Below are 114,985 nucleotides of genomic sequence, written 5' to 3' on the forward strand. Positions count from 1 at the left end.
TCCCATACGGCAACCGGCAGTACTCGAACACCATCTCCCGGATCTGCTCCCCTGTGAATTCAGCACTCAACATGCGGTAACCCTCCATAGCTTCTCGAATGACTCACCAGAAGCTTGGCAAAGAGGGGCACCTGACAAATGCGCGCGCGTTTGCGAGAAATCTGCGGGAGGCGAACCTAGCGCTGGTGCTTCGGCTTCCAGACCACCAGGGCGTTGCGTTGGATCGGCACCAGGTCGCGGCGATAGCTGGCGTGCACGTTGGCCAACTCCTGAGCCAACTCGGACACTCTAGACTGCAGTGCCTCGACCTGATTGGTGAGTTCGATGATGCGCTTGATGCCCGCGAGGTTGACGCCCTCGTCCTGCGAGAGTCGCTGCACCTCACGAAGCAGCGCGACGTCACGCGGCGAGTAGCGTCGACCGCCACCCGTGGTGCGAAGCGGAGTGACCAATCCGAGTCGATCGTAGGTCCGCAATGTCTGGGCGTGCATGCCTGCCAACTGCGCCGCGACGGAGATCACGAAGACCTGCGCGTCGGGATCAGCTTGTCCGCCACGGGATTTCGCAGATCCGCCCTCGGGAGGGACCGACATCACACACCTGCCCACCCGGCCCGCGGGTCGAATCCGCTGGCCTTCTCGGCTTCCAGATAGTTCTTCAGAGCGTCGGTAGCAGCATCGTCCAGTTTCTGCGGGACGGCAACTTTGACGGTCACCATCAGATCACCGGTACCGGATTTCTTCGGGATGCCGCGTCCGCGCACCCGCAGCACCCGGCCGTCGACGGTCCCCGGAGGAACCTTCACGCCGACGCGCCCCTCGAGGGTGGGCACCGACAACGTGGTACCGAGCACCAGTTCGCCGTAACTCACCGGGACGGTGACCGTGAGGTCGTCGCCGGTACGGCCGAACACCTTGTCGGGCTTGACCCGTACGGTCACGAACAGGTCGCCGGACGGTGCTCCGCGAAGCCCCGCCTCGCCTTGACCGGCGAGCCGAACCTTCTGCCCGTCACTGATGCCTGCCGGGACGCGCACGGTGATGGTGCGGGTGCGGTTCTGCACTCCGGTGCCACGGCAGTCGACGCACGGGTCGTCGATGATGGACCCGGTCCCGCGGCAGTCGTCGCACGGCTCACTGAAGCCGAATGCGCCTTGGTTTCTGTTGACGACGCCTTGGCCGTTGCATTTGGGGCACACCCGTGGGCTGGTGCCGGGCTTCGCGCCACTGCCGTGGCAGGTGGTACACGAGGACGGGCTCGTCAACTTCAGGGGGACCGTAACGCCCTGTGCCGCTTCACGAAACTGCAACGAGGTCTCGGTCTCGACGTCGCTGCCGCGTCGGGGCCGGTTGCTCTGGGTGCGCTGCTGCGCGCCACCGCGGTTGAACAAGCCACCGAACAGGTCGCCGATTCCGCCGTCGCCGCCGCCTTGACCGAAGATGTCTCCGACGTCGAAGGTCTGGCCACCGCCGCCGAATCCGCCAGCGCCGGGCGAGAATCCACCGCTACCGCGACTACCGAAGCCGCCCGAGGCGAACAGTCGTCGCGCCTCGTCGTATTCCTTGCGCTTGGCCGGGTCGGCGAGAACGGCATGAGCCTCGCTGACCGCCTTGAACTTGTTCTCGGCCGAGGTGTTGCCGGGATTGGCGTCGGGATGGTTGTCCCGAGCCAACTTTCGGTACGCCTTCTTGATCTCTTCTGCACTCGCGCTGGAGGAAACGCCCAGCTCCTTGTAGAAGTCCTTCTCGATCCACTCCCGCTGGCTCACCGGGCGTTTCCTCCTCTCGCGCTATTTCTGTTTACTGCTCGTCGGACGCGGGTGCATCCGATTCTTCTGTTGCACTGTCCACGACGCCTACCATCGCGGTCCGCAGGACGCGATCGCCGAGCTTGTAGCCCTTGCGCATCAGCGTTCCGACGACCGGACTGCTGCCGTCGCCCTCGTGGGAGACGGCCTCGTGGACGGCCGGGTCGAAGGCGTCGCCCTCGGCTCCGAACGTGGTCAGTCCGATGTTCGAGAACACCCCTGACAACTTGTCCGCCACTGCCTTGAGCGGCCCGGTTTCGAGATCGCCGTGCTGGCGGGCTCGCTCGAGGTCGTCGAGAACCGGAAGAAGCTGCGAGACGACGGACGCCTTCGCGTTCTCCGCTCCGGTCTGCTTCTCACGGTCGGTACGACGCCGGTAGTTGGCGTACTCCGCCGACACGCGCTGCAGATCTGCGGTGAGCTCGGCGACCTGCTTGTCACGCGGGTCCTCGACCACCTCTGCTTCGATTCCCTCTTCGTCCACCGAGCCGGGCTGGGGCGCAGTACCGGCACCCACGAGGGTCTCCGGCACTGCGTCACCTTCCCGTACTTCACCGGTCTCGGGATCGATCTTCCGCTTGTCCACGAAAGTGACCGGTTCTTGCTCGGTGTTACCCGACGTCACTTCTTGTCCGTGTCGTCGGCGGGCTCGTCGACAACCTCTGCGTCGACGACACCGTCGTCAGCGGCCTGAGCGCCACCCTCTGCGCCGCCCTGCTCCTTGGCCTGAGCCTCGTAGATGGCGGTGCCGAGAGCCTGCGACTCGGTCGAGAGCTTCTCCACGGCGGCCTTGACTGCCGAGATGTCGCTGCCCGCGAGAGCCGTCTTGGCGTCGGCGATAGCGGTTTCGACGCGTCCCTTGAGCTCGGCGTCGACCTTGTCCTCGTTGTCCTTGACGAACTTCTCCGTCTGGTGGACCAACGACTCTGCCTGGTTGCGAACCTCGGCCTCTTCGCGACGAGCCTTGTCCTCGTCTGCGTGAGCTTCCGCGTCGGCGACCATGCGGTCGATCTCTTCCTTGGACAAGCCGGAGCCGTCCTGGATCTTGATCGTGTTTTCCTTGCCGGTGCCCTTGTCCTTGGCCGTGACGTGCACGATGCCGTTGGCGTCGATGTCGAAGGTGACCTCGATCTGCGGGATGCCGCGAGGAGCCGGGGGCAGCTCGGTCAGCTCGAAGGAGCCGAGGAGCTTGTTGTGCGAGGCGATCTCGCGCTCACCCTGGAAGACCTGGATCTGCACCGACGGCTGATTGTCGTCAGCGGTGGTGAAGGTCTCGGAACGCTTCGTCGGGATGGTGGTGTTGCGCTCGATGAGCTTGGTCATCACGCCACCCTTGGTCTCGATGCCGAGGGACAGCGGCGTGACGTCGAGGAGCAGAACGTCCTTGACCTCACCCTTGAGCACACCGGCCTGCAGTGCGGCACCGACGGCCACGACCTCGTCCGGGTTGACGCCCTTGTTGGGCTCGCGTCCACCGGAGAGCTCCTTGACCAACTCGGACACGGCGGGCATACGCGTCGAACCACCGACGAGCACGACGTGGTCGATGTCCTTGACGGCGATGCCGGAGTCCTTGACCACTGCCTGGAACGGCGCACGGGTGCGGTCGAGGAGGTCGGAGGTGATCTTCTGGAACTCGGAGCGGCTGAGCTGCTCGTCGAGGAACAGCGGGTTCTTGTCGCCGTCGACCGTGATGTACGGGAGGTTGATCGAGGTGCTCTGCCCGGAGGACAGTTCGATCTTCGCCTTCTCGGCAGCCTCACGCAGACGCTGCAGCGCCATCTTGTCCTTGGTCAGATCGATGCCGTTCTGAGCCTTGAACTTGTCGACGAGCCAGGTCACGATGCGTTCGTCCCAGTCGTCGCCACCGAGGTGGTTGTCGCCGGACGTCGCGCGGACCTCGACGACGCCGTCGCCGATTTCCAGCAGCGAGACGTCGAACGTGCCGCCGCCGAGGTCGAACACGAGAATGGTCTGCTCGCTGTCGCCCTTGTCCAGTCCGTATGCGAGAGCTGCCGCGGTGGGCTCGTTGACGATGCGCAGGACGTTGAGGCCGGCGATCTGGCCGGCTTCCTTCGTGGCCTGGCGCTGTGCGTCCTCGAAGTAGGCGGGAACGGTGATGACCGCGTCGGTGATTTCCTCACCCAGGTAGGCCTCGGCGTCGCGCTTGAGCTTCTGCAGCGTGCGCGCGGAGATTTCCTGAGGGGTGTACTTCTTGTCGTCGATCTCCACGGTCCAGTCCGTGCCGACGTGGCGCTTCACGGAACGAATCGTGCGATCGACGTTGGTGACCGCCTGGTTCTTCGCGGGCTGGCCGACCAGCACTTCACCGTTCTTGGCGAAAGCGACGATCGACGGGGTGGTGCGTGATCCCTCGGAGTTGGCGACGACAACCGGTTCGCCGCCCTCGAGGACGGACACGACCGAGTTGGTGGTCCCGAGGTCGATACCGACCGCACGAGCCATAATGTTTCCTCCTGTTATTGCTGGGGTTCAGTCCCTGGGTGAGCGAACTCCGCTCAAGTTTGCACAACGCGTCTTGTTGCGTCAACTTCCAACTTGAGCCTCATCCACTCAAGGCTGCTGACCTGCACAACGGAGGGTGTGGCGAATTTGTTCCCGAGGGAGCGGCTGCGCCGCACGTGCATGGAAATTCGGTGCCTGCTACGAACTTCTACTCACATGGGGCGAAGCCCCTCCACAGCAGTACGCCGCGACGATCAGCAGGGATCGTCGCGGCGCAGCGGGGAGAAAGCGTGGAGAGAGGAACTACTCGGCAGGCTCCTCGACGGGTGCCGGGATGCAGCTGTAGCTGAGCAGGCCGGCGGTGATGTTGTTCATGAAATCGGCGTCGAGTGCGCTGGCGAAGGCTGCGGCACCAGCCGGCCGAGCGACCCATTCACGGTCTACGGAGGGCACGGTGTACGTCGCTGCCTCGCCTGCCTTGATGGTCGTCTCGGTGTTCTGACCCTGGACGCCCGGCAGCGCGCCGTAGTTGACGTTGACGTTCGACGCGTCGTCCGCGCCGATGTTGTCGACCTTGACCTGCAATGCCACGACGCCGCCCTCGGGCGCGTCCTCGACATCTGTGTCGCAGACGGTGGCCATGGTGACCACCAGGTCGGGGCTTTCGAGGACCGCGGAGCCGAGTGGCATCGCGGGCTCGGCCTCGGGCTCGGCGGAGGCGATGGGTGCGATGGCAACCGCACCGATGGCGGCGGCCAGAGCGGCCGTCGAGGCCAGGATCGATGTGCGGGCAAGACGTCGCATGAACAACTCCTGTAGCTGAGGGGGATGTGACCCATGAGTCTGATGTGACTGAAGGGGCAGTTGGTACCTGACTCACTATGGCCTATCCGAATCAGACATTCCACACCAGGCGGTCTCGATTCGATGACGTTCGCATATCGAAGGAAAACGGCGCCGGCGAATCACATACGTGTAGTTCGGCGTAGGTTTCACCGGTCGGCGAGTGAGGTTTCACCGCTCGACGATCAGGGGAACCACAACCCTGCGGATCGGCCGCGCCCTACGTAGGGTTGAGAAAAAGCGAGGCTACGGAGGCACATGGATCCCGAAGTGCAGCACGAACCGAGCGAGATCACCTACGACGAGAAGTTCTACCCGGCTCGGCCGAAACCACTTCGACCTTCGGTGCGTCGCGCCAACCGCAGCAACAGCCCCACGCCCGACAGCGAGCCGGTTGCGTCCAATCCCGACTACGTGGATTGGCTCACCGAACAGTCGATGCTGCGGGACGCCAAGCTCATTGCCGAGCAACTCTCGGGCAAGGGCAGCATGTGGCAGAACCCGTACGCGGACCCCGACCCTCGCGCCGCCGTGGAGCGAGCTCCGGTGTGGTTCACCGCGTACCCCATCTCGGTGATCAACGCCCCACAGACGAGCTTCCTGAGCACTCTGGGCGACGAGAAACTGTGGCAGGCATTCTCCGAAATCGGTGTCACCGCAGTGCATACCGGCCCGGTGAAGGTCGCAGGCGGCATCCACGGCTGGCGACCGACCCCCTCGGTCGACGGGCACTTCGACCGCATCGGCATGCAGATCGACCCCGCGTTCGGATCCGAAGAGGAGTTCCGACGCCTCTGCGTGGTGGCGTCGGCGTACGACGGGATCGTCATCGACGACATCGTGCCCGGCCACACCGGCAAGGGTGCAGACTTCCGCCTCGCCGAGATGGCCGTCGCCGACTACCCCGGCATCTACCACATGGTCGAGATCGAACCGCAGGACTGGCACCTACTGCCACGAGTGCGCGCCGGTGCCGATTCGCAGAACATCGACGCCGAGGCCGAGGCCAATCTCGCCCGCGCCGGCTACATCATCGGCCAGTTGCAACGAGTGATCTTCTACGAGCTCGGCGTGAAGGAAACCAACTGGAGCGCAACACCTCCCGTCGTCGGCGTCGACGGCGTCGAACGTCGCTGGGTGTACCTGCACTACTTCAAGGCCGGTCAGCCGTCGATCAACTGGCTCGATCCCTCTTTCGCCGGCATGCGATTGGTGATCGGCGACGCGTGCCACTCCATCGCCGATCTGGGTGCAGGCGCTCTGCGATTGGACGCCAACGGATTTCTCGGTGTCGAACGTCGAGCCGAAGGACCGGGCTGGTCCGAGGGCCACCCCTTGTCCGAGGCCGCGAACCACCTGATCGCCAGCGTGGTACGCAAGATGGGTGGGTTCACCTTCCAGGAATTGAACCTGACGATCGACGACATCAAGGCCATGGGTGAAAACGGTGCCGACCTGTCGTACGACTTCATCAACCGTCCGGCCTATCAGCACGCGCTCGTCATGGGAAACACCGAGTTCCTCAGGCTCACCATGACTCTGGCGCGTGATCATGGTGTCGACACGGCCTCCCTCGTGCACGCACTGCAGAATCACGACGAGATGACGTTCGAGCTCATCCACTTCGCCACCCTGCACGCCGACGACGAGTTCACCTACGGCGGCGAGGCAGTCAAGGGCAGTGATCTGGGCGATCGCATCCGCGGCGAACTGACCGATCGACTCACCGGACGCTGGGCACCGTACAACCGAACGTTCACCACCAACGGAATCGCCTGCACCACAGCAAGTGTGATCACTGCATCCCTCGGTATTCGCGATCTCGATCGAATGGACGAGCGCGACATCGAGACGGTCAAGCGAGCCCACTTGCTGCTCGCGATGTACAACGCGTTGCAGCCCGGCGTGTTCGCGCTGTCCGGCTGGGATCTGCTGGGCATCCTGCCCATCGACGCCGACGAGGTCGAGGATCTCATCCGCGAAGGTGACACTCGGTGGCTCAACCGCGGCGCACACGATCTGATGGGGTACTTCCCCGAGGCCGTCCGCTCGGAGTCCGGCATCCCCCGCGGGCGCAGCCTCTACGGCTCGCTCCCCGAGCAATTGGCGGATCCGCAGTCGTTCGCTCGCCAGTTGGCGCGAATCATCGAGCTGCGCAACAAGTTCGGTATCGCCACCGCACAGCAGATCGACATTCCGACGGTCTCGCACAAGGGACTGTTGGTGATGGTGCACGAACTCAGCCAGGGAACCATTCAGGCGACGGTGCTGAACTTCTCGTCCGAGGAGATCAGCGCGACCATTCAGTCCAAGCACCTGGTGCCCGGCACGTGCGCCATCGACGTGTTCGACGACAACGAGATCGCCACCGTGGACGAACTGAACAGCTTCCCGATGACCCTGCAGCCGTACGAGGGTGTGGCGGTGGTGCTGCGCTGACACCGCAGTCGACCATCACCGCCCGATAGACTCCTGCATCGTGGCCGAAGAACAGAACGACCCGACATCGCGGAGGCCCGTCCCGCCGCGTCCGCAACCCCCGCGGCCGGATGTTTCCGTCGAGCCTCTTCGGCCACGTCAGGAGCCAACCCGCTCGGTCCGGCCGAAGGTCGCGAGCGCTCTGTGGGTTCTGACGGCGGTGTTGGTGCTCGCATTGGCCGGCATCGTCGCTCTGAATTGGGAGTCCGTGCTTTCCGGTGTCGAAACCGCAGTGTCACAGCAGGATTCGACGGCCAGTGCCGCCGATGTCCGCAACACCGCCTCGGCCACATTACTGTCCAGCGGGGCCGCAGCGGCGGTCCTCGTGTTGCTCGGCTTCGTCGCACTGAATCTGTTGCGCAATGCAGCGATGTCGTCGAAGGTTCTGATGGGCGCGGTCGGAATCCTCACCATCGGAGCGGCAGTGACGTTCTCGACCTTCGTGTCCGACGCCTCCGCACTGCTCGGCGGCGTCCTTCAGTGGGGACCCTTCGTCGTGGCGGGCACCGCGGCCGCCGCGACGATCGTCGCTCTCCTGCCCCGGGCATCCTCAGGCCAGTGAGGCGAGTATCCCTTCGGCGCTGCGGGCAGCCAGGGCGCACGAGGTCGAGGTGAACCGATCCAGCAGTGGATGCTCGGACAGTGCTCGCCACTTGCGCACGGCTGCCAGGGCGGTATCGCGCTGCTGCACGCGCCCGGCGTCGGGCGGCAGATCGAGGCGCTCGGTGGCGGCGATGCCGAAACCGCCGATGATGCGCTGCAGCTCGAGCAGTCCGCCGTCGGGGAGTTTCGGTGTGGTGGAACGCAATCGGCCCAACAAACGTAGTTCCGCGAATCCGTGCACGTCGGCCAGCATCCGCCCGGCCTCGGTGCGCAGGGCGTGCGATTCCGGTCTGAACTCCAGGATTCGTTGCAGCGCAACCAGTGCCGAATGCAACTTCAGCTGATCGGCACGTTGACCGAACTGCACGTCGATCACCGAGCGAAGTTCGCTCAAGCCGCTGCGCTCGACCAGATCGGCAGCCAGCGTGGGCGAATCGCGCACACCCAGCCGAATCAACGTCACTGCCATCCGAATACCGAACAACCCGAAACGGTCGACGATGCTGGCCCGCAGCGATGCATCGACCGGTAGCGTGCTCTCCGCTCGCACGAAGCGGTCGGCCGAGAGCATCGCCAACTGCAGGTCCTCGGTAGGCACGGTAGCCAGCGTCTCGAACGCCGCGAACTCGTTCTGCCGCAACGTTTCCGCACCGAGTGCCAGCAGCCCCGCAACCGGAACCACCGCCTGGCACAGGCCGGTGGCCTCGAGCTCGGACGCGAAGCGCGCAGCGACTTCCTTGGCCGACATCATCGCGTCCATCCGGCCCGAGCCCACCTCGTCGGCCCGCGAGACGACGCCGATCACCCCGAGTGGGCCCGAGTCACCGCCCACATGCGCGCCGATCTGCCCGAGAAACGACACGTCCGTCGCATTGAGGGTGCGCAGCAGATAGACGACGGCGTCGGCACCCGAGGACGAGTTCTCGGGGGTGAGCATCGCCAACGTGCGCGCAGAGACGTCTCGCGACAGTGAGGAGGTACCGGGGGTGTCGATGATCGTCGTCTGCGCCAACGCGCTCGCCGGCCATTCGACATCGAGTCGGTCGACCTGCGCGGCCGTCAGGGACCCGAGGTCGAACGTCAATCGGCCTTCCCGTCGCTGGACCAGGACGTTCGCGGCTCGATCGCCGTCGTACCAGGCCGTGACCGCAGGAGTGACGCCGTTGCGGTACCACGTGACGACCTTGGTGCACTCGGTCGCGTCGGTAGGGGCGATATCCTGCCCCACAAGAGAATTGAGCAGTGTGGACTTGCCGGCCTTCAGTGATCCCGCGAGAGCCACCCGCAGCGGCTCGTCCAGGCGATACAGGCATTCGTCCAGCATCCACGACGCCTCGGCGTCACCGGAGTACGTCGAGCGTGCCGCCGAGACCAGTTCTCGTGCCCGGGCGAGAGCCGCCACGCTCATACCGCGATGTCCTTGACGAGAGCTGCTGCCCGAGAATTCAATTCGGCCACCACGCGCATCTCGTTCTCGAGCGCAGCGATGCGAACGGTACGGTCGGTGTTGTCTGCCGCGGCCGCCTCCTGCGCCGAGCGCAATGACTCGTTGAGCGAACGCAGCGTCTGCTCGGCGATCGAGGTGAAGTGATCACGCAGCACGCGCTGGATCTGCCGCAGCCGGTCCTTGGACTCCTTGCCCACCTGAAAACTGACGTCGTCGGTGAAACGGCGGATCGCCATCTTCGCCTCGGATCGACGCGCCTTGATCCGGTTTTCCTTGTCCTCCTTGTACGCCTTGGTACCGAGCAACACTCCCGCGCCGATGGAGATCGGGTTGAGCAGGCTCAACCCGACGAACGTGGTGATCAGACCGAACATCAGTACACCGCCGTAGGACCCGCGCATTCCCACGAGAACCTTCTGGGTGATCCCGACGCGACCCGATTCCAGATCGGCCAACGACGACACGGGGTCGAGGACGTTCTCCAGCTCGCCGAGATCGAGATCGGGCAGCGCTGCCGCTCCGGAGGAGGCGAAGTGCTCGGCCACCAATTCCGAAAGCCACAGTGCCCGTTCGTGAGCCCACACGAAATTGTCGCCCACCGACGCGGCGATCTGCTCCTCGAGCCATTCGCCGAGTTGCGGCCAATCCTTGCCGGGGTCGCCTTCGTCGACGGTTTCTTCCGCTTCGCGGGTGACGCGACGCAACCGGTCTCGCAAATCGTGATCGATGTCCGACGCGAGATCGGCGATACCGTCACCGAGCGTCTGCTGCCACTGCGACGAACGCTTGTGCAGATCCTCGGCAGCGGACTTGGCACGCTGCAGCCCGGCCACTGCTGCCGCCGCACGCTCCGGATCCTTCAGTGCCGCAAGCTCACTGCCCAACGACAGTGTCAGATGTTCGGTGACCGATCGGACATCGAGCGAGACCGACGAGCGCGCCAGGACATCCGCCCGCGCCACGACGTCGTCGCGCAGGAACGCGTAGAGCTGCTGGAAACCGGACTCGGCATTGAGCTCCTCGTCGTTCAAACGCAGTGCGTGCGAACGCAACAGGGACGACACCGGCAACATCTGCACGTCGATGCCCGCGCGATCGAGGTGACCACGGTTGGCCTCCACGATCTGCCGCCAGTGCGGATACAGATCGATCTTGGTGATCAGTACGGCCACGGCCGGGCACAATCCCTGCACCTGTCGAAGAAACGACAGCTCCGGCTCGGTGAATTCGCGCGAGGCGTCGGACACCACGAGCACGGCGTCCGCCGACGGAATCAGCCCCAGAGTGCCTGCCGCGTGTGGATTCGAGTGGCCGCCGACCCCGGGGGTATCGACCAACACCAGACCGTCCGCGAGCAGCGGACTCGCTACCCCGATGTCCAGGCGCAGCACTTCTCGGCCCTGGGCGCGTGGGCTCGCCGGGGTGATCGTCGTGATCTCCTCGGGCGGAACGTCCACTCGGATGGGCTCGTTGCCCGGATCCGCGAGTACGAGCTGCGCGGAGAGACTCTCGGAGTTGGACACCACTGTCGGAATTGCGGTGGTCTCGTCGTCGCCGACCGAGCACACCGTCAGATTGAGCAGTGAATTGACGAACTGGCTCTTGCCCTGCTTGAGCGGTCCGACCACGATGATGCGTCGACGTGGATCCAGGACTCGCGACCGCGCGGCCTCGGCTCGATCCACCAGGTCGGATCTTCCCGCTGTTGTCGCCGCCGCCGCAGTACGGCTCAGCAGCTCGGCCAGCTCCGTAGATTGCCCGTCCATACGCTTGTGTTCACAACCATTCTCGTCGACTTCCGCAGTACCAGGCTCCACTCTCGCGCCCAGGAACGAACTCTAGCGACGACTCGGCCCCGAGTGCCGGTGAACACTCGGGGCCGAGTCGCATCAATGCCCGCCCGCAGGCGAGAGGATCAGGGCTGCGTCGGGTCGAAGTCGTGATCGACGGTGACGTTGCCGAGCGAGTCCGCTGCCGAATCCACCGAACCGTGCAGGCTCGACTCGCTGAACAGGCTCGAGTCGGTCTCGCCCTGACCGAAGACGTCCGAGTCGACGCTCGACCAGCCGCTACCGGCCGCCGTCGCCGAGGAATCGAACGAGCTCGACTGCTCGAACGATCCCGACGCAGCGCTGGACAGGCTGCCGCCGGCGTCGATCAGCCCTTCGGCACCCGACTGCAGACCACCGGTGAGGCTGCCCGCGGCCTGGCCGCCGATCTCTGCGGCGGAGTCAAACTCGCCGCCCGCTGAAGCCGCAGCGTCGACACCAGCATCCAAACCCGCACCCACAGTGGACGCGACGCCGCCTCCGAGCGAGGCACCGGCGTCCAGCCCGGCACCGACGTTCGAGGCGATCTCCCCACCGACGGAGGTTCCCGCATCGACGACTCCGCCAGCGGTACCTTCGAGGCCGCCGGCCACCGAACCTGCAGTGTCTGCGACACCTTCGAGTCCTGCGCCTGCCGACGCTGCTGCGTCGATTCCGCCGCTCACAGCGCCGGTGACGGCTCCTTCCAGTCCTGCGCCTGCCGACGCCGCTGCATCGACGCCGCCGGCGACTCCGCCGGCCACTCCGCCTGCGATACCGCCGCCGAGGCTGCCGAGTCCGGCCAGCCCACCGGTCAGACCGGCACCAGCCTCACCCACACCGGCGAGTCCGCCGGTGACGCCTGCACCGACATTTCCGACAGCCTCCAGGCCACCGGTCAGTTCAGAACCGACGTTTCCGACTGCCGCGAGACCACCGGTCAGTTCAGAACCGACGTTTCCGACAGCCGCGAGACCACCGGTCAGTTCAGAACCGACGTTTCCGACAGCCGCGAGACCACCGGTCAAATCAGCACCGACGTTTCCGAGTCCGGCCAGTCCTCCGGTGAGGCCTGCACCCACTCCGCCGAGTCCGGCCAGGCCGCCCGACAGATCCGCGCCCACTCCGCCGACTCCGCCGAGTGCTGCTTCGACGGTTCCCGAGAGGTCGGCTCCGGCAGCAACCGCGGTGTCGATCGCTCCGACGAGTCCTGCGCTGAGGTCGGCTCCGGCACCGAGTGCGGCTCCGAGGTCGAGGGCTGCGCTGGTGTCGAGTACGGATTCGAGGGCGGTACCGAGCTGGGCTCCGGCTGTTCCACCGACGCCGAAGGCCGTTCCGAGGAGGCCTTCGAGGCCGCCCGCAACTCCGCCTTCGAGTCCGCCGACAAGTCCGCCGCCGATTTCTGCACCCGCTCCGATCGCACCGTCGAGTGCAGTATCGAGCGCCGCGGTGAGGCTGCCGATCGCGCTGGTGTCGAGGTCGAGTGCAGTTCCCAGTGCACCGCCGACGACGGCGCCGATGTTGCCGCCTGCGGCCAGCAGGGCGTCGACGTCGAGGTCGGCGAGCGCACCGGCGTCCAGGACGGCTCCGAGTGCGGTTCCGATGGATCCCGCGATGGCACCGTCTGCCGCGAAGAGTCCGCCGAGGCTGGCTCCGACGCCACCGGCGATGTCGCCGACCAGCGCGCCACCGGCACCGAGTGCTCCGTCCAGTGCTGCACCGACATCGGTGGTGAGATCTGCTCCGACGGTGCCGAGGCCGGCAAGTGCGCCACCGATGCCCGCGGTCAGAGCGGCACCCAGGTCACCTGCGAGGTCGAGTCCGGCTCCGGCACCGAGGACGGCGTCGAAGGCTCCGCCGAGAGCGGTGCCCAGCTCGGCTCCGACCGTTCCGCCGACGCCGAAGATCGCGCCGAGTGCGCCGGACAGGCCACCCTGGATGTCGGCCAACGCGCCGAGATCGACGGCACCGGTCGCACCGAGTGCTGCGTCGAGGGCTGCCTGAAGCTGTGCCGCGATGTCTCCGCTGATCTCGCCGCCGATGCCTGCGCCTGCACCGATCAGTCCGGTCAGCGCAGCGCCGAGTCCGACGGTGCCGCCGAGCAGACCGTCGAGATCGAGATCCAGGCCGCCGCCGACGCCCGCGCCTGCACCGATGAGAGCATCCAGTGCGCCGCCGAATGCGGTGCCGAGCTCGAGGCCGATCTGACCGCCGACGGCCAACGCCGCAGCGAGGGCAGCCTGCAGGGATGCAGCGATCTCACCCGTGACGTCGATTCCACCGGTCAGGCTGCCGCCTGCAGCGAGTCCGCCGCCGGCGACGGCGCCTGCAGCCAGTCCGAGACCGGCCGACAATCCGCCGCCGAGGCTCGCTCCACCGGCGAGTGCGCCGTCGAGGCCTGCCGATCCGCCTGCGCCCAGGATGGCCGAGAGCTGGCTGCCGGCTCCGGCGAACAGTCCCGATTCGGCGACCAGCGGTGCCACGGCGACGATGTCGGCATGGGTGACGTCACCGAGGCCGGCAGCGGCCAACGTCATCTCGGGGTTGGCGCAGTACGCAGCGGCGGCCTGGTCGTCGCGCAGCAGGCTGAGGATGAAATCGAGTACGGCGTTGGTAGCCATCGTGGGTCTCCTTGACGAGTGGTACTTCGTGGTTGATCACAAAGCTATGCATCGCGGAGCCCCCGCCCAACGGGGCCGATCCCCCCAGTCCCCCGGGGGTTGCCAGGGAACTTCGGTTAGGGGATATGGGCCCTTTAGGGGATTTCACTCGTTATGCGCTCTAACCTGCTGTGAGACGTAACGAACAGATAGCTTCTGTCGACAGTGCCAGTGACGGCAGTACGACGGACGGCAGAGCGAGACGAAGGCGGCGACACGACCATGAACGCAGGGCTCGGCATACGTATCGGCTCGGTGACCGCAGTGGCGGCATTGGACACCGATCCCGTCACCTCGGTGGCCAAGCGTTCTGCGCTCGACCTGCGTCCAGGTGCCGCCCCGAGCTTGGCCGAGCTGTGGGACCGTTCGACGCGGCATCTGATCGGCGGGTTCGCCGATCGGGTGGGCGATCCGGTGGAACTGATCGACGACGACGGCCGCAGTCATCGCGCCGAGGACCTCTACGCCACCGCCACTCGCGCACTGGTTGCCGAGGCGTCCGCCGGAACCGAGTCGGCTCCCACCGTCGTCGTCACGCACCCCACTCGCTGGAACGCGTACACCGCCGAGGTTCTCGGTGAGGCATTGGACCGCGCCGGGCTCACCGACGTCACTCTGGTTCCCGAGTCCGTCGCCACGATGCGGTGGCTCGAGGTCACACGCGGACCGCAGGCCGACGGCCTCGCCGTGATCTACGACCTCGGTGCGAGCGCTCTGGACGTCACGCTGATGCGTACCGGCTCCGACGCAGGCGTCATCGGCACCGGTGTCCACTCCCAGGAGTTCGGCGGAGCGCAGTTCGATCACGCGATCATGCAGTACGTCCTCGACACCGTCTCGGGTAGCCAGTCGTTCGAGTTCGACCCTTTCGACCCCGATACCGTCGGCGCACTCGTGGAACTACGGGCTCGCTGCGGCGAGGCGAAGGAGCAGCTCTCCTACGACACGTCGACGTCGCTGACCGTCGACCTGCCGGGCCTGCACACCGAGGTCCGTCTGGTGCGGTCCGAACTCGAAGAGCTGGTGCGCGCATCGCTGCTGGGATCCATCGGAACGGTGCGCGACGCCGTCACGGCCGCGGGCCTCGACGTCACCGATATCGATCAGGTGGTACTCGTCGGCGGTAGCTCGGCCATTCCGCTCGTCGCCGAGCTCATGTCGTCCGAACTGCGGGCACCCGTGGTGGCCGGACCTCGCCCCGAACTGACCGTCGCGGTCGGTGCCGCAATTCTCGGCAGCGATATCGCCGACGCGACGGCCGCCGACAACGCCGCCGCGTTGGCCGCGGTGCCCACCATGGCAGTGGCGTCCGCCGCGGCAGCCGCCCCGACGCCTCGCCCCACTCCCCGCCCCGCACCGACGCCCACCGCCGTCGATTCGGACTCGGGCATGTCCGGTCGCAAGAAGGCAGGCATCGTGGCCGGTTCCGTCGTCGCTCTCGCACTGCTCGCCGGCGGCGGCCTGTCGGTGGGCACGGCGTTGACCTCGGACAACACCGCACCCGCCGAAACCAATGCGGAGACCTCGATCTCGAGCACCGAGACACCGGGAACCACTGCGACGGTGGCGGACGTCGGAGCGACGACGGCGACCACCGGCGAGAACGGCGCTGCTGCAACCGGATCCGAGGGTGCCCCCACCACGGTCGTCAACTCCGATGGCTCCGTGACACAGATCGACCCGGTGACCGGCGCACCGGTTGCGGGAGCCCCCGCCCCGGCCCCGGCACCGGCAGGCAACGGCGCGGCCACCGTGCCGACCATCCCGCCCGCCAATGTCCCGACGGTCCCCAACTACCAGCCACCGGCCGTGCAGGTTCCGCAGGCTCCGAGCGTGCAGGTGCCGAGTTACCAGGGCCCCACCATCGGCGATGTCGGTCAGGGCGTCGGCCAAGGCCTCGGTGGAGTCGTCGGCGGCGTGGGTGACGGGCTCGGCGGCGTCGTCGGCGGCGTGGGTGACGGGCTCGGCGGAGCCCTCGGCGGCCTGACCGGCCGATAGGTCGCCCGTGACCAGCACCTGCCCCTGGCTCGTCGGCGTCGAGCGCGCCGATCGCTTCGTCCGTGATGCGCTGACCACCAAGGGGTTGCACGTGGTCGTCGGAGTGAACGGCTCCGGTCGATCCGCCGTGCTCGACGCGATTGCGGCGTCGGTGGAGGCGTACACGGGCACCATCGCCGACGCGCCGTCCGGCTCTACGGTTCTCGTCGACGACGCGCACCTGTCGCCGGAGCAGCGACTCGACGAGATTGCCGCGGCTGCAACACGATCGGACATGACCCTGATCGTCGCCACCGCTCCACGCAGTTTCGATTCACGCATCGAGAAGCTGGTCTCCTCTGCCGGTTCCAATCGTCTGACGCTGGTTCCACTGGACAAGGCGGCCGTATCGGTGCGGGCGGCGGCCACGGCCCGGCCCGTATCGGCGTCGCTCGCCGGTGCCATCGTCAAGTCGACCGGCGGAGTACTCGCCGCCGTCGACGCGGCCCTCGGTGCGCTCGGCGGCGATCGATCCGATCCGGCCCCGCTGCGTGCCGTCGCGGAATCCGTTGCCGAACAGCACCGTCGGATGCTGGTCGAGGCCACCGACGACACCCGGGCACTGCTGCTCGCGGCGCGATTCGGCATCACCCCTGACCCCGCGTCGGCCGCGCAGATCGTCGCCCGCGCCAGCGACGTCGAATCCGTCGTCGACCTGGCCCGCAGCTCCGGCATGCTCGACACCGCGGGCACGTTGATCCCGTCCGCCGAGGCCCCTCTGACCGAGGCGATGGGCGAGGGGCGCTGCCGCGTCCTGCTCTCGACCATCACCGACGTCGCCGTCCGATCCCGCCTGCTCGACGCCACCGCCGCACGTGCGTTGGCAGAGCGCGGCGTCGTTCACGGCGGGCTCGCCGATCTCCTTGTCCAGCATGCCGATTCGGCTCCGGTCGATACCGCCGGTGCCCTGTACGACGCGGCCGTCGAGGCAGGCTTCGATGCGGCAGAATTGGCTGCCCGCAGGTCCGAGGTCGCTGCGGCCACCGGGGATCTCGACGGGGCCGGTCGCTACGCCGATGTGGTTCTCGACAGCGCCGCCGGGTGCGAGGCGACGCATCTGCGGACAGCAGTTCGGGTTTCGGCGTCGATTGCCGCGCAACGTGGAATGGCCTCGCGCAGTGCACAATTGTTCTCCTGGCTCGGCGAGGATCGACTCGGCCCCGACGCGGTGTGGGCCGCCCTCTCCGCCGCGGCCGCCGGTGATCGCAGCGCCGCCGACCGGTCTATGGCTGCCGTGGCGGCTCTCGCACCGACGTCGAGCACCGCGTCGGGCACCCTGCTCGCAACCGGGGTCATCGGGTCGATCGATTCGCGGAGTCCGGCCGCATCCGGTGCCGCCGCGAATTCTCTGATGCGCGCAATAGCGTTGACGGGCACCGTGTCCGATCGCGCGTGCACCCCGGACACTCCCGCTGCGATCGCTGCCCTGCACGCGATGCACTGCGGAGACCTGTCTCGGGTCGATTCCATCGTGACCAGAGCATTGCCCGAGCACCGTCCAGGATCCGAGGCACACACCAGGCTGAGCCTCGTCGGAGCCTGGGCGTCGATGCTTCGGGGAGATACGGCCGATGCTGGGGCAGTGATCGAAGCGCTGCGGATTCCGGTGTCGCACGTACGCAATCAGCTGTTCCTGCAGGCGATTCGGGTGGGGCTGGCCCGTCGCTCCGGTGACGCAGGTTCGCTGATCACGGCGTGGACCCAGGCGCAGAACGTGATCGCCGAGTACTCCACCGACCTGTTCGCGCTGCTGCCCCTGGGCGAATTGCTCTTGGCGGCAACCCGTCTCGGCCAGGTCGACCGCGTCGAACATCTGGTGGCACAGGCCACCGACCTACTCGCGGCGCTCGGCGAACCGCCCGTCTGGGCATCGGCGCTGCATTGGTATCAGGTTCAGGCGGCCATCGTGGCGCAGACTCCCGACGCGCTGGTGCCGCATGCCAAGGCTCTTGCCACTGCCGCTCCCACCCACCCGTACAGCGCCGCACTCGCCGCGGCCGGCCGGGCCTGGCTCGGGGTGTTGCAGGGCAGACCCGACGCCACCGACGTGGAGAATTCGGCGCGCACGCTCACCGCATTCGGTCTGCCCTGGGATGGAGCTCGGCTGGCCAGCGAGGCCGCACTGACCGTCACCGACACCGCAACGGCCACCTCGCTGCTGCACATCGCCAGGTCGTTGCGCCAGCCCAGCTCGAGTCAACGCGACACTCAGGGATCGACGCCGCAGCCGACGGGTTCGCTGAGCGATCGCGAGGCCGAGGTCGCCGAACTGCTCGTCCTCGGAGTCACCTATCGCGAGGTCGGCAGTCGGCTCTACATCTCGCCGAAGACCGTCGAACATCATGTGGCCCGCATCAGGCGCAGGCTCGGTGCCGAGTCGAGGTCCGAGCTGATCTCGATGCTGCGCGCCATGGGGTACGGGGCCTCGACCAGCGCAGCCGTCGGCGGTGTAACTGCGCACGGCCCCGGAGCGACATAACGACCGAGCACCACTCCCGATCCGAGAACAGGTAATTCCCCATGACCGAGCAGCCCGGCAGTGCGAAGATCGGCACCCCGGATGTCGGCCTCTACCTGGACGACGACCGCGCCGTCGCCGCCGTGTCCCATCCGATAGCGCCCGGGCCGTCTCTGCACCTGGCGTCGCTGCACTCGACCGTGCTCAACACACATCCCGACGGCACCGTCTCCCTCGGCGATGCACCCGATGCCGACTCCGAGGCGTATACACATTTCCTCGACTCCCTCGCCGACGGCGTGGGAGTCACCGGCAGCAAGGGCACCGTCTTCCCCGCCGAGCAACTGACATCGATGGCGCTGCTGTGCCTGCTCACCGAGGTCGCGTCGTCGATCGATCTGCGGCCGTCCGATCTCGCCGCGGCCGCGACCTATCCGGCCCGGTGGACCGCCGAGCAGGTGTTCGCTCTGCGTTCGGCGATGAACGCGCACGGGCTCGCCCACGTCTCGCTGGTAGCCGAGGCGGAGGCGCTGGCCGCCTGGAACGCGTCGGTACGGGCGACACTGGAGAAGAAGGACATTGCTGTCGCCGCAGCGCGCGGCGCTGCCATTCTGGCCGCCGAGTTCCCCGTCGATGCCGTCACCGAACGCTTTGCGGTGGTGAAACCGGCGAGATCCGACCGCCGCCCACTGTTCGCGGCGGCGGCCTTCGCTGCGGCGTTGACCGTCGGTGCCGCGCTCGTCGCACTGCAACTCGGCACGCCGACCGACACCACCGTCCCCACCGTCGACAACGCTCAGGTGGTGCCGCCCACCTCGTCGATCGGCTCCGGGTCGGGTGGCCCGATCGACTTCCCCACCGTCGTCGTCGAGCCGGCCGCCGAGATCGCTCCCGTCGCTCCGCTGCCTGCGGTCACCACCACGGCAGAACCGACCCCGTCCGAAACGTCCGACCGCCCGCGGAGCGAGCCGACCGAGACCGAGATCGACACACGCCCCGCGATCGAGGCCCCCGAGGACACCGACGCCGCGGAGCCGCCGGTCGTCGCCGAACCGGTCGAACCGGACACGGATCTGCCGTCCGAGGAGCCCGCCGACGAATCCGGCGAGACTTCCGAGTCCGATCCGGCCGGCGAGCAGCCCCCATCCGAACAGGAGTCGGCGGCCCGTAACGGCACACCCTCCGACTCGGCGTCGAACGACCGATCGACAGGGGACACTCCATGAGCGGTGCCGGCCATCTCGGAATCACCGTGGGCAACACCAGGTCCGTCGCGGCCTACCGCGCCTCCGACGGGGACGAACCGACGATCGTCGTCCTACCGACGACGCTGCGATTCGACGAGGACGGCCGCGCCCATCTCGGTGAACCCGCCGACACCGCCCCGTTCACCCGGTTCGTGAATCTCGTGGGCCAACAGGAGGATCTCGAGCCCGACGCCGACGCCTACCGCGCCGAAGACCTGATGGCCAACGCCGCCAACTGCCTCGTCACGATGGCATCTGCGAAGGCTGGGATCTCGGCCGAGTCGGGCGACACTCCCGTCACGACCATGACCTACCCGACGCGGTGGCCGCGGGAGAGCGTCGCCCTGCTGCGTGACGCCCTCGATCATGCGGGCCTCACCGAGGTCGCGCTGGTGCCCGACGCCAAAGCCGCCAGCGCGTTCGCACAGCCGAGCTCGGCAGCGACGGTCACGGTGGTCGACATCGGCGCTACCGGCACCGACATCTCCACCTACCCGGGTGGTGGGACGGTGCGCACCACCGCCGTCGGTGGAGACGTCTTCACTGATGCACTCTTCGATCACGTGGTGACCGATCGCGAGCACATCGACCTGTCCGACGCGACAGTCCTGGCCGCACTCGAAGGCGTCGTCGCCTCGTGCGAGGCCGCCAAACAGACCCTGAGCACGGACAAGACCGCCACGATCTCGGTCGATCTCCCGGGTGTCTCGCACTCCACGACGATCACGCGAGACGAGTTCGCCGCCCTGATCGCGCCGGCGTTCCGTGAGCTCGACGTGCCACAGACCGGGACCGTGGTGCTTTCCGGCGGCAGCGCGGCACTCCCGTCGGTGGCAACCGAGATCGCCGAACGCTCGTCCGGCCTGCTCCTCGTCCAACCGCTGGCTGCCACTCGCGGCGCGCTGCTGCTCGCCGAGATCGACGACGTCGACGGCAACTCTCTCGTGACCGGTGCTGCGCCGGCGGTCACTCGCAACGACGGCACGGAATCCCTGGACACCGACGCCATCCCGGTCGTCGCGCCGATGCCGTCCCTCGCCTTCTCCGAGGCGATCCCGGCGGTCGCTCCGGTGTTCGCCCCCTCCGAACTGCGCTCCCAGCCGATCGAACCGGTCGACGACACCGCGTCGAGCACCGGTCACGTGCCCGTGGCCCCGGCGGCAGCCGCATCGGTCGGTGCGAAGAAAGAACGCAGCGAGCGTTCGCGAACCATCGCCACCATCGTGGCCGGCGCAGCGGCAGGCGTGGTGATCGTGCTCGCGATCGCGGCAGTGAGTGGAGTGTTCGGTACTGCTCCCGCCGCGACGCCTCCGACCGTCAGCGATGCCGGCTCGGTGATCGTCACCTCCACTCGCGCGCCGTCCACCACGACCGCCACGCCCGTCGAGCCGGTCGTCGTGCCGGAGGTGGTCGACGAACCGACGAACGCGCCGTACGTCCCGCCCGCACCCCTTCCCGCCCCGCCGCCCGCGCCGGTTCCTGCTCCTCCGCCCGTGGTAGCCACCACCACGCCTGTGGTCACCACGCCTCCGGTGACGACCACCCCGGTCGAGACGACGACGACCACGGCTGTCACCACGACGACCGCGGCTACGACCACCACCCCGCCCGAAGAGTCCGATGAGCCCTGAGCTGCGCGAACACTGATTGTGCGCCTCATGCCCTAGGGTGGGTCGCTGATGACAAGCACCCGATGAAGGGATTACATGCGTAACACCGGGGCGCTGCGTGCAGCAGTGCTGTGTTCGACGGCTTTCGTTCTTCTTGCTTCGTTCTCCGGAACAGCGGCAGCGGATCCTGTCGTCCAGTCAGCCGCCGATCAGCTTCCCCGAGAGCTCGTCGAGGCCGTGCAACGAGATCTGAAAATCTCCCCGCAGGAGTATCTCGATCGTGCTGCCCGCGCTCAGGAACTGTCCGCGTACGCATCGGACTTCCGGGCCAGCCGTCCCGCAGATTTCGCCGGTGCCTGGATCGGACCCGACGGCAATGCCGTTGTCGCCGTCACCTCGCCTGCCGCCGCGCAGGCCGTCGCCAAGGACGGATACGCCACTGCGCAGTCGCCGGTCTCGGCCGACGGACTAGAGAAGTCGCTGGCAGACCTCAACAGTTGGATCGCCGGTCTCCCTCGCGAGATCTCGGAGCAGATCAACGGAACGGCCATCGACTTCATCGACAACCAGATCATCATCGATCTGGTGAACAGCCCGATCGGCAGCGCGCTGAATCTGCCGACCCTGCTGGCGAACATCAAGGTCATTCTGTCTCCCGGGGGAAACAAGCCGGTCGACCCGACTCCGATGGGCGGCGACACGTACGTCACCACCACCGGACCGATCGCCGACGCTCCGGCCACCGACATCAGCATCTGCTCGTTCGGCTTCAATGCCGTCGACTCCGCCGGTGCCGGCGTCAATCTCACTGCCGGCCACTGCAATCCCAACAAGGCCACCGGGTCCGGCGGCGCACCGGTCTACCTTCCCGATGCGGCCGACATCGCGCGCAGCACACAGATCGGAACGTTCGACCGATCGAGTCTGGGCGCGGAGGACGGACTGGACTGGTCGGTCATCGCGCTCAACGACACCGGATTGGCGTCGGGACTGGACCGTCCCACCGTCCGTGGAGCCAACGGCAGCACGGTCACTGTCACCGGAACCGCCGCTCCCGTGATCGGAGCACCGGTCTGCAAGTCCGGGCAGTCCTCGTCGTTCACCTGCGGAGTGGTTGCGGCCGATCGCGTCGAGACTCAGCTCTACATGGAGGACGGCACGTCCCGCACCGTTCGCGGATTCGCCAGCACCGCATGCACTCTCGCAGGCGACAGCGGCGGTGCCATCGTCACCGGAACACTCGCACTCGGCATCACCAGCGGATCCAACAGCGGCGGCGCACCCGATTGCAACGAGGCGAACCTCGCGCTTGCGCAGTACGGCGGCACCGCCAGCCTGGGCATTCCCATCGACCAGGTCACCCGCGCAACCGGAGCAACGCTGCGAACCGAGTGAGCCGGGTACGCCGGGAACCACCCACCCCCTATAGTCGTACGACAGGGGTGAAGGGCATCACATCTCGATGCCCAGGGGAGAGGTTTCTATGCGTCGCCGAGCGTGCCGGCTATCGATCGTCGCTGTTCCGTTTCTACTGACGATGGCCGTATCCGCGCCCACCGCGGTGGCCGATCCGGCTCCCGACCCGGTGTTGCCTGCGGCCCTGGCCGACGCTGTGGCCCGCGACCTCGGGCTCGATCCGCAGCAGTTTCTCGACCGAGCGGACGCGGCTCGGCGACTGGCCGAATTCATCGCCACCACCGGTTCCGGCGCCGTCACGAACGCGTGGCTCGACGAGAACGGGCGTCCGGTGGTCGCGGTGGCCGAGGGACCGACCCACGCCGATGTGGCCTACGCGGCGTCGGCCGGCGGTTTCGAGGTCGAAACCGCTCCCATCGAGATCCCGGCGGCCGTTCTCGATGTGGTCCAGCCTCTGGTGGACCTGCTCCCGTTCGACCCATCACCGATCGCAGGCCCGATTCGCCCGAGTTCGTATCTGGGCGGAGACAGCTTCCTCGCGGGCACGCCTGCCGGCCTCGGTCAGCGATGCTCACTGGGATTCAATGCCGTCGACCCGACCCACGGTTCGATCAACATCACTGCGGGACACTGCAATCCGAACACCGCAGAAACCGGTTCCGCAGCTCTGACGGGCGCATACCCGATGTACGGCAGTCTCGTCGGATCGAAGTTCGGTTCGTTCTACCGAACCAGCCAGTCGCACAACGACTATGCGTTGATCGACGTCGACGACGCCAACGTCGGCGAATTCGAGAGCAATGCCGTGCGAGTCCCCGGGGCGGCACCCCTGCACGTCACCGGAACAGTGGATCCGATCGTCGGAGCACCGGTCTGCAAGTCCGGATCCAGGACCGGTTTCAGTTGCGGCACAATTCTTTCCACGGGTCAGCACGTCACCCTGGGCGAGAACGTCTTCGATCGCAGCTTCTCCACCTCCATCTGTGCATTGCGCGGAGACAGCGGTGGACCCATCGTCAGCGGCACCCTCGCCGTGGGCATTGCGAGCGCCTCGAATGTGGGCGATCAGCCGTCGTGCGAAATCGCGACGGTGTTCAGCATGCTCCAGGGCCAGCGACCCGAACTGTTCGCCACCCCCATCAACGACGTCCTCGCCGACAACCCCGGCCTGACGATCCGAACCTCTTAGTTCGTGGACTGTCGCAGACGTGACAGCACCGAGTAGCCCACCTTCCGGGCGTGCGCGAACCCGGGCGACAGCTCCCATCGACGCAGCAAGCCGACCAGAATCCGGGAACCCCTCGTGCGTGCGGGTACGCCCACCACGGCCAACACGTCGTAGGACGAGGTGGACCAGGACCTCTTGATGTCGTTGACACCGACGCCCAGGTCCAGCACGGTCACGTCGAGTTCGTCGTGCGTCTGCACGAACCATTCCATCATCTGATGCCCGGGTTGATACTTCGCAACCTCGGGATCGTAGTGCGTCAACCACGCTTCGAGCCGCGCCCCCGTACGAACGCAGATCTGATGTGCCCGCCATTGCCCCTGGACACTCACCCCGGAGAGAGCCAATCTCCCGGCCGCTGCCTCACGAGCCAGGAAGTCCTTCGCCGACGCCGAGGCGTCGGCGGGCGATTGCTCCGCAAGGTAGTCGGTACGGTCGGTGCGGTGGGTCGACGCGGCCGCCAGTCGAGAAATGTCTTCCCACCGTCGCTCGAAGTGCTCCGCATCGCGGACGGTCTCGATCGTGAGGGGAGTTCCGGCCCGCTCGGCCTGACGTCTGTACTTCCCGAGCCGCTTCAGCGAATTTCGCCCCCGCACATGTCCAGCGGTACTTCCCACCGGCACCTCGATCACCGGAACTCGCTCCCGCACGATCGACTCGGAACGCCACCGCGGGTGCGTACCGAGCGCCACGACGGCAGTCCTGTCGTCGATCATCGAATCCGCGTAGAACAGCAGACCGCTGCCTTCGACGGCATCCCACAGGGCGTGAGACGACGCGTCGTCCTCGCTGAGCAATTCCGTCGGGACGCCCTGTCCGGCCCCCAGAATCTTCGCCACCTTCAACGGACCCAGTCTCGTCACGAACATCGGGGCCAGAGCCACCAGCCGCATGTCTCGACGTATCTGCACGAAGACGAGCTCACTCCCTGCCGGTCGAGGTGCATTCATCGCATAACTCGGACGGGAAGAGAAGACCGTGCCGACCCGCTCCGCCAGAGCGTCCCACTCATCGCGGAGCTCGTCGGTCAGTTTTCCGTCCATCACCCCGCCAACGGATGTACAGTCGGTTTTCATGGCTTCTACGTTACGGAAAGTTCAGTAGATGCGTGCAAACAAGCGTTTGACCTGTTTGTGCCGTAGACGTCCACCCTCGCCTTGACGGACCGAACTCGGTCGGTGACCCACACGCAACGCAAAGAGCCCGCACTCTCGACGAGTGCGGGCTCTGCGTGCTGCTGAAGACTAGTTGGCCCAGACCGTGGTACCCGGTGCCGCGTTCAGCGTGTTGATCAAGTCGATTCCGGCAACGACGAGAGTGGGGCCGCCGGCGATGATGGTGCCGACGATGCCGCCGATGCCTGCACCGGTCACCACAGCCGGGATGACAGCGGGGCCGCCGATAATGCCGATGAGTCCCAGACCCGCTCCGATAGCGGTACCGGTGAAACCACCGATTGCAGTAGCGATTCCGAGCTGCGACGAGAAGTTCTGCTGCGCCTTGAGGTTCTCCTCAGGCGAAGCGACGGTGGTGGCGCCGATGCTGCGCGAGTTGGCCGATGCCTTGGTGAAGTCGAGGTTCGGTACCAGACGCAGTGTCTTGCCGTTGTCGTCGACGTTCTGCTCGTACGGGAAGTTCAGTCCGCCGAGGTTGAACGACAGCGGAAGCGTCACGAGGGTGTTGTCGGCGGCGTCGAGGACGTCGACCGTCTTGCCGTCGTCGGCGACCTTGAAGACGCCTGCATCGATCGTGGTGACGATCGTGCGATCTTCGAGGTCGACGGTGTAGTTGGTGTCGCCGGGGGTCGCCTGCTCAGTAGGGGCCTGCGCGTTTGCGGTTCCGCTGGCCAGGCCCATCGCGACTGCAACGAGGGCCGATGTGACGACCAGTTTGCTGAGTTTCATGTAGAGCTGTTCCGTTTCTGTGATGTGCACGCTCGACGGTCCACCCAGACCCGTGAGCTCAAAGCCACCCCGATGACCCTTTTGCGACGTTCGATGCGACCGAAGTGTAGCGCACGAATCGGACCGTTCGTTGTCCTTTTGACACTGTCCCGAAACCCATTCGTTGTCAGCAGTCACAATATTACGATTCTTGCAGCGCAGCGGGCATGTCTCCCTATCCGGCGGGCATCGCAGTTCGTTCGTCCGAATGACGGGCAGATGCCCCGCGAAAAGCCGGCCCAACGGCTCACGCCCAGGGCAGCATTTCGGTTAAGTAAGGACTGCCTTCTCGACAACCCCCGAGGGCCCTACGCCTAACGTGATCCGGGAGACAACCTACTGACGAGTTCAGCCCACCCGTCGGACGGCCTCATTTCGACGCCCACCAGCGCCGCTCCACGTGATCGGTGTTAAGTTACCCGTCAGTACGAAAGAATTGCTACTGGCGAGTAACATGGACCGTCATATGCTCGACGGGCTGAACCCGCGGCAGCCCTTCCAGCTGCCACCTGAACGAAAGGCCGCGACATGAACGCCCTGACGATCACGTTGGGCACAGTCGGTGCTCTGCTCAGCCTCGTATGTTGGTACGTCTTCATTCGCGGAGGCCTGCGGATGTTCAACATCGTGCGCCTCGGCCAGCCGGCACCCGACCGCTGGCGACCGATAGTCCCTCGCTTCAAGCAGATGGTCGTCGAGTTCCTGGCCCACACCAAGATGGTCAAGTTCCGCACCGTCGGCTGGGCGCACTGGCTGGTCATGATCGGTTTCATGCTCGGTGCCATCGTCTGGTTCGAGGCCTACGGTCAGACGTTCAACCCGGAGTTCCACTGGCCAATCGTCGGTGACACCGCGGCGTACCACCTCATCGACGAGCTGCTCGGCCTCGGCACCGTCATCGGCATCACCACGCTGATCATCATTCGCCAGCTCAACCACCCGCGGAAGCCCGAGCGTCAGTCGCGCTTCGCCGGCTCCGGGTTCAAGGCCGCCTACTTCGTCGAGGCCGTCGTGCTCATCGAGGGCCTGGGCATGGTGTTCGTCAAGGCAGGCAAGATCGCCACCTACGGGCATGGAAACCCGTACACGGACTTCTTCACGATCCGCTTGGCCGAGCTGCTGCCCGCCAACTCGAACATGGTCGCGGTGTTCGCGTTCGTCAAGCTGATGTCCGGCATGATCTGGCTCTACATCGTCGGTTCGCGCATCAACTGGGGTATCGCGTGGCACCGCTTCACCGCGTTCCCCAACATCTACTTCAAGCGCATGGACGACGGCACCGTCGCTCTCGGCCCGGCCAAGCCCATGATGTCGGGCGGCAAGGTCCTCGAGATGGAAGAGGCCGACCCCGACGTCGACGCGTTCGGCGCAGGCAAGATCGAGGACTTCAGCTGGAAGGGCTGGCTCGACTTCACCACCTGCACCGAGTGCGGCCGCTGCCAGTCGCAGTGCCCCGCCTGGAACACCGGCAAGCCCCTCTCCCCCAAGCTCCTGATCATGTCGCTGCGCGACCACAGCCACGCCAAGGCCCCGTACCTGCTGGCCGGCGGCAAGAAGGACATGGCAGGCGACGAGGTCGGACTCGTCGACGCCGAGGGCAACGTCGACCAGAAGGCGCTCGACGCCATCCCGCAGAACGCTCGCGACGAGGCCGATCGCAAGCTCGTCGCCGACGCCATCGAGGGCGGCATCATCGATCCCGAGGTGCTGTGGAGCTGCACCACCTGTGGTGCCTGCGTCGAGCAGTGCCCGGTGGACATCGAGCACGTCGACCACATCATCGACATGCGCCGCTACCAGGTGCTGATCGAATCGGAGTTCCCGTCCGAGCTCGCAGGTCTGTTCAAGAACCTGGAGAACAAGGGCAACCCCTGGGGCCAGAACTCCAAGGACCGGCTCAACTGGATCAACGAGATGGACTTCGACATCCCGGTCTTCGGCCAGGACGCCGATTCGTTCCAGGACTACGAATACCTCTTCTGGGTCGGCTGTGCCGGTGCCTACGAGGACCGCGCGAAGAAGACCACCAAGGCCGTCGCCGAACTGCTCGCGACCGCAGGCGTGAAGTTCATGGTGCTCGGCGCAGACGAGACCTGCACCGGTGACTCGGCTCGCCGCGCAGGCAACGAGTTCCTGTTCCAGCAGCTCGCGATGCAGAACATCGAAACGATCAACAACGTGTTCGACGGCGTGGAGCAGAACAAGCGCAAGATCGTCGTCACCTGCGCCCACTGCTTCAACGCGCTCGGTAACGAGTACCCGCAGGTCGGCGGCGACTACGACGTGGTGCACCACACGCAGCTGCTCAACCGCCTCGTGCGGCAGAAGAAGCTGATCCCGGTGGCCTCGGTCAGCCAGGACATCACGTACCACGACCCGTGCTACCTCGGCCGGCACAACAAGGTGTACGACGCTCCGCGCGAGCTCATGGCCGCGTCGGGCTCCAACCTCAAGGAGATGCCGCGTCACGGTGAGCGGTCCATGTGCTGTGGTGCCGGTGGCGCTCGCATGTGGATGGAAGAGAACATCGGCAAGCGCATCAACATCGACCGGGTCGACGAGGCGCTGGCGACCAACCCGAAGAAGATCGCCACGGGCTGCCCGTTCTGCCGCGTGATGCTCACCGACGGTGTCACCGCACGTCAGGAAGGCGGCGCACACGAGGGCGTCGAGGTCGTCGATGTCGCGCAGCTGATGCTCGAGTCGATCACCCGTGTCGAATCCTCGGTACTCGGCGAGAACATCAAGGTCATCCCCCGCGAGCGCACTCCCGAGGAGAAGCTGGCCACCGAGAACGCTGCCGAGGTCGAAGAGGCCGAGCGCATCGCACCCGTCGAAGAGCCTGCCGAGGCGAAGTCCGCTCCGGCAGCTCCCGCTCCGAAGGCCGGCGGCGGACTGAAGATGAAGGGTCTGGCCAAGGCTCCGGGAGCCAAGGCACCCGGTTCGGCTGGAGCCACCGACCAAGCCGACACTGCCGAGGCCGAGGCAGCCCCGAAGCCCAAGGGACTCGGAATGGCCGGCGGCAAGGCACCCGGCGGCAAGGGTCTGCAGATGAAGGGGAAGGCACCCGGCGCGAAGGCGGCTGCACCTGCACCTGCACCTGCACCTGCCGAGACTCCCGCCGAAGCTCCGTCTGCCGAGGCCTCGGAATCGACTCCGTCCGTCAAGCCCAAGGGTCTGGCAGTGAAGTCGGGCTTCAAGAAGCCGGGAGCCAAGGCACCGGGTAAGCCTGCCGAGGCCGATGCGGCTTCGGCATCTACCCCGGAGACAAGCCAGTCTGCCGAATCGGGTGCTGCGGCAAGCGAATCCAAGCCGACCGTTCAGCCCAAGGGCCTGGCCGTGAAGTCCGGATTCAAGAAGCCGGGAGCCAAGGCACCGGGTAAGCCTGCTGCTGGGGCACCCGCGTCCGAGGCTCCTGCTGCTGAGGCACCGGCCGCCGAGGCACCGGTATCGGAAGAGCCCACCACCGAGGCTGCAGCGGAATCCAAGCCGACCGTCCAGCCGAAGGGTCTGGCCGTCAAGTCCGGATTCAAGAAGCCGGGTGCACGCACTCCCGGTGCTGCATCTCCGGCGACACCGGCCGAGCCGAAGAACGCAGAGCCCGAGAAGGCCGAGCCGACTCCGGATGCCGATGCACCTGCCGATGCACCGAAGTCCGAGGCACCGGAAGCAGAGGCACCGGCAGCAGAGGCACCGAAGGCTGAGGCGTCGGACACTGCGGGTGAAGCCGACGATCGCACTCCACCCAAGCCGAAGGCCGGTGGACTCGGATTCGCTCCGGGAGCCAAGGTTCCGGGTCGCCGGAAGTAACCTCACACCCTTTTTACCGACTGCGCGCCCCTGCTCACGTCAGAGCAGGGGCGCGCAGTCGTCAGTAGGGGTGTGCGGTCCCGGCACGAGTTATCCACAGGCAGCGAGTTATCCATAATCGGGCACTTGGGGCTTGTCGAAAGCGATTGCGCCCGAGAGCATTTCTCCATGACCCGCATCGTCTCGCGATCCGACGCACTCTCCCGCGGAATTTCCGACGCAGAGTTGCAGCGCTACTGCCGAACGCGAGCGTGGCGTCGACTCCGTCCCGGAAGGTTCGTCAGCAGAGAAGAATTCGACGCACTGCCGAGGGAAGACAAGCATCGGGTCATCGCGGAGGCTGTGTTCGACGCAACCACCTCACCCGACGCAGTCGTCAGCCATGTGAGTGCGGCCGTCTTCCACGGTCTCGACGTATGGAATGCCGACCTGAGCCGAGTGCACATCACGCGCAATCGTGCCCGCGGCGGCGGTCGTAGCAGCGCCGTTCGAGCGGTGCACACCTCGCCGTACACCGACGAAGAAGTTGTGGACTTCGACGGCGTGCGAATCACGGCTCTCGCGCGCACCGTTGCCGATTGTGCCCGCTCACTCCCGTTCGAGACGGCCGTCTGTATCGCGGACTTCGCTGCCAGAACCCGCGGACTCACCACCGAAGATGTTCTCGCGGCACTGGATTCGTGCCCGAACCACCCGGGCAATCGGATGGCCCGTCGAGTCGCGGAGTTCATGAACGGCCGGTCCGAGAGTGTCGGGGAATCCCGCGCCCGAGTAGTGCTGCACAGCCTGGGCTACACCCCACTGCTGCAGGTACCGATCACAGATTCCTGTGGCCCCGCCGGGCGCGTGGATTTCGATCTGCCCGACATCGAGACCGTGCTGGAATTCGACGGCAAGGTGAAGTACGGACGCTACGTGCCCGAGGGGAAGTCTGCGGCCGATGTGTTGTGGGACGAGAAGCGTCGCGAGGATCGCATTCGCGCCACCGGACGCCAGGTGGTGCGAATCGCCTGGTCTGACCTCGAGCACCCCGAACTCGTCGATCGAATGATCCGCGATGCTGCCGACAGAGCCATGCGGCGCAACCGCGCGACCTTTCTACCGACTGCGCGCCCGTCGTCGCGTCGAAAGACAGGCGCGCACCCTGCACAAGCAGTGTGAGGTTGCCTCCGACCCCCTCGGAAGTAGCGGAATCGGACATCGTGAGTATGGTCGGAATCGCACGGCGTACCCGAGAAGTAGGAGCAGGCATGACCGACGACGCGGACAAGCTCTTTCGCCGCTACGACGAGTGGTGGACGGCTCTGCCACCGGACGACCGAGCGCACGTCGAACAATGCTGCGAGTCCGGCCGCACCGACGAGCGCCTCTGCGCACTCATCCGCGAACACAACGGCCCGTCCAAGGCAGCGTTCGAGGCGGGCAGCAAATTGTCGGAGGGCAACAGCAAGTACTGCGCTATCCCCAGCGCGCTACTCGAGTTTCTCGAAGCGAAAAGGGCGCACCCACCGCTCAGCTAGCGGGACGCCACAGCTGCAGCTCGGGGATTCCGGGCGGCGTGAATCCCATGACCTGGCCGTAGAAGGACAGTTCGGATTCTCGCGCGTTCACCTGTGTCTCCAGTTTGCGGAATCCGTGCGACTCGCCCGCGTAAGCCAGGTAGGCATGCGGTATTCCCTTCTCCACCATCGCATCTCGGAACCGCTCGGCCTGTGACGGCGGCACGATCGGATCGTCCAGCCCCTGCAACAACAGCACCGGGCAGTTCAGTCCGTCGACGTTGTTGACCGGAGCGCGGGTGCGGTACAGATCGATGGCCTCGGGCAGCGGTCCGATGAGCCCGTCGATGTAGCGGGACTCGAAGTCGTGGGTCTCGGCAACGAACAGCTCCAGCTCGGCGACACCGAAGTACGATGCACCGCAAGCGAATACGTCGGAGGATGTCAGCGCGGCCAGAACCGTCCACCCACCCGCGGAGCCACCTTCGATGGCCAGCCGGCGTGGGTCGGCGAGTCCGCTGTCGGCCAGCCCCTGCACCGCGGCAATGGTGTCTTCGACGTCGACCACTCCCCACTGCCCGCGCAGCCGGTTGCGGTATTCGCGGCCGTATCCACTGGACCCGCCGTAGTTCACATCGACGACGCCGATGCCGCGGCTGGTGAAGTAGGCGAACAACGGATTGAGACCTGGTGCCACATGCGCCGTCGGACCGCCGTGGACGAAGGCGACATACGGCGGGAGTTCGCCGTCGAGCCCTTCGTAGGATGGGTTGCGCGGCGCATAGGCGATGGCGTGCACCTCACGATTCGGTCCATGGAACGTCACCTGACGCCCCTCCGGCAAGTAAGCAGCGTCGGGAACGGACTCGAAACCCGAACGCACAGCGGTCAATTCGCGAGATTCGAGGTCGAGGGTGAACAACCCGGCTGCAACGTGCGCTCCGCCGCACTTGATCAACACTGTCGAGCCGGAACGCCCACCGAGGCCCACCGACGTCACCCCGTCGAGCGCGATGTCGTCCAGTTCCCCGGACACTGGATCGAGGATCGCCAATGTGTCGGTGCCGACGGTCCGCGCGGTGAGCAGAGTCCCGTCGTCGAGCACGGAATACCAGCTCGATCCCAGCCGCCACAGTGGAGCCCCGAAGTCGGCGTCGAGCGCCCGAAGCGGTGTGACCGACCCGTCGAGCGTGACCGAATACAGGTTCCACCAACCACTTCGGTCGCTGATGGCGTACAGCGATTCGTTGTCGATCCATTCCGGCTGCAACACCGATTCCTCGGTCGAACCGAGCAGTACGGTCCATGCGCCGGGATCGGCCAGCGACGCTACGCGCAGTTCCGTTCCGTCCCATGGCATCTGCGGGTGGTTCCAGGCAATCCAGGCGATGCGGGTGCCGTCGGGTGACAGTCTCGGGAACGCAAGGAAGTCCGAGCCCGCCACCAACGAGCGCACTCCGCCGCCGCCGAGATCGATGGCCACGATGTCTCGGGACACCGCGCCCGCGTCGTGCATCTCGCGAACTGCGATGACGTCGGTGCCGACCATCGACAGATCGGCGTACCGGATGCTCGACGCCACAGCCGGTTTCGGAGTCAGCGGCACGGGTGCGCCGCCGGGGGTGAGTCGGTAGACGCGTTGATCGGAGAACTCGGCGAACACCAGGTCGCCGTCTGCCGTCGCGGTCCAGGCTCCCCCGCCGTATTCGTGTACGCGGGTGCGGGCGTTGAACGGTGCGGGCAGGATGGGCTGCACTTCTCCGTCGACATGGCGGCAGATCGCTGTTCGGCCCTGTTCGGCGGGCCGCAGTTCCGACCACCAGATCTCGCTGCCGACGAAGCAACCACCGTCGACGGGGTGGCCCGCAGACGACAGATCTGCTGCGGTGATGGGCGAGGGCCAGGATCCGTAGGCGAGAGCAGTCACGGGTTCCACCCTAGTGAACTGACGTGCACGTAACGCGGTGTTCACCGGACCTTCAACCACGACCCGGATGATGGGTGACAAGCAGCACTAGGGGGACACCATGCGCCGGACCACTACCCACTCGGTGGACCACGAGATTCTGACATTCGGCCGAACCTGGCGTGGGTACGGCGGTGGTAGCGACGAGGACATCTACGTAGCGTTCGGCGTCGACGCGCGGACCTACTTCCAGCGACTGCGTCGCATTCTCGATTCACCGGTCGCCGAGGATCTGACCCCGGACGAGCGGGCCGCGATTGCCGACATCTGCCGGGCGCGACTCGCCTGAGACATCGCTATACCGGTGTCAGCAGCTCCGGGCTGTTGTTCTTCACGCTGTTCACCGCGGTGCTGACCTCGTAGGGCTCGAGCCGTGGTTCGGGGATCGCGGCCAGCAGGTCTCGAACGTCCCCGAGGTCCGTCACTGCGGGGTCGAGCCAGCTCGAACGGAGATCCGGCGGAAGCACGACCGGTGAGCGATCGTGAATGTGGCCGAGCGCATCGGCAGCCGGGGACGTCAGCACGGTGACCGACCAGACCCAGCGGTTCTCGTCGTCCTCGGCCCTGGTGGGATCTCGCCACAGCTCGTACAGGCCTGCCATCGCAAGCACGCCGTCACCGTCGTGCAGGAAATAGGGCACCTTTGCGCCGTCGCGCTTCTCCCACTCGTAGTAGCCGTCGGCGGGAACGATGCATCGCCGACGGCTCGCTGCCTTCTTGAACGACGGTTTCTCGGTGATGGTCTCGGACCTGGCGTTGATCAGCCGCGAACCGATTTTTGCGTCCTTCGCCCACGACGGGATCAGGCCCCAGCGCACCGATCGCAGTTGCCGCACGGCGTCGGCCTCGGGTTCGTCTTTCGGTGCGCGCTCGAGCACCGTCCGGACCGTCTGGGTGGGGGCCACGTTGTACGAGGCCGGCACTTCCGCTCCGACGGTCTCGGCGATGTCGAACACCGCCTGCAGGTCGCTGTCACTCCGGGTACTGGCATACCGTCCGCACATGGAAGCAGATTGTTCCACCAACCACTGACATCCCGGGCGAAACAACCTCGTGGAATTACGTGGCACCCACCTGGCACGATGTGACGGGTGACCACTCCGCAGATCCACTCCCAGCCGCGTTACCGCACGTTGCAGCAGTCCACCAAGCTGCAGAACGTGCTGTACGAGATCCGCGGACCGGTACACGCCCACGCCGCCCGTCTCGAGGCCGAGGGGCACCGCATCCTCAAGCTCAACATCGGAAACCCGGCACCCTTCGGGTTCGAGGCCCCCGACGTGATCGTGCGCGACATGATCGCGGCGCTGCCGGTGGCCCAGGGGTACTCCGAGTCCAAGGGCATCCTGTCGGCCAGGCGAGCCATCGTCACGCGCTACGAACTCGAGCCGGGCTTCCCCGAGCTCGACGTCGACGACATCTACCTCGGCAACGGGGTGTCCGAGCTCATCACGATGACGATGCAGGCATTGCTCGACGACGGTGACGAAGTACTGATCCCGGCGCCGGACTACCCGCTCTGGACGGCGATGACGACGCTGTCCGGCGGCAAGGCCGTGCACTACATGTGCGACGAGGAGAACGGGTGGAATCCCGATCTGGCCGACATCGAGTCCAAGATCACCCCGAAGACCGTCGCGCTGCTGGTGATCAACCCCAACAATCCGACGGGGGCGGTGTACTCGAAGGAGGTGCTGCAGGGCATCGTCGATCTGGCGCGCAAGCACCAGCTGCTGCTGCTCGCGGACGAGATCTACGACCGGATTCTCTACGACGACGCAGAGCACACCTCGCTGGCGAGCCTGGCTCCCGACCTGCTCTGCCTGACGTACAACGGACTCTCCAAGGCGTATCGAGTGGCCGGCTACCGCGCCGGATGGCTCGCGATCACCGGACCGAAGGCACACGCCGCAGGGTTCATCGAGGGCATCGACCTTCTCGCGTCGACGCGACTGTGCCCCAATGTGCCTGCACAACACGCCATTCAGGTCGCACTCGGTGGGTATCAGAGCATCGAGGATCTGATCCTGCCCGGCGGCCGTCTGCTCGAGCAGCGTGACGTCGCGTGGGAGAAGCTCAACGCGATTCACGGCGTCTCGTGCGTCAAACCGCGGGGTGCGCTGTATGCGTTTCCGCGGCTCGATCCCGAGGTGCACGAGATCTACGACGACGAGAAGCTCGTCCAGGATCTGCTGCTGCAGGAGAAGATCCTGGTGGTTCAGGGGACCGGCTTCAACTGGCCGGGCCACGACCACGTGCGCATCGTGACGTTGCCGTGGGCGCGAGACCTGGCCGTGGCGATCGAGAGGTTCGGTAACTTCCTCGCGTCGTACAAGCAATGAGCCGCGAAGTTACCGTCAAGTAGTTGAAAGTGACGCACAAAACATCGGGGCGGTCCCGCCTGAACCACGAATGATCTGTACATTGGCGGACGGCACTTCGGTGCCCGCGAGCCCTGGTCGTACCCCTCCCCCCCGGGTCGGTCAGGTGGTGGCGGGGGACGCCCCCCCTGCTCCCCGCCACCGAGCTCCTCGCATCGGCCACCATCCCGGCCCGTACTAGCCTTGCACCGTGGAACCACACGGCACGTCTCCCGATGGCAACAGGCCAAGCCTCGACGCTTATGCAGGCCATGGACACGGGCACGGCCACAGCGATACTCCGGCTCCGTTGGGACCGGTGGCGGCCAAGGTCGTCGTCGGACTGTTGGTTGCCATCGCCATTGCCGTGATCGGCGGAGCCATCGCCTTGTGGCCCAGCCAGCAGAGTGTCGACATCCCACTGCCGTTCCAGACCTCCGGCGGTGGTGCGGTGTCCACCGAGGCCGGCACCATCACCTCGCAGAGCATCGGGACCTGCGGAAGTCCCGACGCAGGCAGAGCATTCACCGGCGACCCGACACCTGCGGTCAACGACTCCTACGAATGCCAGCGCAGCATCGTCGACATCACCACCGGCGAGGACGCAGGCAAGAGGACGGTACTCGAGATCGCGCCGGGTCCCGGCCAACCGACGCTGAGCGCAGGCGAGGACATCCGTCTGGTTGTGCAGACCGACCCGTCGGGAGGAGTCCGCTACTCCTTCAACGACTACTCCCGAGGGCTGCCGCTGGCACTGATCGTCGGCGTGTTCGCCGTGGTCATCTGCGTCGTCGCCCGTTGGCGGGGGTTCCGCGCACTGGTCGGCCTGCTTCTCGCGTTCGCGGTGCTGGTGGTGTTCATGCTGCCCGCCCTGCTCGACGGCGCACCCGCCATTCCGGTCGCCCTCGTCGCCGGTGCGGTGATTCTCTACGCCGTGCTGTATCTGGCGCACGGGGTGAATCTACGCACCAGCTCGGCGCTGCTGGGCACGCTCACGTCGATGGCCCTGGCGGCAGTGCTGTCCTACGTCGCGATCCGCATGACCCATCTCACCGGGTTGTCCGAGGAGCAGAACACCGCCGTGCAGACGTACATCGGCAATGTCAGCGTCACCGGCCTGCTGCTGGCCGGGTTCATCATCGGTTCGCTCGGCGTACTCAACGACGTGACGATCACGCAGGCGTCGGCGGCCTTCGAGCTCGCCTCGGTGGACGAGACGGCGACGCGGCGCGAGATCTTCACCGCCACGATGCGGGTGGGACGTGACCACATCGCCAGTACCGTCTACACCCTCGTGCTCGCCTACGCCGGTGGCGCGCTACCCCTGCTGTTGCTGTTCAGCGTCGCCGACCGGTCCATCCAGGACGTTCTCACCGGCGATTCGGTGGCCATCGAGATCGTCCGCTCCGCGGTGGGCGGCGTCGCGCTGGCTCTCTCGGTCCCGCTGACCACGGCCATCGCCGTGCTGTTGGCGCGTCCCATCACCGTGGGTGGGCCCTCCAACCGAGCGCAGCGCCGGGCCGCGGCACCGGCCCGCAAGGCACGGGGCTCGGGCCGGCACAGCGCGTAGAGCGGCTTCGCCGCATGTGAGCAGAACTTCGTAGCAGGGGCCGAACTTCCGTGCACATGCGGCGGAGCCGCTCAGGCGAATGCAGCGGCGACGGTCTCCGAGAGCAGAGCTCCGTTGTGGGTGCTCAGTCCCGCCTTCAGTCCCGAATCGGCCTCGCAGGCAGCTTCCCAACCCTTGTCGGCCAGTGCGACGACGTACGGCAAGGTCGCGTTGGTGAGCGCGTAGGTGGAGGTCCGAGGCACGGCACCGGGCATGTTGGCGACGCAGTAGAACACCGACTCGTGCACCTTGTAGGTGGGGTCTGCGTGAGTGGTGGCGTGCGAATCCTCGAAGCAGCCGCCCTGATCGATGGCGATGTCGACCAGAACCGAACCCGGCTTCATCCGCTGAACCAGACTGTTGGACACCAGCTTCGGCGCTTTGGCTCCGGGCACCAGTACGGCACCGATGACCAGATCCGCTGCGAGAACCGCCTGTTCGAGTTCGTATGCGTTCGACACCAGCGTCTTGACGGCACCGCGGTACTGATCGTCGATGGCGCGTAGCGCTTTCACATCGAGATCGAGCACGGTGACATCGGCGTGCATGCCGAAAGCGATTGCGGTGGCATTCCTTCCGGACACACCGGCTCCGATCACCACAACGTTGGCGGGGCGCACTCCGGGGACTCCACCCATGAGAACTCCGCGACCGCCTTCACTGGACATCAGGTGGTAGGCACCGGCCTGGGGCGCGAGGCGTCCGGCAACTTCGCTCATCGGCGCGAGCAGCGGCAGCGAACCGTCTGCAGCAGTGACGGTTTCGTATGCAATGGCAGTGGTGCCCGACTCCAGCAACGCATCGGTGCACGCTTTCGAGGCGGCGAGATGCAGGTACGTGAACAGCACCTGCCCCTTGCGCAAGCGTGAATACTCTTCGGCGATGGGCTCTTTGACCTTGAGCAGCAGATCAGCGGTCTCCCAGACCTCGGCGACGTCGGTGAGGATCTGCGCGCCGGCGGCCTTGTAGTCGGTGTCGGTGAACGACGATCCGGCCCCTGCCTCGGTTTCGATGATCACTTCGTGTCCTCGCGAGACCAGTTCGTGCACGCCCGCCGGGGTGATGGCCACCCGGTATTCGTGGTTCTTGATCTCGCGTGGAATTCCGATCTTCATGACAGCCTCCTCGATGCTGGGCGATGGGAGCCGTGGCCCCACCGGTTGTAGGCCAACTATGAATTATCTACGAAATACCCGCAACGGATGTGAACATAATTCTGTAGACTCCCGAAATGGTCAGCAATAGTTCATTCGAGACGGGCGACACGGGGCACCAGCCGAACGATGTTCGGCCCATTCCCCTGGATCGAATCGACCACATCCTGCTCGACGAGCTACGCCGCGACGCTCGAACACCCAACAACGCACTCGCTGCGGCTGCCGGGATTGCGCCGTCCACTGCCCTGGGGCGGGTGCGCGCCCTCGTCGAACGCGGGGTCATTCGCGGCTTTCACGCCGATATCGACCCCGAGGCTCTCGGCCAGGGCATCCAGGCCATGATCTCGGTCCGGCTGCAAGCAGATGCTCGACGACGCATCAGCGAGTTCGGATCGAAGATCGCCTCACGGAAAGAGACGTTGAACATCTACTTCATTGCCGGTGCCGACGATTTCCTGGTGCACGTCGCCACCGTCGACACCGCCACGCTGCGTGACTTCGTCGTCGAGAACCTCAGCGCCGACCCGGCCGTCGCCGCCACCGAGACCATCCTCATCTTCGAGCACATACGACCGCGAAATACGCACGCGGACAAGTAGATTCGATCAGGGAGCGGGTGGAATGAGCGGAGGGAACACCGGCAACGTGAAGTCGGGAAGGCCCGGGATCAGCGGCGGTGGCTGCTGCGTCGTCGGAGGAACGGACTCGACGGGTGGTGGCGGCGGTGCCGGCTCGGCCGTGGTCGTCGTCGGCTCCGGCGTCCACGGCTCCTGGTAGACCTCGGTCTCCGGTGGCACCGTGGTCGGCTCGACGGTGGTCTCCGGCGCGGGCGGCGGCAGGACCGGCGCAGGGATCATCGGCGTCGGCGGCGCAGTGGTGACGGCCGGAGCGTCGGTCTGGGTGCGACTGACCGAGGTGTCGACCACCTGCGGTGCGTTCTGCTGGGTGAGCATGAAGCCGGAGACGCCGACCACTGCAGCCAGACCGAGCGCGAGAACACCACCGGTTCGGAGCCTCCGTCGCGCCCGCGTGCGATCGTCTTCGCCGTCGTCGTCGTCGTAATCGGCATCGAGCCAATAGACGTTCTTCAGCTGGAACGGCACGGGCTTGCCGTCGTCTGCAGCAGAATCGGTGCCGATCTTCGATGTGGGTGTCTGCGTAACAGTCTCTGCTACAGCAGGATCGGATGCAGCAGACCCTGATGTAACGGTGGCGGCCACCTCGGGCACCGTGGCCGAGTTCTCCGCAGACCGCTCCCCCGTGTTCGAGCTCAACGCAACGACCTCCCCGTCGACCCGCGCCCCCTGCACGTGGTCGTCGAGAACATCATCCACTACCGGCAGCGGCGATTCCGAATCGACGGGAACGGAATCGGAAGATTCGACAGGATCGGTGAATCTCGAGGACTCGAAACCGCCCGCCGCGGCCGCGGCCGCGGCGTCAGCACCCGCCGGGGCCGACGCGATCCACGGACGAGCCGGAACCGGACGGCCGGGGGCAGACGGCGGAGCCGGCGGACGCACCCGCGAGCCGGGTTCGGCCACGATCGCCGCGGCAGGGTTCACGGTGTCCGCGACCGGGCGATCCGCACGGGGACTTCCCTGCGCTCCGGTTCGCGTCCGCGAGTGCGGCCGAGCCGCAAGCGCTGCTCCACGTGCCGCAACGGTCTCGGGTTCGGTCGGAACGAGAGCCGGGAGCTCGAGCAACGGGCCGACGCGATTCTGCACGATCGGCATGCGCGCTCCACCGCCGATCAGGACGACCGCATCGATGGGTACGTTTGCGCCGATCATCACTCCGCGCGCGAACTCGATGGCTTCGTCCACCAGGTCGGTGATGAGCAACTCGAAGTTCTCACGCGAGAGCAGGATCATGCCGCTCGCATCCGGCAAGCACACCGCGTCCTGGGTGGACAGGCGTTCCTTGGCGATGCGGCAACGCTTCTCGAACAGCGGCATGTCGGGGTCGGTCGGGTTCTTCCCGAGGCGGCGGAGCTGGTTGTTGCGCACGTGGGCGTCGAGCAGATCTCCGCTGTACTCACCCGAGCGCTGCGAGGCGATGACGGTTCGCTGCACCAGGTCCACGACGCTGACGGTCAAGCCGGAGCTGCCGAGGTCGAACAGGGCGACAGAACTGCAGTTGCGGGCTTCGCCCGTCGCCGCGAGGTACTCGACAACAGCTTCCACCTCGTGCACGAGGTGGTAGTTGTGCAGGTGCGCACCGGCGAGGGCCGCCTGCAGCGCGTCGGCCTGGCGCGGGTCGCGGTACGCGACACCGGTGGCGAGTTCGGGCTCGGTTTCGGCCGCGGCACCGATCGATTCGACGGCCAGGTGCGGAAGGTCTCCCCCGACGCTGTCGATGACTTCGTTGCGGAAGAACAGCGGCCGTTCGATGTCGCTGACCAGGCCGGAGGGGTCGGCGGCCGGTGTCCCGAACTGTTCGGCCCTGGGCTGCGCCGTGCGCACGGCTCGGGTCCCCATGGACACCCCAAGCAGCACAGTCACGGTGGTCGGCCTCACTTCGATCGGCAAATGTTCTCGGACGCGATACACCTCGTCCAGTGCGCCAGGCTACCGCCTCGGATCGATCGACGGGTCGCGTGCCCCGAAGGTGCACGCCCTCGCATTCCCCGAAACCTGTCCGACTCCCTGCCCGGCCGGCCCGAACCGAACCTGCGGTCTACTCCGGAACCACCGAATCGACGGACGGTCGGTACAACTCACCGCTGTACTCGAACGTCCGCTCGTACAGGTCGGCATCGGACAAGCGGGCCGGCCCGAGGACCGGAAGCTCGACGGGACCGGGAGCAGCCGCGTCGGTGGACTCTGCCGCCGCAGAGAGCGCGGCGGCGAACGTGGAATCGATGGGTATCTGCTCGTCGATCAGCGGCGTGGGCGGCGGCGTGTTTCCTCGGGTGTAGACCAGCCCCACCACTGCCACGATCATCAGAACCACGGTGGCGAGCACGGATGCGTCGCGCACCCGCCAGGTCCGGGAGCCACGGCGAATCGGTTCGGCGACGACACCCGGCTCGGGCACCTCGGGTGCGAGAACTTCCGGTGCAAGCACCTGGGGTTCGAGCACCGTGGGCCGCGCAGACACTTCGCCGTCGAAATCGGCGTCGTCGAGATCGGGTTCCGCAAGATCGGGTTCCGCAAGATCGACGTCCGAGACGGACGGGTGGATCGCGAGATCCTCGACCGCGAGTTGGTCGACGGTCAGGCCGTCGACCATCCACTCCTCGACCGTGCCGAAGCCTGTTGCGTCGGGTGCGACATACGTCTCGGGCGCATCGAGCAGTTCCGACGCATCGTCGGGGACGGTGATGATTCCCACATCCGCGTCGAGCGCGGCCACGGGTGGCCTTTCGTCGAGCGCAGCACCTGTGGCGACGGCCATTGCGGGTGCGTCGGGCACGTGGACGGCAACGTTCCACTTGTCTTCGATGATGGTGCGCACTGCGGGGATGGCGGCGCCGCCGCCGATCAGCAGCACCGCGTCGGGTGCCTGCTTGGAGGCCCAGTCCAGAGCGTCGGAGACGAGCGGGGTGATCTCGCGCTCGAATTCCTTGCGGCTGAGCAGCATCGGGCCGCGGTTCGGTGCCCTGACGCCGACCGACGAGCTCACCAGCTCCTTGAGTTCACGGAAGAACGCCTGGTATTCCTCGTCGCCCTCGGGCCCTATCGGTGCAGGCAGAATGCCCTTGGCCATCACGATGCCTCGGACCACCTCGTCGAAGCGGTCACCGCTGATGTCCACGGTGCGCGCAGTCCACTCGACGTACTCGCCCGCAACGTCGAGTGCGGTCGCCGAAAGCCCCTTCTTGCCCAGGTCCACGACCAGGACGTAGTCCTTGTCCTCCAGTTCCGGAACCGTCATGGCGTACGCGAGCAGGGCGTGGGACTCCTCGACCATCCGAGCCCTCGGCACGGTGCCGTCACCGAGGGTCTCCAGCAACGCCGTGACGGCTGCGGTATCCCATCCGGCCAGGACGATGTCCTCGAACGGCCCGAGGTCGACGAGCTTGCCGGGCAGCAGGTCGTGTGCCCCCTCGGCGTCTATGGAGTCCTCGACACGGCGGCCGTCTGCGACGTACGCGATGCGCACCGCACCGGTACCCACGGACACCCCGCAGATTCCACCCATCGACCAGACAGTCCTTCGCAAAATTGTGTTTCGACGCCCGATCCGGCGTCCGTACGAGCCCCCGCTCCACTCGAAGTGTACGGCGACCGAAATACCGACAAAGGCATCGGAGGTAACGCTACTAAACAATCTGCGATATTGTTTAGAAGGGTCTGGGGAGACTTAGGGTCGAGTAGGCGCGCTGTCGGCCGACCCTGAGTCGACGACGAGGCCGTCCGGTCTCGTGGTTAACGCGATCGGTGGAGGTTTTCGATGCAGACGCTCAATGCGCACGACGTGGTCAGAGTGCGAACCGTTCTGGAGAAATTCGGAAAGCTGCCGGTCCCCGTGGAGGGCATCGACGAAGCTGCGGATCTCTACGACAGCGGCCTCACCTCGCACGCCAGCGTCAACGTCATGATCGCGCTCGAGGACGAGTTCGACGTCGAGTTCCCCGACACCATGCTGCAGAAGTCGACGTTCGGCTCCATCAACGCGATCTCCGCGGCCATCGCCCAGCTGACGGATTGAAGCCATGACCACCGTCTACGAGAGCTCGATCGACCAGTCGATGACCGACGTGCTGGCCGTACTGCGGACGTATGCCGACGAGGTCGACCGCGACGCCCGTTTCCCCACCGAATCGGTGGAGGCGCTACGCGACGCCGGCCTGCTCGGGGTCGGAATTCCGCGGGAGTTCGGCGGGGGTGGCGCGACACTGACCGACATAGCCAGGATCTCGCGCGCCCTCGGTGCCGAGTGCGCGTCGACGGCGATGATCTTCGTGATGCACCAGTCGCAGGTGCTGAGCATCGTCCGCCACGGCAAGTCCGACGCCATGGCCGACCTGCAACGGCGAATCGTGACCGATCGCATTCTGGTGGCGTCGGCCACCACCGAGATCAACATCGGCGGCGACGTTCGCTCGAGCAGTTGTGCGGTGGAGTACGACGGCGAGCAGATCACGCTGAGCAAGAACGCACCGGTCATCTCCTACGGCGAGTACGCGCAGATCGTGTTGGCGACCGCGCGGCGCAGTGTCGACAGCCCGCCGAGCGATCAGGTGCTCGTGGTGTGCGAGAAGCCCGATGTGACGTTGGAGAAGACCGGCACCTGGGACACCCTCGGTTTCCGCGGCACCTGCAGCCCCGGCTTCATGCTGGCCGCTCGCACGACGACGTCGAACATTCTGGGCGACAACTACGGCGACATCTCCGCGCAGACCATGCTGCCGGTGGCGCACGTGTTGTGGGGATCGGCGTGGCTCGGCATCGCGGACGCGGCCGTCACCAAGGCGCGCAAGTCCGTACAGAAGGCCGCGCGCAAGACACCGGGAACGCCGCCGCCGAGCGCGCTGCGTCTGGCGGAGTTGACGGTGGTGCACGAGCAGCTCGTGGACACCGTGTTCGGTGCCGCTGCCAAGTTCGAGGCCGTCGCAGACAGTCCGGCCGAGCTCGGAGCCATCGGCTTCGCGCTCAAGATCAACAACGTCAAGGTCACCGCCTCGACGCTCGTCATCGACATCGTCGGCAAGGCACTGCAGATCTGCGGCATCTCCGGCTACCGACAGGACGGCGAGATGAGCATCGGCCGTCATCTCCGCGACGCGCACGGGTCCGCGATCATGGTCAGCAACGAACGCATCCTGGGACACAACGCCCAGCTCTCCCTCGTCTACAAGGGCAAGTGATGACTACCACCCACTCCGCACCGGAGACCGAACTCAGCGAACTCGACTCCGCCCGAGCGGCTTTCCGCGCCGAGCTCACCGACGCCGGCCTGTTGGTACCCAGCTCGATTCCCGGGTTGTACGGGCGCAGCGGTGAATTCGAGGACATCATCGAGTTCGTCGATGCCCGTGTCACCGAGGCCGGGCTGGCCGAACACGGCCGTCAGGCAACGCGGTTCCGGTTCGCTCCCGTATTTCCACGGGAAGCGTTCGAGCGCACCGACTACATCGCGTCGTTCCCCAACCTCACCGGTGCCATCAACACCTTCGAGGGAGACAACAAGGAACACGCCGCGTTGTTGGCGGAGAGATCCGACGGCAAGGACTGGGATCACTTCCTCCACTCCGCAGGCACCATGCTGGTCTCGGCCGCCTGCCACCCGTCGTACTCGATGCTCACCGGCACACTGCCTGCCGAGGGCACGCTGATGGACATCTACGGCTACTGCTTCCGGCACGAGCCCGCGGTGGATCCGGCTCGGATGCAAGCATTTCGGATGCACGAGTTCGTACGGGTCGGCACCCCCGACGAGGCGATCGCGCACCGCGAACGCTGGGTGCCGCGCGGCCTGCAGGTACTGGCCGATCTGGGATTGGAAGCCGAGGCGGTCATCGCCAACGATCCGTTCTTCGGTCGCGCCGGACGCATGCTGGCGGCGAACCAGCGCAACGAGAACCTCAAGACCGAACTGGTCGTCAAACTCTACGGAGATCTCGACGACGGCACCGCGGTGGTCTCGTGCAACTGCCACCGCGATCACTTCGGGCACACCTTCGACATCTCCACCGTCGACGGCGAGCCCGCCCACAGCGCGTGTGTCGGGTTCGGCATGGAACGCATCGCCCTGGCACTGCTCCGCACCCACGGACTCGATCGTTCGGCCTGGCCGGCTGCACTGCGCCACTGATCGTTGCCGCTTCACCCGTGTACACACACGAAGGACCAAATCTGTGAACAGCCCCCGCACCGCTTCCCTACGCAACGGATCGGTTCCCGCCGAGTCCTCTTCGCGTACTGCGGGCGGCAAGTACCCGATGTGGTTCGGGCCGTCGGACGCGCCGCTGTTCGGTACCGTCCACGTGCCGTCGGGCGGGCGGGCGCGCGGCGGCGTCGTCCTGTGCCCGCCCCTGGGCAAGGAGCAGGTCGATTCGTATCGCGGCATGACGCTGCTCGCGCAGAAGCTCTGTGCAGAGGGACTTGTGGTGCTGCGGTTCGACTACAGCGGCACCGGCGATTCGTGGGGTGATCAGGATCGGCCCGACGCGGTCGCACGCTGGCAGCGCAGCATCGTCGAGGCCGTCGACTACGTCCGCGGATGCGGGCCACGCGAGGTCGGTCTGGTCGGGTTGCGTGCCGGTGCTCTGCTGGCATGTTCGGTGGCCGCCGAGTGCGGGCCGCTCACCGCGTTGACGCTGTGGGATCCGGTCGTCAAGGGCCGGTCGTATCTGCACGAGCAGCGCGCTCTGTACGCGGTCAGCGTCACCACCGACTCCGATGCCGACCCCCGGGTGTCGATCATCGGCGCTGTGCTGCATCCGGATTCGGCCGCGAACCTCTCGGCACTCGATGCCGCGAAGACGAGAATCGACGCACCGGGGCTGGTCGCCACCCGTCCCGAGCGAAGCGACTCGAAGCCGGTCCGCAAGCTCGTCGAGACTCTCTCGGCTCAGGAGCACACCCTGACCGCGCACGACGACTTTCTCGAGCCCAGTGATTTCGAGGTCATCATCCCGACGTCGGACATCGGTCACCTCGCGACGTGGACGGCGTCGAAGTTCCCCGTCGCACCGACCCACGATGTGGAGGTGACGCATCGGTCGCGGTTCGTGGTCGACGGAATCCACGAGAGCATCGAACACCTCGGCCCACAGGAGCTTTTCGCGATTCGTTCCACCTCGGATCGGTGCCTGCCCGGAGGCCCGACCGTGGTGTTGTACCCCACCGCCAACGAGCACCGCGTCGGCCCGGTGCGCATGTGGGTCGAACTGGCTCGGCTGCTGCCTCGGTTCGGGATATCGACGGTGCGCTTCGATCGACGCGGAACCGGCGAGTCCGGTGCCGTCACCGACGGGGAGTTGACCCGCCTCTACAGCGACGAGGGAAACGAGGACGCACTCACCGCCGTCCGACAGTCGGGAACCTCCCCGGACAACGTTCTGGTAGCCGGAATGTGTTCGGGCTCATGGTATTCGAGCTTCGCTGCCCGCGAGCTGGGGGTACGTGCTGCCGTGCTGCTCAACACCCTGGACTGGACCACCCGTCGCCTCGAATTCGTCAAACGCTCCTCGATGCACATCGAGGAGGCGGGGTTGCGTGCTCGCACACTCGATCGTCTGCACCACCGGGGTGTGCGGATCAAGGATGCACTGCAGCCTCGGATGCCGTATGCCCTGTGGATCTGGCTGGGGCGACGCGGGCTCATCCAGGTTCCCGAGATCTCGCTGCGCATCCTCGCCGACCGGCACGTGCAGACGCGAGTGCTGCTCTCCCCCAGCGACACCGCCTGGTTCGAGGCCAATCGTGGTCCGGAGGGAATGCGCCGGCTGCAGCGTCGATCGTCCGTCCCCACCGTCACCTCCTTCGAGTCCGGCGATCACTCGCTCTACGGTCGCGATCTGCGCGAGAACGTGAGAGCGGAACTCCTGGCGGCCACCTCTGCGGCCTTCGATATCGAGATCGCCGCTCCGTCTCCGCCCGTGCCGGTAGGGCGGGTTCGGTTGTGAAGCACCGCGCTCCCAGGATTGCGCCACCCAGACACGAGCAGCTCGAACAGCTTCGGTGGTACCCGGTCGAACCGGCGCGATTCGACCTGGGTCTGATGAACAGCCCGACGATGCCGGTGCCGACCGTGCCTCGGCACAATCCCGTCCACTCGGTCGATGTTCCTGCCGACGTCGTCGAGCAGGCGCCACCCGAGACGGGACCGGGATCGAAGGCCTCCGATCGCAACCTCGCGCTCAACTCGATGGCCCTGATGCTCTCCACTGTCATCACCGGCGCGTTGGGATTGTTGTTCTGGGCTGCGGCCGGACGGCTCTACCCCGTTGCCGAGGTCGGCAGCGCGTCGGCGGTCATCACGTCCGCGGTGATGCTCTCGACACTGTCCAACCTCAGCCTCGGTTCGATGTACGAGCGGTTTCTCCCGATCTCGGGTCGGCTCGCGAAGTCCTTCATCGTGCGCGGATACATCACGGTCACCGCGTTCGCGTTCGTACTCGGTGGCGGGTTCCTGCTGGTTGCTCCGGTGGACGAGATGTTCACCAACACTGCCGAAATCGTCTCGTTCCCGTTCTTCGTCGCGGTACTCGCCGTGTTCGCACTCCAGGATCAGACCTCGTCCGGTCTCGGCGTCGCACGCTGGGCGGCGGGCAAGAACGTCTTCCATGCCGTCGTCAAATTCGTGTTGCTGTTGGCGCTCTTCTCCACCGAGCGCAGTACCTCGATCATTTCCGCCTGGGCAGTCCCCGCCATCGTGGCGTCGATCTTCGTCCTGCGTGCGATCTTCAAGAACCTTCGTACCGAGCAGCGGTACGCAGGCAAGCCGGATCTGCCGCCCAGGCGCGAGATGTGGTCCTACTTCGGCTCGGCGTACGGCATCACCGCACTCGGCTCGCTCGCTCCGCTGCTCGTACCGATGATCGTCGTCGCCACCCTCGGTGCCGAACAGAACGCGTACTTCTCCCTCACCTGGTCGATCGTCAGCGCCCTCTACATCCTGATCAGCGTGCTGATCGGCCCGTACGTGGCCGAGGTGGCGGCTCACCCCGCGCAGTTCCACCGCCTCACCAAACGATTCATGACACTCGTGTGCATCGTCGCGGTGGGAGGGTCGATCTTCCTGGCGTTCGTCGCACCGTTCGGTCTCGGATTGATCGGCCAGGGCTACCGCGATCAGGGCACCATCATCGTGCAGCTGGCCGCGCTGACCATCCCGCTCTCCGTCGTCGGATCCCTGTACGACGGTTTGGCTCGTGTGCGTCGACGCATGCGTCTGGCCGTGATCGTGCAGGTGGTGGCCACCTCGATCATCATCGGCGGGTCGGTGGCACTGTCGTCGTCGATGGGCATCGCGGCTGTCGGCTGGGCCTACCTCGCTGCCGAGGCGTTCGGTGCCGTCGTGTTGATCGTGCCGCTCGTCCGCTGGATTCGTGAATTGTCCGCCGGCAGCGACGGCGAATCCGACGACGATCCAGGACCGGCGGGCTCACCCGGACCGCACGGGCCGATCGAGGATCACGACGCCGGTTCGCGGCCCCGAGAACCCCGACAGAGCGAACCTCCTCGTCGCGAGCGTCAGGACGGTCCGCCGCAGCACGACCAACCGTCACCGCGTCGCATTCCGGTCCACGCTCAACACAGGACGGCACCATGACCGAGACCTATCGCGCCAGTTCGTTGGACATGCTGCGGTCCGATTCTCGAATCGTGACCGTGTTGGGGCCTGCGGATTTCGGCGATCTCGCACGAGTGCAGAACCGCGTGCTCGCTTTGGCATCCCTCGGTCCTGCGACTCGACTGGGACTGCGGGCCGACCATTCTTCGGCAGGCTGGAGCTACGAGCCCGGACGGGTCCTCGAGCACATCACCGAGGGTCCCGCCGTCGACCGGCAGCAGTTGACCAAGGAACTCACCGAGTTCTCGCACGCGTCGAGGCCCGAGATTCCCCTCCGGATTCGGCTGGCCGGCCGCTACCTGTTCCTCGATCTCAACCACGGTCTCGGCGACGCTCTGCTGCCGGTCGACCTGTTCGCGTACCTGGCCGACGCAACTCCCGATGCACCGTTCCCGGCCTGGGCCAGTAGCGCAGTCGACGGTCATCCGCTTCGAAAAGCACTGCTGCGCTGGATCGTTCGCAACCCGAGGAAGGTAGTCGACACGATCTACGGCCGCGTTCGTCCCGGCACCGTTCCCGAAGCCGCCGACCGGTTCGGCATATCCGACGCCGCATCGCAGACGGCATTTCGGCCCTGGGCACCCTCCGCCGCGGTGGCCACGGCGGTGACCCGGCAGGGGACCACCGACGCGATCCGCCGGTGGCGAGAAACCCATCTGCCCGGCGCGAGCGTCAGTGCGGTGATGTGCGCCGCCGTGGCCACAGCGTTCGCACGTACATCTTTTCCCGTCGATCGGTCAGCAGCTTTTCTGTTCGACTGCCGCCGCTACCTTCCGCCGTCGACCGTCGTTCTCGGGAATTTCGCTGCCGGGATCGGGTTCTCCGACATCGATCCCACCTCGGCCAGGGAAGTACACGACGCGTTGTCCGGGGCCATCGCCAAGGGCCGTCCGATCGCCTCGGCGACGATCAGCACCATCAAGTACAAGCGCGAACAGAAGGCCGTGTCCGGGGTGTTCGACGACCGCGTGCCGGTGCAGCCGAAGGTCAGACTCATGTACTCCGATGTCGGTCGAGTCCGGCAGCTGGAGCAGGTCTCCTGGTGTGCCGAGCCTGCCGACCGTGCCTTCTTCGTGATCGCCGATCCGGGCCGACCGGAGTCGGTGATGATCACGATGGAAACCATCGGTTCGGTCGTGTTCGTCTCGGCGTCGTTCCACGACAACGTTTTCGACAGCCACATGGTGCATGCCGCACTCGGTCTCGTCGCAGCCGACCCCCTCGCATTGCTCGCCCCTCAGGAGAAGACCGCATGACCACCGCAGCGAAGCGCCCCACGAAACCCGAAGCCAAGCGCCCCACGTCGAACACCATCGCACGGTCGGCTCCGTCGAGATCGGGCTTCGTCGCCCATGTCGCTCGCTGGGCGGGCCTGTCGGTGGTGCAGTTCGTCCTCGTCGAGTACATCGTGTCGGCCACGTGGCGCGGGCTCTACAGCTACCGGAACAACTACATCAGCGAGCTCGGCATTCCGTTCTGCGGGCCCACCGGCAACTGGCCGTGCAGCGAGCTCTACGTTCTCCTCAACGCCTCGATGGTGCTGTTCGGTCTGGCGATCGCGGCAGTGGGCGGATCCTGGTACATCGTCCGCCGGATCGATGGCAGAGCTGCGTCGTTCTTCGTCGTCGCAGGTGTCGGCGCCATCACCGCGGGCGTGGTCAATCAGGGCGTGAACTACCCGATCCACTCGTTCGGCGCCACCGTGTTCTTCGTCTTCGGCAACTTCGGCCTCGTCATCGCCGGTGGGCACCCGAGCCTGCGACGCAGCATCCGCGTCGCGGTCACCGCGCTCGGTGCCGTCGGCCTGGCCGGCTACTTCGCCTACATGAGCGGTCACGAATTCGGACTCGGCATCGGTTCCATGGAACGCATCGCCACCTATGCCCTGCTCGTAGGCGTAGTCGTACTGTCGGTCTCGCAGTTCAACGCGACGCGGGCACCGAAGACCGTCGACGAGACCGCGTGAATCGTCACGCCGCATCGAGCCGAGAGTCCGGAACGAGGACAGTCGAGGTATCGCGGCTACCCGGAACCGGGCTCATCGTCGAGCGTCCGCGACGTCGCCTGCCGTCTGTGCTGGCGTTCCTGATCGTGCTCGGCTTGGTCGCCACCGGCACCGTGTACGGGCTCTCCCAACGCTCGGACGGAGCAGACATCGAGAGCGAGTCCATCGCCAACGGCACCGGGTCGACGACGTCACAGTCCGACACCGCTGCGGCCAAGCCCGGATACACCGTCTACGACGACTTCTCGGGGACGGCCGGCGATGCGGTGGCGGACGACCGATGGAGTCACGACGTCGGACAGACCGGATGGGGCAACAACGAGAAGCAGAACTACACCGATTCGACCGAGAACTCGTCTCTCGACGGAGACGGCAACATGGTCGTCAACGCGTTGCGCAACGGTGACGGCTACACCTCGGCCCGGGTGACCACCAAGGACAAGTTCGAGTTCACCTACGGCCGCATCGAAGCTCGGATCGAGATGCCGGCCGGAGCAGGCCTGCATCCGGCATTCTGGATGCTCGGTACCGACCTGGACTCCGTCGGCTGGCCCCTGTCCGGCGAGATCGACATCATGGAGACCCTGAACCAGGCCGATCAGTACCACACCGGAATCCATGCGCCCCAGCCGGATTCGTTGACCAGCCAGAAGGTGGATGCAGGCGGGATTCCGCCGGAGCCGCTGTCGGAGAACTTCCACACCTACTGGGTCGAGCGATCACCGGGCCGGGTGACCACCGGAATCGACGACACCACCCTGGCCACCATCACCCCGGCCGACCTGATCGGCGGTGCCGACTACTGGGTCTTCGACAAGCCGTTCTTCCTGCTGTTCAACGTCGCCGTCGCCGGCGACTGGCCCGGCCCCACCGACGACTCGACGCCGTTCCCGGCGACCATGAAGGTCGACTGGGTGCGGTATCGCGCCGACTGAGACCTCGCCGACCGAGACCTCGCTGAATCCGACCCGACGTGTCACCCGAAAGGACCCCCTCCGTGTTACCTCCCGCGCTCCCCAGACTCCAGTCTCCCGAGTGGGACGGTGCTGTGTGGATCGGTGACATCGACCTGGAGCAGGATCTTCCCCTCTCCCTCGCTCTCGACGATTCCGACGGTTATCGCCGTGCCCGGCTGTTGATCCGACGCGGCCTCGATCCACTCGGCTTCGTCGAACTCGATGTCGTCGACGGCGCGGTCACGGCGGCAGATGTACGACGGGCGGCGATGTCGCTCGCCCAGGTTCCGATGCCCGACGCTCTGCCCGACCCCGACCGGGCGCTACCGCCGATCACCGTGGTGATCTGCACCCGCGACCGAGTCGATCATCTGAAGGGCGCGCTGGCATCGGTGTCGGGCCTGGACTACCCCGACTTCGAGGTGGTCGTCGTCGACAATGCGTCCCCGACCGACGCCACTCAGCAGTATGTTCGCGGGCTGGGCGACCCGCGCGTTCGCGTCGTGTCCGAGCCGACGCCAGGCCTGTCGAGGGCCAGGAACACGGGGTTGCGGGCCGCGCAGCACGACATCGTGGCATTCACCGACGACGACGTCGCCGTCGACGCCAAATGGTTGCGCAGCATCGCGCGCGGCTTCGGGCGGACCGATGGGGTCACGTGCGTGTCCGGCATCGTGCCGAGCGGCGAGATCAGGACTCAGGCGCAGGCGTACTTCGATCGCCGCGTCGGGTGGGCGAGTTCGGTCACGCCTCGGGTGTACGACCTGAAGAATCCGCCTGCCGATGTACCGCTGTTTCCGTTCCAGGTGGGGATGTACGGAACCGGAGCCAATTTTGCGGTCGCCCGAGAGCGGATGTTCGATCTGGGCGGATTCGACGAGTCGCTGGGAGTCGGCTCTCCGACCAACGGCGGGGAGGACCTCGACATGTTCTTCCGGGTTCTGATGGCCGGCGACAAGCTGGTCTACGAGCCGGCCGCCATCGTGTGGCACCGGCACCGCGCCGACTCCGAAGCACTGGCGGTGCAAGCCCGCGGTTACGGTCTCGGCCTCGGTGCGTGGCTGTACACCGTCGCGACGAACCGCAGATCGGCGACGCTGGCCGCCACGGTCGCCGTCCGCCGACTCGGCAGCGCCATTCGCCTGTCCGCCAAGATGAGCAAGGTCGCCTCACCTCCCGACGATCTCGCTGCCGATCTGCCCGACGGCATCGGCCGAATGGAATTGCTGTCCATCGCCAAGGGTCCTGCGGCCATTCGCCGCAGCAGGCGCGAAGGTCGCGAACGCACTCCTCTGGCGGGGGTGAGCCGTGAGCCGGTCCTCGACTGATTCCGGATTCCGGTCCATGGCGGATCTACGGCACACACTGTTCGTCCCGTCCGAGTGGACCTTCGACTGGCCCGTCGGCACCACCGACTCCGCTGCAGGCACACGCAGGCGTGCGGGCAGCCGACTGCGCTACTCCGACATCAGCGTGCTCGCCGCACTGTCCGGCCTGACCTCGATGATCGCACTGCCGACGCTCGTTCGCGTCGTCCTGCTCGCGGTCCTGCTGTTCTTCGGTCCAGGTGCCGCGATCCTGTCGTGGGTCCGCATTCCTCGCACTGCGGTCCCTGCGGCACTGCCGATTCTGAGCATCTCGGTGGTGACGCTGATGGTGTCGGTGGCGATGTGGGGATACCGCTGGTCGCCCCGGATGTGGACGTTGTTGCTGTGCGTGGCCCTGATCGGCTCGTCGGTGTTGTGGTACCGCAAGCACGGCCGCCCCGACCTGTCGTGGTGGATCGCGCGGGCACGTGAGGTCGTCGCACCGTCGTCGCGAACGGCAGCGATCACCTCGGTCCGGTTCGCGCTGACCGACCGAGAGACGCTGCGACGCAATGTGGCCGGCCTGATGCTGGCGCTGGCGTTCTTCCTGTGGCTACCGCTGCTGCCGGGTCTCGAGCGCGCGACGTACTCGCAGTTCGGGTTGCTGACCGCCGGAACCGGCCCAGGGCTCGTACTGTGCATGATGCTGATCATGGCGGCGTTCCTGATCGCGCTGCGACGTCGTCAGCTGCGCACCATGCTTGCCGCGATCGGCCTGGCCATCGTGGTTCAGCGATTCACGGTCACCCTCGTCACCTCCGCTCCGATCTACGACTGGACGTACAAGCACGTCGCGGTCACCGAGTTCGTCCTGGACATGAACCGGCTGACTCCGACCGGTGTCGACATCTACAGCGAGTGGCCCAGCTTCTTCCTCGTATCCGCCTGGTTCCAACACGTCACCGGATACGACACGCTCTCCCTGGCGCACGTGTTCGCGCCGATGGTCCACGTGGTTCTCGCCGCGGCCGTCTACGGACTGGCACGGGTGATGAAGTTCGACAAACGCGCGGCGATCACGGCGGCGATGCTCGCCGAGGTCATCAACTGGGTGGGTCAGGACTACTACTCACCGCAGGCGTGGGCCGTACTGCTCGCCGTGGGCTTCCTGGCGCTGCTGATGTCCTCGACGCTCACCAGGTCCGCGGCATTCCTGTCGATCGTTCCGTTCGCCGCGCTGGTGCCCACGCACCAGCTGACTCCGTACTGGTTGATGGCCGTGACCGGCGTTCTGCTGGTGACCCGACGCGCCAAGCCGTGGTGGCTGATGATTCCGCTCGGCATCATCCTGTTGGGATACCTGTATCCGCGATTGCCGATCGTGGCACCGTACGGACTGTTCCAGGGGTTCGATCCCGTGCAGAACGCAGCGAGCAACGTCAAGGAAGAAGGGGTGCTCGGCAAGCAGATCACGTCTCTGGTCTGCCGCGCCCTGTCCGGCGGGGTGTTCGCGCTGGCGTTCGTCTCGGCGATCTACGCCTGGCGTACGAAGAAGACGTTCTGGGCACCGATGGTGATGGCATTCGGATCGATCATGTTGCTCGCCGGGCAGAGTTACGGCGGCGAGGCGATCTTCCGGGTGTACCTCTACGCGATTCCCGGCTGCGTTCTGTTGATCACTCCACTGTTCCTGGCGCTGTTCGACCGTGAGCCGCCCCAGGATCGACCGTCCAGGGCCCGCAGGATCACTGCCCGGACCTCTGTCGCAGTTGCCGTGGCCGGAGCGCTCGGATCAGCCGTGCTGGGTTTGCAGAGCTACTTCGGTCTGTGGCCGATCGTGCTCGAGCATCGCGAACAGATCGACGACGCCCGCGCGGTGGCAGCACAGGCACCGCCGGGTACCTCGGTGACGATGTTGTACTCCACGGGCTACCCGGCCAGGTCCACGTCGGACTACGGCCGCCTGACCGAGGCCGACGACTACTGGGACGTTCCCCTCTATGCGCTGGGCCCGGAGTACATGGAGGGCTTTCCGACACCCGCGAAGCTCGGCGATCTCGACTACAAGGCGTCGAGCAGCGACACCCCCACATACATGGTTCTGACTCGTCAGTCGCTCGAAGCGATGCAGTACTACGGATTCGTCGCCGACGATTCGGTCGCGCGTTTCCGACAGTGGCTCGCCACCAACTCGGCGTGGTCGGTTCGGTACGCGGACACCAACACGATCGTCTACCAGTACCGATCCAGCTGATCGAATCACAAACTATGACGTGCATCTCCAAACAGTCTTTCGGATTGTTTGTTTGCAGCTTGACAATCTCCTAGCTTCTTTTAAGCTTGCTTTCAGTCAAAGGAAACAGGTTCTTACGCTTCGGACCGAACGCGAAGACACTGTCTGTGGATGCGGCGGGGGTCGATTCACGGAGTTCGGAGACATCTGCCCACCGCACTCGACCCATGTGGAATGGATATGTTGAATCGTAAGAATCCCCGCGTCAGTGTCGTCATCCCGACGCTCAACGAGGCCGCAAACCTTCGTCACGTCCTCCCACTGCTCTCCCACGACTACGAGCTCGTGCTGGTCGACGGTGGGTCCATCGACGGCACCATCGATGCCGCTCGCGAGATTCGCGGCGACATTCGGATCATCAAGCAGACCCGCAAGGGCAAGGGCAACGCGCTCGCCTGCGGCTTCGAAGCTGCCACCGGCGACATCATCGTCATGTTCGATGCCGACGGCTCCGCCGATGCGGCCGAGATCCCGCGTTTCGTCGACGCCTTGATCGCCGGTGCCGACTTCGCCAAGGGCAGCCGGTTCTGCGAGGGTGGCGGAAGCCACGACATCACCCCGTTGCGACGCGCCGGAAACGGTGGCCTGCATCTGGTGGCCAACACGCTCTTCGGAACGCGCTTCTCGGATCTCTGCTACGGCTACAACGCCTTCTGGCGCGATCTGGTGCCGGTCCTCGACCTGCCCGTCGTCGATCAGCCGGGTGCCGAAGGCATGATGCTGTGGGGCGACGGTTTCGAGATCGAGACCATCATCAACTGCCGCTTCGCCGAGGCGTCCGTGCGGATCGAGGAAGTCCCGAGTGTCGAGCTGGCCCGCATCTACGGCCAGAGCAACCTGCGCACCTTCTCCGACGGCTTCCGCGTGCTACGCACCCTGATGACCGAGCGCATGCGCGCACGCAAGATCTCTCGCAAGTCCATCGTCCGCCCGTCGCGAGAGTCGATCGATGCGCGTACCGACATGGACCTCGAGTTCGAGGCTCTGCAGTCCTACAACGAGGTTCTCGAGCTTCGCGAGAAAACGGCGTGAGTCTGCCGACTTCGTCGGTTGTCATCTGCGCGTACACGTTGGCTCGGTGGACCGAACTCCGGGCCGCCGTGCTGGCCGTCCTCGATCAGGATGTGCCTGCCGAAGAACTGATCATTGTCATCGATCACAATGCGCAGTTGGCCGAGCGCGCACGCGCCGAATTCTTGCCGCTGCACCGAACCGTGAACGTGGTGGACAACAACCACCCTCGCGGCCTCTCGGGAGCGCGCAACACCTCGCTCGACCTTGCCAGCGGTGAGATCGTCGTGTTCCTGGACGATGATGCATCACCGCGCACCACAGAGTGGCTCGGAGCCATTCTGTCCCATTACTCGGACGATGCCGTGTACGCCGTTGGGGGCTCTGCATACCCGGTATGGCCGGACAAACGTCCGGCCTTCCTACCGGCCGAGGTAGTGGGTGAACCCGGCGAACTCGATTGGGTCGTCGGGTGCACCTACCGCGGGCAGCCAACGGAAACCGCTCAGGTCCGCAATCTCATGGGCGCGAACATGTCGTTCCGCCGTGAGCCCGTCGTCGCGCTCGGGGGATTCGTCTCCGGCATCGGCCGGATCGGGCGTGTCCCGCTCGGCTGCGAGGAGACGGAATTGTGCATCCGGCTGCGGCAGACGCATCCCGATGCACAGATCGTGTTCGATCCCTCGATCGTCGTCGACCACACGGTCAGTGCAGACCGCACTCGTCCGCGCTATCTCATCACGCGCAGTTACGCCGAGGGCGTCTCAAAGGCCGCCATCGCCCGATTGATCGGTGCCGAGGACGCACTGTCGTCGGAGCGTGCGTACACCGCCAAGATCCTGCCTCGCGCAGTCGGTCGCGAAACCAGTGCTGCCGCCCGTGGCAATCCGGTGCGCGCCTGGGGTGCGATGGCCGTGGTAGCCAGTGTCGGCGCAGCCGGAATCGGCTATGCGCGTGGAAAGCTCAGCACGAGCCGCTAGCGGCAGGTGCACAAAAGTTCGTAGCCCACTACGAATTTCCACTCACGACCTTCGGCACCACCGAGGCCCGCTCCACACTGTTCAGCGCACGCACATGTCCGCGCGGTGCACTCGCGTCACGTCCGACCAGCGTCAGCGTACGAGGTTCGTTCGGTGCCAGATGGAACCACGAGTCGGACGCCTCGAATCCGTCGATGTCGACGCAGACGTACTGCGCCGGCCAGCGGGACAGGACAGTCAATTCCCATGTTCCAGAATATTTTTCGACGACCTCTGCGCTCAATCCCACCGTGTTCTGACGGCTCTGCGCACCGACGAGGGCGGTGGTTCGGGTCACCTCGACGCCATCGTCGTTCAGAAACAGCACGGTGACGGCGGAGTAGGTTCGACTGCCGAAACGGTACGCATGGTTGGCATCGGTGAAGGTGCCGACGATGGAGTCCACCGTCAGTGCGATCGACGCGTTCGCCTGCACGGTCACCGCCTGCTCGAACTCGTGACTGCCGCGGGAGGCGTGCAGCACCACTCGGATACTGCCCGAGCATGCCGGTCCGTCGTTGACCAGTTCCACGGAGTAGCCGTCGAGCCCGTTGTCGGACAACAGCAGTGCCAGCGGGGCACTGGCCCGTGCCAACGCATAGAAGGGGGCCTTCGGCACACCGGCGGTATCCACGATGCCCCAGCCGGCACCGGGAACCGAGTCCCGCAACGTGAGCACAAGTGCTCCGGCGCACCCGGAGGATGCCCGACGCCAGTGGCCGAGCGCCTCGGTGAACGCTTCCACGATCGCCGCTCTGCCGTAGTCGAGGTACAGCTCGGCGTCGTCACGGCGAATCAGATGCGGGTCGACGCCGAAGATCGTGCGTACGTAATGATCTCGCACGTCCTCGAAGTCCCAGGACGAGCCGCGATCACGTGGAACTGCCGCCTTCCAGTCCGGGTGGTGACCGGCGACGGCCGCGGACCCGAAGAACTTCTCCACCTGCCCTCGTTCCGGAGGAACCGAGAAGGCGAGGCATTCTGCCGCGAAACGCACTCCTGCAGTGCGGATATCGGATAACGGTCGCAGATAGCCGCCAACCCCGAAGTAGTGCGCGATACCGTCACCCACGTGGGTGTGCAGTTCATCGCTCACCCCGGACGGGCTCGATGTCACGTAGGCGACTCCGGGCAAACGAAGGGCGATGAAGTCTGGAACTGTCTTGTCCAGCAGCACCATTCGCTGATCCTCGGCCGCGAGGCCCAGCATCGTGGGCTGCTGCTGCGTCTCGCTTCCACCGCTGACGACCATCAGAGCCGGGTTCGCCGAGACGGTAGCGGCGAACGCGTCGAGCTCGCGGTCCACCAGCGCCATGTACGCCTCGTCCGTAGGCGGGTCCAGGGTGCCGAACATGACGTCCTGCCACACCATGATGCCCAGTTCGGCGCACAGAAGCCAGAATTCGGGCTGCTCGTAGACCAGGGTTCCGACCACCCGCACCATGTTCAGGCCCGCCGAACGGAGCTGCTCCAGCGCTGCCCGCAGATCTTCTTCCGGCGACCACAGCCGCACCGGATCCAGCGGCGTCCACGTGCCACCGCGGCAGAAGATGGGCTCGCCATTGACCGTCAGTACGGCGCCGCCCTCCGTCCGGTCCAGGTGCACCGTGCGAAACCCCACGACGGCCTGGTGGCGGACGGTGCCGTCGACCTCGAGCGCGACGCGATACGTCCGCGGTCTGCCGTGCGTGTGCGGCCACCAGAGTTCGACGTCGGGCAGCGTCACCGAACGGTCGATGCGCTCGACCGTTCCGAAGTCGAAGCCCTTGTCGTCGATCAGGATTCGGGCCACGCCCGGAGCATCCAGCTCGGCGCGGACCGTGAGGATGCCGTCCGCACCGGACACCGCGGTCGACAGTTCGACTCGACGAACGTCGGGCACCACTGTCATCGACACCGGACGCCACGGTCCGACGGGCACCGGAAGGGGCCCGTACACCGGTGCGCGACCGAGCATCGTGGTCCGCTCGTGTCGCAGCCCCTGCGCGGCGACCAGCGAGGATCGCCACCGACCGCGGGGGCGTCGAGACTTCAGACGTGCAGCCAACGATTCGACGTGGATCGCGATCGCGACGGTGCCTCCACAATCAGTCAGATCCAGAATCTCGGGAACGAAAATCGACGTCACGCTCGCGCGGTGGATGCCATCGATCCAGATCTGTGCACGGGTGGCGATGCCGCCGAACGTCAGCCGCACCCGGCGATGGTCACCGGTGGAGACGTCGGCGACGAACCACCAGTCGTGATCGTCCGGATTCACCGCGAGCGAGTCTCCGAGCGCGGCGGCAACCGTGCCGGGCACCACGGCGTCGAACCACTCGAGATCGTGCGTCAGGTCGCGGGGGTCGAGAACGGAGCCGGCATCGGTTCGGGCCAGCCGCCACCGAGCGCCGTCGAGCAGATCGATCACGTGCCCAATGCACCTGCAACGATGTCCATGGCTGCAGACCAGTTCTTGCTCATCTCGATGAGCGGCTCGTCGAGCACCACATCCCGGCCACGAGCTGCGCGCGCCATTCGGAACTGAACGGCCTTGGCCCCGGACGCGGCGTCGAGGAAGTGCTGTGCGGCATCGGCAACACCCGTCACTCCTCGACCTTCGAGGTACTGCACGTAGTCGGCCGCGAGCTCTGCAGTGGCACCGAACTGACGAAGCAGACCGAACGACCAGAGATGAAATGCGTCGGGCCCCGCGGTCTGCACGAGCGGGATGTCGGCGATGATGCGTCCGGCCAACGCCTCGACCGGGTTGCCGGGAGCTCGGCGAGCCAGGTGCGCGCGAGCGACGTCGAGGTCGCGATCACCGAACCCGGCGTCGAGCACTGTGGAGTCCACCCGGATCTGCTCGACGTACGGCAGCAACACCTCGGCGTGCGGTTCGGGCGCGAGATTGAAGATCCCGTCGAAGTCGGCCCCGGTGAGCTCGAAGTAGCCGCGGTTGTGGAAGTACCCCATCACCTTGCCGTCGCGATCGACGAGGTTGGGGACGATGGTGGTCTTGGTGTGCTGATTGCGGTAGCTGGTCCCTGCGGTGTCGGGCAGCCAGAAGCCGTCGACCTCCACGGTGACGTGGATGCCGTCTTCCAGACCCTCGACGACGTGTTCGAGGACAGGACGCCACACATTCATCTCGGCCACACCGATGCCGTACAGGGTCCGCAGGTCCTCCGGTGCGATTTTCACGAAATCCCACTGCCGCCCGTCGCATCCCGCGCTCAGCACGAAGGCGAGGGCAGGAGTGGGATCGGTGCCGAGAGAATGCAGCACTTCGATCCACAGATCGACATAGCAATTGGTTTCGGTCCAGATGCGGTCGTGATTGTGAATCGGGTGTGGTCGGTAACCGATGGGGTCGAGTTCGAGGACTCGTAGGCTGGTACCCAGCCGGTCCAGCACTGCATCGTTCGACATGAGGTCTCTCCTACCGGATCGAATGTCGGACGGTCCCCGAGCCGCATTTGTCCGTATTGCCTGTATCCAGGTTTCAATCCTAGCGAATCGGTTTGTTCTTCGCACTGGATCGGACGGTAAGATTGTTTTTGCCCGAGGAAACTACTTCCGAGGCCACCACTTCAGCAGCTGCGACATCCGACCCCGGAATCGCGGGCAATCGCAGAGCGAGCAGTCGGTTCCACGCCGGTAATGCCGGTGCGCAGCTTGGTCGTGATTGCACTTACACAGAGGCTCTGAGCTGGGCACATGCCGAGTGTAGACAACACCCGCCACACGTATGCCCAACTCGGGAGCACGCAACAGGAGGTACGAGCGCAATGCGCCGTTTCGTCAGCAGCGCAGCGCTGGTCATCGGCTGGACTCTGGTCGCAGTCACTCTCGGAATGTTCGCCGTCCGCCAGTTCGGTGTGACCGAGATCACTTTTGTGGCGCTCGTCGTCGGAGCGCCGTACCTCGGCGTCGCCTCGATCCTTGCCGTGATCCTGTTCGCCGCAGCACGCTCTCGTCTCGGATCTGCCGTCGCCGTGGTGGTCACTGTCGCCGTCGTCGGCGTTCAGGTCCCGATGTTCCTCGCCGACGGTCCGGACAACACCGGACCGGAACTGTCGGTCCTGACGATCAATGTCGCGCACGGCGACGCCGACGCAGCATCCATCGTCGACGCGGTGCGCAGCAACGACGTCGACATTCTCGCCGTCCAGGAATTGACGCCCGAGGAAGTGACCGATCTGCAGGCAGCGGGCATCGACGAGCTACTCCCATTCTCCTTCACCGCCGCGCTCCCGGTGGCCGACGGCACCGGGCTGTGGAGCCGCACCCCGCTGACCGACGGCACCCGACTCGACAACTTCGGCTTCGTACCGGTGCAGGCCGGCACCACCGTCGACGGACAGGACCTGACCCTCGTCTCGTTCCATGCCATGTCGCCTGCCACGCCGCGACACACCACCGAATGGGACGCCGACCTGGCCAGGATGCGATCGATCATGGAGAGCTACCAGGGCACCGTCATCGTGGCGGGCGATTTCAACGCCACCAATGATCACCGGCAGTTCCGCACCCTGGCCTCGTCGCCGTTCTCCGACGCGGCCGACGCAGCAGGCGCGGGCCTGTTCCGCACGTTCCCTTCGGAGCGCCCGCTCGCACGCCTGGATCATGTGGTGACGAGCGAGAACGTCAGTGCCCTGTCGGTCCAGCCACTCGCAATCCCCGAGAGTGATCACCTGGCGGTTCTCGCCGAGGTCCAGCTGCCCTGAGCCGAAAGCGGGCTAGAAACGCGGCAACTGGATGACCGGTGGCGGCGGCAACTGGATCTGCGGCAGCTGAATCTGCGGAAGGCCGGGGATCAGCGGCGGCGGCGGAGCAGGTGCGGGCGCAGCAGGCGGAACGTACTCGGGCTCGGAGTAGGTGCGCGCCGGAGCCTGCGCGGCCTCGGTTGTGGGCGGCACGGTGGTGGTCGGCGGCGCAGTGGTGGGCGGGACCGTCGTTCTCGGCGTGGTGGGCACCGCCGTGATCGGAGCAGTCGTTTCCGCTGGAGCGCTCGTCGGTTCGGTCGAACCACCGCCGTACCCGAGAGACAATCCCAGAGCCGCGACGGCAACGAGACCACCCGCGACGAGTACCGCTCCACGCACTTTGCGCTTGGAGTCGGCGGGCTTGTCGGCAGCCGGCTCGGGACTCAACCAATCCGGAGCTCCGGTCAGAGACGCTGGATCGGAGGGAGACTGCCGAATCCCGGACTGCGGTGCCGGTCGACGCGGTGCGTCGGCCACGGGAGTCGCCAGAAGTGCCGCCCCGCGGGCAGCCACCGATTCCGGGTCTGCCGGCGTGACGACCGGGAGACCGATCCACGCACCGAGAATCGATTCCACCAGCGGAATGCGTGCGCCGCCGCCGATGAGGAAAAGCGCGTCGACGTGCTTGGGTGAACGACCGATCACGTCACGCACCAACCGCGCCGAGTACTCGATCGGAACGGTCACCAGAGATTCGAATGCCTCGCGCGAGATCAGGATCACGCCGCCGTCGCCGGGCAGGCACACGGCACCGCTGGTCGAGAGCTGCTCCTTGGCCACGCGGCACCGCGCGGTGAATGCACTCAGTTCTTGGTTGTCGGCAATGTCGACGCCCTGCTTGGCGAGCTGGTTGTCCGAGATGAGCCGATCGAAGTCGTCACCGCTGATGTCGATGGTGCGTTCGGCGAGCAGAACCTGCCCGGTGCCGCGGTCGATCACGCTGATCGTCAGCCCGGAGCTGCCGAGATCGTAGAGAGCAATGGTGCCGAAATGTCCCAGCTCACCCGAGGCCTCCAGGTACTGCAATGCCGCACGCGCCTCGGGAACCAGTCGATAGTTGTAGAGCCGCTGGCTCGCCATCGCCTGCTGAATCTCACCGAACTGCTGCTGGTCTCGGTACGCAACGCCGGTCGCCTGCACCGGCCCACCGTCACCGGGCTGCGAGAGCACGACCCCGATCGACTCGGCGGCCAATTCCTCGGCGCGATCCCAGTAGGCATCGACGGTGTCGTGGTGAAAATCGAGGCGACCCGAATTCTGAGGGCGCGCGTCGGGACGGGCCATGCGCACTGCGCTGGCCCCCACCGACACACCGAGAACTTCGGTCATTACCCGCCTTCGGTCGACTTCCCCGTGAACACACGCCGAGACTCGATGTCACGAACCGGTCTCGATCCCCCCTGCCAATGGCTCACTGTAGCGCGTCCCTCGGAGCACGGTGCGGCACCCGACCACACCACTACAGTTGCGATCATGCGCGTTCTGTTCGTCTGCACCGGGAACATCTGCCGATCGCCCACAGCCGAGCGCCTCGCGGCCGCGTTCGCTCACGAGGGCGGATTCGAGCTGACCGCGTCCAGCGCGGGAACGCAGGGCTTGACCGGACACCCCATGGACCCGACGGCAGCGACGGTGCTGATGCAGCTCGGCGGCGATCCCGACGGTTTCGTCGCCCGACGCCTCACGCCTACCATCGCCGCCGACGCCGACCTGGTACTGACGATGACCGCAGCACACCGTGACGCCGTTCTGGCACTCGCGCCGCGGCAGATGCGTCGCACCTTCACACTGCTCGAGGCATCCGGCCTGGCCGCCGCGTCCGGTGCGCACTCCGTTGCGGCACTCGCCGACGCGCGGGCCGTACATCGAATCGACACACTCGACATCGGCGATCCGTACCGCCGCGATCCGTCGGTCTACGAGCATGCCGGGGAGCTGATCGCGGAGACGCTGCCCGCTGTTCTGCGGTTGTCACCGCAGTGAACGCCCATCCCTCACCGCGTCCCTCGCTGAGGTAACGTTCTCGCATCATTGCCGACCATCCGGGTTCGGCCACGGCGTTAGGGTCTGTGCATGCGCGACAAGGTCATCGCGTTGGCAGCAGTAGCGAGCGCTGGAGTGGCCGTCGCTGTCGGATTGACCATCGGTGCGCTCGGTGGCGCGTTCGACGACACGAGTGAGACGGTGCGTCCACCGGCTCTGAGATCGGACGAGCTCAGTTCGGTAGAGATGACGCCGAGTTCGACGATCGTCATCGTGCCGCCCTCCCCCACCTGGCAGGTGGCACCGCCCACCACCGCTCGCCCCACCACGACCACGCCGGATCGATCCGAGACGACAACTCGAAGCCCGCGCCGCACCCCGTCCTCGGACCGGACGACCACCACGTCCGAGGACGAGTCCGACGAGGAGAGCACCACCACCGAGTCCGAGGACGAGTCCGACTCGGGGCGGTAGGCTCCGGGCCTGCTCAGCTGGGTGTGCTCAACGCTGTGTTGTCGCCGATTCTCAACGCGGCCACCAGCTCTCGGTAGAGCGAGTCGGTCTCGATGAGTTCCTCGTGGGTGCCCCTGGCGCGGACCACTCCGTCCTCCATCACCAGGATGGTGTCGGCGTCGAGCACGGTGGACAACCGGTGCGCGATGGTCACGACGGCGGCGTCGGACGCGATCGATCGGATCACCTCGTGGATGGCCGCCTCCGTACGGCCGTCGACCTGAGCTGTCGCCTCGTCCAGCAGCAGAATCTGTGGGCGCCGAACGATGGCTCTGGCCAACGCAATTCGTTGCCGTTGCCCACCGGATATGGTCGATCCGATCAGGTCGGTGTCGAGTCCCTCGTCGAGCGCACGGATGGTCGAATCGAGTCGAACGGACTCGAGCGCCGCCCAGATGTCGGCCTCGCTGGCCTCGGGGTGGCTGAAGAGCAGGTTCTCACGGACCGAGCCGGGGATCACCGGCGTCTCCTGCTCCACGTACGACAACCGGGCTCGCACCTCGTCGATCGTCAGCTCGTCGTACGGGGTTCCGCCGAGCCTGATCTCGCCGGCCTCCGGCGTCAGGAAACGCAGGATCAGCGAGAAGACACTGGTCTTGCCTGCGCCCGACGGCCCGACGATCGCGGTGTGCCCACGCGCAGGCACCTGGAAATCGATACCGCGCACGGCCGGCTCCCTACCCGGTGCGTATCGGGCTGTGACGCTGCGGAATTCGAGAGCCGGGGCAGTCGCGTCGGTCCTCACCGACTGCGCAGAACCCGTCTCACCCTTTTCGGTGACCAGGTCGTCGATCTGGCGGATACGAGCAGCTGCGGCCATGCCGGCCTGCAACGCGGTGATGTTCGTGGCCAGCGTGGACACCGGCCCCATCACCTGGAATGCGTACAGCAGAAAAGCGATCAGACTCGACACGGCCAGCGCCCCGGTGCTGACACGGTATCCGCCGAGACCCAGGATTCCGATGATCGCCAGCTGCACTCCACCCCCGGCGAACGTCCATGCCAGCGCGGAGATCTTGACCGCCCGCACGCTGTGCTGGGCGGAGATGCGCGCCTCGGAGATGACTCGCTCCGATTCGCGGGCCTCGGCTCTGCTGGACTTGACGGTACGGATCGCCCGCAGAGTGCCGTCGAGAATTCCGCCGAGGCGGCCCACCGCTTCCTGGGATTGCCGCTGGGCGACGGCGATAGGAGGCATCAGACGCGCGAACAACACCGCGATCGCAATGATCGCCGAGGCGATCGCGCCGAGCAGCACCAGATCGAGCACGGCCATGAGAATCAGTGCACCGACGAGGCCGACGACACTGTTGACGATGGCCACCAACGCATTCGACGTGGCCTCGCGCAGCAGAACGGTGTCGGAGGTGACCCGAGTGACGAGTTCTCCGGTGGGACGAGTGCCCAGACTTCCCACCGTGGCACCGAAGTACTTGCGCACGATGGTTTTGCGGGCGTCCAGCACCACGCGTTCGGCCAACACTCCCAGCACGATCCACTGCAGATACAGAACCAGCGATCCCACCACCAGCAGACCCACCAGAATCAGCACCGGCTGTATCAGGGACGCGTCGGTGCCGAGGCCGTCGAGCACTCCTTTGGCGACCATCGGCGTCGCCAGAGCGGCTCCGGTTCCGATCAGGCCGAGTGTCATGCCCAGCGACAGTGTCCGACGATGCGGCCGAACGAACTGCCACAGCACCCGCAGATTCGGGACAGTTATCTTCTTCTTCTCCGCCGTAGCGAGCTGCACGTCGACCATGGCACCAGTGTGCCGGAAAGGGAGGTCAGGGCGGTCGGCCTAGACCGCGTCCCAGATCATGTGCACGGTCGTACCGTTCTGGTCCGAGGTGACTGCGGCGCTGTCGGCAAGCGCCCGCATCAGCGGCACACCACGCCCGCGATTGGGATCGGAGTTGTGCGATGCCCAATCCCCGCGATCGGTCACACGCACGTCGATTCGCCCCTCTGCGGCACACGACACCCGAATGTCGAGAGTTCCGCGGTCGGTGTGATCGCGATATGCGTGCTCGACGCTGTTCGCTATGGCCTCGTAGGTGGCCAGCACAACGTCGTACGCACGATCGGCGTCGATGCCCACCCCGTTCAGCCAATCACCGAGCTCACGACGAAGTTCCGACGCTCGATCCGCGTCGGCGGGCTCGTCGGTGAACAGCAGTTCTTCCATTCGCGCACCTGCCGTCGAGATCGAACTGTCGGTACGTGAGTCGTCACCCCCGGAGAGAGTCGCCATCATGAATCCCGTCTACCCAAAAGTTCAGGATCTACCCGCATGAAGCGCAACGAATGCTTCGTCTACCGAAGCATAGATCCCGAAGACCTCGTCCAGACCGACGAGAGTGAGGGGACGACCGGTCGCCGGACCGTCCGCGACCACCGCAAACCCGGCCGATCCACCCAGTTGCTGATGCGTCGACGCCAACAGAGACATTCCGGCGGACGCGAGAAATCCCACATCACTGAGATCGATCACCACCGCCGTCGGCGACTTCTCGAGCACGAGCGCAACGGACTCGGACAGATCAGGAGCCGTCACGAGATCCAATTCACCGGACACGGCCAGAACTACGTCCTGATCACGCCATTCCACCATCACATCGAAGTGCTGGGGCCTAGGGCCCATATCGTCCGCAGTCACACGAAGACTTTACCCCGGCCCACCTTGGCCGACTTTCTTCCGCTCAGCCGAGTTGCCGCACTCCCATTAGGCTCGCTTCGATGATCGAAGGACTGCAAGACGCGGACCGCCGTCGTTCGGTCGGCGAGTACGTCGCGGTCACGGTCGGCGGCGCGGTCGGTGCGGCGCTGCGATACGAGGTCTGGACGTGGCGGGCGACGCCGAGGTGGCAGTTGATGAGCACGTTCGGAGTCAACGTGTTCGGATGTCTCGTCGTCGGGGCGGCGCTCGGCTACCTCTGGGGCCGACCGGCTCCGGTTGCTCGTGCAGGAGTATTCGGCCTGGCGTGCGGTTTCACCACGTTCGGCCTGTACGCGTTTCAGGCGGTGACGCATCGCGGGGCGTGGAATTCGGTGCTGTATCTGCTGGGGACTCCGGTCGTGGCCCTGATCGCGATGGCGCTCGGAGCCGCGATCACCAAGCCGAGGCCGAGCAGCATCCGATGACGACCATGCTCCTGGTGGCCGCCGGAGGCGGGCTCGCTGCGCTCGGGCAGTTCGTGTTCTCGTACGCGATCAGGTCCAGGCGACGGTTGTCCGCACTCAATCTGGTGGCGTGTGCGGCATTGGGATTGGTGTTCGCTCTCGATCCACCGGACCGGTTTCGTTCGCTCGTGGGCATCGGATTTCTGGCGTCGGTGGCTCCGTTGGCCACGGTGGTACTGGCTACGCTTCGGCTCACCCGCAAGCAGCAGTACCGCAGCGCTGCAACGTTCTTCACTGCGAACATGGTGGGTGGTATCGCTGCGGTGATGTTCGGATTCCTGGCGTGGAAGTCCGGCATCACGCTCTATCACAAGATTTTCTGACTCGGCTCCGTCAGTCGCTCGCCGAGTCGTCGCACGGCCCCTGCACTCCGGCCTTGACGAATCCCGCGATTTGATAGAGATACGTGAATTCCCACTCGACGAGGGAGAAGTCGTAGGCCCGTGGCGTCGGACGCATGGTGACGGTGCCGTCGAAGCATTGGTCGAAGATGTACCGGGCGCGGGGTAGGTGGTAACGCCACGTGACGACGATGACGTGGTTCCATCCGCGTTCGCGGGCGAGTTCCTGGGTGAAGATCGCCTCTCCCCGTGTGGTCGAGGGCACCGGCGGAATGCAGAGAACCTCGAACTGCGGTGAGGACGTCGCGCATGCCTTTTTCATCGTCGGGTCGGCGGATCCGTAGGGATCGGAGAGCACAACCGTGTTCGCGAGACCTTGCTCGGCGAGCGAGATTCCGTAGGCCTCGCGGCCGTCGTGCTCACCACCCAGTACGACGATGGCGTCGGCCGAAGTCAGCGGATCGACGCGAGCCTTGGTGAACGCGACGTAGCCGCCGACGCCGATGAGCGAGACCAGGACAACAGGGATCGCGAAGGCGAGAAACAGCAACAAGCGTCCACGGAACACCTCACCAGGTTAGGGAAGGTGCACTGCGGGCGCGCGGTCAGAGACTCGTATCACTCACTCGGCTGAGGCACGTTGACGTTGCAGTCCGTGACCTCGGGGTTGACGCCGAAGTAGTTGAGCGGTCCTGCGACGACAGTGAGAGCGATGGTGCCAGCTCCGCCGCAGTTCTCCGGAGCGCTCTCGAAATATCCACGCTGGTACGACGCGAATGCGCCGACGATCAGCCAGACGAGAACGATCAGTGTTACGAACCTCATGGTGCCCCCTTAGGCGGTCAGCCGCCGTTCGGCTGTCGAGAGTCAGGTATGTCCGATTGTCGCAGTCTTCAAACCGCGACTACTCGTTCTGCCTCGACAACGTCTGTGACAGATAGTCACTCAGTGCCTGTTCCTGGACCCGATCGAGGGCGCGGGCCAGCTCTGCCTGCGCAGATTTCATCGCCAGGCTGCGCATCTTCTCGAACATCTCGGTTGTTTCGGCCACCTCTCCCGACTTGGGGAGCCAACCCGGACCGTGTTGCGCGATCAGGTGGTCGGTCACGCTCCCCACCATCGACTCGGCGATCGCGTTCATCTTCGACGCGGTCCTCTCGTGCTGGTCGAGCAGCTGCTCCAACGTGAAGCCGTACTGGCTCAGATCGACGAAGACCTCGAGAAGTGTCGGATCGAGAATCTCGCACTGGTCACCGTCGATCCTGATCAGTTTCACTTCGATGAGTCGGGCAACGATGGCGTCGTTGTCCTCACCGAGAAATTGAGCGATCAATTCGACGGGAATGACCGTGGTCTCGGCCGACGACCACTTGCGAGTCACGATTTCCTGCAAGCCCAGGATTTCTTCCAGGCCTTTGCCCTGCTCCCAGCCCGAGAGGAAGTCCGCGATGTGCGCCGAGGTGAAACCCCGCTGGAGCAGCGAGTCGATCACCTTCAACCGTGTCAGGTGACCGTCGTTGTAGATACCGACTCGCCCTCGGAGCGTGGGCGGCGGCAGCAGCCCGCGTTCCTGGTACGCCCGCACGTTGCGAGTGGTCGTCTTGGCCTCTCGGGCCAAGTCGTCGATTCGATACTCCACCGAGCTCCCTACCTCCGCCGCGCGTCGACCCTCAGGATATACGTCGACCACGCGGCGGAAGGGGGACCCGAACCCGAACGTCGTCGCATCGACAAGCATGCTGTCGAGCGATTCAGGAGTGGGCGACGGCCCGTGCGGGTTCCCGCGGCAGCTCGACGCGGCGCGGAACCATGGTGAAGTCGCCCTGTTCGACACCTCGGAGTTGGTTGACGTACTGGGTGGCGAAACCGGGGAACATGGTGGCGTTGAAGCCGTCCTCGGTGAGATACCAACTGCTGCAACCGGAATTCCAGGTCGTCTTCGCCAGTTTGCGCTGCATGTCCTCGTTGTAGGCATCCTGGACGTCCTGGCGTACGTCGGCACTGTGCAGATCTCCGTCGAGTACCAGAGAGATCGCCTCGACGATGTAGTCGATCTGCGCCTCCATGTACACCAACGCCGAACTGTGCCCCGGACCGGAGTTGGGACCGAAGGTGAAGTACATGTTCGGATAGCCCGATACCGCAATGCTCTTGTACGCCTTGGCTCCCGCGCTCCATTCGTCGGCCAGCACGCGGCTGTCGCGTCCGGTGATCGGAATGGGGGTCCCGGTGTTGGACACGTCGAACCCGGTGGCGAACACGATGGCGTCGAACTGATGCTCGATGCCTTCCACGGTTCGAATGCCCTTGGGCGAGAGCGTCGCGATCGGCCAGGTCACCAACGTGCAGTTGGGCTTCTGTAGAGCCGGGTAGTAGTCGCTGGTCATCAACAGTCGTTTGCACCCGGCCCGGAACCGAGGTGTCAGCTGTCGCCGCAGCCACGGATCACGAACCTGCTGACGCAGATGCGCCCGCCCGGCCAGTTCGACGATGCGCGTCAACGGGGTCTTCCACACGACACCGAGGGCAACGGACTCGTGCCCCCAGAACCACAGCGAACGCGCCAGGGTCTGCGTCTGCGGGTATCGAGCATAACGACGCTTGGTGCCTGCCTGCACCTTTCGATTCAGTCTGGGCAGCGTCCAACCCGGGGTACGTTGGAACACCTTGACCGTATCGGCGATCTTCACCAGTTCGGGCACGATCTGTACCGCGCTCGCCCCGGTTCCCACGACCGCGACCTTCTTACCCTCGAAGTCGTAGTCGTGATCCCACCGAGCACTGTGGATCTTGTGCCCCTCGTAGGTGTCGATGCCGCGAATGTTGGGCAGGCTCGCATTGGCCAGTGGGCCCGACGCCATCACCACCGTGCGCGCCCGAACATCGGGACGCCCGTCGATGCTCACGTGCCAATGCCCGGCCGCCTCGTTCCAGATGATGTCGACGACATTGTGTCCGAATCGAATACGCGATTCTATGTCGAACTCACCCACCATCGTGTGGATGTAGTCGAGAATCTCACCGCTACCGGAGTAGGTGTGCGACCAGTTGGGATTGGGCGCGAAACTGTACGAATACAACCGCGAGGGTATGTCGCAGGCTGCGCCCGGGTACGTGTTGTCGCGCCAGGTTCCGCCGACGGCACTGCCGCGTTCGAGGATGGCGAAGTTCTCGATTCCACTGTTGCGCAGTCGGATAGCGGTACCGATTCCGGCGAATCCCGCACCGACGATCACCGCGTCGAGTACCCCTTCGCGCACGTCGAACTCGCTCATGCGACGGGCTCGTAGGTCAGTTCCTTGGCCCAGGTGGGTTCGGAATTGAGAGTCTTGGCCGGGTACCGGCGAGTGAGCCTCACCAGGCCGTCCGCAAGGCGATGGTATGGGTGCTTGCGGTTGATGACGATACTGCTGTGCCACTGCACGAATCGATACATCGGCACGCGGAGCGCCTCGGGGCTACGCTCCCCCACACTGCGGAATCGCTTCATCGCGGTGTAGAGCCGTTCCTCGTCGACACCCATCTCGACGATGTTGTCGCGCATCTTGTTCAGCAGCGGGATGTAACGCAGCAATCCGACGATGAGGGCCGGGTTCATCCAAGCCCCGATGGTCTCGACCACCAGCTTGCGCATCCGGGAATGCCCGAGCAATTCGATGACCGCGAAATCGACCGCCAGATGGCGAGATTCGTCGGAGTTGATCTTCTTGAACACTGCCTGACACACCGGATCGTCGATCTCGTCCATGATGAACTTCACGAGCGCGCCGTCCAGCGCCACCTCGAGCATCGGGATGACGGTGCCCAGCACGGTCAGGGAGAGCCCGTCGGAATGCTTGTCGAGCCAGTCGATGACGAGCTTGACGTTGATGTTCGGCTCGGGCATCTCGTCGCCGTCGAGCATGCCCCAACGCCGCATGAGCGCAAGCTCGGCATTGGCGTGCTTCTGCTCCTCGGCGTGGAAGTAGCGATAGATCTCGGCCAGCGTCTCGTTCGGAGCCTTGAGCGCCATCGCCGCGAAGCCCCGAGCGCCCACATTCTCGATCCACATCAGATCGGACATGAAAGGCTTGAGTTTGGCGTGCAGCTCGGGGCTGATGGTCTCGGCACCCGGCCCGTCCCAATCGATGTCCGCCAATGCCCACTGACGGTCCTTGATCTTGGTCAACATGTCTTCGAAATCCATTGCCATGTCAGGCTCCTGTAGTTGTCGAGGTAAGGGATTGGTCTTTCGCCGGCTGCTGCTCGGCGGGCATCACACGGTTGAGCAACCCGAGAAAACGCACGTACACGGCGGGTAGCAGTCTCTTGAACCGCCAGACGGCTTTGGCGTCGAACTGGGGTACGACGTAGAGCCGGCCCCGGTCGAAGGCATCGAGCGTTCGGGCAGCGATCTTGTCGGGCGAACGCCCGGTCCAGCGCATCGCGAACTCGGCCAGCCGGGACGAACTCGCGGTGATCCGGCCGTCGACGGCAACGTTGGTCTTGACGAACGTGGGGCACAGAACCGACACCCGCACACCGGTACCCGAGAATTCCGCCGCCATCGTTTCCGACAGGCTCATCACTGCGGCCTTGCCGACGTTGTACGGACCCATCAGCGGCGCAGCAGCGAAGCCGGCGGCGGACGCGACGTTGATGATCCCGCCCTCCCCGGCGGCCCGAAGCCCAGGCGTGAACACCTCGCACCCGTGGATCACGCCCCAGAGGTTGATTCCCAAGGCCCAGTTCCAGTCCTCGAAACCGACGTTGCCGACGGGCTTTCCGCCGATGCCGACGCCTGCGTTGTTGATGAGCACCGTGGTGGGTCCGTCGAATTCGATGCCGGCACGCAGCGCCAGTTCTTCGACGTTCTCCCGTATCGAGACATCGCATTCGACGGCGTATCCGGTCGCGCCCAGTGCCTGCACCATCGCCACCGTCTCCTGCGCCCTCGGTAGCGAGATGTCGGCACACATGACGACGCCTCCACGTCGAGCCAGTTCGAGTGCGAACGCCCGCCCGATGCCGCTGCCTGCACCGGTCACTACCGCTCTCGACCCGTACGAGGGTTTTCCGGCCTTGGTTCTCATCAGCTCACCTGTTCCTTCGAATCATCCTGTACAACTTGGCTGTCGAGCGCATAGCCGATGAACTCGGCTGCATGCTCGAGTGCATGCTCGGCCTCGGGTATCAACCTCGGGAGAGCTTGGAACACGTGCATCTGATCGGGCCAGATTTCGAGTTCGCTCTCTCCGCCGGCCGCGTCGATCATGGAGTGCAGGTGTCGCGCATCGCCCCGGAGCATCTCGGCTCCGCCCACCTGGATCAGCGTCGATGGAAGCTCCCGCACACGTCCGAGATCGAGCCGGAGACGCGGGAGATTCGCATCGTGGCCGTCGGTGTACAGCGAGACCAGTCCTCGCGCTGCCTTCGCCGAGATCATCGGATCCTTGCGCGTGCGTTCCATCCGCGCAGAGAGCTCGAAGTCGAGGTCGATCAACGGCGAGAACAGCACCATCGCTCCCGGTTGCGGCGTCCCGGTTCGGTCGTTCTCGATGATCAGGTCGGCGGCCAGGTGGCCGCCGGCAGAGTCCCCGGCGATGACGATGCTCGATGCGTCGTACCCCTGGCCGAGCAGCCAGCGGTACGCGGCTTCGAGGTCGTCGGCCGCGGCGGGGAACGGGTGTTCCGGGGCCAGCCGGTAGTCCACCGTGAACACCGGCAGACTCGTCGACCTGGACAACCTCGCGGTCAGACCACGATGTGTACGCGCCGAGCAGATCACGTAGGCGCTGCCGTGGATGTAGAGGATCACGCGTGGCCCCGGGGACACGCCGGGTGCTCGCACCCACTCGCCGCGCACCGGGCCGTCGGCCACCAGGTCCACTGTCGTTCCCTTCGGGACCGGACCGAACAGGTTCATCGAGGTGGCGACGAGGCGTCGGGAGAACTCGATGCCGCCGCGGGAGGTCGGGAGCATGTTCGTGATGGGACGCAGCATCAGCCGAGTCATCAAGGCAGCCAGACGGGTTCGACGACTCCCGGCACTGAATGCACCGTGCGGCAGGTAGTCGTCCTTGGTGGTCGAAGTCACCTCGTCACCTTCACCTGCTATTCGCCATTTGTCAATGGCCTATTAATTAGTGGCAAAGTGTGTAACAGTGACGACCAGCACCATGAGCGCAAAGGAGCGAGCACACGTGACGATGTTCAGGAGCGCACCATCGGCGGACCCCGATACGTCTGCCACCGGTCCCGAGGACAGGATCTTCGAGTTGGAGATCGCCGAGGTGACCCACGAAACCGAGGATGCGGTCTCCCTCGGATTCGCGGTCCCCGAGCATCGAGAAGCTCAGTTTCGGTACGAGCCGGGGCAATTTCTCACCCTGGAGATTCCCTGCGCCGACGGCGGCTCGGTGGCTCGCTGCTACTCCTTCTCCAGCTCCCCGGCACGGGACCCGTTCCCCACCGTGACCGTCAAGCGAATCCACGACGGCCTTGCATCACACTGGTTGCACGACAACGCTGTTCGTGGGATGCGACTCAAAGCGCTGAAACCGTCGGGCATGTTCGGACCCGAGAGCTGGGACGTGGATTTCGTCCTCATGGCCGCCGGCAGCGGCATCACCCCGATCATGTCGATCATCAAAACCGCTCTGTTGCGGCACGACAATCGGATCACCCTCGTCTACGCCAACCAGAGCCGCGACTCGGTGATTTTCGGAGAGCAACTGACCGAACTGCAGTCTCGTTTTCCCGATCGTCTCGACGTTCACCACTGGTACACCTCGGACTCGGGGCTACCCACCGCTGCCGGACTGGCCTCGCTGGATGCACCAGTTCCGGCCGAGTGCGAGGCCTTCCTGTGCGGCCCTCCGCAGTACATGAACGTTGCCGAGGAGTGGCTCGCCCGCACCGGTACGACGGCGCGCAGAACACATCGAGAGGTGTTCTCCTCCTTCGACGCCAATCCGTTCCGGGCCGGCGACGCGCAGGCGTCCGAGGAACCGGATGCGAACTCCGTCACCGCTCAGGTCGAGATCGACGGAATGGAGACCGAGTTCGCCTGGAATGCGGCCACCAAACTGCTCGACAGGCTCCTCGAGTTGGGTCTCGACGCGCCGTACGTGTGCCGCGAAGGAACCTGCGGCGGTTGCGCGTACACGCTCACCGAAGGCGCCGTGACGATGCTCGCGAACGAGACTCTCGACGAGCACGAACTGAAGCACGGCGTCCGATTGGCCTGCCAGTCCGTGCCCGATTCGACGGCAATTCGGGCGGTGTTCGACCGCTGATGCGGGAGGAGGACGCTCAGTCCCCTAGCGTCAACGGGTGAGGCTGCGACGTGAAGGTCGCGGCCGATCCCGCAGCGCGCGCTATGCCCGCGATTCCGCCCCAGACCATCATGGTGAGGTAGTCGACGAGTTCGTCGGCCGTCATGGTTCGATCGAAGATCCACCAGTGTGATGCCAACCGGACCGCACCGATCATGGCGAAAGCGATGGGCATCGAGCCGGCTGTGGAGAACTCGCGCTCTCGAAATCTGTCGGCGATGACCGTCGCCAGCAGGTCTGCGATCAGATCCTCCGCCGCAGTGATGATGTCCTGATTGCCGCTGACTGCGCTGTTGGCGTGGACATAGATGTAGATATCGGGATCGGTGGCCACCGTCGTGACGTAGGCACTGATCACCGCACGGGTGAGGTGGTACTCGTCGTGGTCCTCGGAGATCGCGTCCTGGATCCGCGGCACCAGTGCAGTCTCGACGTATCGAGCCATCGCAGCGTCGGCGAGACCCTTTTTGTCCGCGAAGTGTTTGTACAGAACGGTTTTCGAGACGCCGTTCGCTGCCGCGATGGCATCCATACCCACGTCGTGTCCGTGCTCACGAATCGCTGTCAGCGTTCGATCGAGCAGTTCACGTCGCCGGGTGATTCTGTGATCGCGCCACCGGTCGCTTCGCCCGTCCACCTTGACCACCGCGCTCATGCCGACTGCGGTACCGCTCGTGATCCCCTCAGCAGAATCGACGCCACCAGCTCGGGATCGTCCGACATCGGCACGTGCCCGAGCCCCGGGTACGTCGTCACGTCGGCCTGCGGAAAGGTTCGACGCACGAGCGGTGCCTGATAGACCGGCAGAACCAAGTCACGACGGCCCCACGCGACGGTGACGGGAACGGTCTCGTCGACCGGAATACTGAAGCGCGGCACTGCATTACCGGCCGCATCGATCGCTCGGTTGGTGGTGATGCTGAGTGCGTCGATCGTCGCCGTTGCCGCGGGAACTCGCCACGGCTTGGCGTAGAACACACCGTTGGCGATCGTGCGTCCGACGACCGAACGCATGACGGTGGGGGCAATCGGGGCGATGACTCGCGACAAGGCCCGCAGCAAACGAAACACCAGCAGCGCTCTTGTCTGATCCCAGTGGCCGCGGAAGAAGCCGGCCGGCGAGAGCGCGGTCGCCGAGGCGACCGACCCGCGGGCGGCGAGTTCCATTGCGAAGTATCCTCCCAACGAATTACCTGCCACGTGCGGCTTCTCGCCGTCCACCGCCACGTACTGAAGGAAGCGCTCGAGCTCGGCCACGATCCACGGCCCCAGATCGAATTCCTCCGTGGGCAAGTCCGGTGACGCGCCGTGGCCGGGCAGGTCCACCGTCACCACTCGTCGATGCCGTGCCAATGTCTCGACGACGCTGTCCCACGCATGTTGCCGATGGACGATGCCGTGAATGAGCACCAATGTAGGACCCTCACCCCGGATCGTGTGCGCGAGGGTCTGGCCATCGATGTCCGAAGTCACTGCATACCAATCTTTCTCGGATGAATGCGGTACACGTTCGCCGTTCCAGCCACCCTCGAGTGCGCCGCACGGCCGAACGTCATCGATTCCGTCAGATCGTCGAACCGTGCGTCGATTCTGTCCAGAATGTAGTTCTGGCGCACCGACCACGGGCGTTCGGTCCCCGATTTGGGCAACTCGTTCAGGGAACGCGTGACGTATCCGGCGGCCAGATCGACGACCGGACGAGAGTCCACGGCCTTGCCCCGCCGGTCCGGGATCGCATGGGTGTAGCCGTGAGAGCGCATGTACACCAACAGCTTTGCTACTGCCTGCGCCGTCATGTCGGCCTTGAGCGTCCACGATGCATTCGTGTACCCGATGGACCAGGCAACGTTGGGTACGTCCTCGAGCATGTGGCCCTTGTAGACGAACTTGTCGTGCACTTCGAGCCGCTCACCGTCCAGCGAGAGCTCGATACCGCCGAACGCCTGCAGGTTCAATCCCGTTGCGGTGACGATGATGTCGGCCGGAATCTCGTCGCCCGATTCCAACCTGATCCCGTCCGCGGTGATCTCGGCTATCCGGTCGGTCACCACAGTCGCTCGACCGCTGCGAATGGCCTTGAAGAGATCGCCGTCGGGCACGACGCACAGCCGCTGGTCCCACGGGGCATACGTCGGCTCGAAGTGCTTGTCGACGTCGTATCCACGCGGGAGCTGCGCCTTCGTCATCGCACGGAACACCCTGCGGGCCGTCTTCGGCGCGCGTCGACACAACTGATACGAGCCGACCATCAACAGTGCATTGCGCCACCGCAGTGCACTGTGCGCCAGGGAGTCCGGCAGTACACGCTGAGTGAGCGTGGTGAACGGATCGGTCATCGGTAGTGATGCGATATAGGTCGGTGAACGCTGCAGCATCGTCACCGACGCGGCGTCGGCCGCAAGCGTCGGCACCAATGTGATCGCGGTTGCGCCGCTCCCGATCACGACGACCCGCTTGCCGGAGTGGTCGAGATCCTCGGGCCACTGCTGCGGGTGCACCACCTGTCCCGTGAACTTCTCCACCCCGGGGAAGTCGGGGGTGTACCCACCCGAATAGTCGAAGTAGCCGGTGCACAGGAACACGAATCGGCTGCGGTAGGTGGTGGGTACACCGTTCGTCAGGGCGTCGACCGTCCACAGGTCCGTCGAGGAGTCCCAATTCGCCGCCGTGACCATGGTCGAGAAATGCGTGTGCTCGTCGATTCCGTTCGCACAGGCGGTATCGACGATGTAGTTGCGGATGTCTTCGCCATGAGCCAGCAGAGTGTCCCCTCGCCACGGCGTGTGCGGGAACGCGAACGTGAAGATATCGCTGTCCGACCGAATGCCGGGGTATCGGAACAGATCCCAGGTACCCCCGGCTCGCTCGCGGCCTTCGAGGATTGCGTAGCTGAGCTCCGGTGCCATCTGCTGCAGGCGATATGCCGCTCCGACGCCCGATATGCCGGCACCGATGATGAGAACGTCCTGAAAGTTGTCATCGATCGAACTGTCGACCTCGGGCCATCGACTTGGATTTGCCGTCACGTCATCCCTCACTGTCTTGCCGCACGCCATCGCGGTTCCGCACTCGAGTCACGACACCGCGACCTACATCAAATAATGTGCCATTGACCAATGGCGATGTCAATGCCAGGCTCAGGAATACGAACTACAGAAGGATATCCATGAAGCGCACACGACCCCTTGCCCTCACTCCGACGACGGCCCGAATCGGGCTCCGATGACTCCGCTGGTGGTCACAGCCGTCGCCGCGCTGGCACTGGCCCTTCTCACCGCCAACGGCTCGGGTCTCGATTTCGACCGACGCTCACTCGCAGGCGCATACCGATCGACCCGCCCTCGTTCGACGCGCTCCCGATGGCATCGATAGACACCGCAGCCGTGACGGTCGGCCCGGCCCGACTGGCCCGTCGTCGATAGTGACCCATCGCACTCCGGTCGGACGTATGTTTCGGAGCAGTTGATTCGACTCATACTTATCGGCGTCGTCCGCGACGCCCCCAGCTCCGGATGTCCGGAGACGACCTACACGAAAGAGGTACGCACCGATGGCCGACTTCATCGACAAGGCTCAGCACAAGGCAGAGGAACTGGCCGGGACTGCGAAGGAGAAGGCAGGCGAGGCCACCGGTGACGACAGCCTTCGCGCCGAGGGTGCCACCGATCAGGCCAAGGCCAACACTCACCAGGCCGCCGACAAGGTCTCCGACGCCGCAGAGAGCGTCGCCGACTCCGCGTCCGGTGCCGCCAAGGAAGCAAAGCATGCCGCCGCCGACGTTGCCGACAAGGCCGCCGACGTTGCCGAGGATGTCAAGAACACCGTCAAGGACCAGGTCAAGAGCGTCGATGCCGACGAGGTGAAGGAGAAGGCCTCTCAGGTCGCCGACAAGGCAGCCGACAAGGCCTCCGCCGTCGCCGACGACGTGAAGAACACGGTTCGCAACATCGACAGCGACGACGTTGCCCAGGCCGCGAAGGTAGGCACACCGGTCATCGCAGCTATCGCAGCCGCAGCCGGAGCCGTCGCGTTCGTCCTGATCCGTCGACGCAACCGTCGCCGCAGCGCCGCGCACCTGTTCGTCCCGTCGAAGCGCACCACTCGCAAGCTCGCCAAGAAGGCCCGCAAGCACAGCTTCTGAAGGTAATCGTGCAGACAGCCTCGCCTCGACCGAGGCGGGGCTTTCGCGTATCTAGAGCGGCTTCAGCGCCCGACTGGGCACCCAGTGCGTGACAGTTTCGCTGCGATCTCGTGACATCAACTCGTAGGTGACACGGCCCAGCCAATCCCCGTCCACGGTGATGGACCATTCGACCAGATCTCCGGGCACCACGCGTCGCACATCGAATCCCTCGGGATTGAACTTCGACGCATGGTGCGGTGGCAGTGGGTACAGGATGTTGAGGTCGATCCATACCTTCAGCGGCGGTCGGAGCAGCTTGAAGGGGCGCACGGCAGACGCCGGTCGAGGGTGCGCGCGCCGTGCCATCGTTCGATCATACGTTCGATTCACGCGCAGTCATACCCGTCCACGCAACGAGAAACGGCCACCCGCACACGAGGTGCAGGTGGCCGTTGTTCGGTGCTACGAGAATCAGAGGCCGAGCGATCCCGCCAGGAACGGCCAGGACTTGTGCAGGTCGTCCTGCCAGTAGCCCCACGAGTGGTTGCCGACCGGGCGGAAGTCGACGGTGGCCGGAATGCCGAGCTGGTCGAGGCGCTTGGCCAGGTTCGAGGTGCAGAAGTTGGTGGCCACCTCGATGCCGCCGCCGACGATGACCTGGTTGGCGAGCGTGGCCGGGTCGTTGTCCAGGCGAGGGTTGGCGAAGGTGTCGTTCGGTGCGCCGGGCAGGCCGCTACCGGTGCTCATGTAGATCTGCGTGCCGCGGAGCTTCTCGGCGTTGAGCAGAGGATCGTTCTCGCGCCACACCGGGCCGTCGAGCGGTCCCCACATGTTCTCGACGTTGCCGCCACCGTAGGTCTCGACGACGAGCTTGACGAACTGCTGACCGATGGGGTCGGAGGTCTGCGCACAGCCGCTGTACGCCGCGACGCCGGTGAACTTACCCGGGTACTTGATCGCGATGTTGAGGACCGAGGTGCCCGTCATGGACAGCGCCGCGAGCGACTGGCGGCCGTTGGTGTCGAACTGAGCGTCGATCAACGGGGGCAGTTCTTCACCGAGGAAGGTGCTCCACTTGTTGCTGCCGAGCTTCGGATCGTCCTGCAGCCAGTCGGTATAGTAGGACCACTTGCCCTTCTGCGGAGTCACGATGTACGCGTTCTTGTCGGCGAAGAATGCCTCGGCGTCGGTCTGCGACTGCCACGACGCCGAATCCTCGCCGCCGCCTGCACCGTTGAGCAGGTACAACACCGGACGCGACACGCTCTCGTCGGCAGGCCGCTGCACCGTCACGGGAATGGTGCGGTTCATCGACGCGGAGAACACCTGGAGCTGAACCTGCTTGTTGTCGAGCGTGTTCACCGACTCGATGCGCGATCCGTTGCTCGACTGCGTCGTGGCCGCAGGCAGTTCGTCTGCGGACGCGACGGGCGTCATCAGCGCGGTCGGGAGAATCGCCACTGCGAGGGCGACGGCCGTAGCCGAACCGATTCGCCGGAAGCCGTGTCGTCGAGATCGTGGCACGCTGTTTCACCTTTTCGTCGAGTTACACCGGTCGAGTTTCTACATCGGCCGAAGATGAGGTGACGTTACCTCGAGCAAACGTGCCGAGCGTTATGGACCGGACGAATCCGAGACGCGATCGTGATGCTCGCGGTCATGGTGCCGAATGGCGACGAGGCAACCCACTACGACGATCACCGCGACCACCACACCCACGGGCAGCGGCGAATACAACCAGACGACCGGCCGCACATAGTCCTCGGGCGTCCCGTCCGTCCAACCGAACAGCCGCGGCGGCACCGGAGCCGAGACCCAGAACAGCGTCAGCGCGAACGGAATCAGCGGACCGATGGCCGACGCCACCGTGCGGCTGGGTTGCATCGACCCGACGGCCAGGCCGATGGCGACGGGATACAGGGTGCAATAGGCAACGGTTCCAACGACATTGACCGAACTGTCGCCGATCGGAAGCAGACCGGTGGCCGTCACCACGGCCAGCACCACGAGCGCGGCCGTGGTGAGATCGCGTCGCAGGCCTACTCCCACCGCACCGACGAACAACACAGCGGCCACGACGAGTACCCACCACGACGCGTCGGACCACCCGAGTGCATTGACGCCCGATGCCGCTATCGCCAACCCCAGCATCAGGTATCGGCCGTCGCGGCCACCGAGGTCGAAAGCGACGGCGTAGGTAAGGAGAACCACGATCGCGACGGCGAACATCCACATGGTCACCGTCGACGTCGTATTGCCGAGGTAGGTATAGGCCGTCAGACAGACGAATCCCAGCACGAGAGCGGCCGCCGCGTCGGAGGATTCGAATCGGCCGACGGATGAGCGCCGGACGGCCACGAGCAGCACGACGGTGGTTGCGAGAAGGAGGAGTAGAGGGACGGTCGATTCGACGTGCTGCGGTCCCAAACCATCCATCCACCGTCCCTCGCGCGGTCCGCGTAGTGGCGAGATCGCGTTGTAGAACAGCATCGAGCCCAGCAGCCCTACTGCGATGCCGGCAGACGGAAGTCTGCGTCCACCGGCGACGAATCCGCACACGCCGACCAGAACGCCGGCACCGAGGGCGTTGGTCGTCACAGCTTGATTGGACGCAATCGGTACGAACGACGGCAGCGCCATCAACAGCACGCCGAAAACGGTTGCTCCGGCAGCCGACACCCGGGGGCGTCGGCGATGAACCAGCGCGAGCACGAGTATCGCGGCCAGGACGGCCAGCGAGCCTGCCCATTGCGCGGTGACGAATGCCCCGTACCACTTGCCCGAGGACTCGATGTGGAACAAATCCTGGCCGAGCGATTCGCGAATCGAGTATCCGGCCACGAATCCGCCGCATACCGTTGCCACGACTGGCCCGTAGCGATCCACGATCATGTCTTCAACTTAGAGGTCCCCGCCTTCATCCCCGACGTCGGCTGATCCGCACCTGACCGGATTCGGCACCAACGCGAACTGACCTCAGCGCCCACAATTCGCCCTCGACAGCGGAATTCCGTGCGAGGGACCAAATAGTGGACACTCAGGTCAGTTGTACGGCTTACGCGCGGTTTCCGGATCGCCGTAGGTGATGGCCCGTTCGCGTCGGGTTCCGGTGGCGAGGGTTGCGGCCCAGTTGATCAGCGTCCCGACGCGATTGCGGTTGCCGGCCAGGAAGGCGATGTGGATGACGCCCCACGAGACCCAGCCGAGGAATCCGGACATGCGTAGCGGCCCGGCCTGCACCAGTGCATGTCCGCGCGCAATGTACGCCGCGGTGCCGAGATCCCGGTATTTGAAATCCGAACGCGCAGAACCGGACAGGTCCGCTGCGATCGCCGCGCCCGCCGCGCGGCCGCCCTGCATCGCCACTTCGGCTACTCCCGCAAGCTTGTTCAGCGACATGATGTCTCCGACGACGAAGACGTTGCGGTGTCCCGGGATCGAGAGATCCGGTTGCACGGCGATACGCCCGGATCGGTCCTGTTCGACGCCCATCGCGTCGGCGAGCTTCGCAACGAACGGAACGGCTTCGACGCCTGCGGTCCACAGCACGGTGTGGGTGTCGTAGCGAGTGACAGTCTTGGGTTCGGCCTTGGCCGTCACCTCGACGTCGGTTGCGGTGACGTCGGTGACGTGAACTCCGAGATGGGTTTCCACGCCGACCGCGTCGAGGGTGCGCTGCGCCTTCTTCGTCAGGGAGTCGGGAAACGATTCGAGTACGCGGTCGCCACCGTGGAAGAGCAGCACTCGCGCTTCCGACGGATGGATCGCGTCGAACTCCTTTGCCAACGCCCTGGTGGCGAGTTCTCTTATCTGCCCTGCCAATTCGACTCCGGTCGGGCCTCCCCCGGCGACGGCGAACGTGAGCCAGGGTCGGCGTTCGTCGGCGGTGGGCAGGGATTCGGCCATCTCGAAGGCGGAGATCAGCTTTCGCCTGATCGCGAGGGCATCATCGAGGGTCTTCATCCCCGGTGCCCACTGCACGTATTCGTCGTGGCCGTGATAGGCCTGCTGCATTCCGACGGCGACGACCAGGTAGTCGTAGGGCAGCTCGAACGTCGAGCCGTCGAATCGGCTCGCCGTCACCACTCCGCCGTCGCCCGCCGAGCCGTCCGCAGGAGGGGTCACCGAGGTCGCTTCGCCCAGTGCCACATGCACGTTCTTCTGCTTGCGCAGCAGGTGACGCAGCGGACTGGCGATCGAGCCCTCGGATACCAGACCGGTAGCGCACTGATAGAGCAGCGGCTGAAAGACGTGGGAGGTGCCGCGTTCGAGCACGGTGACGTCGACGTCCTCACCGCGTAGGCGTCGAGCCGCGTGCAGCCCGCCGAATCCTCCGCCGATGACCAAAACCCGTGGACGTGCCATACGAACGTTCTCCCTCGGACCGACCTGAGGAGAGGAACTCTCCGATGTTGCAGCCTACTCGAGTGCCGCACCCCGGTCAGGGGTGCGGCACTTCACTTCGATCCGGATCAGCCGAGCAACGCCTCCATGGTCTCGATTTCCTCCTGCTGTGTGGCCGCGATCGTGCGCGCCATCTCCTGCGCGTCGGGGTTCGAGCCGTCCGCGATCTCGTTGTTCGCCATGTCGATCGCGCCCTCGTGGTGCTCGATCATCATCGTCAGCCACTGGCGGTCGAACTCGGCACCGGAGGCCGCAGCCAACGCATCCATGTCCCGCTGGGTCATCATGCCCATGCCCGAGCTGTGGTTCATTCCGCCCATCTCACCCATGTCGGACGAAGGCGCGGGCTGACCCCATTCGGCGAGCCAGGCGGTCATCCGGTCCATTTCCGGTGGCTGCGCGGCTGCGATCGCCGACGCCAACGCCACGACGTCCGAATTGTCGGTGCGGCCCTCGACCATTGCCGCCATCTCGACCGCCTGCGCATGATGCGGGTACATCATCCGAGCGAACATCACGTCCGCATCGTTGAAATCTGCCGACGCGTCGGCCTGGGTCGATGACGCCGACGAGTTCGGTGAGCCCATCGAATGGCCGTCCATCGGCATGTCGGAGCCGTCGTTGCTGCAGCCGGCGACGAGGAATACGCTCACGGTGGCGGCAGCCAGCGAAGCGACGAGAGTTGTACGCATGTGAATCTCCTTGAACAAGAGCGAAATACAGGGATCTGGGTACAGCGATCCGCCGGTGGTCGTGCGTCCACCGGTCTTCCTGTCACACTCGCAAGGTCACCGATCTGTCCAGTTCCCAGAGGGTCCACGGCGGCGCACGCTCCGAGATGGAGTCGGTGCGCCCACCGATACCGTCCTCCGACATGAACGGGTGGACGCCATCGACGCCCGTCGACGGGACCGACAGCGCAGCCCACGACACCGTGGTTCCCGCGCACGGATGCATCATCTGGTGTGCCGACGGGCAGTCGCGTTCGGCCGCCACCTGCACCGGACCCTCGTGATGGGTCACCGACGCCATGGCAGCGTGTTCGTTGCTCGCCGACGCGGTCGGTGTCACCGAGTGCATCAGCAGCACGCCGAAAATCGTCAGTGCGATCAGCAATCCGGTCGCCGAGGCGAAGCCCGGGCGACTGCATCGGATCACTGAGTGCATGTCACCGACGATAGCAAGAGATACCCCCTAGGGGTAGGTGGCGGTGACCTCCGTCCCCGACCGAAGGACTTCCGCCTCTGTCGGCCACCGTTCGATGCGGACCATGCTCGAGATGTATCTGCACACGTAAGTCAATGGACGGGAATTCACCATGAATGCATCGAGCCGAGTAGTCGTCGGAGTCGACGGGTCTGCCACATCACTCGACGCGGTCCGCTGGGCAACGCGCGAGGCTGTCCGACGCCACGCCCCACTCGAGCTGGTCACGTCCTCGCTGTTCGCGCCGGGAACCTACGGTGACGCCATCAGCCTCCGGATGGGCGCATTCACCGACCCGGACGTCGAGGCCAAGCGGGTGCTGACCGCCGCGGTCGATGTTGCGCACAAGGCCGCAGCAGGCAATTCGCTGATTCTGGACACTCGTCTCGAACACGGCTCTGCTGCAAAGAACCTGACGCATTTCGACGTCGCGCCCGCCATGATCGTCGTCGGGTCGAGGGGTCTCGGCGAGTTCACCGGTGGGCTGATCGGGTCGGTCAGTACCGCAGTTGCAACGCATGCGAAATGCCCTGTCGCAGTGATCAAATCCAACAAGTCCAGCGACGGTCCGGTCGTCGTCGGGGTGGATTGCACCCCCAACAGTCAACCCGCCATCGGCTTCGCTCTGAAGGAAGCGTCACTGCGAGGTGTCGACCTCGTCGCGGTGCACGCCTGGAGCGACCTCGAGCTCGGCAGTGTGTTGACCCGCGACGGCGTGGGTCCGTGGGTCGATTCCGAACTCGCGGAGAAGACGTCGTTGGCCGAGAGTTTGGCCGGGTGGTCCGAGGACTACCCCGACGTATCCATTCGTCGAGTGGTGTTCCAGGACAGGCCGGTTCGGGCGATGGTCCGTGAGTCCGAGACCGCCCAACTGGTGGTGGTGGGAAGCCGTGGTCGAGGTGGATTCGCGTCGATGCTTCTCGGGTCCACCTCGCGTGCGGTGCTGCATTCGGTCGATGTTCCCGTCGTCGTCGTTCCCACCGATCGATGAGCGTGGAGTCGATCGAGTCCTCCTACAACTCGGAAGAACTGGACGCCGACCTGCGTTATTGGGCTGCGGCGAACTATCTGACGGTGGCGCAGATCTATCTGCAGGACAACGTGCTGTTGCGTCGGCCACTGACGGTAGAGCACATCAAACCCCGCTTGCTCGGCCATTGGGGCACCAGCCCCGGACTGTCGATGATCTACACCCTCCTCAACCGGGTGATTCGGCGAACCCACTCGGACTGGCTGTATGTCACCGGTCCTGGTCACGGCGGCCCAGCATTGGTGGCGAACACCTACCTCGAAGGGACCTACAGCGAGATCTACCCGGACATCTCGCTCGACAACGACGGCGTCCAGCGGCTGTGTCGTCAATTCTCCACTCCTGGCGGCATTCCGAGCCACGTCAGCGTCCAGACGCCCGGCAGCATTCACGAGGGCGGCGAGCTGGGGTACGCCCTCGTCCACGCCGCCGGTGCAGCGTTCGACAATCCCGATCTGATCGTCGCCTGTGTCGTCGGGGACGGTGAGGCCGAAACCGGCCCCCTGTCCGGTTCGTGGAAGATCCCGGCATTTCTCAATCCGATTCGCGACGGGGCCGTGTTGCCCATCCTCCATCTGAACGACGGAAAGATTTCCGGACCGACGGTTCTCGGACGCAGCACCGACCAATCGATAGCGGACTACCTGAGCGGTCAGGGGTGGGCACCACTGTTCGTCGAAGGCGATGACCCACGAGAAGTGTTCCCGGCTCTCGAAAGAGCCCTCACCCGCGCCCACGATGCAATCGAGCGAATCCAGCACGCCGCCCGCAACGGCGAACCACACCACGACATCGAATGGCCCGCCATCGTTCTACGTACTCCCAAGGGCTGGACCGGACCCCACGAGGTGGACGGCAAGCTCATCGAGGGCACTCACTGGGCGCATCAGGTTCCGCTCTCCGGTGTCCGCGAGAACCCCGCGCATCTGGCTCTGCTCGAGAAGTGGCTGCTCTCCTACGACCCGAGATCGCTGTTCGACGACGAGGGTGCCCCGGTGGCGGACGTTCGCGAGCTGGCTCCGTCCGGCGACGAACGGCTCGGTGCCACTCCGCACGCCAACGGCGGACTGCTTCTGCAGCCCTTGGTTATTCGCGATCTCGAGAACTACGCGCTCATAGTCGAATCCCCGGGTCGCACGTCGCACGAGACGACGACCGCACTCGGGGAGATGATGCGCGATATCTACCTCGACAACGCCCAGCCCCACGGCGGCGGCAACTTCCGTCTGTTCTGCCCCGACGAAACTGCGAGCAACCGCCTGCAGGCCGTGTTCGAGGCCACCGACAGATGCTGGCAGCTGCCGACCACCGAGTTCGACGACAACCTCGGCCCCGACGGCCGCGTGATGGAGGTGCTCAGCGAGCATCTGTGCGAGGGCTGGCTGGAGGCGTATCTCCTGTCGGGTCGACACGGTCTGTTCGCGAGCTACGAGGCTTTCGCGATGGTGAGCGTGTCGATGCTGATCCAGCACACCAAGTGGCTTCAGCACGCGGCCACACTCGCATGGCGGGCACCGGTGGCATCGCTCAATGTGCTGCTCACGAGCACGTGTTGGCGCAACGATCACAACGGGTTCAGCCATCAGGGTCCCGGACTGATCGACGCCGTGATCCCGCTGGCACCGGATGTGGTGCGCGTGTGGCTGCCACCGGACTCCAATACCCTGCTCGCCGTTGCCGATCATTGCTTCCGCAGTCGAGGTCACGTCAACGTTCTGGTGGTGGACAAGCAGAGTCACCCGCAGTACCTGACGCTTCCCGAGGCACGCGCGCATGCTGCGGCGGGTGCGTCCCGTTGGGACTGGGCCGGCACCGAGGAGGTCGATACCGAGGAGGATCCCCAGATCGTGCTGGCGTGCGCCGGCGACGTACCGACCGAGGAAACCCTCGCTGCCGCAGAGTTGTTGCGTACGTGGACTCCCGAACTCAGGGTTCGCGTCGTCAACGTCATCGATCTGATGGCGCTACTCCCCGTCGTCGATCATCCGCACGGATTCTCCGACGAGCAGTTCGTGGATCTGTTCACCGCATCGGTCGATGTGGTCTTTGCGTTCCACGGTTATCCCCGTGCGGTACACCAATTGGTGCACGGCCGACCGGCCGCCCAGCGATTCCACGTTCGCGGATTCATCGAACAGGGCACTACGACAACACCGTTCGACATGGTGGTGCTCAACAAGATCAGCCGCTACCACCTCGCGCTCGCAGCACTCGACCGAGCGCAGAACGCGCCCGCCGGAACCGAGCGACTGCGGCAGCACTGCCAGGACCAACTCACACGCCACGACGCCTACATACGAGAGTATTTCGAGGACCTCCCGGAGATTCGGCAGTGGCGGTGGTCGTGACTGCCGAATCCCTGGAGAGCTACCCGCGGGCGATGATCAGCGGGCAGTCGACGCGGTGGGCCAGCGAACGGACGGTGGATCCGAGAAGTCGGTCGCTGAAACCGTTGCGGCCGCTCGAACCGACGACGACGGCCTGCGCGCGCGATGCCGCCTCCAGAATCTTCTCGACCACGTTGCCGCGCAACACTGTTTGCTGTACCTCCACATCCGGGTATTGCTCGCTCCAGCCGGACATGCTCTCTGCCAGGATGGTTCGGCCGTTCGATACGATCGCGTCGGATCTGTCGGTCACGGAAGCGTCGGGCGACGAGACGAGTTCGTCCGTCGACACGTGGACTGCAACCAATCCTGTTCCCCGCAGTGAGGCTTCTTCGAATGCCAACCGAACGGCATTCTGGTTGTGCGCCGACACGTCGACTCCGAGGACGACCGGGCCTCGCGAAGAATGCACCTCCACGCTTCCCGGCACAATGGCCACCGGGCAGTGCGCTTGCACGGCCACTGCTGTGCTGACCGAGCCGAGCAGTTCGGCGAAGTATTCGCCGTTACCGCGCGAGCCCACCACCATCATCGAGGCACTGGAGGACTGCTCCAGCATGGCCTGAATCGTCGGCCCCACAATCGGTTCGACGATGATCGGCAATGCATCCGGGTCTTCGACAGATCGGCGGGCAACCAGCGCTGCCGAGGCCAGAATGGACTCTGCGGCCGCATGCTCTTCCGAGCCGATGTGGGACGGAAGTGCGACGAAGCTGGTGTACAGGGCCTTGACTTGATACGCGGACACCAGCTTCAGGGGTACGCCGCGCAGCTCCGCCGCACGCGCGGCCCAGCCGACTGCGTCGAGCGACGAGCCGGAGCCGTCGACACCGACGACGATCGGAGACCGCCTCGAGGTACTCATGCGTGCGGGACGACGAGGACGGGGCAATGGGCATGCCGCAGTACGGCGGTCAACGTTCGTCCTGGCACTCGGTCTCGCTCGTGACCCATCACCATCAGTTGCGCGGTCTCGGAGATGGCGACCAGCTCCGATCCCGAGTCCGCCTCGGCGTACACCGACGCCACGCGAATGCCCGGGTAGTTCGCACCGAAGGGTTCGAGCCGAACGTCCATGGCCGATTCGGGGTGTAGCCCGTCGACCGGGCCACTGAGAGCAGACGCGAGGATGGACGACACAGCCTGTGCATGCACGGCCAATACGCTGGTCTCTCGGATCGACGCCTCGTCGAATGCCTGAGCCACAACCACGTCGGTGGCCGACACGTCGACATCACCGAGCGCTGCGACTATCGGGCCGCCCCGTTCGGCGTCGAAGTGCCGGACGATCGCCACGGGATGGGGCGATGCTTCCACCACTGCACCGACCATCGACCCCAGAACCCAGGCGGCCACTGCACTGCCGGTCGTGGTCCCCAGCACGAGCAGCGACGCGGATCCTGCTTCCGTCGACATCACCGATTCGGGCCGACCCTGCAGAACGACCGATTCCACGGCAACCGCCGGATCGATCGCTGTGGCCGCATCCGCTGCGCGACTCAACGCCGCGCGGGCGTAGTCGCCGTCGACATCCGGAGCGCCGTAGACGGTTTCGGGATCGGCGTGTCCGTCGATCACATGGATCAAACGAAGTGACGTGCCCCGCCCGCGTGCCTCCTGTACGGCGAACCGGACCGCATCGAGTGCGGTCTCCGATCCGTCGATACCGACCACGACCGGTCCGGTGGATAGTGAAGTGTTCATCAGATGCCTCTCGATGGTGCGCGTCTACTACGAGAACGCTACGAGCGCAACCGCCGTGGACGCAGCAGTCGGAGGTCATCGGAACAAGTGACCAAGGTCGTCCGCCGTCAGGGCAGCGGAACCGTCCAGATCAGCTCGGTGCCGCCGGTGTCGGTCGCGGCCCGCAGGAGCATCGAGCCGCCGCAGTCGACTGCCCGCGCCTCGAGATTTGCCAGCCCACTGCGAGTGATGTTCTCGTCCAACCCGATTCCGTCGTCGGACACCTCGATGCGGACATCGTCCCCCACCGCGAGCGTGACGTTGACGGTCTCGGCCCGAGCGTGATGCACCACGTTGCTCACTGCTTCTCGAATGACGGCGACGGCATGGTCGGCCAGGGAGCTGTCGATGACCGACAGGGGTCCGAACATGCGGACCACTGCACGAATGGGGACGCTCTCGGTGAGTTCGAGGACTGCGCCGTTGACTCGCTGCCGGAGACGAGTGGTCGAATGTGTGGCGCTCTGCAGGTCGAAGATCGTCGTGCGGATGTCCTGGACGGTGTCCTGCAAATCGTCGATGGTGCGAGCAAGACGTAGACGAATGTCGTCGAGGTCCGTCTTCTGCACCGTGCTCTGCAACGACAGCCCTGCTGCGAAGATCCGTTGGATGACGTGATCGTGGAGGTCCCGCGCGATTCGGTCACGATCCGCGAGAACGTCGAGTTCGTGCATTCGTCTTGTGGTGTCGGCCATCTGCATGACCAGCGCTGCTTGATCGGCGAAGCTGGACATGAGATCGAGTTGAGAGTCGTTGAACGCCGGCGCTCCCTTGCGACGCAATGTCACCAGAACCCCGCGTACGCCGTCGGCAACGCGCAGCGGTGAGATCAGGGCCGGGCCGAACGTGTCCTCGACGTGCGCATTGGGTCGATAGTCCAGCTTCTCTTTGCGGGTTGCGGTCCGAAGGCGATATGCCGCACCGGAACTCGATCCCTCGATCGGGATGAGCGAACCCACGAGAGTATCCGCGTCGTACCCCTCGGCGACCGAAATGTTCAATCGGGAGACGACATCGGCATGCTGGTCCGCGTCGGCGGGAACGGCGATGAACGCAGTGTCGGCCCCGGTAAGGTGCACGGCTCGTCTCGACACCATGTGGAGAACTTCGTCGATATCGCTCCCGGCCAGCAGCTCGGTGCCGATGTCCCGCATCGCTTCCATCCACGATTGACGGATCCGTGACTCCTCGTACAGATGCGCGTTCTCGATCGCGATGCCGGCAGCCGATGCGAGCGCCCGCGTGACCACCTCGTCGTCTTCGGTGAACTGTGCTCCGTTCTTCTTCTCGGTCAGGTACAGATTTCCGAACACCTCGTCACGCACCCGAATAGGCACGCCGAGAAACGATTTCATCGGCGGATGGTTCGGTGGGAAGCCCACCGCCTCGGGGTGTGCCGAGAGGTCGTCGAGTCGCAGTACGTGCGGTTGGTCGATCAGCAGACCCAGAACACCTCGGCCGGTGGGGAGGTGGCCGATGGCATCGCGCACGTCGTCGTCCATCCCGTGATGGATGAACGCCTTCAGATCGTGTCCGTCGCCGCGAACACCGAGCGCCCCGTATCGAGCGCCGACGAGGTTGACCGCCGACTCGACGATCGACCGCAACGTCACTTCCAGGTCGAGGCCGGAGGTGATGACGAACATCGCGTCGAGCAGGCCGTCCGCCTGCACGCGTGCATCCGCGATGCGCCCGATGCGGTCCTGCACCTCTGCCAGTAGTTCTCCGAGTCGGAGTTGCGGTAGCCCGGACGCGTTGTCTCCGTGCCGATCATCCATCCGACAGTCCCGGTTGCGTGTCCGTTCTGGGGTGCGTATCGGCCAATCTCGACGCGTACACCGCGGCCTGGGTGCGACGTTCCATCCCGAGCTTGGCGAGCAACCTCGACACGTAGTTCTTCACGGTCTTCTCTGCCAAGAACATTCGCGACGCGATCTGTCGGTTCGTCAGTCCCTCCCCCAGGAGATCGAGCAAGGTGCGTTCCTGCCCGGTGAGGTGGTCGATCGGCCCGGGAGCGGCCGTGCCCGCCCGCAGCTTGTCCATCAGGGCTGCTGCTGCGCGATTGTCCAACAGCGACCTCCCCGAACCGACATCCTTGATCGCACGGGTCAACTCCATACCGGTGATGTCCTTGACGACGTACCCGCTCGCACCGGCGAGGATCGCGTCGAGCATGGCTTGGTCCTCGGTGAACGAGGTCAGCATCATGCATTTGAGATCGGGAAGTCGGTCGAGCAGTTCGCGGCAGAGTTCGATGCCGTTGCCGTCCGGCAGTCGCACATCGAGAACCGCGACGTCCGGCCTCAGGGCGGGGATCCGTGCCAGTGCCTGTGCGCAACTTCCGGCTTCACCGATGACGGACAGCTCGGCATCGGAATCGACGAGATCGATCAGACCTCGACGCACGATCTCGTGATCGTCGACCAAAAATACTGTGACCACGTCCAGCCCCTCACCCGCGTCCTCGGTGGGCGCTTCTCCCCCAACACTACGGACCGGCAGGCGCGGGAGCTTCACCTTTGGTCATCGAAAGTGGAGACGAAAGTCCCTGACGTCGGTGTAGTTGTCCTGGCGCGGGCATGCCGGGCCCGAGCGTCTGATGGAGGCCTGACACCACCACGAAGGGAACCATCGGATGGGCATATTCCACACCGTCGTCGGAGTCGACGGCTCCGCAGCGTCGATGGACGCCGTCCGGTGGGCCGTGCTCGATGCCGAACTGCACGGCTCCGATCTGACGATCGTCTCTGCCGTCCCCACGGTTCTCACCGGCCTCGATGCTCTACCGGAACAGACTTCCGCGCATCTGAGGTTCGAGACGAATCGCATTCTGGACGAGGCGATGTCGATAGCCCGGCCCACAGGGTCGGCGGTGTCCGCCATCGCCGTCGATGCAGTGCTGTCGGACCGGCCCGCCGCTGCCATCCTGCTCGAGATGTCCGAGACGGCTCGGATGGTCGTCATCGGGACGCGCGGACTCGGTGCCGCACAGCGCACCTCGTTGGGTTCGGTCAGCGTGGCATTGAGTACGCACTCGCACTGCCCGGTCACGGTCGTACATGCGTGGCCGACGGGTGGCTACACGCAGTCCGAAGCGGTTGTGGTCGGCGTCGACGGGACCTCGGCCGCGACGGCTGCGGTGGAGCTGGCGTTCGAAGAGGCCGACGTGCGGGGCGCACCGCTCACGGCTGTGCACGCATGGGCTGATTCCGATCTGTCCATAGGGATGTCGGTTCCCGGTCTCGAGTGGGCGGTCCATCGGCCCGAAGCCGATGACGTATTGGCCAGTGCCCTGGACGATTGCGCACAGCGGCACCCGACAGTGCCACTACGACACGTCACTGTCAGAGACCGTCCGGCTCACGCGCTGCTCGACCACGCGCAGGGTGCTCAACTGCTGGTACTCGGCAGTCACGGTCGCGGCGGATTCGCCGGAATGATGCTCGGTTCGACCAGCCGATCGGTGGTGGCACGCGCATCGTGTCCGGTCACCGTCGTGCCCAGTGCAGCACGGATCGGAACGACCGCACGCTCGTGAAGGAGTGCGTATTACCCCTTTGCCGCCGAGTGTGGGTCCAAAGGCTCTACGCGGGCGGAGGCGCACGCAGCACGCTGTGTTCATGAACGATTCGAGCAACACCGGCTTCACCCCATCTGCCCCCACGATCGACACACTCCAGGTCAGCGGCACGAAGTTGACCGAATCGGTCAAGAAGTTGCTGCACGACGGCAACATTCGGCGAATCGTGGTCAAGAACGACCAGGGTCACACGATCGTCGAGATACCGGTGACTGCGGGGGTTGCCGTCGCGATCGTCGCACCCGTTCTGGTCGCCGTGGCCGCGATCGCTGCAGTGGTCGACGACTGCACCATCGAGGTCCACCGCATCGACGAGCGCGTGCCCACGGCCTGATTCCGCGCGAACCACGTGACACCCGAGGACATGAACATGCCTTATCCGATCGAAGTACGCGGACTGAGCAAGAGCTACGGCGACAAACTAGTCATCGACGATCTGACGTTCGTCGTCGAACCCGGCACCGTCACCGGCTTTCTCGGACCGAACGGATCGGGTAAGTCCACCACGATGAGGTTGATCGTCGGTCTGGACCGCCCCAGCGGCGGCACCGCGCTGATCGGGGGCGTCGAGTATGCCCAGTTGAGCAAACCTCTGCTCACCGTGGGAACTCTCCTGGACTCCGAGGCCGTCCACCCGGGGAGATCGGCATACAACCATCTTCTGTATCTGGCTCGGACGCAGCGCATTCCAGTGTCTCGCATCACCGAAGTCCTGGAACTTGTCGGGCTGCTCGACGTCAGCGGCGAACGTACCGGATCTTTCTCGCTCGGCATGAGGAAGCGACTCGGGATTGCCGCAGCACTGCTCGGCGACCCGGCGGTGCTGATCTTGGACGAGCCGATCAACGGGTTGGATCCGGACGGCATCTACTGGATGCGCAACCTCATGAAGAACCTGGCGAGCGAGGGGCGAACGGTCTTCGTCTCCAGCCACCTGATGGGTGAGATGGCTCAGACTGCAGACCATCTCATCGTCATCGATCACGGCCGACTGATCGCAGAATGCACTCCCGCTGAGCTGATTGCCCGCAGCAGTCGAGCGACCGTGCTGGTGTCGTCATCCGATGCGACGAGTCTCGCCGCTCTGATCGCTGCGGCCGGGGGTTCCAGCGATGCCCTCGGTCATGACGAACTCACCGTCCATGATCTGTCTGCGCACCAGGTCGGGGAGCTCGCCCACCAGCAGCACATCGCGATCTATCAGCTGACCCCGCAAGAGGCATCGCTGGAAGAAGCGTTCATGACCCTCACCCACCTCGACGACGTCGAACACGACCGTCCCCTCGTCACCCACTCTCTCGGACAGGCGACGACATGAGCATCACCGCACAGCCCATCGCATCGGCACCTCGCGAGCGCGAACACCACCGCACCGACGTTGTCGGACTGGTGACATCGGAGTGGACGAAGCTGATCTCGCTGCGTTCGACGATCTGGTCGCTGACCGCGTTGGTGATCGTCACGGTGGGCTTCACCGGATTCTTCACCTGGTTCACGGTCGCCTACTGGGACAACGTGGATCCGGCGTCACAGCTCCAGATCGTCACCGACCCCGCGCGGCAGATCCTCGGTGCAGGGTTCCAGCTCGGCCAGCTGGCGGTGTGTGTCCTCGGAGTCCTGCTGGTCACGAGCGAATACGCGAGCGGCACGATCAGGGCCAGCCTGCTGGCGGTCCCCTCACGAATACCGATGTTGGCCGCCAAGACCGGCGTGTTCATGGCCGTCGTGTTCGTCATCGGTGAGATCACGGCATTTCCCACGTTCTTCCTCGGGTCGGCCATCATGGATTCACGTGCCTCGGTGACGCTGAGTGATCCCGGCGTGCTGCGAGCGGTGATCGGTGCCGGTCTTTACCTTGCTCTGCTCGGTGCCATGGCAGTCGCCGTCGGTGCCATCGTCCGGCACACGGCAGGAGCCATCACGGGCGTGATCGGGTTCGTCCTGGTGCTCGCTCCGCTGACCCAGCTCATCCCGGGCACCGTCGGCCGACACATCGCGGCGTACCTGCCCTCGCAGGCCGGCAGCCTCATCGCCTCACCCCGACAGGCTCCCAGTGGCTTGCTCACTCCCTGGCAGGGTTTCGGGGTTGCAGCACTGTGGACGGTGCTGCTGCTCGCACTCGCCGCGTGGCTCCTTCGCCGACGCGATGCGTGACGCCGGAATGAACGAGCTCGCTGAGTCTGCCGGTGGTGCAGGACTCATCGCATTCCATGTCCTCGCTTCGATACCCCTACGCCGGTGGCGCACTACGTGGGGCGCGACGCCAGCCGAGGTCGAAGAAACACTGCCCGGTGACGAGAACGTGCCGCACCCTGCGTGGGCATACACCCACGCGATCGATGTCGATGCGACGCCGGATCGGGTGTGGCCATGGTTGATTCAGATCGGACAACAGCGTGCAGGCTTCTACAGCTACCGCGGACTGGAGAACATGGTCGGATGCAACATCACCTCGGCGACGGGACTCGACCCTCGGTTCCAGACCCTCGCGGTCGGCGACTCCGTGCTCCTGCATCCGCAGTCACCACCGCTGACGGTGACCATGGTCGACGATGGGAGGGCCTTCGTGTTGCTGGGCGCAGACCCCGACTCGGCCGACCGAGCACTGTGGTCGTTTCACTTGCGCGCCCTGCATATCTAGCCCCGAGGCAACACCGCACCCAGACTCCGTAGGTCGTCCAGGATGGCGGAAACCCGACTCATCAGGGAAATGTGTCCCTCGCCGTCGATCAGGTGCGCCTGCGCTCCTGCGACGTTGGCCGCAAGCCACCTCGCGTGCGCGAACGGCACCATCGTGTCCAGGCTCCCCTGCCAGATCGACACCGGCGTAGTGATGGCACGCAAGTCGAAACCCCATGGGCGCGTGTGAGTCAGGTCGTCGTCACGCCAGCCTACGATGCCTTGACGGCCGGCCGCGTTGACCGATGCAGCGAGGTAGTCTGTGAGCTCCTCCGTCAGCGCGGCGCGGTCGACAGGCGGAGCCAATGCTCCCAATCCTGCCGCCACTTGATCCGGGGTGACACCGAAGAAGCCCTTTCTGACGTCGAGGAACGACTCCAATGCCTCGACCCCGGCGAAGACCGCCGTGTATTCGTCGATGTTCTCCTCGGCCATTCCGTCGCGAATGTCACCGTCGTACTCGGCGGCGGGAGCGATCCCGACGCAGCATGCAGCCAGGCATCGCCCGGGCAGCAGTGCCGCACAGGCCAATGCGCGCGGTCCGCCACCCGACCAGCCGATTGTGAGAAATTCTCCGATACCCAAGTGGTCCAACACTGTTGCGGTATCGGCGGCGTCGTCGGCAACCTGAGCCGTGGTGGCACCGTCCTGGCGCGGCGTCGACGCTCCGTACCCCGGCCGTGAATAGGAGACGACCCTCAATCCCTGTGCCGCCGCGGCACGTTCGAGAGTCGGGAAGGCCACCGCACCTTGTGGCGTGCCGTGGTGGTAAACCAGGGGAAATGCGTCCGCAGGGCCGGTATCGAGCACTTCGAGAGTGCGGCGATCTGCCGTCTGGACGAGGACGGCCATCTGTGTTCCCTTGTGGCTCATATGGCCCGCCGCCCAGCTGCGATATCGTCGGCTCGACGGTCGATAATCCTTGTGCCCGAAATCCCGTCGAGCACGTTCTGCGCATCGTCGAGCGCACCGACGGATGCCGAATGCCCACTCGCCCAGGCGAAGGTACTGCAGGCCTGCACTTTCGGGCTCATCGACCCGGCCGCGAACGCGGCGGGATCGAGTTCGTCGACATAGACGGTGCCCAACGGCTCCGCCTGCGCGGTGCCGAAGTGGTCGACGACAGCGGGCACATCGGTGAGGATCAGCAGCCGATCGGCGGCGCAATCGAGGGCGATCAGCGTTGCAGTCAGGTCCTTGTCGATGACCGCGTCGACCCCGTCGAGTTGACCACTCGCTGCCTCGACGACAGGGGCACCGCCTCCGCAGATCACGATAGAGCCGGCGTGGACCAAACGCGTGATCGAGTCCTGCTCGATCACGCGAATCGGGCTGGGCGACGGTACTGTTCGACGCCACCCGGTGCCGTCGGGAGCGATGGACCAACCGTACTCGTCCACTGCGGAGCGGGCGTCGGACTCCGGGTAGACGGCTCCGACGAACGTGGTCGGATCGGAGAACGCAACATCGTCCGGATCCACGAGTACCTGCGTGGTCAGGTTGACGATCGGTTTCACGATGCCCGCATTGCGCAATGCCTGCGACAGCCAGTAACCGATCATGCCCTGACTCTGAGCTCCGACTGCATCCAGCGGGTAAGGGCGCACCAGTGCCGCGTGCGAGCTGCTCTCCCGCTCGAGGGGCCCCACCTGAGGTCCGTTACCGAAGCAGATGACGACCTCGTGTTCGCGAACGATAGGTGCGAGAGCAATTGCCGCCGAACGAACATGCGCGAGTAGTCCGGCGGTGTCGGAGCGCTCGTCGCAACCGAGCAACGCATTTCCGCCGACGGCAATGACGATGCGCATGTCAGCTACCCACTGCCGCGACGAGATCTATGCGAGTGATGTGAATCAGGTCCATGGTCAACAGGTCTCCTCGTAGCCGGGTGCGGCAGACTGTCGAATCTGCGCACCTCACCAGCGTGCGTGTTGCGACTGACCCCGAGACACGGTCGGATGCCCCCGCACCACTGCCGAAGGTCCTTTTCTACGAATTCGAGTGGAGGGCGTTCGGAGTCGATGCCGTCGACCCGACATGTCGATCACCTTCGGCCGTTCCTGTGGGTCGTAAGTCCCTACTCGGCGGCGGTCCCGCAGCGCAGAGTGATCATCGAGCAGTCTCCCTCCACGACAAGGACCCCGGCATGATTCTCGTTCCTTCGCTCGGCAGTGCCGGACCCAACACGTTGGAAGAGCTGTTCGCCGCGCGATATGCGCGCGGCGACATGGATCGAGTGCAGTACCTGACCCGGATGGACGGTCTTGCAACGCGATTCAACCGAACCCGAACCAACACTGACAGGACGTCGACATGCGAATCCTGATCGCAACAGCAAGCCGCCACGGTGCCACCCGAGAGATCGGACAGTGGCTGGGCGCATCGATTCTGCGCGAAATGTCCACCGACGACAGCACGACGACAGTGGACGTGCGTGATGCCCGCGACGTGGACAGCATCGCCGAGTACGACGCCGCGATCATCGGCAGCGGCGTCTACATGGGCCGATGGCTTCGAGACGCACGTTCGCTGATTGCCAGGGAACAGGCCGAACTGGAGAGCATGCCGGTGTGGCTGTTCTCGAGCGGTCCGGTGGACGGCAGTACCCCGGCCAAAACTCAACCGAAGGAGACGAAGGCCGACTGGGCAATCGAGCATCGCGTGTTCGGAGGCAAACTGGACCGCGCCGGGTTGTCACGCTTCGAGCGTGCGGTCGTTCGGCTGATCAATGTCTCCGATGGTGACAGCAGGTCACGAGCAGAGGTTTTGGCATGGGCGGTAGTCATTTCCTCTCGGCTCACACTTTCGGCCCCCAATGCACCCGAGGCATCTCGACCGGATTCGACACCGAGGACAAGTGAGCGTTCATGATGGACACGAACTCGACCGGCCGCCCCATCGTGGTGGGAGTCGACGGATCGCCCTCGTCGATCCTCGCCCTGCAACGTGCGCAGCAATTGGCCACTGCATTGTCGACCACGGTGGATGCAATCCATGTCTGGCAGTACCAGCCGTACATGGACACCGGTTATGTCGTCGAGGTCGAGCCTGCGAAAAACGCAGGGAAGGTACTCGCCGAGGCTACGGCTGCTGCATTCGGAACCGACCTCCCGGCAGGTCTGAAACAGGTTGCGAGACAGGGTTCGGCGGCGAAGGTCCTGCGCGACGCCAGCCAGAACGCCGAGATTCTCGTCGTCGGAAGTCGCGGTCACGGCGGCTTCGTCGGACTGCTCCTCGGTTCTATCAGCTCGCAATGCGCCGAACATGCCCACTGCCCGGTGCTCGTGGTTCATTCGAGGGATCATCTCCAGCCCGGGCACCACCGGGGCGATTCCATCGCATCGAGTCTCTCGACGACATGGGCGGGCCCGAAAAACTCACGGTAGCCGAGGCGGGAACCAACCGCGGGCGTCCCGCAGGGTGCGTCCGGCCTCGTCGACGGTCGACCGGTTCGAGTGCTCGGCGAGTCTGCCCAATTCGGAACGCGCTTCGGTAACCGTGCGGCCACTCGCGACGAGAACTCCGATTGCTTGATTCACCTCGCTGATATCGGCGAGAGTAGGCGGGTCGGCCGGCTGGAGGGCCGTTCCACCGCCGCGGACCAGATGTCGATCCAATACAGCCGCGCCCTCGGCCAGCCCCAATGCGGAGCCGACGTCGGCTGCGAAGTCGACGAGCGCACCGGAGGTACCGGACAGAATGAGCAGCTGCTTGGCTGTGCGGGAATCAGCAAGGCCGGCGAGGGTGACTTCGAGCGAGGAGGCAACGGCTCCCTGGTGTGGAGAGCTCGTCGATGCCGAGACTTCGAAGCGTTCACCGTCGACGGTCACTGTCAGGCTGATCGAAACCACTGACGGGACAGCCACATCGATGTCGGCCGCCAAGTGCCCGGCCATACGCGCGAGATCGACGGTCGAGCAATCCAGTGATTCGGTCAGCGTCGCGAGATCTTCGATCAATCGAGGCTGAAGTTTCATCGATAATCCAGGTGCGGCCCGACCGCCGATTCGATTCTTCCGGTACACCCGCAGCGTAGCGCTGGGGTCGAAGTGCAGGCGCGAGGAAAAGTCGGACTCGATGCCTCTGACGCACCCGCATGCTCAACGCTACGCCTCTACGTACGCCGGCGGGTTCGCGCGGTCTTCATCGCTTCTCCCACCATGGCCTCCGCGACCACGGCGACCTTCCTGTGCTCGCTCTGGCTCAGCGATCGGAGCTTGTCGTATCCCTCGGCGCCGGTGCACCCGGTTCGACTGATCAGCACCCCGATGGCCTGGTCGATCACCGCGCGACTGTTCAGCGCCTTCTCCAGTTGCTCGGTGAGCCGGGCAGCACCGGCCAACGCGCGCGCGTTCTGTACCGAGATAGCAGCCGGTACCGAGAAGAGTTCGCCCAACTCCGCAGCGCGAGCATCGAACGCATCAGGCCTGTGCGCGTAGACATTCATCGCACCGAGCACGTCGCCTGCGGTGACGAGCGGTAGGGACAACACGCTGTGCACGCCCAACCGGCCGACCTTCGGACCGAATTCCGGCCATCGCGGGTCGGTTTCGAGCGAACCGGATAGAACGGTGATGCCCTGTGCCGCCGCGGTGATGCAGGGGCCCTCGCCCAGCGTGTATTGGATGTCGTCGACGACACGAACGAAATCTGCACTCGCGACAATCGTGTCGGGCCGCCCCGGATGCAGCAGCGTCAAGCCGGCACCATCCGCGCCGGGAATCGCCCTGACCGCAAATTCCGCCACGTGCGAGAGAGTGTCGGACAGCGACAGATCGGTCATCGCCAATGTGCCGAGATCGGCGAGGCTCGACCTGAGGTCGTCTTCGTGCTCCTCGGAGTCCATCACTGCTCACTTCGTTGCGGGCACGCATACCTTTCGGGTACGCGCCTGCCCACCACGAACCCTACGGCCTCACCACAGGCACATGGTTCGATCGAGGGAACATAGACGTCAGCGCACAGGTGCCGAGAATGTCCACATCAGAACTCGAAGACCTGGCGAGCGGTGACGCGGCCACCCATGAGGTCGTCGAAGCACTCGTTCACCTCGTCCAACTTGCGCGACACGGCAGATACCGTGGTTCGCCCGGCCTCGTGCAGCGCGAACACCTCACGCAGATCCTTTCGGGTACCGACGATCGACCCGAGTACCGAGATTCCGCCGACGACCGTCTCGAAGATCGGGACCGGGAACACACCATGCGCGGGCATCGAGACGCACACCAGTCGACCGCCGCGGCGAAGCGAACGGAAGGCCTGATCGAACACGCTCGGGATGACGGCCAACACGATGGCCACATCGGCTCCGCCGAGCGCCTTGATCTCCTCGACGGGATCGACTTTCGACGAGTTGACGGTGTGATCGGCACCGAGTTCACGAGCTAGTTCGAGCTTCTCGTCCTCGATGTCGACCGCAGTGACGAATCCGCCCGCGATCTTGGCGTACTGCACGGCCAAGTGCCCCAGTCCGCCCACGCCGAAGATGGCCACGCGTTGCGCCGGGGTGACGCCGCCGACCTTGACGGCCTTATAGGTGGTCACGCCGGCACAGGTCAGTGGGGCAGCGTCGAACGAGGAGATTCCTTCCGGAACACGGACGACATACTTCGCATGTGCCACAGCGTATTCGGCGTAGGCACCGTCGATCGAATAGCCGCTGTTCTGTTGCGTCTCGCACAGCGTCTCCCAACCCGAGACACAGTGATCGCATTCCCCGCACGCCGAACCGAGCCACGCGATGGCAACGCGTTCGCCGATACGACTCGCATCGACCTGCGATCCCACTGCCTCGATCACGCCGATGCCCTCGTGCCCCGGAACGAACGGAAGCGTTGGCTTCGCAGGCCAATCACCCTGCGCTGCATGGATATCGGTGTGGCACACCCCGCATGTCTCCATCTTCACGAGCACCTGCTCGGGTGCGGGTGTCGGGATCGGGATGTCCTTGACGACCAGGGGCCCGCCGAACTCGGTGACGACTGCAGCTTTCATCGTGGATTTCCTCCAACTATCGAAACCAATGCCGTTCTCGACCATCGAGCAATGCACACTGTCGATGGTCGGCGCTGCGGTGTTCGGCATGTAGGGCCGGAAGTCACCGCCACACGAGGACACATCCCGGGCTGTCGGCTCGCGGGCCAAGGGCCCACCCATCGTGGTCTTTCGTCCCTGGCGCGGGCCGATCCTGCGGAACACACTGATGCTCATGACCGCTGCACATCTCGAACCGAATACCTGCGGCCCATGAGTCTGTGGCGCAAGCACCCGGGCGTCCGTACCGGCGACGCACTGACCACCGGTGAACGAGCGGCGGACTACGTCAGAAACGGGATGGGCTCGTGGCCGTTCGTGTTCCTGTTTCTGGGCACCATGGCGCTGTGGGCCGCCTACAACCAGAGCGACGGATTCGACCCGTACCCGTTCATCCTGCTCAACCTGTTCCTGTCCATGATCGCCGGACTCCAAGGAGCAATTCTGCTGATCTCGGCGAAACGCGCGGACTCGGTGAGCAGTGAGGTTGCCGTACACACACTTTCGAACACCGCACTACTCCAAGACATGATCGAGGCCAACACCGTGTTGACGGAATCCGTGGCGCAGCTCGCGGCAGAAATCCACGAACACGTCTGCCCCTCCGCTCAGCGTCTCGGTGCACGCACGTCCCAGAAGATCACGAGCCCGGTGTCCCAGCCGTGAGACAGGCAAGGATCTCTCGGGCCCAGTTGCACACGAGTACCCAATCGCGGAAGTCTCCTGCGACTGCGCCGGAGTTTTCGAAGATCTGACGTTCCCCCGCAGAAAGTCGTTCGGGATCCAGCTTTCCTGGAAACGTTCGGTGTGCAGTCGCATGCAAAACCGATGCTGCATGTGCCGCGTCGGAGGTGACGTTGACCGGCCGGTCGCTCGAGTGCAGCGGACCACAGGAGAACAGCCACACAGGTGGATGTTCGGACCTCGATACCCTGTCGACCAGTGCCTTCGCGGCCGGAACCCAGCGATCGGAGTAGACAGCGCTCCCGATGACCAGAGCGTCGTAGTCGTCGACGCAAGCGACGGATGCCGGCGCACGGAGGTCGACATCGCCGCCGCTGTGCTCGAAGACTCGAGCCAATTCCCGACCCAGCGAGTCCGTCGCTCCGTGGCGGCCGGCGGTGGAGACGAGTATTTTCATGTCTCCTCCGACATGAGGTACGCGGACTTGCCCGCAGCCACCGTCATCCGCCATCCGCGGACCGCAATGACGAATCCCAGTACCCCGAACGAGCCCTGCAGCCAACTCGTCTCACCGGTCACCGCCGGCTGCACGACGATCCACGCAACCAGGAGCACACCGGCGATGTGAGCCATCGGACCGGACCTTCCGCCGCCGGCGAAAGCAGACACCGCAGCAAGCCCCATCGGAATCCCGACGACCAACACCAGCACGACTGCAGCGAGCGCGGTGCTGGACATGGGCAGACTGGCCTGTACATCGGGGCTCAGATCGATTGCACCCGATGCCAATCCGATCGCTCCGCCGAAGGCGTTGATCGAAACACCTCCGCAGACTGCGCCGAGCCACGGCCATCGTCGAGTGCGTTCGGTGGCCACCCGCGTTGTCGATATCATCGTTCCAGTGTGGCCGGCAGGTGATCAATTGGACTAGAGCACAAAGTACTTGACGCTCGACCAGCTGAAGCTGGTTTCAGCGACCGAACAACGACCGCATGCTCCGACGCTCCTTCGTGGGTGGCGTCGAATTCTCACTGCAGGTGCAACGATCGGATGCGGCAACCGTCCGCATGACGGAGTCGACATGTTTGCCGCAACCGCCCCAGCCGGTCTTGTCGCATTTCTTGCAGGTGACGGGGTAACACATGAGAATCCTCCTGGTAGAAGTCGGTCGAAAGTCAGGCCGGAACGTGAGCGTCGGCCCACGCGTTGTAGCCGCCCAGCAGGTCCGAGACGTCGTCGAATCCCTCGGCGCGCAGCAGCGACGCAGCCACGCTCGAGCGCCATCCTCCGGCGCAGTGCATCACGATCGGTTTGCCGGTCGGCACCTGATCGAGGCGAGTTCGCAACTGGGCCAGCGGGATCGGGATAGCTCCCGGTATCGTGCCGAACTCGCGCTCACCCGGGTTGCGAATGTCGATGAGTGTCACCTCGTCCGCGGCGAGCATCACGTCGAGTTGCTCGACCGTGGTGCGCGGCGCCGTCTCGACCAAGGTCGCCAGCTCGGCTGGAAACACGCCGTCACGGCCGATTCCGAGGTACCCGGTCACGTTGTCGGATCCGATTCGGGCCAAGCGCAGTGCCGCCTCCTGCTCTTCGCCTGGATACGCGATGAGCACGATGCGACCGCCGACCTCCGCGACCATGCCGCCGGTCTCGGCGAAGCGACCGTCGAACCCCACGTTGACCGATCCGCGTAGATGACCGGCCGCGAAATCGTCCACGCTTCTCGCGTCGAGCACCCTTGTGCCGGCGGCGAGTTCGGCCGTCACCGCTCCGGGTGTCAGCTCAGGAACTGTCCGGCCCTGCGGAAGGAGCGGGTGGATCCGCTTGTTCATGGCGGCATCGGCGGAGAAGTACGACGGCGCTGCCGGTTGGCCGTCGGTGACGAGTGCCACGAAGGCGTCCTCACTCATCGGTTGCACCGACGGGTTGCTCGCGCGCTGCTCACCGATGGTGGAGGTGAGCTCGGAGGACAGGTTTTTTCCACAGGACGAGCCGGCACCGTGAGCAGGCATGACGGTGACCTCGTCGGGCAGCGTCAGCAGCTTTTCGTGGATCGTCGAATACATTGCACGGGCGAGGTCGGTGGTGGACCCGTCCCCGAGATTGACCAGGTCAGGACGCCCGACATCCCCGATAAAGAGCGAATCACCGGTGAGGACCGCGGTGGGTGTGACACCGGGGCGCTCCCGTACGAGCACCGAGATCGACTCCCAGGTGTGGCCGGGCGTCGAGAGGATTTCGAGTTCGACGTCGCCGAGAGACAGCCGCTCCCCGTCGCGCAGTCGTCGGATCGGGTAGTCGGTCTCGGCGGCCTCGCCGAAGCCGATCCAGGCACCGGTCGCGTCGACCAGTTCGAGGTGACCCGAGACGAAGTCGGCATGGAAGTGAGTGTTGACTACCCCTTCGATAGCGAGTCCGTACTTCGCAGCGTCGTCGAGATACTCGGCGATGTCGCGACGCGGATCGACGACGATCGCGCGCCCCGTGCTCTGATCTCCGATCAGATACGAAGCGTGGGAGAGACATTCGAGGTAGTACTGCTCGAGGATCATGGGTTCCTCCGTCTGAGAAGTCTTCGGGCGAGCTTTGCGAGGTGGTAGACACAGTCTGCAATACCCCCTAGGGTATGTCAAGTACCCCCTGGGGTATCTAATGAAGAACGGCCGATAGGGGTGGATCCACGATGACGTTGACACTGGCGCTGGGATTCGGTGCAGTGATCGGAATTCTGCTCGGACTTCTCGGTGGCGGCGGATCGATCCTGGCAGTTCCGGTGCTTGTGTTCGCGCTGGGAATGCCGCCCACAGAGGCGGTCGCCGTCTCGCTGATCGTCGTCGGCGCTGCCTCGGCCGTCGGGGCGCTACCGAAGCTGCGAGCGCGGAAGGTCGAATGGCGTCTGGCCGGCGTGTTCGCAGCGACCGGAATTCCCGCCACCTTCGCCGGAAGCGCCGTGGGTCGCCTGCTTCCGGACACTGCGCTACTGATCGGATTCGCAGCGGTGATGGTGGCTGCGGGCGCACGCATGCTCGCCGAACGGAGCGACACCGGAACAGCTTGTAGGACATCGGGATCGGGGATCAACTGGAGACGATGCGCACCGCGATCCATCCCGGCAGGGCTGGCCGTGGGCTTCGTGACCGGACTGTTCGGCGTGGGAGGAGGCTTCCTCATCATTCCGGTTCTGGTGCTGATGCTGGGTATCGAGATGTCGGTCGCGGTCGGCACCTCGCTGGTCATCATCGTCGCCAACTCCGCCGCAGGCCTCTTCTCGCATCTGAGCGGAACGAGCATCGACTGGGCCGTCACCGCCGCATTCGCGGGCACGGCGATCGCCGGTTCGCTACTGGCCGGACACTTCGGCACCCGCATCGATACCGCCCGTCTACAGCGACTCTTCGCCTACCTGGTCTTCGTGGTCGCCGGCTACGTCGTGTTCGACGTACTGGTCCTCCGTTGAACGGAATCCTCATCCGGGCCGAGGTCGAGCCGGAACGGTGGGTACTCGTCGGTCATCAGTGCCGCGTACGCCGCGACACGAAACACCCAGCGATTGATGCCGATCACCAGGTCGAACAGGCCTCTCGGATAGCGACCGGTGAACAGCAGCGATACTGCGGCGATCAGGACCAACACACCGAGGACCGAGCCGAACAGATACGGCTGGCCCGTGGGCCCGGCGTCCCCGCTTCCGGCCAACCGGAAGCCGGCATACCAACCGCCGGCCAGCAGGGAAAGCACCAGGTAATGCGGTATCGCCAGCAGCCACCACTTGATCAATACCTTGCCGCGCGAAAGCTTTTCGGGGTACTCCACCGTCAGGTCGGCGGGGTAGTTCGCGTGGTGCAGGGTGAACGGTGGGTATCGATCGGTCCCCAGCGCCGAGTACGAATAGAACTGCACACGCCACATCCATCGGAGAACCCCGACGTTGAAGTGGAACAGCCCGCGCGGATACCGTCCGGTGAACAGGATCGCCACCCCGGCAACGAACGTCGTGACGACAAACCCTGCCGCGAGGAACACCAGGACGACGTAATGCGGAACGGCCAGAAGCTATTTGACGATCCACAATCCACGGGACAGTGACTCGGGACGTTCACCGGTCAGCGTGACCGGAGATCGAGACCGTTCGATGCTGCCGGACACCGGGATGGGTTCGGCGAGTGGTTCCGAGACGTGGTCGGAGTCGGATCTCCTCCCGAGCCCGGAAGCGCCGAACACGATGGACACAACACCGAACACCAGAAGGATTGCCGAGCCCGCGAGAACGAATGCAGCCACCGGTCCGAGCGACTGCACCCGAACACCTGCGCTCAGGTCCACGTCGATGCCCGCGCTACCGTCGGCGTTCATGACGACCAAGGTCCACGAGCCGCCCTGCGGCTTCCACTGCAGTTCTGTTGTCCCCGTTGCACTTGCACGGGTCGACCACCACCGCTGATCCAGCGGCGAAGCCGCGGTGTCGCTTCCGGCGACGTTGTCGTATCCAGCCCGAAAGGGAGAGAACTCGACATCGGTCACCACGGTGTGCGCCACACCGCTCAGGTAGTCGCGGACATCGGCAGTGGGCGCGATCCCGATCAGCACCTCACGCGCGGGATCGGACGAAGTGACTCGGACCGAGACCGTAACCCTGTCCGACACCTGTGGGTCGATCGAATCGACAAGGGAGACATCCTCGGACACAAGCGCGCTCGAGGCCGTCGTCAACGGTGCAGTCGGCAAGCTGATTCGCCCATCGTCGTCCTGCGCGAGGTAACCGACGAACAGCAGTAGTCCTACACCGAGCATCGCGAAGGACACGAATGCCGCCACGCATCCGACGACGAGCGCGAGAATTCTGTTGATTCCCATCACAAATCCTTCTGTCCATACAGCTCGTACCGCCTTGGGCATCGGGCAGTCCGGACGACGCTACGAGGCCGGCAATGACGACAGAGGGGCCTTCGGTAACCGGCCTGCCGACGAAAGGCCCTACATGACGTGAGACGCGTCGGCCACTCTCGAGGGAGAGCTCTTCCTGCCAACGATCGTGAGGTCACAGTGCACACACCATCGACTGCAGCGAATCACCCGAGCGGCACGATCGGCCTCGACCTGTACTGGCTACCTCTCGGAGCAGGCGGACGGTCGGTGCGATGGAACGGCCGGATCCTCGAAGGTGCCAGTGCGTTGATCGACCACCGCACCGCCCACGACCTGTATCACTCTGCGCTCGTGATTCATCTACCGCCGAACCGGTACGTGGTCGAGATGACTCCGGTCTGGAACGAACCCGCGGTCGATCGCGGAGTCGTCGTCGAAGGACCGGTCGGGATGCGGTTCGCCCAGCGATACGGAATCGGTCGCTACGAGGTGCACTGCTGGAAGAACGGCACCATCGCCGACATCGGTGAGGCGGTGGAGAGCCCACGCCGCCTTGCGGCCGATGCATCATCGTGCCGACGCGCCATCGCCGCGGCCGAGTCGGTGCCCGGATTGATCTGGGGCCGTGACGAGCGCCGGACAGGCGAGAGGTGGAACTCCAACTCCGTTGTGGCGTGGGTCCTGATGCGCAGTGGAGTCGACGCCTCCTCGATCCACCCACCGGTGAACGGTGCCGCCCCGGGCTGGAATGCCGGAGTGGTTGCCGGAGCTTTCGACGCCCTCGACTGCAAGACGACCGTTCGGAGACATTCATGACCCTGATCGATTCGGCACCATCGACGTTGCCGTTGACCGGTGAATTGGCATCGATTGCCGCGATGCTCGCCGAGAGGTACCCGCATCTGACTCGCGCGCGCATCGACGATGCGGTCCTTGCCACGTACGAGAGATTGAACTCGACGGCACGCCTTCGTGGTCACCTGTTTCCCCTGACCGCCAATCGAGCTCGGGTGCTCCTCGAACAACTCGACGCCGAGCGTGCGATCGACGACGATCTCGCTGACGTCTCGGTCGACATCTGTCACGCCCTGGCACCGATGGTCGATCGATCATGGTGAGCACGGTGCCGCAGAACGATCCGGCGAGCTCCGCTCCTGGGTTCTGGGCGAAACCTGAGTGGGGTGACATCGTCGTCGCACTCGACGGAACGCAGGAATCGCGCGGCGCACTGATCTGGGCGGCGGGCCTGGCATCGATCACGGGATCGCGAATTCGCCTTGTGCACGCGCTGATCTCGCGGCACTCACCGGCGTTGGGTAACCAGGACTCCACACGATCGAGGGTGCAAGTACAGGGTCGCCGGCTCCTCCGATCGGCTCGCAGTGAGCTCTTCGGCATCGACCCCGGTATCGTCGTCGATTCGATTCTGACGGACGACCCGATCGCCTCAGCGCTCGGCGCACTGTCGCACACTGCAGATCTGGTCGTCATCGGCGGTCGTGCGTCAGGTCCGATCAGAGAAATAGTGTTCGGCCGCAACGCGACTCGGATCGTGACGGCATCGACGTGCCCGGTTCTGGTGTGGCGCGCCCAGCCCCGAGACGCCGCGCCGAACTCACCGGTCGTCGTCGGAGTGGATCGATCCGAATCCTGTACTCGTGCGATCGACGCAGCCTTCTGGTACGCGGACGCACTCGATGTCCCGCTCACTGCTCTGCACGTCCGCTCTCCCCACGAACGTCCTGCTCCGGAAGAGTCTGCACCGGAACAGATGCGAACCCTGCACTGGCTGGGCGGACGTGTCGCAGCTGCCGCGTCCGCGCATCCAGCCGTCGTCGTCCACCTACACGTACTCGAGGCCTCGGCCGAGCACGAGCTTCGACTCGCATCGGCCTCCGCACACCTTCTCGTGGTCGGCAGCCGCGGGCACGGACCATGGGCCGCTCCGATTCTCGGCTCGATCGGACGATCACTGGTGCATGCCTCGGGCGGTCCGATCCTCGTGATGCGTTGAGTCTTCGATCGATCGAATTCACGGTCCACCGCCCTCGGTGTATCGGGACCTTGTGCCCTTACCCACCAGTGCACAGCGTCGGAAACTCGTAAGCGACGCCGAACACACGGCGGTGAGGGGTAGGTGACGGCATGCTCGCAGAACTCGCGCACCGGTGGTGGCACCGAAGTCCTTGGTCTTCCAATCCGCTGATGCGACTGCCCGACAGGATCGAACGAACGGCCCTTGTCGTCGGTGTCACTGTCCTTCTGTTACTGATACCCATCGCCGCGACGATCGGCTCGGTGACCTACAGCGACCTGTCGTCGCGGTCGCAACAGCAACGGGCAGAATACGTTCGGGTCGACGCCCGAGTGATCGACACCGTGCAGTCCGCGCCCACCGGCAGCGACCGCACCACGCTTACCACCGGCATCGCAACGGTGCAGTGGAGTGCTTCGGACGGGTCCGTTCGCTCGGCATCGACCGAGGTTTCCTCGGACGTGCAGATCGGTGAGACCACTCCGATCTGGTGCGACGCGAACGGAACCCTCGTGCACGCGCCCCTCAGTGCGGTCGGTGCCGTCATCAACGGTGCGTCCACGGCCATGTTCGTGTGGGTTCTCGGCGCGGTCTTCGTCGGATTCTCGATCTATCTCACCACCGTCGCCGGTGACCGAAGCCGCATGCGGCACTGGGACACTGATTGGGAAGACTTTCTGCAGGCGCGAAACCACCCGTCGCGGTAGTGCCGTGGAGCATCCACCTCGACGACAAGACCCGACCTCGTGCTCGCTCTCTCATCACCATTCGAAGGATGCACCATGCCTGGAGTCGTCGATTGCGATCCGTCCGCCGACAGTGCCGCAATGGTCCACGAAACCCACAGTGCCTACGTTTTCTTGTTCGGCGACTTCGCCTACAAGATGAAGAAACCGATCCGAACGGATTTTCTCGACTTTCGGACCGTCGACTTGCGACGGACAGCGTGCGACCGCGAGTTCTCGTTGAATTCGCGATTCGCACCCGATGTTTACCTGGGCATTGCCGAGCTCACCGACCCGGAAGGCGGTCCAGCCGAACCAGTGCTGAAAATGCGTCGTCTTCCCGACTCCACTCGACTGTCCGCTCGTGCCGCGGCCGGCGACGATGTCGGCAATACGGTCGATCTGGTCGCGCGGGCGATCGGGATTGCCCACAAGAACAGCCCTCGAACCGATCGCATCGACGGCGAGGGACGACAATGCGCTGTGGAAGAGCGGTGGCGCAACAACATCGACGAATTGCGTGATCTGGCGGTCGGCGTGTTCGACCCGGCGCTCGTCGAGCGACTGGACACTCTGTCGTCACGTTACGTCAGTGGGCGTGCTGCTCTGTTCGATCAGCGAATTTCGCAAGGTCACATAGTCGACGGGCACGGCGACCTTCTCTCGGACGACATCTTCTGTCTGCCCGACGGCCCCCGAATACTCGACTGCCTCGACTTCGACGACCGACTTCGCTTTCTCGACGGGATCGACGACGTCGCCTGCTTGGCAATGGATCTCGAGTTTCAGGGTCGCCCCGACGCGGCGCGACGATTCGTGGCGTCGTACCTCGAAGCGACCGAAGACAATCCCCCTTGCTCTCTGATCGATCACTACATTGCCTACCGCGCAACCGTTCGCGCGAAGGTCGCCTGCCTTCGCTTTCATCAGGGTCATCCGTCCTCGCAAATCGACGCGCTCGCCCACATGCATCTCGCGCTGGACCATCTGGCGTCCTCGGCGGTCACCGTCACGTTGGTGGGAGGCCTACCCGGTACCGGCAAGAGCACGATGGCGGCAGCGCTGGCAGAACGTACCGGAGCGGTGGTGTTGTCGAGCGATGTGGTGCGCAAGGAGAGCGCTGGTTTCGACCCGCAGTCTCCGCATCCGTCACCTGTCGGATGCGGGCTCTACACCGCCGAGAAGACAGCAGGCGCCTACGCCGAATTGATGCACCGCGCACGCGAGCAGGTCACGACGGGCCGTTCGGTCATCATCGATGCATCATGGAACGACGAGCACACCCGCGAGCAGGCGCGGAGGCTCGCCGCCGACACCCACAGCGACCTCGTAGAGCTCGAATGCCGAGCGCCGAGATGCACCGCGCTCGAACGTATCGCGACCCGTCCGCGGGGCGCATCGGACGCGTCAACGTCGGTGTACGACGCCATGGCCCGTTCCCGCTGCCCCTGGCCGAGTGCAACCGTGATCGACACTGCCGGAACTCCTGCCCGATCACTCGCCACTGCGCGCACTCGATGACACATCTCGACGGCGAATTCGGAAAAGTCTGGCGCACAACGGTCCCCGGGTCGGTGGACAACAGTCCGCTGCAGCTCGTCGAAGAAGGCCGCCCGATCCCTGGACCGGGAGAATTGTTGATCTCGGTGCAGGCCTGCGGGGTGTGCCGGACCGATCTGCACGTCGTCGAGGGTGATCTTCCGGTGCACGTACCTCACGTCGTCCCCGGGCACGAGATCGTGGGGGTCGTGTCTGCAGTCGGGGTGGATACCCCCACCTCGTTCCAGGTCGGCGACCGAGTGGGAATTCCCTGGCTTCGACACACCTGTGGGATCTGCTCGTTCTGCACCGCAGGCAAGGAAAACTTGTGTGCCGAATCCCGTTATACCGGTTGGGATCACGACGGAGGGTTCGCAGAGTGGGCGGTTGTTCCGGCCGACTATGCTCTCGCGTTGCCGGACGGATACCGCACGGCCGAACTCGCGCCCATGTTGTGCGCAGGAATCATCGGCTACCGAGCACTGATGCTCGCCGAGCTCCCCGTGCACGGCGTACCCGGGCTCTACGGGTTCGGTGGCAGCGCCCATATCGTCGCGCAGCTCGCTCGCTCGGCCGGTGCCACGGTGCACGTGATGACCAGGGATCCTGTTGCTCGCGAGTTCGCACTGTCCCTCGGTCTCGATTCCGCGCAGGACACTTTCGCCGCGCCTCCGCAGCAACTGGATGCAGCGATCGTGTTCGCGCCGATCGGAGAGATCGTGCCGGCGGCGCTCGACGCACTCGTACCGGGCGGGACCGTCGTCATGGCCGGTATCCACATGACCGATGTCCCTGCCCTGAACTACCAGCGACACCTGTTCCACGAAAAGCGTTTGCGCAGTGTCGAAGCGAACACCAGAGAGAATGCGCGGGCATTCCTCGAGATCTGCGGTCGAACCCACTTGACGGTGCAGACCACGGAGTACTCGTTCGCCCACGTGCCGGATGCCCTGCGAGATCTGCGGCACGGCCGGTTCGCGGGTGCCGCGGTCATCGTGATGTGAAATCGGGCGACGCGGCCGGACACCGGGAGAAGGGCCGAGTGTCCTCGAAAAGAGAGCATTTGTGCCGACGGCACAGCCCGTTGGTCGTCGTACGCTCAGGACTGTCGTCCTGGCAGTCGTCGACACGAAGGTAGCCCCGTTCGAGGAGACGATGACATGAGCGATCTCGACACCGAATTCCGCTTCGCCGGCATCGACTACGAGCTCGCGCTCATGCGCAGCCCGCTTGCCGCACAACTGCATGTGGTGCATTGTCGAATCCAGGCGATGATGACCGAACAGGGGGCGCTGCACCCTCGCGACCTCGTTGCGTCGGCACTGCCGTCGAGTCGGCGACCGACGCTGAACTCTGCCTGACGTCGGCGCGGGCATGACCTTCGAGACACTCGCCCTGTGTGCCGCGGTGGGACTGCTCGGCCCGCTACTGGTGCTTCCGCACAGTCTTCGGATACCCGTCGTCATCGGAGAACTGATGGCTGGAATTGCCATCGGCCACACAGGCTTCGGCGTCCTGGATCCGAGTGAGCAGACACTGAGCTTTCTCGCCCAGGTGGGGTTTGCCCTTGTCATGTTCGTGGCCGGCAGTCAAGTACCGATTCGCGACCCGCGCCTACGTATCGGCCTCGGTGTCGGTGCTGCGCGGGCAGTGGCCGTCGGGCTGCTGGCAACTGCGCTCGGGTGGGCCGTCTCCGCCGCATTCGATTCACCTCACCCAGGGCTGTACGCGGTGCTGATGGCATCGTCCTCGGCCGCGGTCATCATGCCGATCGTCGAGTCCACCACCATGACTGCCCCCGGTCTGATGGCCCTCCTGCCCCAGATCGCGCTCGCCGATGCGGTCTGTATTGTCGCGCTACCCCTCGCAATAGATCCACAGCGGGCCGGTCCAGCCGCATTCGGATCTGCGGCTGTTCTGATTGCAGCCGCGGTGGTCTTCGTCGTCCTGCGACACTTCGATATCTCGGGACTGCGCCGTCGCGTGCATCATGTGTCTGCCCAGCGCAAACTCGCGCTGGAACTGCGACTCAACCTGGTTCTACTGTTCGGGCTCGCTGCCCTCGCCGTCCACACCCACGCATCGGTGATGTTGGCCGGTTTCGGCTTCGGCCTGGCGATTGCCGCCATCGGAGAACCGCGACGCCTGGCAAAGCAACTGTTCGCCATCACCGAAGGATTTCTGGGACCGCTGTATTTCGTCTGGCTCGGTGCATCCCTCGATCTGCGTGCCCTCGGCAGCCACCCGAACATGATCGTGTTGGGCCTCGCGTTGGGATTCGGAGCGATTGCAGTGCACGGCACCATGCGTGTGACAGGACAGCCCGCTGGACTCGGGATACTCGCAGCAGCCCAGCTCGGAGTTCCAGTCTCGGCGGTGACACTCGGCGCGCAGAGTGGCGTCCTGGCTCCCGGAGAGGGGCCTGCCATCGTGCTCGGCGCACTGATGACTATCGCTGCGGCGGCCGCAGCGTCGCGGGTCGGTAGTCGTCGCCCTTCCTGACCCCGGCGGGCCCGGGGGCGCTGCAAGGCTTTTGGGTGTTTCGAGTTCAGCGAGACGGGGAACAGAGGTCG

At 65.1% G+C, this 114,985-nt stretch carries 105 protein-coding genes; 54 read left to right on the forward strand and 51 right to left on the reverse strand.

Features of this window, described 5'->3' with window-relative positions; genetic code table 11:
* Positions 1-176: 176 nt before the first annotated feature.
* The 5 genes from MTX34_RS07495 to MTX34_RS07515 all read right to left on the reverse strand — a co-directional run bounded on the left by MTX34_RS07495 (position 177) and on the right by MTX34_RS07515 (position 5,077).
* Complete coding sequence (locus tag MTX34_RS07495; RefSeq protein WP_243596697.1) at positions 177-593, reverse strand: heat shock protein transcriptional repressor HspR; 417 nt, start codon at positions 591-593, stop codon at positions 177-179.
* Positions 593-1,768 carry a molecular chaperone DnaJ gene (dnaJ, locus tag MTX34_RS07500; RefSeq protein ID WP_243596698.1) on the reverse strand — a complete coding sequence of 392 codons (1,176 nt, stop codon included), beginning with the start codon at positions 1,766-1,768 and terminating at the stop codon, positions 593-595. Before dnaJ ends, MTX34_RS07495 begins: the two co-directional genes overlap by 1 nt.
* A gap of 31 nt (positions 1,769-1,799) precedes the next feature.
* Complete coding sequence (gene grpE, locus MTX34_RS07505; RefSeq protein WP_243608959.1) at positions 1,800-2,432, reverse strand: nucleotide exchange factor GrpE; 633 nt, start codon at positions 2,430-2,432, stop codon at positions 1,800-1,802.
* Positions 2,429-4,273: a molecular chaperone DnaK gene (gene dnaK / locus MTX34_RS07510; protein ID WP_243608960.1), complete on the reverse strand. Its 1,845-nt coding sequence runs from the start codon at positions 4,271-4,273 to the stop codon at positions 2,429-2,431. Before dnaK ends, grpE begins: the two co-directional genes overlap by 4 nt.
* A gap of 303 nt (positions 4,274-4,576) precedes the next feature.
* A complete protein-coding gene (locus tag MTX34_RS07515) occupies positions 4,577-5,077 on the reverse strand; it encodes a Pro-kumamolisin, activation domain family protein (protein ID WP_243596700.1) in 501 nt (166 codons plus the stop codon).
* Positions 5,078-5,374: 297 nt separating this feature from the next.
* Here MTX34_RS07515 and treS point away from each other — a divergent pair, with 297 nt between their 5' ends.
* A complete protein-coding gene (treS, locus tag MTX34_RS07520) occupies positions 5,375-7,555 on the forward strand; it encodes a maltose alpha-D-glucosyltransferase (protein ID WP_243608961.1) in 2,181 nt (726 codons plus the stop codon).
* Positions 7,556-7,595: 40 nt separating this feature from the next.
* Positions 7,596-8,156 carry a hypothetical protein gene (locus MTX34_RS07525; RefSeq protein WP_243608962.1) on the forward strand — a complete coding sequence of 187 codons (561 nt, stop codon included), beginning with the start codon at positions 7,596-7,598 and terminating at the stop codon, positions 8,154-8,156.
* On the opposite strand, the gene MTX34_RS07530 is transcribed toward MTX34_RS07525, so the two are convergent.
* The 3 genes from MTX34_RS07530 to MTX34_RS25675 form a co-directional block, all read right to left on the reverse strand.
* The gene (locus MTX34_RS07530; protein ID WP_243608963.1) at positions 8,145-9,605 is read right to left on the reverse strand and encodes a dynamin family protein; all 1,461 of its coding nucleotides are present in this window, start codon (positions 9,603-9,605) and stop codon (positions 8,145-8,147) included. The two genes, MTX34_RS07525 and MTX34_RS07530, sit on opposite strands and share 12 nt — an antisense overlap.
* Positions 9,602-11,410, reverse strand: coding sequence for a dynamin family protein (locus MTX34_RS07535; RefSeq protein WP_243608964.1), 1,809 nt, complete (start codon positions 11,408-11,410; stop codon positions 9,602-9,604). The genes MTX34_RS07530 and MTX34_RS07535 overlap by 4 nt, the downstream gene beginning before the upstream one ends.
* Positions 11,411-11,559: 149 nt before the next feature.
* Positions 11,560-14,073, reverse strand: coding sequence for an IniB N-terminal domain-containing protein (locus tag MTX34_RS25675; protein WP_279393021.1), 2,514 nt, complete (start codon positions 14,071-14,073; stop codon positions 11,560-11,562).
* Between the two features lie 261 nt (positions 14,074-14,334).
* Between MTX34_RS25675 and MTX34_RS07545 the strand changes: the two genes are divergently transcribed.
* The 6 genes from MTX34_RS07545 (at position 14,335) to MTX34_RS07570 (ending at position 24,069) form a co-directional block, all read left to right on the forward strand.
* Positions 14,335-16,110 carry an Hsp70 family protein gene (locus MTX34_RS07545; RefSeq protein WP_243608965.1) on the forward strand — a complete coding sequence of 592 codons (1,776 nt, stop codon included), beginning with the start codon at positions 14,335-14,337 and terminating at the stop codon, positions 16,108-16,110.
* A 7-nt stretch (positions 16,111-16,117) separates the two neighbouring features.
* A complete protein-coding gene (locus tag MTX34_RS25950; RefSeq protein ID WP_243608966.1) occupies positions 16,118-18,628 on the forward strand; it encodes a helix-turn-helix transcriptional regulator in 2,511 nt (836 codons plus the stop codon).
* 41 nt (positions 18,629-18,669) lie between these two features.
* Entirely contained in the window at positions 18,670-19,833 is a 1,164-nt protein-coding gene (locus tag MTX34_RS07555; RefSeq protein ID WP_243608967.1) for a hypothetical protein, read from the forward strand.
* The gene (locus MTX34_RS07560) at positions 19,830-21,485 is read left to right on the forward strand and encodes an Hsp70 family protein (RefSeq protein WP_243608968.1); all 1,656 of its coding nucleotides are present in this window, start codon (positions 19,830-19,832) and stop codon (positions 21,483-21,485) included. Before MTX34_RS07555 ends, MTX34_RS07560 begins: the two co-directional genes overlap by 4 nt.
* Positions 21,486-21,560: 75 nt before the next feature.
* The gene (locus MTX34_RS07565; protein ID WP_243608969.1) at positions 21,561-22,859 is read left to right on the forward strand and encodes a S1 family peptidase; all 1,299 of its coding nucleotides are present in this window, start codon (positions 21,561-21,563) and stop codon (positions 22,857-22,859) included.
* 142 nt (positions 22,860-23,001) lie between these two features.
* Entirely contained in the window at positions 23,002-24,069 is a 1,068-nt protein-coding gene (locus tag MTX34_RS07570) for a S1 family peptidase (RefSeq protein WP_243608970.1), read from the forward strand.
* On the opposite strand, the gene MTX34_RS07575 is transcribed toward MTX34_RS07570, so the two are convergent.
* Entirely contained in the window at positions 24,066-25,184 is a 1,119-nt protein-coding gene (locus tag MTX34_RS07575) for a GNAT family N-acetyltransferase (protein ID WP_243608971.1), read from the reverse strand. The genes MTX34_RS07570 and MTX34_RS07575 overlap by 4 nt on opposite strands.
* Before the next feature lie 168 nt (positions 25,185-25,352).
* Positions 25,353-26,012, reverse strand: coding sequence for an ammonium transporter (locus MTX34_RS07580; protein WP_243608972.1), 660 nt, complete (start codon positions 26,010-26,012; stop codon positions 25,353-25,355).
* A 567-nt stretch (positions 26,013-26,579) separates the two neighbouring features.
* Here MTX34_RS07580 and MTX34_RS07585 point away from each other — a divergent pair.
* The 3 genes from MTX34_RS07585 to MTX34_RS07595 all read left to right on the forward strand — a co-directional run bounded on the left by MTX34_RS07585 (position 26,580) and on the right by MTX34_RS07595 (position 31,381).
* Entirely contained in the window at positions 26,580-29,861 is a 3,282-nt protein-coding gene (locus MTX34_RS07585) for a heterodisulfide reductase-related iron-sulfur binding cluster (RefSeq protein ID WP_243608973.1), read from the forward strand.
* A gap of 168 nt (positions 29,862-30,029) precedes the next feature.
* The gene (locus MTX34_RS07590; RefSeq protein WP_243608974.1) at positions 30,030-31,022 is read left to right on the forward strand and encodes a hypothetical protein; all 993 of its coding nucleotides are present in this window, start codon (positions 30,030-30,032) and stop codon (positions 31,020-31,022) included.
* An 89-nt stretch (positions 31,023-31,111) separates the two neighbouring features.
* The gene (locus MTX34_RS07595; protein WP_243596715.1) at positions 31,112-31,381 is read left to right on the forward strand and encodes a hypothetical protein; all 270 of its coding nucleotides are present in this window, start codon (positions 31,112-31,114) and stop codon (positions 31,379-31,381) included.
* On the opposite strand, the gene MTX34_RS07600 is transcribed toward MTX34_RS07595, so the two are convergent.
* Positions 31,374-33,287 (reverse strand): prolyl oligopeptidase family serine peptidase, encoded by a 1,914-nt coding sequence (locus tag MTX34_RS07600; RefSeq protein ID WP_243608975.1) that lies wholly within the window; start codon positions 33,285-33,287, stop codon positions 31,374-31,376. The two genes, MTX34_RS07595 and MTX34_RS07600, sit on opposite strands and share 8 nt — an antisense overlap.
* 100 nt (positions 33,288-33,387) lie before the next feature.
* Here MTX34_RS07600 and MTX34_RS07605 point away from each other — a divergent pair, with 100 nt between their 5' ends.
* Positions 33,388-33,615 carry a DUF3263 domain-containing protein gene (locus MTX34_RS07605; protein WP_243596717.1) on the forward strand — a complete coding sequence of 76 codons (228 nt, stop codon included), beginning with the start codon at positions 33,388-33,390 and terminating at the stop codon, positions 33,613-33,615.
* Positions 33,616-33,622: 7 nt separating this feature from the next.
* Here the strand turns inward: MTX34_RS07605 and MTX34_RS07610 are convergent, their stop codons facing one another.
* On the reverse strand, positions 33,623-34,330 hold the full coding sequence (locus MTX34_RS07610) for an SOS response-associated peptidase (RefSeq protein ID WP_243608976.1): 708 nt from the start codon (positions 34,328-34,330) through the stop codon (positions 33,623-33,625).
* 87 nt (positions 34,331-34,417) lie between these two features.
* Between MTX34_RS07610 and MTX34_RS07615 the strand changes: the two genes are divergently transcribed.
* Positions 34,418-35,668, forward strand: a complete 1,251-nt coding sequence (locus tag MTX34_RS07615) for a pyridoxal phosphate-dependent aminotransferase (RefSeq protein ID WP_032396087.1) — start codon at positions 34,418-34,420, stop codon at positions 35,666-35,668.
* Between the two features lie 229 nt (positions 35,669-35,897).
* A complete protein-coding gene (locus tag MTX34_RS07620) occupies positions 35,898-37,256 on the forward strand; it encodes a YibE/F family protein (protein WP_243608977.1) in 1,359 nt (452 codons plus the stop codon).
* A gap of 71 nt (positions 37,257-37,327) precedes the next feature.
* Here MTX34_RS07620 and ald read toward each other — a convergent pair whose 3' ends face one another.
* Entirely contained in the window at positions 37,328-38,410 is a 1,083-nt protein-coding gene (ald, locus tag MTX34_RS07625) for an alanine dehydrogenase (RefSeq protein ID WP_243596720.1), read from the reverse strand.
* A gap of 116 nt (positions 38,411-38,526) precedes the next feature.
* Here ald and MTX34_RS07630 point away from each other — a divergent pair, with 116 nt between their 5' ends.
* The gene (locus MTX34_RS07630) at positions 38,527-39,051 is read left to right on the forward strand and encodes an Lrp/AsnC family transcriptional regulator (RefSeq protein ID WP_243608978.1); all 525 of its coding nucleotides are present in this window, start codon (positions 38,527-38,529) and stop codon (positions 39,049-39,051) included.
* Positions 39,052-39,057: 6 nt separating this feature from the next.
* Here the strand turns inward: MTX34_RS07630 and MTX34_RS07635 are convergent, their stop codons facing one another.
* Both MTX34_RS07635 and MTX34_RS07640 read right to left on the reverse strand, forming a co-directional pair.
* The gene (locus tag MTX34_RS07635; RefSeq protein ID WP_243608979.1) at positions 39,058-40,956 is read right to left on the reverse strand and encodes an Hsp70 family protein; all 1,899 of its coding nucleotides are present in this window, start codon (positions 40,954-40,956) and stop codon (positions 39,058-39,060) included.
* A gap of 175 nt (positions 40,957-41,131) precedes the next feature.
* Positions 41,132-42,598, reverse strand: a complete 1,467-nt coding sequence (locus MTX34_RS07640) for a hypothetical protein (protein WP_243608980.1) — start codon at positions 42,596-42,598, stop codon at positions 41,132-41,134.
* 252 nt (positions 42,599-42,850) lie between these two features.
* Between MTX34_RS07640 and MTX34_RS07645 the strand changes: the two genes are divergently transcribed.
* The 12 genes from MTX34_RS07645 (at position 42,851) to MTX34_RS07700 (ending at position 57,252) form a co-directional block, all read left to right on the forward strand.
* Entirely contained in the window at positions 42,851-43,108 is a 258-nt protein-coding gene (locus MTX34_RS07645) for an acyl carrier protein (protein ID WP_243608981.1), read from the forward strand.
* A gap of 4 nt (positions 43,109-43,112) precedes the next feature.
* A complete protein-coding gene (locus MTX34_RS07650) occupies positions 43,113-44,267 on the forward strand; it encodes an acyl-CoA dehydrogenase family protein (protein ID WP_243596725.1) in 1,155 nt (384 codons plus the stop codon).
* The gene (locus MTX34_RS07655; protein ID WP_243608982.1) at positions 44,267-45,214 is read left to right on the forward strand and encodes an amino acid--[acyl-carrier-protein] ligase; all 948 of its coding nucleotides are present in this window, start codon (positions 44,267-44,269) and stop codon (positions 45,212-45,214) included. The genes MTX34_RS07650 and MTX34_RS07655 overlap by 1 nt, the downstream gene beginning before the upstream one ends.
* 43 nt (positions 45,215-45,257) lie before the next feature.
* Complete coding sequence (locus tag MTX34_RS07660; RefSeq protein ID WP_243608983.1) at positions 45,258-47,030, forward strand: alpha/beta hydrolase; 1,773 nt, start codon at positions 45,258-45,260, stop codon at positions 47,028-47,030.
* 110 nt (positions 47,031-47,140) lie between these two features.
* On the forward strand, positions 47,141-48,679 hold the full coding sequence (locus MTX34_RS07665) for a lipopolysaccharide biosynthesis protein (protein WP_243608984.1): 1,539 nt from the start codon (positions 47,141-47,143) through the stop codon (positions 48,677-48,679).
* On the forward strand, positions 48,676-49,956 hold the full coding sequence (locus MTX34_RS07670) for a hypothetical protein (protein ID WP_243608985.1): 1,281 nt from the start codon (positions 48,676-48,678) through the stop codon (positions 49,954-49,956). Before MTX34_RS07665 ends, MTX34_RS07670 begins: the two co-directional genes overlap by 4 nt.
* Positions 49,953-50,666: a DUF998 domain-containing protein gene (locus MTX34_RS07675; RefSeq protein WP_243608986.1), complete on the forward strand. Its 714-nt coding sequence runs from the start codon at positions 49,953-49,955 to the stop codon at positions 50,664-50,666. Before MTX34_RS07670 ends, MTX34_RS07675 begins: the two co-directional genes overlap by 4 nt.
* The gene (locus tag MTX34_RS07680) at positions 50,663-51,640 is read left to right on the forward strand and encodes a glycoside hydrolase family 16 protein (RefSeq protein ID WP_243608987.1); all 978 of its coding nucleotides are present in this window, start codon (positions 50,663-50,665) and stop codon (positions 51,638-51,640) included. The genes MTX34_RS07675 and MTX34_RS07680 overlap by 4 nt, the downstream gene beginning before the upstream one ends.
* 62 nt (positions 51,641-51,702) lie before the next feature.
* Positions 51,703-52,989 (forward strand): glycosyltransferase family 2 protein, encoded by a 1,287-nt coding sequence (locus tag MTX34_RS07685; protein WP_243608988.1) that lies wholly within the window; start codon positions 51,703-51,705, stop codon positions 52,987-52,989.
* A 16-nt stretch (positions 52,990-53,005) separates the two neighbouring features.
* Positions 53,006-55,222, forward strand: coding sequence for a hypothetical protein (locus MTX34_RS07690; RefSeq protein ID WP_243608989.1), 2,217 nt, complete (start codon positions 53,006-53,008; stop codon positions 55,220-55,222).
* 213 nt (positions 55,223-55,435) lie between these two features.
* Positions 55,436-56,293: a glycosyltransferase family 2 protein gene (locus tag MTX34_RS07695; RefSeq protein WP_243608990.1), complete on the forward strand. Its 858-nt coding sequence runs from the start codon at positions 55,436-55,438 to the stop codon at positions 56,291-56,293.
* Entirely contained in the window at positions 56,290-57,252 is a 963-nt protein-coding gene (locus MTX34_RS07700) for a glycosyltransferase family 2 protein (protein WP_243608991.1), read from the forward strand. Before MTX34_RS07695 ends, MTX34_RS07700 begins: the two co-directional genes overlap by 4 nt.
* 28 nt (positions 57,253-57,280) lie before the next feature.
* Here MTX34_RS07700 and MTX34_RS07705 read toward each other — a convergent pair whose 3' ends face one another.
* Both MTX34_RS07705 and MTX34_RS07710 read right to left on the reverse strand, forming a co-directional pair.
* A complete protein-coding gene (locus MTX34_RS07705) occupies positions 57,281-59,701 on the reverse strand; it encodes a glycoside hydrolase family 2 protein (RefSeq protein WP_243608992.1) in 2,421 nt (806 codons plus the stop codon).
* The gene (locus tag MTX34_RS07710; RefSeq protein ID WP_243608993.1) at positions 59,698-60,702 is read right to left on the reverse strand and encodes a DUF1839 family protein; all 1,005 of its coding nucleotides are present in this window, start codon (positions 60,700-60,702) and stop codon (positions 59,698-59,700) included. Before MTX34_RS07710 ends, MTX34_RS07705 begins: the two co-directional genes overlap by 4 nt.
* 359 nt (positions 60,703-61,061) lie before the next feature.
* Here MTX34_RS07710 and MTX34_RS07715 point away from each other — a divergent pair, with 359 nt between their 5' ends.
* On the forward strand, positions 61,062-62,000 hold the full coding sequence (locus tag MTX34_RS07715) for an endonuclease/exonuclease/phosphatase family protein (protein WP_243608994.1): 939 nt from the start codon (positions 61,062-61,064) through the stop codon (positions 61,998-62,000).
* 12 nt (positions 62,001-62,012) lie between these two features.
* Here MTX34_RS07715 and MTX34_RS07720 read toward each other — a convergent pair whose 3' ends face one another.
* Positions 62,013-63,368 (reverse strand): Hsp70 family protein, encoded by a 1,356-nt coding sequence (locus tag MTX34_RS07720; RefSeq protein WP_243596739.1) that lies wholly within the window; start codon positions 63,366-63,368, stop codon positions 62,013-62,015.
* 144 nt (positions 63,369-63,512) lie between these two features.
* Here MTX34_RS07720 and MTX34_RS07725 point away from each other — a divergent pair, with 144 nt between their 5' ends.
* The gene (locus tag MTX34_RS07725) at positions 63,513-64,022 is read left to right on the forward strand and encodes a low molecular weight phosphatase family protein (RefSeq protein ID WP_243596740.1); all 510 of its coding nucleotides are present in this window, start codon (positions 63,513-63,515) and stop codon (positions 64,020-64,022) included.
* Between the two features lie 90 nt (positions 64,023-64,112).
* A complete protein-coding gene (locus tag MTX34_RS07730; protein ID WP_243596741.1) occupies positions 64,113-64,496 on the forward strand; it encodes a hypothetical protein in 384 nt (127 codons plus the stop codon).
* Between the two features lie 13 nt (positions 64,497-64,509).
* Here MTX34_RS07730 and MTX34_RS07735 read toward each other — a convergent pair whose 3' ends face one another.
* Genes MTX34_RS07735 through MTX34_RS07745 form a run of 3 tightly spaced genes read right to left on the reverse strand, consistent with a single transcriptional unit; the run spans position 64,510 to position 67,194 of the window.
* Positions 64,510-66,297: an ABC transporter ATP-binding protein gene (locus MTX34_RS07735; RefSeq protein WP_243608995.1), complete on the reverse strand. Its 1,788-nt coding sequence runs from the start codon at positions 66,295-66,297 to the stop codon at positions 64,510-64,512.
* A gap of 39 nt (positions 66,298-66,336) precedes the next feature.
* The gene (locus tag MTX34_RS07740) at positions 66,337-66,792 is read right to left on the reverse strand and encodes an ATP-binding protein (RefSeq protein ID WP_243596743.1); all 456 of its coding nucleotides are present in this window, start codon (positions 66,790-66,792) and stop codon (positions 66,337-66,339) included.
* Positions 66,793-66,813: 21 nt separating this feature from the next.
* A complete protein-coding gene (locus MTX34_RS07745) occupies positions 66,814-67,194 on the reverse strand; it encodes an STAS domain-containing protein (RefSeq protein ID WP_374639089.1) in 381 nt (126 codons plus the stop codon).
* 80 nt (positions 67,195-67,274) lie between these two features.
* On the opposite strand from MTX34_RS07745, the gene MTX34_RS07750 reads away from it, so the two are divergent.
* Both MTX34_RS07750 and MTX34_RS07755 read left to right on the forward strand, forming a co-directional pair.
* Positions 67,275-67,679, forward strand: a complete 405-nt coding sequence (locus tag MTX34_RS07750) for a CrcB family protein (protein WP_243608996.1) — start codon at positions 67,275-67,277, stop codon at positions 67,677-67,679.
* Positions 67,676-68,041 (forward strand): CrcB family protein, encoded by a 366-nt coding sequence (locus tag MTX34_RS07755; RefSeq protein ID WP_243596745.1) that lies wholly within the window; start codon positions 67,676-67,678, stop codon positions 68,039-68,041. The genes MTX34_RS07750 and MTX34_RS07755 overlap by 4 nt, the downstream gene beginning before the upstream one ends.
* Before the next feature lie 10 nt (positions 68,042-68,051).
* On the opposite strand, the gene MTX34_RS07760 is transcribed toward MTX34_RS07755, so the two are convergent.
* The 7 genes from MTX34_RS07760 to MTX34_RS07790 form a co-directional block, all read right to left on the reverse strand.
* Complete coding sequence (locus MTX34_RS07760) at positions 68,052-68,627, reverse strand: YdcF family protein (RefSeq protein ID WP_243608997.1); 576 nt, start codon at positions 68,625-68,627, stop codon at positions 68,052-68,054.
* 50 nt (positions 68,628-68,677) lie between these two features.
* Positions 68,678-68,884, reverse strand: coding sequence for a hypothetical protein (locus MTX34_RS07765; protein WP_243596747.1), 207 nt, complete (start codon positions 68,882-68,884; stop codon positions 68,678-68,680).
* Between the two features lie 79 nt (positions 68,885-68,963).
* Positions 68,964-69,698: a MerR family transcriptional regulator gene (locus MTX34_RS07770; RefSeq protein WP_243596748.1), complete on the reverse strand. Its 735-nt coding sequence runs from the start codon at positions 69,696-69,698 to the stop codon at positions 68,964-68,966.
* A 112-nt stretch (positions 69,699-69,810) separates the two neighbouring features.
* On the reverse strand, positions 69,811-71,334 hold the full coding sequence (locus tag MTX34_RS07775) for an NAD(P)/FAD-dependent oxidoreductase (RefSeq protein WP_243596749.1): 1,524 nt from the start codon (positions 71,332-71,334) through the stop codon (positions 69,811-69,813).
* Complete coding sequence (locus MTX34_RS07780; RefSeq protein ID WP_243608998.1) at positions 71,331-72,251, reverse strand: ferritin-like domain-containing protein; 921 nt, start codon at positions 72,249-72,251, stop codon at positions 71,331-71,333. Before MTX34_RS07780 ends, MTX34_RS07775 begins: the two co-directional genes overlap by 4 nt.
* A 1-nt stretch (position 72,252) precedes the next feature.
* Positions 72,253-73,131 carry an SDR family NAD(P)-dependent oxidoreductase gene (locus MTX34_RS07785; RefSeq protein WP_243596751.1) on the reverse strand — a complete coding sequence of 293 codons (879 nt, stop codon included), beginning with the start codon at positions 73,129-73,131 and terminating at the stop codon, positions 72,253-72,255.
* Positions 73,131-74,135 carry an alpha/beta hydrolase gene (locus tag MTX34_RS07790; protein WP_308198493.1) on the reverse strand — a complete coding sequence of 335 codons (1,005 nt, stop codon included), beginning with the start codon at positions 74,133-74,135 and terminating at the stop codon, positions 73,131-73,133. The genes MTX34_RS07785 and MTX34_RS07790 overlap by 1 nt, the downstream gene beginning before the upstream one ends.
* A gap of 112 nt (positions 74,136-74,247) precedes the next feature.
* Between MTX34_RS07790 and MTX34_RS07795 the strand changes: the two genes are divergently transcribed.
* Positions 74,248-75,336 carry a ferredoxin--NADP reductase gene (locus tag MTX34_RS07795; protein WP_243609210.1) on the forward strand — a complete coding sequence of 363 codons (1,089 nt, stop codon included), beginning with the start codon at positions 74,248-74,250 and terminating at the stop codon, positions 75,334-75,336.
* Between the two features lie 16 nt (positions 75,337-75,352).
* Here MTX34_RS07795 and MTX34_RS07800 read toward each other — a convergent pair whose 3' ends face one another.
* The 3 genes from MTX34_RS07800 to MTX34_RS07810 are packed head-to-tail and all read right to left on the reverse strand — an operon-like array spanning position 75,353 to position 78,401.
* The gene (locus MTX34_RS07800; protein WP_243608999.1) at positions 75,353-76,030 is read right to left on the reverse strand and encodes a TetR/AcrR family transcriptional regulator; all 678 of its coding nucleotides are present in this window, start codon (positions 76,028-76,030) and stop codon (positions 75,353-75,355) included.
* Positions 76,027-76,848, reverse strand: a complete 822-nt coding sequence (locus MTX34_RS07805) for an alpha/beta fold hydrolase (RefSeq protein ID WP_243609000.1) — start codon at positions 76,846-76,848, stop codon at positions 76,027-76,029. The genes MTX34_RS07800 and MTX34_RS07805 overlap by 4 nt, the downstream gene beginning before the upstream one ends.
* Positions 76,845-78,401, reverse strand: coding sequence for an NAD(P)/FAD-dependent oxidoreductase (locus MTX34_RS07810; protein WP_243609001.1), 1,557 nt, complete (start codon positions 78,399-78,401; stop codon positions 76,845-76,847). Before MTX34_RS07810 ends, MTX34_RS07805 begins: the two co-directional genes overlap by 4 nt.
* Positions 78,402-78,925: 524 nt before the next feature.
* Between MTX34_RS07810 and MTX34_RS25955 the strand changes: the two genes are divergently transcribed.
* On the forward strand, positions 78,926-79,516 hold the full coding sequence (locus MTX34_RS25955) for a CsbD family protein (protein ID WP_308198152.1): 591 nt from the start codon (positions 78,926-78,928) through the stop codon (positions 79,514-79,516).
* 51 nt (positions 79,517-79,567) lie between these two features.
* Here the strand turns inward: MTX34_RS25955 and MTX34_RS07820 are convergent, their stop codons facing one another.
* The 6 genes from MTX34_RS07820 to MTX34_RS07845 form a co-directional block, all read right to left on the reverse strand.
* Positions 79,568-79,864: a hypothetical protein gene (locus MTX34_RS07820; protein WP_243596754.1), complete on the reverse strand. Its 297-nt coding sequence runs from the start codon at positions 79,862-79,864 to the stop codon at positions 79,568-79,570.
* Positions 79,865-79,969: 105 nt separating this feature from the next.
* Positions 79,970-80,935 (reverse strand): alpha/beta hydrolase family protein, encoded by a 966-nt coding sequence (locus tag MTX34_RS07825; RefSeq protein ID WP_279393043.1) that lies wholly within the window; start codon positions 80,933-80,935, stop codon positions 79,970-79,972.
* 177 nt (positions 80,936-81,112) lie between these two features.
* Positions 81,113-82,390: a hypothetical protein gene (locus MTX34_RS07830; RefSeq protein ID WP_243609003.1), complete on the reverse strand. Its 1,278-nt coding sequence runs from the start codon at positions 82,388-82,390 to the stop codon at positions 81,113-81,115.
* Positions 82,391-82,540: 150 nt separating this feature from the next.
* A complete protein-coding gene (locus tag MTX34_RS07835) occupies positions 82,541-83,863 on the reverse strand; it encodes an NAD(P)/FAD-dependent oxidoreductase (RefSeq protein WP_243596757.1) in 1,323 nt (440 codons plus the stop codon).
* Positions 83,864-83,970: 107 nt separating this feature from the next.
* On the reverse strand, positions 83,971-84,594 hold the full coding sequence (locus tag MTX34_RS07840) for a DUF305 domain-containing protein (RefSeq protein ID WP_243609004.1): 624 nt from the start codon (positions 84,592-84,594) through the stop codon (positions 83,971-83,973).
* Positions 84,595-84,676: 82 nt separating this feature from the next.
* Positions 84,677-85,069: a DUF6153 family protein gene (locus MTX34_RS07845; RefSeq protein ID WP_243609005.1), complete on the reverse strand. Its 393-nt coding sequence runs from the start codon at positions 85,067-85,069 to the stop codon at positions 84,677-84,679.
* Between the two features lie 151 nt (positions 85,070-85,220).
* Between MTX34_RS07845 and MTX34_RS07850 the strand changes: the two genes are divergently transcribed.
* Both MTX34_RS07850 and MTX34_RS07855 read left to right on the forward strand, forming a co-directional pair.
* Positions 85,221-86,099, forward strand: coding sequence for a universal stress protein (locus tag MTX34_RS07850; protein ID WP_243609006.1), 879 nt, complete (start codon positions 85,221-85,223; stop codon positions 86,097-86,099).
* Positions 86,096-88,486: a phosphoketolase gene (locus tag MTX34_RS07855; protein ID WP_243609007.1), complete on the forward strand. Its 2,391-nt coding sequence runs from the start codon at positions 86,096-86,098 to the stop codon at positions 88,484-88,486. The genes MTX34_RS07850 and MTX34_RS07855 overlap by 4 nt, the downstream gene beginning before the upstream one ends.
* Before the next feature lie 19 nt (positions 88,487-88,505).
* Here MTX34_RS07855 and MTX34_RS07860 read toward each other — a convergent pair whose 3' ends face one another.
* The 4 genes from MTX34_RS07860 to MTX34_RS07875 all read right to left on the reverse strand — a co-directional run bounded on the left by MTX34_RS07860 (position 88,506) and on the right by MTX34_RS07875 (position 92,710).
* Entirely contained in the window at positions 88,506-89,390 is an 885-nt protein-coding gene (locus tag MTX34_RS07860) for a universal stress protein (protein ID WP_243596762.1), read from the reverse strand.
* A complete protein-coding gene (locus tag MTX34_RS07865; protein ID WP_243609008.1) occupies positions 89,387-90,229 on the reverse strand; it encodes a universal stress protein in 843 nt (280 codons plus the stop codon). The genes MTX34_RS07860 and MTX34_RS07865 overlap by 4 nt, the downstream gene beginning before the upstream one ends.
* Positions 90,230-90,336: 107 nt before the next feature.
* Positions 90,337-92,046 (reverse strand): GAF domain-containing protein, encoded by a 1,710-nt coding sequence (locus MTX34_RS07870; protein WP_243609009.1) that lies wholly within the window; start codon positions 92,044-92,046, stop codon positions 90,337-90,339.
* Complete coding sequence (locus MTX34_RS07875) at positions 92,039-92,710, reverse strand: response regulator transcription factor (RefSeq protein WP_243596765.1); 672 nt, start codon at positions 92,708-92,710, stop codon at positions 92,039-92,041. Before MTX34_RS07875 ends, MTX34_RS07870 begins: the two co-directional genes overlap by 8 nt.
* A gap of 193 nt (positions 92,711-92,903) precedes the next feature.
* Between MTX34_RS07875 and MTX34_RS07880 the strand changes: the two genes are divergently transcribed.
* The 5 genes from MTX34_RS07880 (at position 92,904) to MTX34_RS07900 (ending at position 96,489) form a co-directional block, all read left to right on the forward strand.
* Positions 92,904-93,806, forward strand: a complete 903-nt coding sequence (locus MTX34_RS07880) for a universal stress protein (RefSeq protein ID WP_243596766.1) — start codon at positions 92,904-92,906, stop codon at positions 93,804-93,806.
* Positions 93,807-93,888: 82 nt separating this feature from the next.
* Positions 93,889-94,182, forward strand: coding sequence for a DUF4342 domain-containing protein (locus tag MTX34_RS07885; RefSeq protein ID WP_243596767.1), 294 nt, complete (start codon positions 93,889-93,891; stop codon positions 94,180-94,182).
* A gap of 36 nt (positions 94,183-94,218) precedes the next feature.
* Positions 94,219-95,166: an ABC transporter ATP-binding protein gene (locus MTX34_RS07890; RefSeq protein WP_243596768.1), complete on the forward strand. Its 948-nt coding sequence runs from the start codon at positions 94,219-94,221 to the stop codon at positions 95,164-95,166.
* Positions 95,163-96,002: an ABC transporter permease subunit gene (locus MTX34_RS07895; protein ID WP_243596769.1), complete on the forward strand. Its 840-nt coding sequence runs from the start codon at positions 95,163-95,165 to the stop codon at positions 96,000-96,002. The genes MTX34_RS07890 and MTX34_RS07895 overlap by 4 nt, the downstream gene beginning before the upstream one ends.
* 7 nt (positions 96,003-96,009) lie before the next feature.
* A complete protein-coding gene (locus MTX34_RS07900; RefSeq protein WP_243596770.1) occupies positions 96,010-96,489 on the forward strand; it encodes a hypothetical protein in 480 nt (159 codons plus the stop codon).
* Here MTX34_RS07900 and MTX34_RS07905 read toward each other — a convergent pair.
* Both MTX34_RS07905 and MTX34_RS07910 read right to left on the reverse strand, forming a co-directional pair.
* On the reverse strand, positions 96,486-97,379 hold the full coding sequence (locus MTX34_RS07905; RefSeq protein ID WP_243609010.1) for an alpha/beta fold hydrolase: 894 nt from the start codon (positions 97,377-97,379) through the stop codon (positions 96,486-96,488). The two genes, MTX34_RS07900 and MTX34_RS07905, sit on opposite strands and share 4 nt — an antisense overlap.
* A 17-nt stretch (positions 97,380-97,396) precedes the next feature.
* Positions 97,397-98,335, reverse strand: a complete 939-nt coding sequence (locus MTX34_RS07910) for a carbamate kinase (protein WP_243596772.1) — start codon at positions 98,333-98,335, stop codon at positions 97,397-97,399.
* Positions 98,336-98,673: 338 nt separating this feature from the next.
* On the opposite strand from MTX34_RS07910, the gene MTX34_RS07915 reads away from it, so the two are divergent.
* The 3 genes from MTX34_RS07915 to MTX34_RS07925 are packed head-to-tail and all read left to right on the forward strand — an operon-like array spanning position 98,674 to position 99,913.
* Complete coding sequence (locus MTX34_RS07915) at positions 98,674-98,853, forward strand: hypothetical protein (protein WP_243596773.1); 180 nt, start codon at positions 98,674-98,676, stop codon at positions 98,851-98,853.
* Positions 98,841-99,398, forward strand: a complete 558-nt coding sequence (locus MTX34_RS07920; protein ID WP_243596774.1) for a flavodoxin domain-containing protein — start codon at positions 98,841-98,843, stop codon at positions 99,396-99,398. Before MTX34_RS07915 ends, MTX34_RS07920 begins: the two co-directional genes overlap by 13 nt.
* Positions 99,395-99,913, forward strand: a complete 519-nt coding sequence (locus MTX34_RS07925) for a universal stress protein (RefSeq protein ID WP_243609011.1) — start codon at positions 99,395-99,397, stop codon at positions 99,911-99,913. Before MTX34_RS07920 ends, MTX34_RS07925 begins: the two co-directional genes overlap by 4 nt.
* Here MTX34_RS07925 and MTX34_RS07930 read toward each other — a convergent pair.
* The 3 genes from MTX34_RS07930 to adhP form a co-directional block, all read right to left on the reverse strand.
* A complete protein-coding gene (locus tag MTX34_RS07930; RefSeq protein WP_243596776.1) occupies positions 99,905-100,504 on the reverse strand; it encodes a hypothetical protein in 600 nt (199 codons plus the stop codon). The genes MTX34_RS07925 and MTX34_RS07930 overlap by 9 nt on opposite strands.
* 137 nt (positions 100,505-100,641) lie before the next feature.
* Complete coding sequence (locus tag MTX34_RS07935; protein ID WP_243596820.1) at positions 100,642-101,373, reverse strand: GAF and ANTAR domain-containing protein; 732 nt, start codon at positions 101,371-101,373, stop codon at positions 100,642-100,644.
* 137 nt (positions 101,374-101,510) lie between these two features.
* Entirely contained in the window at positions 101,511-102,737 is a 1,227-nt protein-coding gene (adhP, locus tag MTX34_RS07940; RefSeq protein ID WP_243596777.1) for an alcohol dehydrogenase AdhP, read from the reverse strand.
* Positions 102,738-102,773: 36 nt separating this feature from the next.
* Between adhP and MTX34_RS07945 the strand changes: the two genes are divergently transcribed.
* Positions 102,774-103,226 (forward strand): DUF1003 domain-containing protein, encoded by a 453-nt coding sequence (locus MTX34_RS07945; protein ID WP_243596778.1) that lies wholly within the window; start codon positions 102,774-102,776, stop codon positions 103,224-103,226.
* Here MTX34_RS07945 and MTX34_RS07950 read toward each other — a convergent pair.
* From MTX34_RS07950 to MTX34_RS07960, 3 genes are all read right to left on the reverse strand, one after another.
* A complete protein-coding gene (locus MTX34_RS07950) occupies positions 103,201-103,701 on the reverse strand; it encodes a flavodoxin domain-containing protein (protein WP_243596779.1) in 501 nt (166 codons plus the stop codon). The two genes, MTX34_RS07945 and MTX34_RS07950, sit on opposite strands and share 26 nt — an antisense overlap.
* On the reverse strand, positions 103,698-104,138 hold the full coding sequence (locus tag MTX34_RS07955; RefSeq protein WP_243596780.1) for a hypothetical protein: 441 nt from the start codon (positions 104,136-104,138) through the stop codon (positions 103,698-103,700). The genes MTX34_RS07950 and MTX34_RS07955 overlap by 4 nt, the downstream gene beginning before the upstream one ends.
* 281 nt (positions 104,139-104,419) lie before the next feature.
* Positions 104,420-105,799 (reverse strand): rhodanese-like domain-containing protein, encoded by a 1,380-nt coding sequence (locus MTX34_RS07960; RefSeq protein ID WP_243596781.1) that lies wholly within the window; start codon positions 105,797-105,799, stop codon positions 104,420-104,422.
* A gap of 131 nt (positions 105,800-105,930) precedes the next feature.
* On the opposite strand from MTX34_RS07960, the gene MTX34_RS07965 reads away from it, so the two are divergent.
* Positions 105,931-106,704 (forward strand): sulfite exporter TauE/SafE family protein, encoded by a 774-nt coding sequence (locus tag MTX34_RS07965; RefSeq protein ID WP_243596782.1) that lies wholly within the window; start codon positions 105,931-105,933, stop codon positions 106,702-106,704.
* Here the strand turns inward: MTX34_RS07965 and MTX34_RS07970 are convergent.
* On the reverse strand, positions 106,671-107,297 hold the full coding sequence (locus tag MTX34_RS07970) for a DUF4389 domain-containing protein (protein WP_279393045.1): 627 nt from the start codon (positions 107,295-107,297) through the stop codon (positions 106,671-106,673). The two genes, MTX34_RS07965 and MTX34_RS07970, sit on opposite strands and share 34 nt — an antisense overlap.
* Positions 107,298-107,300: 3 nt before the next feature.
* Positions 107,301-108,101: a hypothetical protein gene (locus MTX34_RS07975; RefSeq protein WP_243596784.1), complete on the reverse strand. Its 801-nt coding sequence runs from the start codon at positions 108,099-108,101 to the stop codon at positions 107,301-107,303.
* Between the two features lie 189 nt (positions 108,102-108,290).
* Here MTX34_RS07975 and MTX34_RS07980 point away from each other — a divergent pair, with 189 nt between their 5' ends.
* The 8 genes from MTX34_RS07980 to MTX34_RS08015 all read left to right on the forward strand — a co-directional run bounded on the left by MTX34_RS07980 (position 108,291) and on the right by MTX34_RS08015 (position 114,914).
* Positions 108,291-108,929 carry a hypothetical protein gene (locus MTX34_RS07980; RefSeq protein WP_243596785.1) on the forward strand — a complete coding sequence of 213 codons (639 nt, stop codon included), beginning with the start codon at positions 108,291-108,293 and terminating at the stop codon, positions 108,927-108,929.
* A complete protein-coding gene (locus tag MTX34_RS07985; RefSeq protein WP_243596786.1) occupies positions 108,926-109,231 on the forward strand; it encodes a three-helix bundle dimerization domain-containing protein in 306 nt (101 codons plus the stop codon). Before MTX34_RS07980 ends, MTX34_RS07985 begins: the two co-directional genes overlap by 4 nt.
* Before the next feature lie 5 nt (positions 109,232-109,236).
* Complete coding sequence (locus MTX34_RS07990; RefSeq protein ID WP_243596787.1) at positions 109,237-110,127, forward strand: universal stress protein; 891 nt, start codon at positions 109,237-109,239, stop codon at positions 110,125-110,127.
* A gap of 191 nt (positions 110,128-110,318) precedes the next feature.
* Positions 110,319-110,855 (forward strand): hypothetical protein, encoded by a 537-nt coding sequence (locus MTX34_RS07995; protein ID WP_243596788.1) that lies wholly within the window; start codon positions 110,319-110,321, stop codon positions 110,853-110,855.
* A gap of 75 nt (positions 110,856-110,930) precedes the next feature.
* Entirely contained in the window at positions 110,931-112,394 is a 1,464-nt protein-coding gene (locus MTX34_RS08000; protein ID WP_243596789.1) for an AAA family ATPase, read from the forward strand.
* Entirely contained in the window at positions 112,391-113,416 is a 1,026-nt protein-coding gene (locus MTX34_RS08005; RefSeq protein WP_243609012.1) for a zinc-binding alcohol dehydrogenase family protein, read from the forward strand. Before MTX34_RS08000 ends, MTX34_RS08005 begins: the two co-directional genes overlap by 4 nt.
* 156 nt (positions 113,417-113,572) lie before the next feature.
* Positions 113,573-113,773, forward strand: coding sequence for a hypothetical protein (locus tag MTX34_RS08010; RefSeq protein WP_243609013.1), 201 nt, complete (start codon positions 113,573-113,575; stop codon positions 113,771-113,773).
* Positions 113,774-113,786: 13 nt separating this feature from the next.
* Positions 113,787-114,914 carry a cation:proton antiporter gene (locus MTX34_RS08015; protein ID WP_243609014.1) on the forward strand — a complete coding sequence of 376 codons (1,128 nt, stop codon included), beginning with the start codon at positions 113,787-113,789 and terminating at the stop codon, positions 114,912-114,914.
* The last annotated feature ends 71 nt before the right edge of the window (positions 114,915-114,985 follow it).

Source organism: Rhodococcus sp. ARC_M5 (genome assembly GCF_022810405.1).
Lineage (GTDB): Bacteria > Actinomycetota > Actinomycetes > Mycobacteriales > Mycobacteriaceae > Rhodococcoides > Rhodococcoides navarretei.

What these genes read in the sequence shown, in the direction of transcription:
- MTX34_RS07495 (WP_243596697.1), bottom strand. Translation starts at nt 593, where the DNA reads ATGTCGGTCCCTCCCGAGGGCGGATCTGCGAAATCCCGTGGCGGACAA.
- dnaK (WP_243608960.1), bottom strand. Translation starts at nt 4,273, where the DNA reads ATGGCTCGTGCGGTCGGTATCGACCTCGGGACCACCAACTCGGTCGTG.
- MTX34_RS07515 (WP_243596700.1), bottom strand. Translation starts at nt 5,077, where the DNA reads ATGCGACGTCTTGCCCGCACATCGATCCTGGCCTCGACGGCCGCTCTG.
- treS (WP_243608961.1), top strand. Translation starts at nt 5,375, where the DNA reads ATGGATCCCGAAGTGCAGCACGAACCGAGCGAGATCACCTACGACGAG.
- MTX34_RS07530 (WP_243608963.1), bottom strand. Translation starts at nt 9,605, where the DNA reads ATGAGCGTGGCGGCTCTCGCCCGGGCACGAGAACTGGTCTCGGCGGCA.
- MTX34_RS07535 (WP_243608964.1), bottom strand. Translation starts at nt 11,410, where the DNA reads ATGGACGGGCAATCTACGGAGCTGGCCGAGCTGCTGAGCCGTACTGCG.
- MTX34_RS25675 (WP_279393021.1), bottom strand. Translation starts at nt 14,073, where the DNA reads ATGGCTACCAACGCCGTACTCGATTTCATCCTCAGCCTGCTGCGCGAC.
- MTX34_RS07545 (WP_243608965.1), top strand. Translation starts at nt 14,335, where the DNA reads ATGAACGCAGGGCTCGGCATACGTATCGGCTCGGTGACCGCAGTGGCG.
- MTX34_RS07555 (WP_243608967.1), top strand. Translation starts at nt 18,670, where the DNA reads ATGACCGAGCAGCCCGGCAGTGCGAAGATCGGCACCCCGGATGTCGGC.
- MTX34_RS07560 (WP_243608968.1), top strand. Translation starts at nt 19,830, where the DNA reads ATGAGCGGTGCCGGCCATCTCGGAATCACCGTGGGCAACACCAGGTCC.
- MTX34_RS07565 (WP_243608969.1), top strand. Translation starts at nt 21,561, where the DNA reads ATGCGTAACACCGGGGCGCTGCGTGCAGCAGTGCTGTGTTCGACGGCT.
- MTX34_RS07570 (WP_243608970.1), top strand. Translation starts at nt 23,002, where the DNA reads ATGGCCGTATCCGCGCCCACCGCGGTGGCCGATCCGGCTCCCGACCCG.
- MTX34_RS07575 (WP_243608971.1), bottom strand. Translation starts at nt 25,184, where the DNA reads ATGAAAACCGACTGTACATCCGTTGGCGGGGTGATGGACGGAAAACTG.
- MTX34_RS07580 (WP_243608972.1), bottom strand. Translation starts at nt 26,012, where the DNA reads ATGAAACTCAGCAAACTGGTCGTCACATCGGCCCTCGTTGCAGTCGCG.
- MTX34_RS07585 (WP_243608973.1), top strand. Translation starts at nt 26,580, where the DNA reads ATGAACGCCCTGACGATCACGTTGGGCACAGTCGGTGCTCTGCTCAGC.
- MTX34_RS07590 (WP_243608974.1), top strand. Translation starts at nt 30,030, where the DNA reads ATGACCCGCATCGTCTCGCGATCCGACGCACTCTCCCGCGGAATTTCC.
- MTX34_RS07595 (WP_243596715.1), top strand. Translation starts at nt 31,112, where the DNA reads ATGACCGACGACGCGGACAAGCTCTTTCGCCGCTACGACGAGTGGTGG.
- MTX34_RS07605 (WP_243596717.1), top strand. Translation starts at nt 33,388, where the DNA reads ATGCGCCGGACCACTACCCACTCGGTGGACCACGAGATTCTGACATTC.
- MTX34_RS07610 (WP_243608976.1), bottom strand. Translation starts at nt 34,330, where the DNA reads ATGTGCGGACGGTATGCCAGTACCCGGAGTGACAGCGACCTGCAGGCG.
- ald (WP_243596720.1), bottom strand. Translation starts at nt 38,410, where the DNA reads ATGAAGATCGGAATTCCACGCGAGATCAAGAACCACGAATACCGGGTG.
- MTX34_RS07630 (WP_243608978.1), top strand. Translation starts at nt 38,527, where the DNA reads ATGGTCAGCAATAGTTCATTCGAGACGGGCGACACGGGGCACCAGCCG.
- MTX34_RS07640 (WP_243608980.1), bottom strand. Translation starts at nt 42,598, where the DNA reads ATGGGTGGAATCTGCGGGGTGTCCGTGGGTACCGGTGCGGTGCGCATC.
- MTX34_RS07645 (WP_243608981.1), top strand. Translation starts at nt 42,851, where the DNA reads ATGCAGACGCTCAATGCGCACGACGTGGTCAGAGTGCGAACCGTTCTG.
- MTX34_RS07650 (WP_243596725.1), top strand. Translation starts at nt 43,113, where the DNA reads ATGACCACCGTCTACGAGAGCTCGATCGACCAGTCGATGACCGACGTG.
- MTX34_RS07655 (WP_243608982.1), top strand. Translation starts at nt 44,267, where the DNA reads ATGACTACCACCCACTCCGCACCGGAGACCGAACTCAGCGAACTCGAC.
- MTX34_RS07665 (WP_243608984.1), top strand. Translation starts at nt 47,141, where the DNA reads ATGCCGGTGCCGACCGTGCCTCGGCACAATCCCGTCCACTCGGTCGAT.
- MTX34_RS07670 (WP_243608985.1), top strand. Translation starts at nt 48,676, where the DNA reads ATGACCGAGACCTATCGCGCCAGTTCGTTGGACATGCTGCGGTCCGAT.
- MTX34_RS07675 (WP_243608986.1), top strand. Translation starts at nt 49,953, where the DNA reads ATGACCACCGCAGCGAAGCGCCCCACGAAACCCGAAGCCAAGCGCCCC.
- MTX34_RS07690 (WP_243608989.1), top strand. Translation starts at nt 53,006, where the DNA reads ATGGCGGATCTACGGCACACACTGTTCGTCCCGTCCGAGTGGACCTTC.
- MTX34_RS07695 (WP_243608990.1), top strand. Translation starts at nt 55,436, where the DNA reads ATGGATATGTTGAATCGTAAGAATCCCCGCGTCAGTGTCGTCATCCCG.
- MTX34_RS07710 (WP_243608993.1), bottom strand. Translation starts at nt 60,702, where the DNA reads ATGTCGAACGATGCAGTGCTGGACCGGCTGGGTACCAGCCTACGAGTC.
- MTX34_RS07715 (WP_243608994.1), top strand. Translation starts at nt 61,062, where the DNA reads ATGCGCCGTTTCGTCAGCAGCGCAGCGCTGGTCATCGGCTGGACTCTG.
- MTX34_RS07720 (WP_243596739.1), bottom strand. Translation starts at nt 63,368, where the DNA reads ATGACCGAAGTTCTCGGTGTGTCGGTGGGGGCCAGCGCAGTGCGCATG.
- MTX34_RS07725 (WP_243596740.1), top strand. Translation starts at nt 63,513, where the DNA reads ATGCGCGTTCTGTTCGTCTGCACCGGGAACATCTGCCGATCGCCCACA.
- MTX34_RS07730 (WP_243596741.1), top strand. Translation starts at nt 64,113, where the DNA reads ATGCGCGACAAGGTCATCGCGTTGGCAGCAGTAGCGAGCGCTGGAGTG.
- MTX34_RS07735 (WP_243608995.1), bottom strand. Translation starts at nt 66,297, where the DNA reads ATGGTCGACGTGCAGCTCGCTACGGCGGAGAAGAAGAAGATAACTGTC.
- MTX34_RS07740 (WP_243596743.1), bottom strand. Translation starts at nt 66,792, where the DNA reads ATGATGGCGACTCTCTCCGGGGGTGACGACTCACGTACCGACAGTTCG.
- MTX34_RS07750 (WP_243608996.1), top strand. Translation starts at nt 67,275, where the DNA reads ATGATCGAAGGACTGCAAGACGCGGACCGCCGTCGTTCGGTCGGCGAG.
- MTX34_RS07755 (WP_243596745.1), top strand. Translation starts at nt 67,676, where the DNA reads ATGACGACCATGCTCCTGGTGGCCGCCGGAGGCGGGCTCGCTGCGCTC.
- MTX34_RS07765 (WP_243596747.1), bottom strand. Translation starts at nt 68,884, where the DNA reads ATGAGGTTCGTAACACTGATCGTTCTCGTCTGGCTGATCGTCGGCGCA.
- MTX34_RS07775 (WP_243596749.1), bottom strand. Translation starts at nt 71,334, where the DNA reads ATGAGCGAGTTCGACGTGCGCGAAGGGGTACTCGACGCGGTGATCGTC.
- MTX34_RS07780 (WP_243608998.1), bottom strand. Translation starts at nt 72,251, where the DNA reads ATGGCAATGGATTTCGAAGACATGTTGACCAAGATCAAGGACCGTCAG.
- MTX34_RS07785 (WP_243596751.1), bottom strand. Translation starts at nt 73,131, where the DNA reads ATGAGAACCAAGGCCGGAAAACCCTCGTACGGGTCGAGAGCGGTAGTG.
- MTX34_RS07795 (WP_243609210.1), top strand. Translation starts at nt 74,248, where the DNA reads ATGTTCAGGAGCGCACCATCGGCGGACCCCGATACGTCTGCCACCGGT.
- MTX34_RS07800 (WP_243608999.1), bottom strand. Translation starts at nt 76,030, where the DNA reads ATGAGCGCGGTGGTCAAGGTGGACGGGCGAAGCGACCGGTGGCGCGAT.
- MTX34_RS25955 (WP_308198152.1), top strand. Translation starts at nt 78,926, where the DNA reads ATGGCCGACTTCATCGACAAGGCTCAGCACAAGGCAGAGGAACTGGCC.
- MTX34_RS07820 (WP_243596754.1), bottom strand. Translation starts at nt 79,864, where the DNA reads ATGGCACGGCGCGCGCACCCTCGACCGGCGTCTGCCGTGCGCCCCTTC.
- MTX34_RS07825 (WP_279393043.1), bottom strand. Translation starts at nt 80,935, where the DNA reads ATGACGCCCGTCGCGTCCGCAGACGAACTGCCTGCGGCCACGACGCAG.
- MTX34_RS07830 (WP_243609003.1), bottom strand. Translation starts at nt 82,390, where the DNA reads ATGATCGTGGATCGCTACGGGCCAGTCGTGGCAACGGTATGCGGCGGA.
- MTX34_RS07835 (WP_243596757.1), bottom strand. Translation starts at nt 83,863, where the DNA reads ATGGCACGTCCACGGGTTTTGGTCATCGGCGGAGGATTCGGCGGGCTG.
- MTX34_RS07840 (WP_243609004.1), bottom strand. Translation starts at nt 84,594, where the DNA reads ATGCGTACAACTCTCGTCGCTTCGCTGGCTGCCGCCACCGTGAGCGTA.
- MTX34_RS07845 (WP_243609005.1), bottom strand. Translation starts at nt 85,069, where the DNA reads ATGCACTCAGTGATCCGATGCAGTCGCCCGGGCTTCGCCTCGGCGACC.
- MTX34_RS07850 (WP_243609006.1), top strand. Translation starts at nt 85,221, where the DNA reads ATGAATGCATCGAGCCGAGTAGTCGTCGGAGTCGACGGGTCTGCCACA.
- MTX34_RS07855 (WP_243609007.1), top strand. Translation starts at nt 86,096, where the DNA reads ATGAGCGTGGAGTCGATCGAGTCCTCCTACAACTCGGAAGAACTGGAC.
- MTX34_RS07860 (WP_243596762.1), bottom strand. Translation starts at nt 89,390, where the DNA reads ATGAGTACCTCGAGGCGGTCTCCGATCGTCGTCGGTGTCGACGGCTCC.
- MTX34_RS07865 (WP_243609008.1), bottom strand. Translation starts at nt 90,229, where the DNA reads ATGAACACTTCACTATCCACCGGACCGGTCGTGGTCGGTATCGACGGA.
- MTX34_RS07870 (WP_243609009.1), bottom strand. Translation starts at nt 92,046, where the DNA reads ATGGATGATCGGCACGGAGACAACGCGTCCGGGCTACCGCAACTCCGA.
- MTX34_RS07880 (WP_243596766.1), top strand. Translation starts at nt 92,904, where the DNA reads ATGGGCATATTCCACACCGTCGTCGGAGTCGACGGCTCCGCAGCGTCG.
- MTX34_RS07885 (WP_243596767.1), top strand. Translation starts at nt 93,889, where the DNA reads ATGAACGATTCGAGCAACACCGGCTTCACCCCATCTGCCCCCACGATC.
- MTX34_RS07890 (WP_243596768.1), top strand. Translation starts at nt 94,219, where the DNA reads ATGCCTTATCCGATCGAAGTACGCGGACTGAGCAAGAGCTACGGCGAC.
- MTX34_RS07895 (WP_243596769.1), top strand. Translation starts at nt 95,163, where the DNA reads ATGAGCATCACCGCACAGCCCATCGCATCGGCACCTCGCGAGCGCGAA.
- MTX34_RS07900 (WP_243596770.1), top strand. Translation starts at nt 96,010, where the DNA reads ATGAACGAGCTCGCTGAGTCTGCCGGTGGTGCAGGACTCATCGCATTC.
- MTX34_RS07905 (WP_243609010.1), bottom strand. Translation starts at nt 97,379, where the DNA reads ATGGCCGTCCTCGTCCAGACGGCAGATCGCCGCACTCTCGAAGTGCTC.
- MTX34_RS07910 (WP_243596772.1), bottom strand. Translation starts at nt 98,335, where the DNA reads ATGCGCATCGTCATTGCCGTCGGCGGAAATGCGTTGCTCGGTTGCGAC.
- MTX34_RS07915 (WP_243596773.1), top strand. Translation starts at nt 98,674, where the DNA reads ATGATTCTCGTTCCTTCGCTCGGCAGTGCCGGACCCAACACGTTGGAA.
- MTX34_RS07920 (WP_243596774.1), top strand. Translation starts at nt 98,841, where the DNA reads ATGCGAATCCTGATCGCAACAGCAAGCCGCCACGGTGCCACCCGAGAG.
- MTX34_RS07925 (WP_243609011.1), top strand. Translation starts at nt 99,395, where the DNA reads ATGATGGACACGAACTCGACCGGCCGCCCCATCGTGGTGGGAGTCGAC.
- MTX34_RS07930 (WP_243596776.1), bottom strand. Translation starts at nt 100,504, where the DNA reads ATGAAACTTCAGCCTCGATTGATCGAAGATCTCGCGACGCTGACCGAA.
- MTX34_RS07935 (WP_243596820.1), bottom strand. Translation starts at nt 101,373, where the DNA reads ATGGACTCCGAGGAGCACGAAGACGACCTCAGGTCGAGCCTCGCCGAT.
- adhP (WP_243596777.1), bottom strand. Translation starts at nt 102,737, where the DNA reads ATGAGCATCAGTGTGTTCCGCAGGATCGGCCCGCGCCAGGGACGAAAG.
- MTX34_RS07945 (WP_243596778.1), top strand. Translation starts at nt 102,774, where the DNA reads ATGAGTCTGTGGCGCAAGCACCCGGGCGTCCGTACCGGCGACGCACTG.
- MTX34_RS07950 (WP_243596779.1), bottom strand. Translation starts at nt 103,701, where the DNA reads ATGAAAATACTCGTCTCCACCGCCGGCCGCCACGGAGCGACGGACTCG.
- MTX34_RS07955 (WP_243596780.1), bottom strand. Translation starts at nt 104,138, where the DNA reads ATGATATCGACAACGCGGGTGGCCACCGAACGCACTCGACGATGGCCG.
- MTX34_RS07960 (WP_243596781.1), bottom strand. Translation starts at nt 105,799, where the DNA reads ATGATCCTCGAGCAGTACTACCTCGAATGTCTCTCCCACGCTTCGTAT.
- MTX34_RS07965 (WP_243596782.1), top strand. Translation starts at nt 105,931, where the DNA reads ATGACGTTGACACTGGCGCTGGGATTCGGTGCAGTGATCGGAATTCTG.
- MTX34_RS07975 (WP_243596784.1), bottom strand. Translation starts at nt 108,101, where the DNA reads ATGGGAATCAACAGAATTCTCGCGCTCGTCGTCGGATGCGTGGCGGCA.
- MTX34_RS07985 (WP_243596786.1), top strand. Translation starts at nt 108,926, where the DNA reads ATGACCCTGATCGATTCGGCACCATCGACGTTGCCGTTGACCGGTGAA.
- MTX34_RS07995 (WP_243596788.1), top strand. Translation starts at nt 110,319, where the DNA reads ATGCGACTGCCCGACAGGATCGAACGAACGGCCCTTGTCGTCGGTGTC.
- MTX34_RS08000 (WP_243596789.1), top strand. Translation starts at nt 110,931, where the DNA reads ATGCCTGGAGTCGTCGATTGCGATCCGTCCGCCGACAGTGCCGCAATG.
- MTX34_RS08005 (WP_243609012.1), top strand. Translation starts at nt 112,391, where the DNA reads ATGACACATCTCGACGGCGAATTCGGAAAAGTCTGGCGCACAACGGTC.
- MTX34_RS08010 (WP_243609013.1), top strand. Translation starts at nt 113,573, where the DNA reads ATGAGCGATCTCGACACCGAATTCCGCTTCGCCGGCATCGACTACGAG.
- MTX34_RS08015 (WP_243609014.1), top strand. Translation starts at nt 113,787, where the DNA reads ATGACCTTCGAGACACTCGCCCTGTGTGCCGCGGTGGGACTGCTCGGC.